Annotated in this window: 114 protein-coding genes, 1 other RNA gene and 2 pseudogenes (1 of these 117 cut by a window edge); 50 read left to right on the top strand and 67 right to left on the bottom strand. The window is 61.1% G+C overall.

Annotation, left to right across the window (positions count from 1 at the left end; genetic code table 11):
* From KVO92_RS09085 to KVO92_RS08985, 21 genes are all read right to left on the bottom strand, one after another.
* On the bottom strand, positions 1-308 hold the 5' portion of the coding sequence (locus KVO92_RS09085; RefSeq protein WP_254621318.1) for a helix-turn-helix transcriptional regulator. It extends 100 nt beyond the left edge of the window; 308 of the gene's 408 nt are visible here — the first part of the coding sequence; it begins with the start codon at positions 306-308; its stop codon lies beyond the left edge, outside the window.
* Positions 309-782: 474 nt separating this feature from the next.
* Positions 783-1,043 carry a hypothetical protein gene (locus tag KVO92_RS09080; protein ID WP_217475252.1) on the bottom strand — a complete coding sequence of 87 codons (261 nt, stop codon included), beginning with the start codon at positions 1,041-1,043 and terminating at the stop codon, positions 783-785.
* A 127-nt stretch (positions 1,044-1,170) separates the two neighbouring features.
* The gene (locus tag KVO92_RS22915; protein ID WP_423836224.1) at positions 1,171-1,665 is read right to left on the bottom strand and encodes a DUF4279 domain-containing protein; all 495 of its coding nucleotides are present in this window, start codon (positions 1,663-1,665) and stop codon (positions 1,171-1,173) included.
* 380 nt (positions 1,666-2,045) lie between these two features.
* Positions 2,046-2,351, bottom strand: a complete 306-nt coding sequence (locus KVO92_RS09070; protein ID WP_217475250.1) for a hypothetical protein — start codon at positions 2,349-2,351, stop codon at positions 2,046-2,048.
* Between the two features lie 93 nt (positions 2,352-2,444).
* Complete coding sequence (locus KVO92_RS09065; protein ID WP_217475249.1) at positions 2,445-2,753, bottom strand: hypothetical protein; 309 nt, start codon at positions 2,751-2,753, stop codon at positions 2,445-2,447.
* A 98-nt stretch (positions 2,754-2,851) separates the two neighbouring features.
* Positions 2,852-3,367, bottom strand: a complete 516-nt coding sequence (locus KVO92_RS09060; RefSeq protein WP_217475248.1) for a DUF2059 domain-containing protein — start codon at positions 3,365-3,367, stop codon at positions 2,852-2,854.
* Between the two features lie 581 nt (positions 3,368-3,948).
* Positions 3,949-4,242 (bottom strand): hypothetical protein, encoded by a 294-nt coding sequence (locus KVO92_RS09055; protein WP_217475247.1) that lies wholly within the window; start codon positions 4,240-4,242, stop codon positions 3,949-3,951.
* Positions 4,243-4,337: 95 nt separating this feature from the next.
* Positions 4,338-4,604: a hypothetical protein gene (locus KVO92_RS09050; protein WP_217475246.1), complete on the bottom strand. Its 267-nt coding sequence runs from the start codon at positions 4,602-4,604 to the stop codon at positions 4,338-4,340.
* Between the two features lie 148 nt (positions 4,605-4,752).
* Entirely contained in the window at positions 4,753-5,028 is a 276-nt protein-coding gene (locus KVO92_RS09045; protein WP_217475245.1) for a putative quinol monooxygenase, read from the bottom strand.
* A 79-nt stretch (positions 5,029-5,107) separates the two neighbouring features.
* Complete coding sequence (locus tag KVO92_RS09040) at positions 5,108-5,401, bottom strand: putative quinol monooxygenase (protein ID WP_217475244.1); 294 nt, start codon at positions 5,399-5,401, stop codon at positions 5,108-5,110.
* Positions 5,402-5,497: 96 nt separating this feature from the next.
* Positions 5,498-5,806, bottom strand: coding sequence for an NIPSNAP family protein (locus KVO92_RS09035; RefSeq protein ID WP_217475243.1), 309 nt, complete (start codon positions 5,804-5,806; stop codon positions 5,498-5,500).
* Between the two features lie 87 nt (positions 5,807-5,893).
* Positions 5,894-6,331 (bottom strand): PH domain-containing protein, encoded by a 438-nt coding sequence (locus KVO92_RS09030; protein ID WP_217475242.1) that lies wholly within the window; start codon positions 6,329-6,331, stop codon positions 5,894-5,896.
* Between the two features lie 110 nt (positions 6,332-6,441).
* Positions 6,442-6,744 carry a hypothetical protein gene (locus tag KVO92_RS09025; RefSeq protein ID WP_217475241.1) on the bottom strand — a complete coding sequence of 101 codons (303 nt, stop codon included), beginning with the start codon at positions 6,742-6,744 and terminating at the stop codon, positions 6,442-6,444.
* A gap of 78 nt (positions 6,745-6,822) precedes the next feature.
* On the bottom strand, positions 6,823-7,185 hold the full coding sequence (locus KVO92_RS09020) for a hypothetical protein (protein WP_217475240.1): 363 nt from the start codon (positions 7,183-7,185) through the stop codon (positions 6,823-6,825).
* Between the two features lie 93 nt (positions 7,186-7,278).
* Positions 7,279-7,731, bottom strand: a complete 453-nt coding sequence (locus KVO92_RS09015; RefSeq protein ID WP_217475239.1) for a hypothetical protein — start codon at positions 7,729-7,731, stop codon at positions 7,279-7,281.
* A 396-nt stretch (positions 7,732-8,127) separates the two neighbouring features.
* Positions 8,128-8,370: a hypothetical protein gene (locus tag KVO92_RS09010; RefSeq protein WP_217475238.1), complete on the bottom strand. Its 243-nt coding sequence runs from the start codon at positions 8,368-8,370 to the stop codon at positions 8,128-8,130.
* Between the two features lie 88 nt (positions 8,371-8,458).
* Entirely contained in the window at positions 8,459-8,818 is a 360-nt protein-coding gene (locus tag KVO92_RS09005) for a hypothetical protein (RefSeq protein ID WP_217475237.1), read from the bottom strand.
* A 1,096-nt stretch (positions 8,819-9,914) separates the two neighbouring features.
* Positions 9,915-10,478, bottom strand: coding sequence for a DUF4145 domain-containing protein (locus KVO92_RS09000; protein ID WP_217475236.1), 564 nt, complete (start codon positions 10,476-10,478; stop codon positions 9,915-9,917).
* An 83-nt stretch (positions 10,479-10,561) separates the two neighbouring features.
* Entirely contained in the window at positions 10,562-10,942 is a 381-nt protein-coding gene (locus KVO92_RS08995; protein WP_217475235.1) for a DUF6896 domain-containing protein, read from the bottom strand.
* 393 nt (positions 10,943-11,335) lie between these two features.
* Positions 11,336-11,659: an immunity protein Tsi6 family protein gene (locus tag KVO92_RS08990; protein ID WP_217475234.1), complete on the bottom strand. Its 324-nt coding sequence runs from the start codon at positions 11,657-11,659 to the stop codon at positions 11,336-11,338.
* Positions 11,660-11,791: 132 nt separating this feature from the next.
* The gene (locus KVO92_RS08985; protein ID WP_217475233.1) at positions 11,792-12,100 is read right to left on the bottom strand and encodes a hypothetical protein; all 309 of its coding nucleotides are present in this window, start codon (positions 12,098-12,100) and stop codon (positions 11,792-11,794) included.
* A gap of 460 nt (positions 12,101-12,560) precedes the next feature.
* Between KVO92_RS08985 and KVO92_RS22780 the strand changes: the two are divergent.
* Positions 12,561-13,524 (top strand): annotated as a pseudogene (locus KVO92_RS22780) (integron integrase).
* 175 nt (positions 13,525-13,699) lie between these two features.
* Here KVO92_RS22780 and KVO92_RS08970 read toward each other — a convergent pair.
* The 6 genes and pseudogenes from KVO92_RS08970 to KVO92_RS08945 all read right to left on the bottom strand — a co-directional run bounded on the left by KVO92_RS08970 (position 13,700) and on the right by KVO92_RS08945 (position 20,021).
* Entirely contained in the window at positions 13,700-15,829 is a 2,130-nt protein-coding gene (locus tag KVO92_RS08970) for a TonB-dependent siderophore receptor (protein WP_217475231.1), read from the bottom strand.
* Between the two features lie 467 nt (positions 15,830-16,296).
* Positions 16,297-16,665: pseudogene (locus KVO92_RS08965) on the bottom strand (hypothetical protein); the annotation flags it as partial.
* 147 nt (positions 16,666-16,812) lie between these two features.
* Positions 16,813-17,640, bottom strand: coding sequence for an NYN domain-containing protein (locus tag KVO92_RS08960; protein WP_217475230.1), 828 nt, complete (start codon positions 17,638-17,640; stop codon positions 16,813-16,815).
* 114 nt (positions 17,641-17,754) lie between these two features.
* Positions 17,755-18,213: a DUF2214 family protein gene (locus tag KVO92_RS08955; protein WP_217475229.1), complete on the bottom strand. Its 459-nt coding sequence runs from the start codon at positions 18,211-18,213 to the stop codon at positions 17,755-17,757.
* A gap of 25 nt (positions 18,214-18,238) precedes the next feature.
* Positions 18,239-19,609 (bottom strand): MATE family efflux transporter, encoded by a 1,371-nt coding sequence (locus KVO92_RS08950; protein WP_217475228.1) that lies wholly within the window; start codon positions 19,607-19,609, stop codon positions 18,239-18,241.
* Positions 19,610-19,727: 118 nt separating this feature from the next.
* Positions 19,728-20,021 (bottom strand): hypothetical protein, encoded by a 294-nt coding sequence (locus KVO92_RS08945; protein ID WP_045424622.1) that lies wholly within the window; start codon positions 20,019-20,021, stop codon positions 19,728-19,730.
* Between the two features lie 209 nt (positions 20,022-20,230).
* Here KVO92_RS08945 and KVO92_RS08940 point away from each other — a divergent pair, with 209 nt between their 5' ends.
* Complete coding sequence (locus tag KVO92_RS08940) at positions 20,231-21,166, top strand: SdiA-regulated domain-containing protein (protein WP_217475227.1); 936 nt, start codon at positions 20,231-20,233, stop codon at positions 21,164-21,166.
* Positions 21,167-21,180: 14 nt separating this feature from the next.
* Here the strand turns inward: KVO92_RS08940 and KVO92_RS08935 are convergent, their stop codons facing one another.
* The 6 genes from KVO92_RS08935 to cra form a co-directional block, all read right to left on the bottom strand.
* Positions 21,181-21,630 (bottom strand): DMT family transporter, encoded by a 450-nt coding sequence (locus tag KVO92_RS08935; protein WP_217475455.1) that lies wholly within the window; start codon positions 21,628-21,630, stop codon positions 21,181-21,183.
* Between the two features lie 1,561 nt (positions 21,631-23,191).
* Positions 23,192-23,752, bottom strand: a complete 561-nt coding sequence (locus KVO92_RS08930; RefSeq protein ID WP_217475226.1) for a DUF4136 domain-containing protein — start codon at positions 23,750-23,752, stop codon at positions 23,192-23,194.
* A gap of 29 nt (positions 23,753-23,781) precedes the next feature.
* Positions 23,782-24,393, bottom strand: coding sequence for a DUF4136 domain-containing protein (locus KVO92_RS08925; protein ID WP_217475225.1), 612 nt, complete (start codon positions 24,391-24,393; stop codon positions 23,782-23,784).
* 17 nt (positions 24,394-24,410) lie between these two features.
* Positions 24,411-25,160, bottom strand: a complete 750-nt coding sequence (locus KVO92_RS08920; RefSeq protein WP_217475224.1) for a methyltransferase domain-containing protein — start codon at positions 25,158-25,160, stop codon at positions 24,411-24,413.
* Complete coding sequence (locus KVO92_RS08915; RefSeq protein ID WP_217475223.1) at positions 25,157-25,462, bottom strand: nucleotide pyrophosphohydrolase; 306 nt, start codon at positions 25,460-25,462, stop codon at positions 25,157-25,159. The genes KVO92_RS08920 and KVO92_RS08915 overlap by 4 nt, the downstream gene beginning before the upstream one ends.
* A gap of 242 nt (positions 25,463-25,704) precedes the next feature.
* Positions 25,705-26,694, bottom strand: a complete 990-nt coding sequence (gene cra / locus KVO92_RS08910) for a catabolite repressor/activator (protein ID WP_217475222.1) — start codon at positions 26,692-26,694, stop codon at positions 25,705-25,707.
* 257 nt (positions 26,695-26,951) lie between these two features.
* On the opposite strand from cra, the gene ptsP reads away from it, so the two are divergent.
* From ptsP to KVO92_RS08890, 4 genes are all read left to right on the top strand, one after another.
* Entirely contained in the window at positions 26,952-29,834 is a 2,883-nt protein-coding gene (gene ptsP, locus KVO92_RS08905) for a phosphoenolpyruvate--protein phosphotransferase (RefSeq protein ID WP_217475221.1), read from the top strand.
* On the top strand, positions 29,834-30,772 hold the full coding sequence (gene pfkB / locus KVO92_RS08900; protein ID WP_217475220.1) for a 1-phosphofructokinase: 939 nt from the start codon (positions 29,834-29,836) through the stop codon (positions 30,770-30,772). Before ptsP ends, pfkB begins: the two co-directional genes overlap by 1 nt.
* 20 nt (positions 30,773-30,792) lie before the next feature.
* On the top strand, positions 30,793-32,538 hold the full coding sequence (locus tag KVO92_RS08895; RefSeq protein WP_217475219.1) for a PTS fructose-like transporter subunit IIB: 1,746 nt from the start codon (positions 30,793-30,795) through the stop codon (positions 32,536-32,538).
* 120 nt (positions 32,539-32,658) lie between these two features.
* Entirely contained in the window at positions 32,659-35,061 is a 2,403-nt protein-coding gene (locus KVO92_RS08890) for a membrane-bound PQQ-dependent dehydrogenase, glucose/quinate/shikimate family (RefSeq protein WP_217475218.1), read from the top strand.
* Positions 35,062-36,425: 1,364 nt separating this feature from the next.
* Here KVO92_RS08890 and KVO92_RS08885 read toward each other — a convergent pair.
* From KVO92_RS08885 to KVO92_RS08875, 3 genes are all read right to left on the bottom strand, one after another.
* Complete coding sequence (locus KVO92_RS08885) at positions 36,426-36,833, bottom strand: endonuclease domain-containing protein (protein WP_217475217.1); 408 nt, start codon at positions 36,831-36,833, stop codon at positions 36,426-36,428.
* A 36-nt stretch (positions 36,834-36,869) separates the two neighbouring features.
* The gene (locus KVO92_RS08880; RefSeq protein WP_217475216.1) at positions 36,870-37,178 is read right to left on the bottom strand and encodes a hypothetical protein; all 309 of its coding nucleotides are present in this window, start codon (positions 37,176-37,178) and stop codon (positions 36,870-36,872) included.
* Between the two features lie 70 nt (positions 37,179-37,248).
* Complete coding sequence (locus tag KVO92_RS08875; RefSeq protein WP_217475215.1) at positions 37,249-38,832, bottom strand: peptide chain release factor 3; 1,584 nt, start codon at positions 38,830-38,832, stop codon at positions 37,249-37,251.
* A 507-nt stretch (positions 38,833-39,339) separates the two neighbouring features.
* On the opposite strand from KVO92_RS08875, the gene KVO92_RS08870 reads away from it, so the two are divergent.
* Entirely contained in the window at positions 39,340-40,503 is a 1,164-nt protein-coding gene (locus tag KVO92_RS08870) for a type III PLP-dependent enzyme (RefSeq protein WP_217475214.1), read from the top strand.
* Between the two features lie 146 nt (positions 40,504-40,649).
* Here the strand turns inward: KVO92_RS08870 and KVO92_RS08865 are convergent, their stop codons facing one another.
* Positions 40,650-41,342: an SIMPL domain-containing protein gene (locus KVO92_RS08865; protein WP_217475213.1), complete on the bottom strand. Its 693-nt coding sequence runs from the start codon at positions 41,340-41,342 to the stop codon at positions 40,650-40,652.
* Between the two features lie 148 nt (positions 41,343-41,490).
* Between KVO92_RS08865 and KVO92_RS08860 the strand changes: the two genes are divergently transcribed.
* From KVO92_RS08860 to KVO92_RS08835, 6 genes are all read left to right on the top strand, one after another.
* Complete coding sequence (locus KVO92_RS08860; RefSeq protein ID WP_217475212.1) at positions 41,491-42,744, top strand: ATP-binding protein; 1,254 nt, start codon at positions 41,491-41,493, stop codon at positions 42,742-42,744.
* Positions 42,745-42,777: 33 nt separating this feature from the next.
* A complete protein-coding gene (locus KVO92_RS08855) occupies positions 42,778-43,338 on the top strand; it encodes a response regulator transcription factor (protein ID WP_021208747.1) in 561 nt (186 codons plus the stop codon).
* 223 nt (positions 43,339-43,561) lie between these two features.
* Positions 43,562-44,503 carry an AEC family transporter gene (locus KVO92_RS08850; RefSeq protein ID WP_217475211.1) on the top strand — a complete coding sequence of 314 codons (942 nt, stop codon included), beginning with the start codon at positions 43,562-43,564 and terminating at the stop codon, positions 44,501-44,503.
* A gap of 170 nt (positions 44,504-44,673) precedes the next feature.
* Positions 44,674-45,663 (top strand): M23 family metallopeptidase, encoded by a 990-nt coding sequence (locus KVO92_RS08845; RefSeq protein WP_217475210.1) that lies wholly within the window; start codon positions 44,674-44,676, stop codon positions 45,661-45,663.
* The gene (locus KVO92_RS08840; protein WP_217475209.1) at positions 45,644-45,997 is read left to right on the top strand and encodes a hypothetical protein; all 354 of its coding nucleotides are present in this window, start codon (positions 45,644-45,646) and stop codon (positions 45,995-45,997) included. The genes KVO92_RS08845 and KVO92_RS08840 overlap by 20 nt, the downstream gene beginning before the upstream one ends.
* 17 nt (positions 45,998-46,014) lie before the next feature.
* Positions 46,015-46,434 carry a bactofilin family protein gene (locus KVO92_RS08835; protein ID WP_217475208.1) on the top strand — a complete coding sequence of 140 codons (420 nt, stop codon included), beginning with the start codon at positions 46,015-46,017 and terminating at the stop codon, positions 46,432-46,434.
* 60 nt (positions 46,435-46,494) lie between these two features.
* Here KVO92_RS08835 and KVO92_RS08830 read toward each other — a convergent pair whose 3' ends face one another.
* From KVO92_RS08830 to gatC, 6 genes are all read right to left on the bottom strand, one after another.
* Positions 46,495-47,586, bottom strand: a complete 1,092-nt coding sequence (locus KVO92_RS08830) for a calcium/sodium antiporter (protein ID WP_217475207.1) — start codon at positions 47,584-47,586, stop codon at positions 46,495-46,497.
* A gap of 28 nt (positions 47,587-47,614) precedes the next feature.
* Complete coding sequence (locus tag KVO92_RS08825; protein ID WP_217475206.1) at positions 47,615-48,700, bottom strand: calcium/sodium antiporter; 1,086 nt, start codon at positions 48,698-48,700, stop codon at positions 47,615-47,617.
* Between the two features lie 29 nt (positions 48,701-48,729).
* Entirely contained in the window at positions 48,730-49,116 is a 387-nt protein-coding gene (locus KVO92_RS08820; RefSeq protein ID WP_217475205.1) for a septal ring lytic transglycosylase RlpA family protein, read from the bottom strand.
* Between the two features lie 160 nt (positions 49,117-49,276).
* Positions 49,277-50,722, bottom strand: coding sequence for an Asp-tRNA(Asn)/Glu-tRNA(Gln) amidotransferase subunit GatB (gene gatB, locus KVO92_RS08815; protein ID WP_254621315.1), 1,446 nt, complete (start codon positions 50,720-50,722; stop codon positions 49,277-49,279).
* Between the two features lie 11 nt (positions 50,723-50,733).
* A complete protein-coding gene (gene gatA / locus KVO92_RS08810) occupies positions 50,734-52,185 on the bottom strand; it encodes an Asp-tRNA(Asn)/Glu-tRNA(Gln) amidotransferase subunit GatA (protein ID WP_217475203.1) in 1,452 nt (483 codons plus the stop codon).
* A gap of 14 nt (positions 52,186-52,199) precedes the next feature.
* Positions 52,200-52,487 (bottom strand): Asp-tRNA(Asn)/Glu-tRNA(Gln) amidotransferase subunit GatC, encoded by a 288-nt coding sequence (gene gatC / locus KVO92_RS08805; RefSeq protein WP_217475202.1) that lies wholly within the window; start codon positions 52,485-52,487, stop codon positions 52,200-52,202.
* Positions 52,488-52,801: 314 nt separating this feature from the next.
* On the opposite strand from gatC, the gene mreB reads away from it, so the two are divergent.
* From mreB to tldD, 8 genes are all read left to right on the top strand, one after another.
* Positions 52,802-53,839 carry a rod shape-determining protein MreB gene (mreB, locus tag KVO92_RS08800; protein WP_025242938.1) on the top strand — a complete coding sequence of 346 codons (1,038 nt, stop codon included), beginning with the start codon at positions 52,802-52,804 and terminating at the stop codon, positions 53,837-53,839.
* A 100-nt stretch (positions 53,840-53,939) separates the two neighbouring features.
* Positions 53,940-54,926 (top strand): rod shape-determining protein MreC, encoded by a 987-nt coding sequence (gene mreC / locus KVO92_RS08795; RefSeq protein ID WP_336512622.1) that lies wholly within the window; start codon positions 53,940-53,942, stop codon positions 54,924-54,926.
* A complete protein-coding gene (gene mreD / locus KVO92_RS08790; RefSeq protein ID WP_217475200.1) occupies positions 54,923-55,411 on the top strand; it encodes a rod shape-determining protein MreD in 489 nt (162 codons plus the stop codon). The genes mreC and mreD overlap by 4 nt, the downstream gene beginning before the upstream one ends.
* Before the next feature lie 84 nt (positions 55,412-55,495).
* Positions 55,496-56,086, top strand: a complete 591-nt coding sequence (locus KVO92_RS08785; protein ID WP_217475199.1) for a Maf family protein — start codon at positions 55,496-55,498, stop codon at positions 56,084-56,086.
* 244 nt (positions 56,087-56,330) lie between these two features.
* Positions 56,331-57,788, top strand: a complete 1,458-nt coding sequence (gene rng, locus KVO92_RS08780; RefSeq protein ID WP_102852997.1) for a ribonuclease G — start codon at positions 56,331-56,333, stop codon at positions 57,786-57,788.
* A 357-nt stretch (positions 57,789-58,145) separates the two neighbouring features.
* Positions 58,146-61,949: a YhdP family protein gene (locus tag KVO92_RS08775; protein WP_217475198.1), complete on the top strand. Its 3,804-nt coding sequence runs from the start codon at positions 58,146-58,148 to the stop codon at positions 61,947-61,949.
* A gap of 44 nt (positions 61,950-61,993) precedes the next feature.
* Entirely contained in the window at positions 61,994-62,839 is an 846-nt protein-coding gene (locus tag KVO92_RS08770) for a carbon-nitrogen hydrolase family protein (RefSeq protein ID WP_217475197.1), read from the top strand.
* Between the two features lie 2 nt (positions 62,840-62,841).
* Positions 62,842-64,284: a metalloprotease TldD gene (gene tldD, locus KVO92_RS08765; protein ID WP_217475196.1), complete on the top strand. Its 1,443-nt coding sequence runs from the start codon at positions 62,842-62,844 to the stop codon at positions 64,282-64,284.
* Positions 64,285-64,341: 57 nt separating this feature from the next.
* Here the strand turns inward: tldD and yjgA are convergent, their stop codons facing one another.
* Positions 64,342-64,863 (bottom strand): ribosome biogenesis factor YjgA, encoded by a 522-nt coding sequence (gene yjgA / locus KVO92_RS08760; protein WP_217475195.1) that lies wholly within the window; start codon positions 64,861-64,863, stop codon positions 64,342-64,344.
* Between the two features lie 103 nt (positions 64,864-64,966).
* Here yjgA and pmbA point away from each other — a divergent pair, with 103 nt between their 5' ends.
* Entirely contained in the window at positions 64,967-66,313 is a 1,347-nt protein-coding gene (pmbA, locus tag KVO92_RS08755) for a metalloprotease PmbA (RefSeq protein WP_217475194.1), read from the top strand.
* A 72-nt stretch (positions 66,314-66,385) separates the two neighbouring features.
* On the opposite strand, the gene KVO92_RS08750 is transcribed toward pmbA, so the two are convergent.
* The 10 genes from KVO92_RS08750 to KVO92_RS08705 all read right to left on the bottom strand — a co-directional run bounded on the left by KVO92_RS08750 (position 66,386) and on the right by KVO92_RS08705 (position 73,504).
* The gene (locus KVO92_RS08750) at positions 66,386-66,658 is read right to left on the bottom strand and encodes an HPr family phosphocarrier protein (protein ID WP_217475193.1); all 273 of its coding nucleotides are present in this window, start codon (positions 66,656-66,658) and stop codon (positions 66,386-66,388) included.
* A gap of 8 nt (positions 66,659-66,666) precedes the next feature.
* The gene (gene rapZ, locus KVO92_RS08745) at positions 66,667-67,524 is read right to left on the bottom strand and encodes an RNase adapter RapZ (RefSeq protein WP_217475192.1); all 858 of its coding nucleotides are present in this window, start codon (positions 67,522-67,524) and stop codon (positions 66,667-66,669) included.
* A gap of 123 nt (positions 67,525-67,647) precedes the next feature.
* Positions 67,648-68,112, bottom strand: coding sequence for a PTS IIA-like nitrogen regulatory protein PtsN (ptsN, locus tag KVO92_RS08740; RefSeq protein WP_217475191.1), 465 nt, complete (start codon positions 68,110-68,112; stop codon positions 67,648-67,650).
* A gap of 7 nt (positions 68,113-68,119) precedes the next feature.
* On the bottom strand, positions 68,120-68,428 hold the full coding sequence (gene hpf, locus KVO92_RS08735; RefSeq protein WP_021209350.1) for a ribosome hibernation-promoting factor, HPF/YfiA family: 309 nt from the start codon (positions 68,426-68,428) through the stop codon (positions 68,120-68,122).
* Positions 68,429-68,509: 81 nt separating this feature from the next.
* The gene (locus tag KVO92_RS08730) at positions 68,510-70,018 is read right to left on the bottom strand and encodes an RNA polymerase factor sigma-54 (protein WP_217475190.1); all 1,509 of its coding nucleotides are present in this window, start codon (positions 70,016-70,018) and stop codon (positions 68,510-68,512) included.
* Positions 70,019-70,164: 146 nt separating this feature from the next.
* Positions 70,165-70,890, bottom strand: a complete 726-nt coding sequence (lptB, locus tag KVO92_RS08725; RefSeq protein WP_217475189.1) for an LPS export ABC transporter ATP-binding protein — start codon at positions 70,888-70,890, stop codon at positions 70,165-70,167.
* Entirely contained in the window at positions 70,890-71,438 is a 549-nt protein-coding gene (gene lptA, locus KVO92_RS08720; RefSeq protein ID WP_217475188.1) for a lipopolysaccharide transport periplasmic protein LptA, read from the bottom strand. The genes lptB and lptA overlap by 1 nt, the downstream gene beginning before the upstream one ends.
* On the bottom strand, positions 71,425-71,997 hold the full coding sequence (gene lptC / locus KVO92_RS08715; RefSeq protein WP_217475187.1) for an LPS export ABC transporter periplasmic protein LptC: 573 nt from the start codon (positions 71,995-71,997) through the stop codon (positions 71,425-71,427). The genes lptA and lptC overlap by 14 nt, the downstream gene beginning before the upstream one ends.
* Before the next feature lie 10 nt (positions 71,998-72,007).
* The gene (locus KVO92_RS08710) at positions 72,008-72,529 is read right to left on the bottom strand and encodes a KdsC family phosphatase (protein WP_217475186.1); all 522 of its coding nucleotides are present in this window, start codon (positions 72,527-72,529) and stop codon (positions 72,008-72,010) included.
* Positions 72,530-73,504 (bottom strand): KpsF/GutQ family sugar-phosphate isomerase, encoded by a 975-nt coding sequence (locus KVO92_RS08705; protein ID WP_254621314.1) that lies wholly within the window; start codon positions 73,502-73,504, stop codon positions 72,530-72,532.
* Positions 73,505-73,765: 261 nt separating this feature from the next.
* Here KVO92_RS08705 and KVO92_RS08700 point away from each other — a divergent pair, with 261 nt between their 5' ends.
* The 11 genes from KVO92_RS08700 (at position 73,766) to hisC (ending at position 82,335) form a co-directional block, all read left to right on the top strand.
* Entirely contained in the window at positions 73,766-74,581 is an 816-nt protein-coding gene (locus KVO92_RS08700; protein WP_217475184.1) for an ATP-binding cassette domain-containing protein, read from the top strand.
* Complete coding sequence (gene mlaE, locus KVO92_RS08695) at positions 74,574-75,371, top strand: lipid asymmetry maintenance ABC transporter permease subunit MlaE (protein WP_217475183.1); 798 nt, start codon at positions 74,574-74,576, stop codon at positions 75,369-75,371. Before KVO92_RS08700 ends, mlaE begins: the two co-directional genes overlap by 8 nt.
* Entirely contained in the window at positions 75,371-75,829 is a 459-nt protein-coding gene (gene mlaD, locus KVO92_RS08690) for an outer membrane lipid asymmetry maintenance protein MlaD (RefSeq protein WP_217475182.1), read from the top strand. The genes mlaE and mlaD overlap by 1 nt, the downstream gene beginning before the upstream one ends.
* A gap of 11 nt (positions 75,830-75,840) precedes the next feature.
* On the top strand, positions 75,841-76,491 hold the full coding sequence (locus tag KVO92_RS08685; RefSeq protein WP_217475181.1) for an MlaC/ttg2D family ABC transporter substrate-binding protein: 651 nt from the start codon (positions 75,841-75,843) through the stop codon (positions 76,489-76,491).
* Entirely contained in the window at positions 76,484-76,810 is a 327-nt protein-coding gene (locus KVO92_RS08680; protein ID WP_217475180.1) for an STAS domain-containing protein, read from the top strand. The genes KVO92_RS08685 and KVO92_RS08680 overlap by 8 nt, the downstream gene beginning before the upstream one ends.
* Positions 76,810-77,292: a phosphate-starvation-inducible protein PsiE gene (locus tag KVO92_RS08675; protein ID WP_217475179.1), complete on the top strand. Its 483-nt coding sequence runs from the start codon at positions 76,810-76,812 to the stop codon at positions 77,290-77,292. Before KVO92_RS08680 ends, KVO92_RS08675 begins: the two co-directional genes overlap by 1 nt.
* A gap of 96 nt (positions 77,293-77,388) precedes the next feature.
* On the top strand, positions 77,389-77,628 hold the full coding sequence (locus tag KVO92_RS08670) for a BolA family protein (RefSeq protein ID WP_217475178.1): 240 nt from the start codon (positions 77,389-77,391) through the stop codon (positions 77,626-77,628).
* 100 nt (positions 77,629-77,728) lie between these two features.
* Positions 77,729-78,994 carry a UDP-N-acetylglucosamine 1-carboxyvinyltransferase gene (gene murA, locus KVO92_RS08665; protein WP_217475177.1) on the top strand — a complete coding sequence of 422 codons (1,266 nt, stop codon included), beginning with the start codon at positions 77,729-77,731 and terminating at the stop codon, positions 78,992-78,994.
* Between the two features lie 114 nt (positions 78,995-79,108).
* A complete protein-coding gene (hisG, locus tag KVO92_RS08660) occupies positions 79,109-79,738 on the top strand; it encodes an ATP phosphoribosyltransferase (protein ID WP_217475176.1) in 630 nt (209 codons plus the stop codon).
* A gap of 119 nt (positions 79,739-79,857) precedes the next feature.
* A complete protein-coding gene (gene hisD / locus KVO92_RS08655; protein WP_217475175.1) occupies positions 79,858-81,165 on the top strand; it encodes a histidinol dehydrogenase in 1,308 nt (435 codons plus the stop codon).
* Positions 81,166-81,279: 114 nt separating this feature from the next.
* Positions 81,280-82,335, top strand: a complete 1,056-nt coding sequence (hisC, locus tag KVO92_RS08650; RefSeq protein WP_217475174.1) for a histidinol-phosphate transaminase — start codon at positions 81,280-81,282, stop codon at positions 82,333-82,335.
* Between the two features lie 142 nt (positions 82,336-82,477).
* Here the strand turns inward: hisC and algW are convergent, their stop codons facing one another.
* Complete coding sequence (algW, locus tag KVO92_RS08645; protein WP_217475173.1) at positions 82,478-83,635, bottom strand: Do family serine endopeptidase AlgW; 1,158 nt, start codon at positions 83,633-83,635, stop codon at positions 82,478-82,480.
* A gap of 204 nt (positions 83,636-83,839) precedes the next feature.
* On the opposite strand from algW, the gene KVO92_RS08640 reads away from it, so the two are divergent.
* From KVO92_RS08640 to cysN, 3 genes are all read left to right on the top strand, one after another.
* Positions 83,840-84,598 carry a Nif3-like dinuclear metal center hexameric protein gene (locus KVO92_RS08640; protein WP_217475172.1) on the top strand — a complete coding sequence of 253 codons (759 nt, stop codon included), beginning with the start codon at positions 83,840-83,842 and terminating at the stop codon, positions 84,596-84,598.
* Between the two features lie 175 nt (positions 84,599-84,773).
* Positions 84,774-85,691, top strand: a complete 918-nt coding sequence (cysD, locus tag KVO92_RS08635) for a sulfate adenylyltransferase subunit CysD (protein WP_217475171.1) — start codon at positions 84,774-84,776, stop codon at positions 85,689-85,691.
* An 11-nt stretch (positions 85,692-85,702) separates the two neighbouring features.
* Entirely contained in the window at positions 85,703-87,601 is a 1,899-nt protein-coding gene (gene cysN, locus KVO92_RS08630) for a sulfate adenylyltransferase subunit CysN (RefSeq protein ID WP_217475170.1), read from the top strand.
* Positions 87,602-88,597: 996 nt separating this feature from the next.
* On the opposite strand, the gene KVO92_RS08625 is transcribed toward cysN, so the two are convergent.
* The 6 genes from KVO92_RS08625 to KVO92_RS22775 form a co-directional block, all read right to left on the bottom strand.
* A complete protein-coding gene (locus KVO92_RS08625; protein WP_217475169.1) occupies positions 88,598-89,146 on the bottom strand; it encodes an REP-associated tyrosine transposase in 549 nt (182 codons plus the stop codon).
* Between the two features lie 460 nt (positions 89,147-89,606).
* Entirely contained in the window at positions 89,607-90,503 is an 897-nt protein-coding gene (locus tag KVO92_RS08620) for an ABC transporter ATP-binding protein (RefSeq protein WP_217475168.1), read from the bottom strand.
* Positions 90,500-91,312: a hypothetical protein gene (locus KVO92_RS08615; protein WP_254621313.1), complete on the bottom strand. Its 813-nt coding sequence runs from the start codon at positions 91,310-91,312 to the stop codon at positions 90,500-90,502. Before KVO92_RS08615 ends, KVO92_RS08620 begins: the two co-directional genes overlap by 4 nt.
* Positions 91,313-91,337: 25 nt before the next feature.
* On the bottom strand, positions 91,338-92,147 hold the full coding sequence (locus KVO92_RS08610) for an ABC transporter permease (RefSeq protein WP_336512614.1): 810 nt from the start codon (positions 92,145-92,147) through the stop codon (positions 91,338-91,340).
* 262 nt (positions 92,148-92,409) lie between these two features.
* Positions 92,410-92,838, bottom strand: a complete 429-nt coding sequence (locus KVO92_RS08605) for a hypothetical protein (protein ID WP_217475165.1) — start codon at positions 92,836-92,838, stop codon at positions 92,410-92,412.
* A 12-nt stretch (positions 92,839-92,850) separates the two neighbouring features.
* Complete coding sequence (locus tag KVO92_RS22775) at positions 92,851-93,036, bottom strand: prepilin-type N-terminal cleavage/methylation domain-containing protein (RefSeq protein WP_217475164.1); 186 nt, start codon at positions 93,034-93,036, stop codon at positions 92,851-92,853.
* A gap of 540 nt (positions 93,037-93,576) precedes the next feature.
* Here KVO92_RS22775 and pilB point away from each other — a divergent pair.
* The 5 genes from pilB to yacG all read left to right on the top strand — a co-directional run bounded on the left by pilB (position 93,577) and on the right by yacG (position 99,000).
* The gene (gene pilB, locus KVO92_RS08595; protein ID WP_217475163.1) at positions 93,577-95,283 is read left to right on the top strand and encodes a type IV-A pilus assembly ATPase PilB; all 1,707 of its coding nucleotides are present in this window, start codon (positions 93,577-93,579) and stop codon (positions 95,281-95,283) included.
* A gap of 2 nt (positions 95,284-95,285) precedes the next feature.
* Positions 95,286-96,506, top strand: coding sequence for a type II secretion system F family protein (locus KVO92_RS08590; RefSeq protein WP_217475162.1), 1,221 nt, complete (start codon positions 95,286-95,288; stop codon positions 96,504-96,506).
* 4 nt (positions 96,507-96,510) lie between these two features.
* Positions 96,511-97,374 carry a prepilin peptidase gene (locus KVO92_RS08585; protein WP_217475161.1) on the top strand — a complete coding sequence of 288 codons (864 nt, stop codon included), beginning with the start codon at positions 96,511-96,513 and terminating at the stop codon, positions 97,372-97,374.
* Between the two features lie 823 nt (positions 97,375-98,197).
* Positions 98,198-98,806 (top strand): dephospho-CoA kinase, encoded by a 609-nt coding sequence (coaE, locus tag KVO92_RS08580; RefSeq protein WP_217475454.1) that lies wholly within the window; start codon positions 98,198-98,200, stop codon positions 98,804-98,806.
* Positions 98,803-99,000 carry a DNA gyrase inhibitor YacG gene (gene yacG, locus KVO92_RS08575; RefSeq protein ID WP_102846950.1) on the top strand — a complete coding sequence of 66 codons (198 nt, stop codon included), beginning with the start codon at positions 98,803-98,805 and terminating at the stop codon, positions 98,998-99,000. The genes coaE and yacG overlap by 4 nt, the downstream gene beginning before the upstream one ends.
* 31 nt (positions 99,001-99,031) lie before the next feature.
* Here the strand turns inward: yacG and KVO92_RS08570 are convergent, their stop codons facing one another.
* Positions 99,032-99,724 (bottom strand): energy-coupling factor ABC transporter permease, encoded by a 693-nt coding sequence (locus KVO92_RS08570; RefSeq protein WP_217475160.1) that lies wholly within the window; start codon positions 99,722-99,724, stop codon positions 99,032-99,034.
* A gap of 101 nt (positions 99,725-99,825) precedes the next feature.
* Positions 99,826-100,863, bottom strand: a complete 1,038-nt coding sequence (locus tag KVO92_RS08565; RefSeq protein ID WP_217475159.1) for an NADP(H)-dependent aldo-keto reductase — start codon at positions 100,861-100,863, stop codon at positions 99,826-99,828.
* Between the two features lie 371 nt (positions 100,864-101,234).
* On the opposite strand from KVO92_RS08565, the gene rplM reads away from it, so the two are divergent.
* From rplM to KVO92_RS08530, 7 genes are all read left to right on the top strand, one after another.
* Positions 101,235-101,663 carry a 50S ribosomal protein L13 gene (gene rplM, locus KVO92_RS08560; protein ID WP_019342644.1) on the top strand — a complete coding sequence of 143 codons (429 nt, stop codon included), beginning with the start codon at positions 101,235-101,237 and terminating at the stop codon, positions 101,661-101,663.
* A 14-nt stretch (positions 101,664-101,677) separates the two neighbouring features.
* A complete protein-coding gene (gene rpsI, locus KVO92_RS08555; RefSeq protein WP_021209313.1) occupies positions 101,678-102,070 on the top strand; it encodes a 30S ribosomal protein S9 in 393 nt (130 codons plus the stop codon).
* A gap of 250 nt (positions 102,071-102,320) precedes the next feature.
* Complete coding sequence (gene petA, locus KVO92_RS08550) at positions 102,321-102,914, top strand: ubiquinol-cytochrome c reductase iron-sulfur subunit (protein WP_217475158.1); 594 nt, start codon at positions 102,321-102,323, stop codon at positions 102,912-102,914.
* A complete protein-coding gene (locus KVO92_RS08545; protein ID WP_217475157.1) occupies positions 102,914-104,125 on the top strand; it encodes a cytochrome b in 1,212 nt (403 codons plus the stop codon). The genes petA and KVO92_RS08545 overlap by 1 nt, the downstream gene beginning before the upstream one ends.
* Positions 104,125-104,934 (top strand): cytochrome c1, encoded by an 810-nt coding sequence (locus KVO92_RS08540; protein WP_217475156.1) that lies wholly within the window; start codon positions 104,125-104,127, stop codon positions 104,932-104,934. Before KVO92_RS08545 ends, KVO92_RS08540 begins: the two co-directional genes overlap by 1 nt.
* A gap of 88 nt (positions 104,935-105,022) precedes the next feature.
* The gene (locus tag KVO92_RS08535; RefSeq protein WP_217475155.1) at positions 105,023-105,640 is read left to right on the top strand and encodes a glutathione S-transferase N-terminal domain-containing protein; all 618 of its coding nucleotides are present in this window, start codon (positions 105,023-105,025) and stop codon (positions 105,638-105,640) included.
* Positions 105,641-105,652: 12 nt separating this feature from the next.
* Positions 105,653-106,060 (top strand): ClpXP protease specificity-enhancing factor, encoded by a 408-nt coding sequence (locus KVO92_RS08530; protein ID WP_217475154.1) that lies wholly within the window; start codon positions 105,653-105,655, stop codon positions 106,058-106,060.
* Positions 106,061-106,145: 85 nt separating this feature from the next.
* On the opposite strand, the gene KVO92_RS08525 is transcribed toward KVO92_RS08530, so the two are convergent.
* The 4 genes from KVO92_RS08525 to KVO92_RS08510 all read right to left on the bottom strand — a co-directional run bounded on the left by KVO92_RS08525 (position 106,146) and on the right by KVO92_RS08510 (position 109,546).
* Complete coding sequence (locus tag KVO92_RS08525) at positions 106,146-106,724, bottom strand: BON domain-containing protein (protein ID WP_217475153.1); 579 nt, start codon at positions 106,722-106,724, stop codon at positions 106,146-106,148.
* Positions 106,721-107,314: a phosphoheptose isomerase gene (locus tag KVO92_RS08520; protein WP_217475152.1), complete on the bottom strand. Its 594-nt coding sequence runs from the start codon at positions 107,312-107,314 to the stop codon at positions 106,721-106,723. The genes KVO92_RS08525 and KVO92_RS08520 overlap by 4 nt, the downstream gene beginning before the upstream one ends.
* A 109-nt stretch (positions 107,315-107,423) precedes the next feature.
* Positions 107,424-107,792, bottom strand: coding sequence for a YraN family protein (locus KVO92_RS08515; RefSeq protein ID WP_217475151.1), 369 nt, complete (start codon positions 107,790-107,792; stop codon positions 107,424-107,426).
* Positions 107,789-109,546 (bottom strand): penicillin-binding protein activator, encoded by a 1,758-nt coding sequence (locus KVO92_RS08510; RefSeq protein WP_217475150.1) that lies wholly within the window; start codon positions 109,544-109,546, stop codon positions 107,789-107,791. The genes KVO92_RS08515 and KVO92_RS08510 overlap by 4 nt, the downstream gene beginning before the upstream one ends.
* Before the next feature lie 120 nt (positions 109,547-109,666).
* Here KVO92_RS08510 and rsmI point away from each other — a divergent pair, with 120 nt between their 5' ends.
* Positions 109,667-110,539, top strand: coding sequence for a 16S rRNA (cytidine(1402)-2'-O)-methyltransferase (gene rsmI, locus KVO92_RS08505; RefSeq protein ID WP_217475149.1), 873 nt, complete (start codon positions 109,667-109,669; stop codon positions 110,537-110,539).
* A 93-nt stretch (positions 110,540-110,632) separates the two neighbouring features.
* An RNA gene (gene rnpB / locus KVO92_RS08500) (RNase P RNA component class A) lies at positions 110,633-110,991 on the top strand.
* Positions 110,992-111,183 lie beyond the last annotated feature (192 nt).

The raw sequence follows: 111,183 nt of genomic DNA, 5'->3' as shown, positions 1-111,183 counted from the left end.
TCCTTCCGCTCATGTGGAATCGAGCGTTCACGCTCCCGAAACTCTCCGGGGCTCTCTCCGATAACATCACTGAAAACGCGCCCAAAGGTACCCACACTGTTCCAGCCAGTTTGGAGTGCGATTTCTATAATGGGCAGGTCAGTGTCGCGGAGTAGAGCTGTGGCACGTTCTATACGACGAGTAAGCAAGTACCGGTGCGGAGGTACGCCGAAGGCTTTTTTGAACTCTCGCGCAAAGTGCGCCACCGAAACAGCGCTCACTTGAGCCAACCGCGTGACTGGCCAATCCTCCTGGGGAGCGCCATCCATCCGATCCTTCGATCGCAACAATCTGCGTAATAGTTCGGGGCTTTGACTCATCTCATGCCTAACGTTTGGTTGAGGGGCGGGCTTTAGCCGGTCGCAGCGAACGAAGTGGGCGGCGTGAACCGCTTGTTAGGCAGAGGAGCATAGCGGGCCTCGCTGGCCGATACCGCACAGTGGCCGAACAGCTACGCATTCAAGCCGCTATTGATACCTGATTAACACGGATGCATTCCTCGCGTCGTCGGACGCGAAGCCACGGCGGGCGGTGACAGCGCGCTAGGTGTAAGCGCAACGGATGCGTATCGAAAAGGGAACAGGAGGCGGCGATACGAACGTCCATGTAGGTACGAGCCTAAAAGATGAAATGACGCCTAACGTTGGAGTTAAGGACCACTGACATCCGCAAGCTCGGGAATGGCGTAACGAAGCAGGTCGGCTTGAACGAATTGTTCGGCCGCGTCGCGGTAGCTCTTGGTCTCACTCAACGAACCAGTAGTTGCCCTCGATAACGCCCGACCTATCACCGGCTTCCTTTGCGTCAGGTGCAGATATAAAAGCCTTTGCCTTCTCGAGATCCGCTACCTTGAAAATGAAGACGACTTCATTGGAGTCCTCAACTCCGCGCCATAGGTTTTCAAGCGAAAGACCAGCTTTGCTATGAGCCTCTGAGTGCGAATCGAAAACTGATTTCCACTTGGCGAAGTCCGCTACTTTGTTCCTACAGATCATTCTAATCATCGCTGTCCTCCTTTAGTGCTACGTCGGTATAACGTGGGTGGTAGCGGCCTAACGTTTGGTTAAGGGGCGGGCTTTAGCCCGTTCCAGTGAGCGCAGCTAACGATTTGAGCGAGTTGTTAGGGAGCAACTAGCACCCGAGGCAGTACAAATCGGCATCGATGCTTACTCCTAACGAAGCGATACGAACTAGGGTTGCTTTAGAAATATGGAACGCAGGTCTTGTTGTTGCATTGAAATAACCTACGCAAACCAGATAGGTTTGGTATTGCTCGGATATTTTTTTGACTGCCTCAGCGGTACATTCAAGAAGTGGCAAAAGTGCTTCAATATGAGCCTCAATGCAAGTGTTCGTTTCGGGTAGAGGGCTGTTCAAACACCAGCCGCTGTCTAGCCGTACGGGGTTGTAAAGCCCAGGGTCACCCTTGCGCCAGCTACTGGTTGGTGCGCACCCGATAGCAGCAGATATTTCCTCCAGCGGAAGGATTTCTGCCGCAACTCGAAAATACGTGTATGCCCGTGGTACAGAAGTCAATGTTGATCGATCCTTAACGATTAAGCTAACGGGCCGCCGAAAGCGCAGCTTTTGGTGGTCCAAGAGTGAAACGAGCTGCGTTGAGCGCATTGTTATGTTTCATTGCTTGGCTCAAGCTTGAGAGCTACGCGATCAATGCCGTAGATGAAGCATAAGGCTAGAGCCAAAGCAGCGTACCAAGGCATGCTGTAGCCAAAACTTGCAATGGAAATTTTAGCTGCGTATGTGAACGCCGCTGCAGCTAGAAAGGCCAACAGCGGATAAGCCTTCGGTGGGTAAGAGGTCTTCTTGCATTGTGTGCATACGTATGTGCTTGAGAAATTCCATGGCATTTTGTGCGGAATTTCGTTATTGCAATGCGGGCAATTCATAAGCTTCCTGCGATGAAACATGACGTTTGGTTAAGGGGCCGGCTTTAGCCCGTCCCAGTGAGCGAAGCGAGCGATTTGAACCATTTGTTAGCAGGAAAATCACACTGCTTGGTCAATGTTTATGCCGCACAGCGGGCAATGCTTTACTTTCTTGGATAATGCTACTGGTGAGCCGCTATTCATTAGCGTTGAACCAATGTTTCCTTTGCATGCAGGGCATTTTGTAGTGAACTTTATTGCCAGCATTAAGGCGAAGCCGAGGAAAAATATAGAGAATGACAAAAATGGTGGTTCTTTGTTCTGGTTCAAAAAATATTGAATTGATCCTCCGGTAAGCAAAAGCCCGCCATAAACTGCGGCACTAGCAAACCTTATTCGGATGTTGATGACGTTCCGGATTGTCACGATTTTTCCTTTGACTGCTAACGTTTGGTTAAGGGGCCGGCTTTAGCCGGTCCCGAGTGAGCGAAGCGAACGGCTTGAACCATATGTTAGAAGTCATGCCTCGTCCGCCGTTGGAAAGAAAACAAGCTCTGTATTCGTCATTTTGTTGTTAGGTAAAAGCTCATGAACTAATTTCGCGTCTAAACGCGGAGTTGCGGTTGCGGTTGCGGTTGCGGTTGCGGTTGCGCTGAATGCTTCTTTTAGCATTTCGTACGATTTAACTATCTCAATAGCGCGAATGGTTGCCTCATCCTCTGATTCGGTTTCGACTCTGACTGTGACGAAAAAGCCAACGATTTCTTTAGTGCCTTTCCGCGTAAGTTCGAAGTCATTGCCTTCGACGAAGACCGCATAATTTTTCATTGGCTGGATTCTAACGACTAAGCTAACGGACAGCCAAAAGCGCAGCTTTTGGCTGTCCAGCGAACGAAGTGAGCGACAGTTGAGCATATTGTTATAAATCACTTGGCACAATTGCATTGAGTGGCGATTATCTTTAGCTGCTCTATGTATTCGTTGGTGGCACTTTGGGTGATGGGCTGACTGGCTTCTTCAAAGTATTTAGAGAAGCCTTTCATTGCCTTGCGTGTGACTTGAATATCTTTTTGTCCAAGCGGGGATGAGTAAAAGGCTATTAGTTGGTCAAGCTCTTCCTCAGAAAAATCAGGGGCGTAGTAACTTGCCCAAACCGAAACAATTTTTTCGGCGGTCCAAGGCGCTTCTGTTTTCTTTATAAAACCATCAGCTGCAGTCTTGAAGCGCTGCTTGAAATCTTCGTTGGGATTAAGCTGGGAAAGAACTTGATCCATGATTTGCGTGCTGACTTTTCTGTTGTATTCCTTTCCTTGCTCGATTTGCTGCTTCCAAGTTTCTACCAAGCCAAGTGCGTCCATAAGGCGCCCGATTTTCTCGCTTTTAGTGTCTGCAAGTGCTTGGAAGGATAGAGTGAGAATTACTGCTCCGATGATGGTGCGCATGTTGCGACGTTCCTTGTGAGTTATAACGTTTGGTTAAGAGCCCGGCTTTAGCCGGTCCCGAGCGAGCGGAGCGAGTGACTTGAACCATTTGTTATGCATTACGCCGCCGCGCTCGACTGGCTAGCTAGCGCCATGCAGATTATTACTATTGCTGAGCTCCAAGCACATAACCTTGCCGCCCAGAAAAATGTAAGGGCCCAGCCTTGTAGTTGAACCGTAGGCGGTAGTTTTTTGCACGGAAGCAAAAATGAACCATTCAGCGTTGAGACTACGGCCGTTGCCCCATGTAAGGGGTTGCCAGTTTGCAGAAGTGCTTTAGAGGCAGACGGATTATTGCGTATACAAAAGCGCAAAGCCGCCGCCGAAAAGATAGCAAGCAGAGCTAGCAGGATTGATGCTGCCAACTAAAACTCAATTGTCAGTGCGTTCATATGCATAACGCCCAAGGTAAGTGGCGCCGGAGCACCGAAGGTGCGTAGGGCACCAAAACAAGCCATGAGAATGCCGAAGGCATGGCCTGTGTTGGCGTCCGCTTGACCGACCAGTTAGGCTGATGGCTATTGAGTACTTGGTTGAGATTATCACTGCTCGCTACCTTGCGCTTGTAGCGCTCTCAGTGCAGCGCTGCAACGGCCCCACGCGGCATTGAAAGCTGCTTCATCGTTTGCATACACGTCTGACAGACTGCCTGGCCCGGTGTACTTTGTTTGCTCGTAGAGATGAATAGCTTCACGAAGTCGATCATGCTCAAGCATGGAAAGGATCTCTACGAATCGTTGAGCCCAGCCTTGCAAACGTTCTATCTCAAGCGCTTCAACGAACGCTCTCGTCGCCTGCATTGCCTCGCTTTTGATTGATTCGGGCACAGCAGTCATAGAAGTGGCCGAACGTTTGGTTAAGGGACGGGCTTTAGCCAGTCCCAGTGAGCGAGGCGAACGATTTAAGCGCATTGATAGGCCTAACTCCATAGCTAGTGCATGTAAACGAGATCAAAGATTAATCGTTGAGCTCTCTGAGATCCAAGCGTCATTAGCTCATTTTCCCTGCCTGCCAAGGTTGCCGCGATGTCGTTTATATGAAGAGGGTCTGCTTTGGTTTCAAGAAGGCTCAACGCGGAACTGGCCGAATCATAGCTTTCTTTAACTAGAGCGGTGTCACGTTGTGCACCTTGCCTGATCTTTTGCTCTAGGAGTTTGGCAAATAGCTGCTCAAACTCTCCACATGCTTTCCCGGTCATGCACGGCTCTCCAAGGGCGCCTAACGCCGCGTTAAGGGGTGCAGGCACGCAATCCCGAGGTTTCTACAATACACCTTAAACACACAAGCTCAACGCAAACCAAAAATGTCACGCGCGCCAAATCCCTCTTAAACGCTTTGTTATGCGTTTACTCGGAGAGCTCGTAGTGGCGCTCAACATTGACTGTCACTTTGCCCCAATGAGAAGCTTTAACTCTTTTCTGATGTTGTTCAAATGACGCTTTATCCGCGAACTCTTCGTAAACGTCAAAACGAAGAGGATTCTCCGAATTTTCAATGACACGAAAGGTAATACAGCCTGGCTCTTCGAACGTGAGTCGTTTGTGATTTTCCAGTTCACTTTTTACTAATTCTAGCTCCGGCTCAGGAACTAAAATAAAACCTTTTAATGTAAATTTTGACATGAATTTCCTTATTACGCATAACGTTTGGCTTTGCGGCGCTCCGGAGCGCAGCGTAGATGCGTCCGCCAACAGCCATTTGTTATAGCTTATTCATGAATGTAACCTCAGTCGGTGCTGCTAACCAATCTTTAAATTTTTGTGCAACTAACTGGGTATGCCCCTCTTGGTGGTGATTTTCTAAAGCAGCTTTACTCTCCCACTCCTCATATAAGTAAATGTAGCTTTTGCATTCTGAGCAATGTAATTCGAATTGAATGCAGCCAGCTTCATTTCGAGTGGCTCCTAACATTCCTAACAATTCATTCTTGGCAGATTCGAAAAACTCAGCCTTTGGAGTGATTTTTGCGAAAATACATGGTTTGTCTACTGACATTTACAATCTCACTATTTTTTCTTGAACTATAACGTTTGGTTAAGGGGCCGGCTTTAGCCGGTCCCAGTGAGCGCAGCGAACGATTTGAACCACTTGTTAGGCATTGAACACCGGCCTAAAGAAAGTACGCTCGTAGCTTATAATGCACTTTGTTTCTTCAGCGTATTTTAAGGCGGCTATGCAAGCGGCATCTTGAAATGAGCTTTGCCGATACTGCTCGTACTCAGCTAGGCTTGGGAACGTGAACATAGCGAGTGCAACATTATTGGCGCCTTCCGATGGTAAAAAGTAACCGTGATGGTTACCCCCAAACCTCTCAACCAGGGGAATCCACAGTTTTCCGTAATGCTCAAACTCTTTAAGTTTGTATGGATCGATTAAGTATTTGAGGTAGCAGGTGATCACAGAGTTTCCTTATATATACCTAACGTTTGGGTAAGGGGCGGGCTTTAGCCCGTCCCAGTGAGCGAAGCGAGCGATTTGAACCGCTTGTCAGGCTACAGCCACGTTGTTAGTCGACAGCTCTTGCTCTTGTGTGTTTAGGAACTCCCGACGAAAATTCAAAGGGCTGGAAATTCCTGGAACTGGTGCTTGTGGGTTTCCTGCGCCAGAAACAACAATTGAGCCAAAATTGAATATGCGACCAAGAATCCCTTGGTTAACTTGAATGCTTTCAATTTTTTGTATATTTATTTCAATGGTTGTTCTGCTTATGAAGCCGAATTTCGCAATAACACGTTTGTTTGTGATGGCTAACTCTGTGGAGAAATAGCGTATTGCTGCTGCGATCCAAAAAAGCAGGCCAAGGCCAAAAATGCCGAGCGTTAATAGACCTAACAGTATCAGTGGTAAAAGCGACCAGAGACTCGTTTTTCCTTCATAAATTACCTTTTCACCTTGTGTAAGAGCGCTCTCGACGTAACTTCCCATATGTATAACTCCTTGGTTGATGAATCTCTTTTCTTTGATGTCTAACGTTTAAGCTAAGGGGCGGGCTTTAGCCCGTCCCAGCGAACGAAGTGAGCGATTTGAGCGCATTGTTAGGTTTGTTCTCCCAGTTCTTTAGCCTTTGGGATGTCAATTATTGCCTTTACTACAGGCCATTGGCGGATTGATAGTTCGATGAAAAATCCTGCGCCGATTAGAAGTCCTGAAAATATGCCGGTTAAGGAAATTGCCCACAATGGAATGTTTGGTTGAAGGCTTTCAAAGAATGAGATAAAGAAGAACACCCAGCCTGCAAGGAAGCTTAAGATTTTGTAGCGCGAAAGCTTGGATAAGTAATTCTCATCATTTAAGGCTTTGAGCAAGCCATGAAGGATTCTTTGGTCGCACTTGGTCATGGCTAGAACCTAACGTTTGGTTAAGGGGCCGGCCTTAGCCGGTCCCGAGTGAGCGAAGCGAACGACTTGAACCATATGTTAGACGCCATACTCACTGTAAGCAGGGCTTGCGTAGTAAGAAACCCAGCCACAAATGTAAGGCAATAGCGCTATAAATAGAAAGGCCAAAAATACGAGTGTGCCTAGCCAGCCCCGCGTGTAAATGAGATACGCCGGCAAAACGATTGGCCAGAGGAAGAAAATAAAAGCACCGAACTCATAAGGACGGTGGAAGTTATGTTTCTTTGCGTCATCCAAACACCACAGTGCAACCATGAGAGCGAAAGACCAAGCCATTAAGTTTTCGTACTCAGGTGCAGGGTCATAGCCCAGATAACCCATGATTGAGTAATGAGCAATCGAGATAGCGACTACGATTGCGATGCTGATGGACTTACGCATAACTTCCTTGTGGTGGCTAACGATTAAGCTAAGGGGCGGGCATTAGCCCGTCCCAGTGAGCGAAGCGAGCGATTTGAACCGATGGTTAGGATTTCAGGAGAACTCATGGAGTTCACCTTCTGTAACGTTCCACTCTAGAACCTCATGCCTCAGCTCAGCAAAGGTTCGAAGTAATTTTCCAAGTCTATTTATCTGTGATGGTTCAGCACGAATACAAAAATCAAATATCTCTCGGTTCGGCAGGCTCTGATTATTATTGAAGCGAAGCTGGATTGCACAGGCTCCGGCTGAGTTTGTGTTGAAAACGCGTAGTCGAAAGTAGTAAGCGGTGCGGTCTTCTGGAATTTCTGAGCCGATTTCGTGGAGAAAAACATCGCTACTATGGCGCGGGAACTTCTCTAACACGCTTGCCCATTCATGAATGGCTCTGGCGTTTTCATAATATTCAAACCCGGCAGACAAGTTGCCGTTTGACGCGCTCACTACCAGATTTAAATGGTAAGGCTCTTCATACGGATGCCTTACGATGCGGAGGTGTGGTTTCATTGTTACGCCTAACGTTTGGTTAAGGGGCGGGCTTTAGCCCGTCCCAGCGAACGAAGTGAGCGGCTTGAACCGCATGTTAGGCAGCGGAGCAAACCAGGCCTCGCTGGCTGATACCGCACAGTGGCCGAACAGCTGCGAACGTTCAAGCTGCTAGATGATGACTGTTTCACACCGCTGGATGCCTCTGGTCGCCGGTCAAAGACCCGATGCGAGCACAGACAGCGCGCTAGATGTAAGCCCAGCGGACGCGTATGGAATAAGGAACAGGCGGCGGCGATACGAACTTCCATGTATGTACGGGCCTTAAAAAGAGATGACGCCTAACGATTAAGCTAAGGGGCCGGCTTCGCCGGTCCCAGCGAACGGAGTGAGCGCTTTGAGCGCATTGTTATGTTCCTACTGACGCTGAATTGATTTTTTCTTTAGTGCGCTTCGGATTTGCCAGGCTACTGTTGCAATATACAAGGCCGCAACCAAAATTCCAGCCCCGTAGTCGTAGTCTGTTGTTCTCCAGTTGTCTGGGTGTTGCCCGCTGTCTTGGAATATTAGGGTGGTTGCTAAAATGGCCAGAAATAGCAGCACTAAAAAGGCGACTGTTGTTAGAGTGATCTTAATTGCTAGCAGCGCGTAAGTATTCATGTAGGTACATAGCGATTAAGCTAACAGGCGAGCAAAAGCGTAGCTTTTGCGAGTCCAGTGAGCGAAGCGAACGGTGTTGAGCGACTTGTTATGCGCCTCTCTGCCTAAACTCTTTTTCATCAATCTCTGCTTGTTCTTCAATGATCTGTACGCCACTTTTTATTGCTTTAATTGAAATGGCACCCTTTAAAAGAAGGCTGAATTGTGCGCACTTTTCAGATAAGTCTTCTAGCGGAAATAGTGTGCCACTTTCCCAGAACTCTTCAGGTAGAAACCCTTTGCGATAAGGATCGTTAATATTTCTGTTAATAGCTTTTTCCAGCAAGTCAGATGCGCGCTCAAGAACTCTTTGGGCATCCGGGTAGGCGCTGGAATATTTGATAAGCAAATCTCTGAATCGAGTGGCTACTCCCGATAGCTCTTCTTTATTTATTCGTTCACTGAACATGTTCGTGCCTCATTAGCGCATAACGTTTGGTTAAGGGGCGGGCTTTAGTCCGTCCCAGTGAGCGAAGCGAACGATTTGAACCGCTAGTTAGGTGTCGCTGGCTGGCTCAGTGCTTATTGACATTTGAACTGCTTCTTTTGTAGATGACGAGCGCAACTCTTTACTGATTACAGAAAATGATTTTGCTACTACGTCTGCTGGGGCATCGGACAAGACAGTGGCTTTGACTTCGTGCATGTGGCACCTAACGTTTGAGCTCAGCGGCGGCCGTCAGGGCCGTCCCCTGGAGCAAATGGTTAGGTTACTCCTGCCTAATTACTACTGTTCCCAGGCCGTAATCTACGGCGCCGAACTTCTGATCCAGAACGACACTTGGTGGCAGGTTAAAGTTCGCTGCCACAAGCCCAAGGTCGAGCGGATGCCTCATGAGGCAAAAGTATCCGGCTGGATTAGAGCCCCAACGATATTCAGTTGCAAGTTCATTTCCGCTAGCCAAGAGAAGGTCTACTACCGGATCTAGAAGGGCATAGCGAGGCTCGCTGCCAGTCCGCTTTTCGGTCATTTGCACACTCTTCATTGAGTAATCTAACGTTTGGTTAAGGGGCCGGCTTTAGCCGGTCCCGAGTGAGCGAAGCGAACGGCTTGAACCAGTTGTTAGGCGCTCACACACTGTAGTTGTAATGTGAAGATGTTTGGTAGTCATAAATAGATACTGACCTGCCATTTATATTGCCGCTAAAATGACTGCTCGTGTGATAGTCATAGCCAGTAAATTGGGAGCCTTTTAAGGTCAGCTGAATGTGAGAGCTATTTCCGTAGTCGTACAGGCTATTTGGAGAGCCGCTTATGTGGCAGCCACGGTCGTGATCGTAAATGCTGATATTTGTTTCACTGATGTTGCCGCTAATGTTTATGTGCTTGGATTGCGAGTAATCGTATACCGAAGATCCTTTGGCACCAGATAGACCGGCAGCAATGTACGCAATGCATGCCCTAGGGTTTGAATTCACCGTAATCTCCTTGTGTGCCTAACGTTTGGTTAAGGGGCGGGCTTTAGCCCGTCCCAACGAGCGGAGCGAGTGATTTGAACCACCTATTAGACAGGACCTACAGCATAGTATCGGAACTCGTTTCCGAGCTCTAAGACGCTTTTTAGATAGGCTTGTGCATCTTTAGCTGTAATGCTGAAGTCTGGCATGTGCGTTGCCTGATTTCTAAGCTCTTTCAGCTGCATATATAGCGGCATGACGTTGGCGGAAACATGCCCCATTTCGATTAATTTGGAGACATTTTTCGATGTGTTACTGCTCGATATTCCTGCTTTTTTGGCCGCAGCGCTGATTGCTGCTTCTAGATCAATCCAGTACTCGATTATTGCTGCTCGTGGAGATGTTAAAGCAATACGGTTGACGAGTTCAAAAGTGGTCAGGATTCCATCTATTGAGGCATTTCTAAGAGCTTTATATTTTTCATGATCTAGCTGCCTAGCTTGATTCTTTGCGAGTTCGATGCCTTTTTCGAATTGTGCTTCTAGCTCCTTGTATTTGAGATGCGAAACTCTACCGAATAGGGCGCGAACTTCGCTTTTGAATAGCTGAGCTATCCAAATTGCGGCTATTGGCCATGCTATTGATTTTATAATTTCGGCGGCTATCTCCATGGGTTTCTCTGCCGTCTAACGATTAAGCTAAGGGGCGGCGGAACGCCGTCCCAGCGAACGAAGTGAGCGCTTTGAGCGCATTGTTAGGCATTGATACTGAGTGCATCCGCTATAGCCTTTCTCATAAGCTCTTCATCATTGAGCAACTCTCGGTAAGGCTCAAATGGAAGGTTGCCATCGTTTAGTTGGCGCTGAATAAATATTTCCATACGCCAAGCGTCTGGGTGTAGCTTGTCAAAATCAAAGTCTATACCGCCAACATCTAGAGTTTTGTAGACATCAACTCCAATGCCATGAGTGCGTATGTACCAAGTAGTGCCAGGAATAATGCGATTCCCGCGATATTCTCTATGCAAAATATCCTCGGCTCTCTCTAGGCCGAAGCTACGGGTGATTAGCTCCTTTGCCCACGCCATTTGGGCATACCACAGAGGAATTGCTGCTGCTATTGGGTTCACATCCATATACCCCACAATGCCTAACGTTTGGTTAAGGGGAGGGCTTTAGCCCGTCCCAGCGAACGAAGTGAGCGGCTTGAACCGCATGTTAGGCAGCGGAGCAAACCAGGCCTCGCTGGCTGATACCGCACAGTGGCCGAACAGCTGCGAACGTTCAAGCTGCTACATGATGACTGTTTCACACCGCTGGATGCCTCTGGTCGCCGGACAAAGACCCGATGCGAGCACAGACAGCGCGCTAGATGTAAACCCAGCGGACGCGTATGGAATAAGGAACAGGCGGCGGCGATACGAACTTCCATGTATGTACGGGCCTTAAAAAGAGATGACGCCTAACGATAAGCTAAGGGGCGGCGGCACGCCGTCCCAGCGAACGAAGTGAACGACTTGAGCGACTTGTTATAAATCGCCTCCCAGTACCTTCATATCAAGCTTGAGTCCAGCAGCGGTTCTTGAAGCAACATAATATGCTCTATTCAACGCATCGATAAACTCTGTGTCGCGCTCATCCATTTCTCTTGCTGCATAGTGCCCAAAACAAAGTTCTCGAAGCCTCTGCCTCTCATTGTTTCGGCCCTCAAAGAATGCTACCAACCACTCAAGCTGAGCCCTAGTTGATTCAAGGATGCCCGGTAAAGCAACGCGAGAGTGGCGCCTGATCCTATCATTGCAGATGGAAAGCGCCTTTCGGGTGATCTCGGCTTTTAGGGTTTCTTGGCTCATGTTTTGCGCGACTTATAACGTTTGGCTAAGGGGCGGGCTTTAGCCCGTCCCAGCGAGCGAAGCGAACGATTTAAGCCAGTTGTTAGGCGGGCCTGACAGTCGTTTGCTTTAAATTTTATTGAGGGTTGACTATTAAACAGACAAGCTTCCAGAAACCCACGCTGGCACAAACTCGGAAAGAGATGGCGACATATACTTGAATTCATTGTCAATTGGATAGAATGCCCAAATTCCACTTTTTCCTTTTCTATACCCAAAATCAATTCCGTCAGCTCCAGATCTACCTACAGCAAGAAATCCAACGTCTTGCAATTCGTATGCGTCGAACATTGGTACTATGACCTGTGTGTAGGAGGTTTCAGAATAATATCCATCTTTTGAGAGAGCACTATTCAAATATTCTTCACAAAGATATTCAGAGAATCTCGGTTCGTCGTCCATAAATTTTCTAGCCTAACGTTTGGTTAAGGGGCCGGCTTTAGCCGGTCCCAGCGAACGAAGTGAGCGGCTTGAACCGCTTGTTAGGCAGCGGAGTGATGCTGCCACCGCTGGCCGATACCGCACAGTGGCCAAACTGATTAGAAGCTTCAAGCCAGTGCGTACCGACTGATTCACACCGCCGCATGCCTCTGGCCGCCGGACCCGGAGCCGAGGCAAACACTGATGACGCGCTAGAAGTAAACGCAGCGGATGTGTATAGAAAAAGAAACACGAGGCAGCGATACCAACTTCCATGTATGTACGAGCCTTAAAAAGAAAGAACGCCTAACTATAATTAGACACCAAGTGGTGTATAAGACGCCCGACGGGACTGGTGTATAACGTTCCTTGCCATGATTGCGCTCCTTGTCTAGGCTGGGCGTTCCGAACGGATGATGACTGTATAAAGGAGTTATACACCATGGATGGAAGGCCGCGATTACTCGATCAGGTTCGTGAACAGATCAGGCTGAAACACTACTCGATCAGAACTGAACGTGTCTATTGTGAGTGGATCAAGCGCTACGTACGGTTTCACAATTATCGCCACCCATCAGAAATGGGCGCAGCAGAGGTGGAGGCGTTCCTTTCCGATCTTGCTGTTCGCCGGGATGTTTCTGCTTCTACGCAAAATCAAGCGCTTGCCGCACTGTTGTTTCTTTAGTAAGCAGGTACTCAAACAGGACTTACCCTAGCTTGGGGACGTGGTGCGTGCCAAAAAAACTACGCGACTGCCTGTCGTGCTGTCCATACAAGAGGTGCAACAGGTTCTTGGGCAGCTCGAGGGGGAGGCCGGCCTTGTCACGCGCTTCTGTATGGGGCCGGGCTTCGCTTGATGGAGGCTTTGCGGCTTAGGGTCAAGGACGTCGATTTCACGTAACGAGTTGCTCATCCGTGACGGCAAGGGCCAGAAGGATCGCGTCACGGTTCTGCCCGTCAGTGTGATCGAGCCGCTGCGGCGTCACCTTGCTCGCGTGCGGGTAATGCATCAACAGGCTTTGGCCGATGGCGGGGGAGACGTTTATCTGCCGGACGCCCTGGCTCGCAAGTATCCCAACGCTCCCTGGGAATGGGCTTGGCAATACGTGTTCCCGGCAGCGGGACTCTCCGTGGATCCGCGTAGCGGGGCCGTACGTCGTCATCATCTGGACGAAAAGCGCGTGCAGCGGGCCTTCAAGCGTGCCGTGAAGGCATCGGGACTTGCAAAGTTGGCGACACCGCATACGTTGCGCCACAGTTTTGCCACGCATTTGCTGGTGAGCGGGCAGGACATCCGTACGGTGCAAGAGCTGCTCGGGCACGCGGACGTCAAGACCACGATGATCTATACGCACGTGCTCAATCGTGGCGGTCTCGCGGTGCTGAGCCCGTTGGACCGGCTCTAGGCGGCCGCCTCGGTCGTATCGGATGTGCCCGTAGAGTTCAGCGCGGTACGGGCCGGACAAAGCGCATCGCTGAATCACGCGTCTGGCGCTGTCCGGTCAGGGGATAGGTGTGGAGAGGTGTTCTGACGCGGCTGGCTCGGGAAGCAGTCGACTTCCCGAGCTAGCCGAGGCGCTGTTACAGCTCGACGGAGATACCGGCTTGCAGCGTGCGCGGTGCACCCGGGTAGGCCCAGATGTTCCAGGCGCGCTCCTCGTATTCCTCGTCGAATACGTTGTCGAGGTTGAGGTTGAGGCGAACGCGGTCGGTCAGTGGGTAGTAGGCGAGCAGGTCGACCACGGTATAGGCGCCCATGTCGAACGCGGTATTGGAGGTGCTGCCCTTGCGCGAGCTGACGTACTTCACGCCTACACCGAGGCCCAGTCCATCTAGGGCACCGTTGTCAAACTCGTAGGTATCCAACAGATTAAAGCTGTGTTCCGGTACGTTGGCCAGACGGCTGCCCACCGGCATGTTCGCGCTGTTGCTTTCGGTCACCTCGGCGTCGACGTAGGCATAGCCGCCGATCACGCGCCATTGCGGGGTGATGTTGCCGGCGACGCTGAGGTCGAAGCCACGGCTGCGCACTTCGCCCGCGGCGATCTGGAAGTTGCTGTCCACCGGATCGGCCGTCAGTACGTTTTCCTTGGTGATGTGGAACAGTGCCGCCGTCACGCTCAGGTTATGTTCCGGCAGGTCGTACTTGAAGCCGGTTTCGTAGGCGATGCCTTCTTCCGGATCGAATGCCTGGCTGCTGCGGTCGGCGCCGCGATTGGGCTTGAACGAGCGGGAGGCATTGGCATAGACGGCCAGCGCGTCAGTCAGGTCGTAGATCGCGCCGATGCGCGGCGACACGGCGTTATGTGCCTGGTCCCAGCTGCCGGCGGGCGACAGCTTGTTGGTGTACTCCTGCTCGAAGCGTTCCAGGCGCGCGCCCAGTTGCAGGGTAAAACGCTCGGTCAGCTCGACCTGATCCTGCATAAAGAACGCATAGGATTTCAGGTCTTCGTCGTCCCAGTAATTCGGTCCGACGATAGCAGGCAGCGGCTGGCCATAGACCGGCTCGTAGAGGTCGATCGGGAAATCACCGACGCCACCGGCTGAGCGATCGATGCGCGAGTTGTAGTTGAAGTCGTCGTACTCGACGCCGGTCAGCAGGGTATGGGCGAAGCCCAGTGCGTTGAAGCGCCCCTCGAGATTGGCCTGAAGGGCCGTATCGTTCCATTCCAGCCGGCGTTCGCTGTAGTTGCGCCCTACGGTGCGGCCATCAGCGGCCAGGCCATTGTTCTCCACGGCGCCGCCTTCCAGGGAGCCGTCGAGGTACTGCACACCCCCGCGCAGCGTCCATTGGTCATTCAGCAGGTGCTCGATGCGCAGCTGGGTCGTGGCGTTGTCGTTGGCGAACTTGCCGGCGCTCTCCTCGCCGAGGAAGCGGTCGCGTGGCAGTTGGCCTTGCTGGTTGGCGTAGCGTGTCACGCCGCGGTCGAGCGGGTGACGGTTATGCAGGTAGTCGCCTTCGAGGATGATGGCGGTGGCGGCGCTCAGGTCCCAGCGCAGCACCGGCGCGACGTTGTAGCGCTCGCTCTCGACGTGATCGCGAAAGCTGTCGGCGCCTTCAGCCACGAGATTCAGGCGATAGGTGAAGTCGGCCTGCTCGTCCAGCGCGCCGGTGGTGTCCAGCGTGCCGCGGCGCAGCCCTTCGGTGTTGAACTGGGAGCCCAGCACCGTGCGGCGTTCGGCCTGCGGTTGCTTGCTGACGATATTGAAGGTGCCGCCCGGATCACCGCGGCCGTACAGCATCGAAGCCGGGCCGCGCAGCACTTCGATGCGCTCGAGGGTGGCGGCGTCCGGCATGTTGGGGTAGCCGCGGTTGACGGCAAATCCATTGCGGTAGAACTCCTGGGAGCTGAAGCCGCGGACCAGGAACTCGGTCAGGCCCTGGCCACCGAAGTTGTTGCCCCGCTCGACGCCACCGGCGTAGTCCAGGGCGTCTTCAAGACGGGTGGCGGCGATGTCTTCTACCACCTGCCCGGGGACGACGCTGATCGATTGCGGGATCTCATGAATCGGCGTGTCGGTGCGCGTTGCGCTCGCCGAGCGTGTGGCGCGATAGCCGTCTACCGGGCCGTCGGCGCGTTCGGCCTGGGAGGCGGTGATCTCCATCTGACCGAGGGCGATGGGGTCACTGGATGAAGCGGACTGTTCTGCGGCCTGGGCTGTGCAGGCAAGTGCCTGGAGCGACAGGACAGGTACGATGAAGCGGCGCATGGAATTGTTCTCTGTAAGGCGTCGAGCGGAAGTGCGCGAATGCTATATATGTTGATAATTGTTATCAACAAAGCCGCGGCGTTGCCCCTGCGGCGCCTTGACTCAGGCGCGGGTACGCCGTGGGCCGATCGTCCGGCGCGTGGCGCGTTGAGCGCGCTGGCTGCGCCTGCTGGAGCAGCGCGCCTGTCGGTGGGTTGAGGCGAGGAGCGGGATGTCACAGGGCCGGGTCGCTTGCCGCTCGAGCGACGGCCGGCCCATCAAGCCGGTGCCCTGCGCCCCGGCGCTGCCGTGATGTCGCTCCGGACACCCGTTGGAAGTGGTCAACGATTGCGATCGGCGCCTTCGCGCGAGCGCGTCGATTCGGCCTCGGGCGTCCCGGTTGTCGTCTCGCCTCCAGTTGGCTCTGTCGTCGTTTCTGGCGAAGGCGCGGCGCCCGGCTCGCTGGACGGTACCACGGGCGTGCCGATGCTCTTATCGGCGGCGCGGCAGGTCAGCTCCGCGAAGGGCTCATCGGGTGAATAGTCGCCCGGTACGCGCTCGACGCGCTGGCTGTTGGACGTCACGGTGAATACCGGTGGGGCCGAGGTGTCCGCTCGTGCCTCGTCGGGAACGTGAAATTCGCAGGTCACGGTTTCTTCGCTTTTGTTCATCACCCGGACCGCGCGAATCCCCACCAATTCGACCCCGGCCTCCGGGGTGGAGGTGGGTACGCCCATGGCACTGACTTCCACGTCGAGCCCGTTCAGGTGCGTGATCACCTCGGGCTTCGGGGTCTGGGCGAAGGCCATTGGCGCGCAAAGGGCAATGCCGCAGGCGATGAGGAGTGGCTTGGTCATGGGTACCTCCGCAAGTCGTGTCTGCTTAGAAGGGTTCGATGGGAGAGGGTTCGGTCCTGGCGAGGGTGATTGGTTGCATAACGTGTTCACGGCCGCGGGCGCGGTGATCACCACCACGAGAATCGCCGCGGGTTGCGCGTGGCCGCGCTAACGCGACGCCTTGAGATTGCGCGCATAGAGCGCCTTGCCGCCGGTCGAGGTGGTCCCGCGGGTCTCCAGTTCAAACCGTTTCGGTTGCGACTTGATCAGGTCGCTGAGCTTCTTGAAGCCGTAAAGGCGCGGGTCGAATGCCGGGCGCAGCTTGCTGATATTGGAGCCCAGCAGGCCCAGCTGGACCCAGTCATCCTCTTCGTCGGCGATGTCGCTCAACACCTTGGCGATGAAGTCCACCGGGACTTTCTGCGCCTTGACCTGGCCGCCGCGCTCCGCCGGCCGGGCGTCGTCCTCGGCTTTCTCCGTGGGCGCGGGCGAGGCCTTGTCGCCGTTGCTCGGTGGTTCCTGCGACGTCTTGGGTGCATCGGCGCGGAGGATCTCGGTGTAGATGAATTTGTCGCAGGCGGAAACGAAAGGCGACGGCGTCTTCTGTTCGCCGAAGCCATAGACGGTCAGGCCTTCCTCGCGCAGACGCGCAGCCAGACGGGTGAAATCGCTGTCGCTGGAGACCAGGCAGAAGCCGTCGAAACGCCGGGTATAGAGCAGGTCCATGGCGTCGATGATCAGCGAACTGTCGGTCGCGTTCTTGCCCGAGGTGTAGGCGAACTGCTGGATCGGCTGGATGGAATAGTCGAGCAGAACCTTCTTCCAGCTGCCCAGGTTGGGTTTGGTCCAGTCGCCGTAGATGCGTTTGACGCTGGCGACGCCGTATTTGGCGATTTCCTCGAACAGCCCCTCGACGATGGCGGCCGGAGCGTTGTCGGCATCGATAAGGACGGCGAGATGGGTCTGCTGGCGAGTATTGCTGGGTTTGGCGGCCATGATCGGTCCTTGGCGTGAGTACCCCGACCATAACGCCTGATGTGTCCATCGGGCCATAGGCAGGTGCGATCCGGTGGCCTGAGCGGAGCGTCGGGTGGACAGGCAGCCGAGGTGCTACAGCGGCCTCACGCCAAGACCGCGCGCCATCAGCGTCGCCAGCAGCGGCAACAGCAGCAGGGCCAGCAGCTCCAGGCGGATCACCGTTTTGACCCAGCGCGCGGTGGACGGTCCGACGACCGGCACCTGGCCGGCCTTGAGCGCCGGGCGCCAGCGCAAAAAGGTCACGGTGGGCAGCATCGACATCAGCGCGACGACCACGAAGAGGCCGATCTTGGCGTGAAAAAAGCTGTTGTTGAGGTAGTAGTCCAGACCTTTGCCGTAGCGCATCGCGCGCGCCGCGCCGGTGATCAGTACCAGTCCGGCGGCGATGCCGAAGGCCAGGTCGACGCGAAACAGACTGCGGGCGCGCTTGAAATCCAGCGGCAGGCGGAACAGCTGGTGCTCGAGCACCAGCAGGGCGAACAGCAGGAAAATCGCCACGAAGTGCAGGTAAGCGGCGATGGCATAGGCCATTGTTCAAATTCCTTTGGTCATTCATTCAAGGGGCTTCGGCTGTCGAAACCCTATGGCCGGGCGAGAACCACTGCTGCCGACGCTGCAGGGTTCTGGCAATGCTGCCCAGGCAGAGGCCTCGCAGGAGCATGAAGGCGAGGAAGGCCAACCACAATCCATGATTGCCCAGCCCGCGCAACAGCCAGCCCAATGGTAGCGAAATCGCGACGGCCAGCAGCATGGCGTTGCGCATTTCCCGCGCGCGGGTAGCGCCGATGAACAGGCCGTCGAGCAGGTAGCTCCAGACGGCCACCAGCGGTAGCGCTGCAAGATACGGCAGATACGCGATGGCGGTCGCACGCACCGCGGGGATGTCGGTCTGCAGGCCGATGAACAGCTCACCTCCGAGCAGGAAGAACAGGCCGAAGGCGAGGCTCGCCAGCAACGACCAGCCGCCGGCGACGGTCAGGATGCGGCGCAGCTCGGTGCGGTTTTGGGCGCCGATAGCGTGGCCGCTGAGCGCTTCGACCGCATGGGCCAGGCCATCGAGCGCATGCGCGGTCAGCATCAGGCCGTTGAGCAGCAGTGCGTTGGCCGCCACCGTGGCATCGCCCAGGCGCGTGCCCTGCACCGTGACCAGGAAGAACACCAGCTGCAAGGCCAGCGAGCGCAGGAAGATGTCGCGATTGACCGACATCAGCGGTCGCCAGCTCGACCAGCGACGCAGCGCCTGCCGATCCAGCCGTCCTGGGTAGCGTCGCAACGCGCCGCGGGTCAATGCCAGGCCGACCAGCACGCCGCTCCATTCGGCCACCACCGAGGCGCGAGCGGCGCCGGCCACGCCCCAGTCCAGGCCGACCACGAACCAGAGGTCCAGGGCGACGTTGATGAAGTTGGTGGTCAGCAGAATCGCCAAGGGCGCGCGGGCGTTCTGAGTACCGAGAAACCAGCCGATCAGCGCCAGGCTGGCCAACGCCGCGGGCAGGCCGAACAGGCGGGTATGGAAGTAGTGCTGGGTCAGGTCATCGAGTTCGGCCGACGGCTGCATCAGTTGCAACGCGTAACCTTTGAGCGGCAGCGCGATCAGGCTCAACAACAGGGCGAAGCCCAGGGCCAGCAGCAGGCCTTGCAGCAGGACCTGGCGCAGCGCGCCGCCGTCATCGCGCCCGGCGGCCTGGGCGGCGAAGCCGGTGGTGCCCATGCGCAGAAAGCCCATCACCCAGACGAGCAAGGTGTAAAGGCTGCCGCCGACCGCCACGGCGGCCAGTTGGTGGGCGTGCGGCAGATGGCCGATCACTGCGCTGTCCACCAGCGCCACCAACGGTACCGAGAGATTGGACAGGATCATCGGTGCAGCCAGCGCCCAGACCCGCTTGTGGGTGGGGGCGTGCTGCCAGGCGGTCATTAACCGTGACATGAGGGCTCCAGAGCAGCCCGGCATCATACGTCGGCCTGGTCGGGGGCGGCCAGTGTCGAGGCGGTACCGGCAAGCTGCTACGCCTGACGAGTAGCGGTCCGGGTGCTCGCTGGCGTCGTCAGTGAATCAGCCAGCTCAGCAGCCAGAGCCCGAGGAACAGGTAGATCACGCCGGCGATGATCGAGCGGCGAAAGAAGGCGCGGAAGGCACCGACTAGCAGCATCAGGCCGATCGCCAGGGCGATCAGGCTGATCAGCGAGCGGTCCATGCCGAGGGTCCGTGACAGGCCCTCGAGAAAATTGGCACCGGCATCGGCGAACAGTCCGAAAAAACCACTGAGCGCATCGACGATGTAGCGAATCACCGTGCCGAGCGCCTGGCCCAACCATTCAAAAAAACTTTCCACCTGCATGCTGCGCTCCTGTCGGACGATCCGCGGCCACTGGCGCGGCCGTTCCTGCGGCATTGGGCTATCAAACCGTCCGGCAGTTCCCGATGCGCTTGTTGAACCTGTCGGGAATGGCTGGGGTCCCTAGCGGGCTGGATGCGCCAAGCGCGTCACGCAAATGCAATCCTTCCCAAGCAGTCTGTCTCGCCAATGCGACGAGACGAGAACCGAACATGCCCTCCATTTTCACTATCCGTCCGTGGCGATTGCCCGATGTGCGTCCGCAGGTCTGGGGCCTGGGTGCACTCGCCGCCGGGCTGCTCTATGCCGCCGTCAGCCTGCATCTCGACGAGCGTGTCTTCTACGCCCTGCAGTCGGCATGGCACGCCGACAGCCGCGAAGCCCGCAGCCTCTGGCTGCCGGAGTACCACGTACGAGTCGATGCGCGTCCGGTGGCGACGATAAGCGATAACCTGTCCGGGCTGACCTTCGATGAGCGGCGCAACCACCTCTGGGCCGTGGTGAACAACCCCGAGGAGCTGGTGGCAATCGACGCGGACGGCCGGTTCATGGCGCGCTATCCGCTGGAGGGCTTCACCGACGTCGAAGCCGTCACCTATCTGGGCGATGACCTGCTGGCCGTCGCCGAGGAGCGCAGTCAGACATTGGTGATCATGCCGGTGCCGAGCGAGCCCGGCGCGCTGCGACGCGCTGATTTCGCCTCGTTGTCGCTGCCGGTGGGTAGCGAGGAGAATGCCGGCTTCGAGGGCCTGGGCTACGATCGTGCCGGCGATCGACTCTTCGTGGTCAAGGAGCACTCACCACGCAAGCTGTACGAGATTCAGGGCGTCAAATCCAGCCTCGACGGGAAGCTGAATCTCAAGATCATCGACCGCGAGGCGTGGATCGCAGACAAGGACATGGCCAGCGACCTGTCCTCGGTTCACTTCGATGAGCGCACCGGTCATCTGGTGCTGCTTAGCGACGAAGCCAAGATGCTGCTGGAGCTCGATGGTCGCGGCGAGCTGGTCAGCTTCCGCTCGTTGTGGAGCGGCTTCGCCGGCCTGGACAAGAGCGTGCCGCAGGCCGAGGGGATGACCTTCGACGCGCGTGGCGACCTGTATCTGGTCAGCGAACCCAATCTGTTCTATGCCTTCGAGCGCGAGTAGTTCAACCGTCGCGCTCAGCCGCGGCGGATCATCCAGACGCCGCCGACGATCAGCAGCAGACCGATGATCTTGCCGAGGCTTATCGAGGACTGGCGAAAGCCCGCCCAGCCGAAGTGGTCCAGCAGCATGGCCATGCCCAGCTGGCCGGCCAGCACCAACGCCATGAACAGCAGTGCGCCGATACGCGGGCCGGCGAAGGCGGCGGTGGCGATGAAGAACATACCCAGCAGGCCGGCGCACCAGTGGTACCAGTTCAGGCCGCGGAGCGCCTGTAACCCAGGCATGTCACGCTGAAACACCACCACGCAGACCAGCGCCGCTGTGCCCACCGCGAAGGACAGCATGGCTGCGCTCATCACGCTGCCGAAGTGCTTGGCGACCTGCCCGTTAATACCGGCCTGAAGCGGCAGAAAGGCCCCGGCAACGAAGGGCAGAATGAGAAGCCACCAGGCGACGACGGGCATGCGATCCAACTCCATGTTCATATGGCATCCAGCCGGAACGGCGGATACGACCGGGCGGCCATTTTCGGCGCGTGGCGCGTCTACGGCAAGGGCGGCGGCCGCATTCGCCGCGGGGGCGCGGCTCCCACAAAAGTTCGGGCTGTCGACGGTGTGGCTTGGTTTTGCTGGGTAGGAGCCCCGCCCTCGGGGCGAAGCTTTTGATGCTGTGCCGGCAGTTAACCCGCATTCGCCGCGGGGGCGCGGCTCCCACAATAGTCCGGGCTGTCGGCGTTGTGGCTTGGTTTTGCTGTGTAGGAGCCCCGCCCTCGGGGCGAAGCCTTTAGTGCCGAGCCGGCGGTTAACCCGCATTCGCCGCAGGGGCGCGGCTCCCACAATAGTTCGAGCTGTCGGCGTTGTGGCTTGGTTTTGCTGTGTAGGCGCCCCGACCTCGGGGCGAAGCCTTTGGTGCTGCGCCGGCGGTTGGTCTGTATTCGCCGCGGGGGCGCGGCTCCCACAAAAGTTCGGGCTGTCGACGGTGTGGCTTGGTTTTGCTGGGTAGGAGCCCCGCCCTCGGGGCGAAGCCTTTAGTGCCGAGCCGGCAGTTGACCCGCATTCGCCGCGGGGGCGCGGCTCCCACAATAGTCTGGGCTGTCGGCGTTGTGGCTTGGTTTTGCTATGTAGGCGCCCCGCCCTCGGGGCGAAGCTTTTGATGCTGTGCCGGCGGTTGGTCCGCATTCGCCGCGGGGGCGCGGCTCCCACAATAGTCCGGGCTGTCGGCGTTGTGGCTTGGTTTTGCTGTGTAGGAGCCCCGCCCTCGGGGCGAAGCCTTTAGTGCCGAGCCGGCGGTTAACCCGCATTCGCCGCAGGGGCGCGGCTCCCACAAAAGTTCGGGCTGTCGGCGTTGTGGCTTGGTTTTGCTGTGTAGGCGCCCCGCCCTCGGGGCGAAGCTTTTGATGCTGTGCCGGCGGTTGGTCCGCATTCGCCGCGGGGGCGCGGCTCCCACAAAAGTTCGGGCTGTCGGCGTTGTGGCTTGGTTTTGCTGTGTAGGAGCCCCGCCCTCGGGGCGAAGCCTTTAGTGCCGAGCCGGCGGTTAACCCGCATTCGCCGCAGGGGCGCGGCTCCTACAATAGTTCGGGCTGTCGGCGTTGTGGCTTGGTTTTGCTGTGTAGGCGCCCCGACTTCGGGGCGAAGCCTTTAATGCCGGGCCGGCAGTTAACCCGCATTCGCCGCGGGGGCGCGGCTCCCACAAAAGTTCGGGCTGCCGGCGGTGTGCCGTGGTTTTGCTATGTAGGAGCCCCGCCCTCGGGGCGAAGCCTTTAGTGCCGAGCCGGCGGTTGGTCTGTATTCGCCGCGGGGGCGCGGCTCCCACAAAAGTTCGGGCTGTCGGCGTTGTGGCTTGGTTTTGCTGTGTAGGAGCCCCGCCCTCGGGGCGAAGCTTTTGATGCTGTGCCGGCGGTTGGTCCGCATTCGCCGCGGGGGCGCGGCTCCCACAAAAGTTCGGGCTGCCGGCGGTGTGCCGTGGTTTTGCCATGTGGGAGCCCCGACCTCGGGGCGAAGCCTTTGGTGTCGAGCGGGAGGCCGGTCAGTGCGGTGGGTATTGCGACAGCACGTCGGTCACGGCTTGGCGCAGCGCTCCGGTGCGCTCCTGCGGGCTGCCCGGATCGTCGCGCAGTATCCGTTCGGAGCTGCCACGCCAGACCAGCTTGCCGTCCTTCGCGTCGTAAAAATCGATCTGCAAGGTACCGACCTGGTAATGAATGGTCCGGGTATCGGTGATCATCGGCCCGCCCCAATAGCCATACCACGGGCTGCCCCAGGCGCCCATCGAGGCGGTGCTGTACTGCTGCGTGCGCTCATCGACGATGAACCAGGCCTGCACCCGAACATCCGGCTGTTGTCCGGACGGGGCCGGGCGCAAGCCGCGCTGGTCGAGCTGCTCGCTTACCGCACTGCGGATGCGTTGCTCGGTCAGGTCGCTCTTGATGCGTGGATCGTCCGGGCGGTACTGCAGCGCCGGCTCCTGCCAGCTCCAGGTCCGATAGGCGGAAAAATCTCGTTGCGGGTCGAAATCCCGTTGCACCTGTGGGCCTTGGCAGGCAGCCAGCACCAGCAGCAAGGGAAGCATCAGCAATGAGCGGAACATCAGGGGCCTCCTCGCGCTCGCGCGCGGAATCAGTGCGGCGGGTAATCGGCGAGTGCGCTGTTCACCGCCTCGCGGGCCGCGTCCTTGCGCTCGGCCTGGCTGCTACCGCTACGGGCCGCGGCGCGGTTGCTCCAGACGGTCTGGCCGGAGGCGCTGTCGATCATCTCGATACGTACCGTAATGACCTGTTCTTCATAATTACGGATCACCGGGGCACTGGCGCCGATGCCAACCCCGCTGCCGTAGCCTGGGCCATAGCCGCCGTAGCGACCCACGCCGACCCGCGGCCCGTAGTCATCGTATACCTGGCGAACCCGGGTCTCCAGCCGGGCGCTGGCGCTGATCTGAACGTCGCCCTTGCCCCCGGCGGGGGCCGGACGCAGCCCGCGCTGATCAAGGGCGCCGGCGACCATTTCCTGCAATTCCTCGCCGGCGATCGAGCCGGTGCCGGCCGGCGGGTTGCGCCAGCTCCAGCTCTGATAGCTGGAAAAGTCTCGCGGTGCGGCCGGGTAGACCGGTGACTGGATCTGCTCGATCGGCGGTGCCGGCGGGATCGGCGCTGATTCCTCGGTGTACGGGTTACTGCCCTGGCAGGCCGCCAGACCCAGGCAGAGCAACGGCAGAAAAGCGCGCAACGACATCGGACCTCCCGGTCGGCTCAGCGGGGCCGACACAGCCAGTGCAGGTAACGCCCGAGGCCGGCGAATGTCGGATGGCGGCGGTAGGCCAGTTCCATCTCGATGAGGTCGGCAGGCTCGGTACGGGCCTGGAAATCGGCGGGCATGTAGTCATGGAATACGCGCACGCCACTGGTTGATTCGACCTGCCAGTGCGGCACGAGTTGCGCGGCCAGCTCGCGCGGGTCGAGCGGTTGTTGCGGCGTCAGGCTCTGGCGCTCACCGGCGTAGGTCTGGGTGCGCAGTTTCTTGAAATGGCCTTTGAGCAGGTTGCGGTAGATCAGCGCATCGCGATTGTAGAAGGCCAGCGACAGCCAGCCGTCCTCTGCAACCAGGCGATGCAGCACCGGCAGGATCGCCTGCGGCTCGGCGAGCCACTCCAGCACCGCATGGCAGATGACCAGATCGAAACGGCCTTCGACATGCGCTTCAACCTCCTGCCAGGGTGCCTGGATGAACGTTGCCTGCTGGCCGGCTTCGGCGAACTGCTGGCGCGCGCCTTCGAGCATGGGTTCGGCGGGTTCGGCCAGTGTCACCTGATGGCCCTGCTGCGCCAGCCACAGGCTCATGTGGCCAAGGCCTGCGCCGACGTCCAGGACGCGCAATGAGCGTTCCGGTAGAACTTCGGCGAGATCCGCCTGCAGCACGGCAAGGCGGATCGCACCCTTGGCGCCGCCGTAGATCTTCTCGGCGAAGCGCGTCGCCAACTCATCGAAATGGCGATCGCTCATCGGGCGAACCGCCGCTCGTTGTCGGCCAGCTTGGCCAACAGCGCCTGCTCCATGTCGATGCCCAGCTCGCTGCACATCAAGAGCAGGTACATGAGAATGTCGCCGATTTCCTGGCCGGCGTGGTCGAGTTGGTCGGCCGACAGCTGGCGTGATTCGTCCTCGGTCTGCCACTGGAAAATCTCCACCAGCTCGGCCATCTCCACGCTGGCGGCCATGGCGAGGTTCTTCGGGCTGTGGAAACGCCGCCAGTCGTTGCGGTCGCGGATCGCATGCAGGCGTTGGGTGATCTGTTCGATGTTCATCTGAGAAAGGCGTGTTCAGGCAGGGCGGTGGCGCTATCGGCGGGCATCACCGGCGGTTGATCGATTGCCTATAGTGGCAGAACCGGCAGCCGCGAGCTCGCTCGCCGAAGCAGCTGGCACGTCGGTCCGGCTTGCCGGGGCTGTGAAGGCTCGGTGCCGGCTCGGGTTATCGCGACGCTGCCAGCCCGGATCGCAGCGTTTGGTCAGCACGCCGCTCCAGCAGGATCGGCACCGGCGGCACGTCAGGGGCGGCGCACTTTCAGCTCACGCGCAACGGCAATCACCCCGGGGCGGTAGTCGCCGTGCTCGATGGCGGCAATTGCCCGCTCCAGCGCCTGCTCGGCAATCTGACCATGCTGCTGAGAAATGGCATTGACGCGGATCGGCAGAAAGTCGAGTAGCTGCGCATCGCCGAAGGTGGCCAGACGCAGCTGCTCGGGCCAGAGCAGGTCGCGCTCACGCAGCGCATCGAAGACGCCTTCGAGCAGGACGTAGGCCGTGGTGATCAAGGCAGCGGGCAGTGGGCCGCGGTCGAGCAGGGCGAGCATCTGTTCGCGTCCGCAGGGACGGCTGAACTGTTCGGCCTGGAGCACGCTGATCGGCCCGGCGTGGCGCGCGAGCGCCTGGCGAAACCCCTGCTCGCGCTGCTGGCTGATGGGCAGCGCTGGCCGCGCGCTGATCAGTGCGATATGGGCATCGGCCGGTGCCGCCAGGGAGCGGGTCAGCTGCGCGGCCGCTTCGCGGTCGTCGCTGACGACAGAACAGAAGTGCTCGGCATCCAGCGCGCGGTCCAGGGCGATGACCGGGGTGCCGCCGGCGAGCAGCGTCCGGTAGCTGGCATCGTCCGCTGGCAGGCTGCTGGCGACGATCAATGCATCGCAGCGGCGTGAGCGCAGCACCTGGATGACCTGGCGCTCGGTATCCGGTTCGTCGTCGGAGCCGGCGATCAGCAATTGGTAGCCGCGTTGCCGGGCGCGCTGCTCGAGCAGCTTGGCCAGGCGTGCGTAGCTGGGGTTTTCCAGGTCCGGAACGATGAAGCCGATGGTGCGGGACTGCCCGCGGCGCAGGCCGGCGGCCTGTTGGTCGAGCTGGAAGCCCTGCTGTTCGGCCACGGCCATGACGCGCTCGACCGTGGCCGGGCTGATCCGGCGTTGGACAGCCTTGCCGTTGAGCACATAGCTGGCGGTGGTCACCGATACGTTGGCGAGGCGGGCAATGTCGGTCAGTTTCAACTAAAGATCCTAAGGTCTGGTCCCGTTACGCCGCGGCGCAGGCGTGCGTCATGCCTGCAGGACGGGGTAGGGCCGAGACGGGTGGTATGAACTCGGGCTTCTAGAATTACCCAATATTGCGTAATGTGCCAACCTTAGCTGAAACGTTTCAGCAGCGATTCGGTCTTACGCGTCGATTCAGAGTTCGGGCGACACCGCCCCGTCGGCTCACACGACCGGCCCAGAACAATAAGCGCGAGCCCGCAAGGAGTTTTCCCATGCTTGAGTTGAATGCACAGCACATCCACATGCACCAGACCGCGACGGACAAGCCAAGCGCACTGGCGCTGCTGAGCGAGGTGCTGGTGGCGGATGGGCTGGTGGCGCCCGGTTACCTCGACGGGTTGCGCGCGCGGGAAGCGCAGGGCTCGACATTTCTAGGACAGGGCATCGCCATCCCGCATGGCACGCCGGAGACGCGCGATCAGGTATTCACCACCGGCGTGCGGCTGATGCATTTTCCTGCCGGTGTGGACTGGGGCAACGGCCAGCAGGTGTACCTCGCCATCGGCATCGCCGCGCGCTCGGACGAGCACTTGCGGCTGTTGCAGCTGTTGACCCGAGCCTTAGGCGAGGGTGATCTGAGCGAGGCGCTGCAGAAGGCCGAGAGCCCCGAGGCGATTATCGACCTGCTGCAGGGCGCACCGCAGGAGTTGGCACTGGATGGCGAACTGGTCGGGCTGGGCGTTGCCGCCGACGACTTCGATGAGCTGGCCTGGCAGGGCGTCAAGCTGCTCAAACGTGCGCAGTGCGTGGAGCCTGGTTTCAATGCCAGCCTGCCGCTGAACCAGGCGCTGCCGCTGGGCGACGGCTTGTGGTGGCTGAGCAGCGAGCAGTCGGTGCAGCGCCCGGGGCTGGCCTTCGTCACGCCGGCGTCCGACCTCCACCATCATGATCAACCACTCAAAGGCCTGTTCGTCCTGGCCAGCCTCGGCGAAGCGCACCGGGCCATGCTCGAACGGCTGTGCAACCTGCTCATCGAAGGGCGCGGGCAGGAACTGAGCGAGGCGACATCCAGCCGTACCGTACTCGAAGCCCTCGGCGGTGAGGTGCCCGCCGACTGGCCGAGCGCCCAGGTGCCGCTGGCCAACGCCCATGGCTTGCACGCGCGCCCGGCGAAAACCCTGACCGAAACTGCCCAGGCCTTCGAGGGCGAGATCCGCGTGCGCCTGGCCGGCAGCGAGAGCGCCGGTGTGTCGGCCAAGAGTCTGAGCAAGCTGCTGGCACTGGGCGCGCAGCGCGGTCAAATTCTGGAATTCACGGCCGAGCCCGCCATTGCCGGCGATGCACTGCCGGCCTTGGTGCGAGCGGTCGAAGACGGCTTGGGCGAGGAGGTTGAGCCATTGCCGGCACCTGGCGAGGCGAGCGAGCCGCCTGTCATGGCGCAGGGGCCGGCAGAGTCGGTCATCGAGCAGGCCGCGTTGCGCGCCGGTGAGCAGGCGAACGGCATCGCCGCGTCGCCCGGCATCGCCATCGGCCCGGTGCTGGTGCGCAAACCGCAGGTGATCGATTACCCCCAACGCGGCGAGTCGCCGGCAGTCGAGCTGCAGCGGCTCGATCGCGCGCTGGACAAGGTACACGGCGAGATCGGCGTGCTGATTCAGGAAAGCCAAGTTGCCAGCATCCGCGACATCTTCACCACCCACCAGGCGATGCTCAAGGACCCAGCGCTGCGCGAGGAAGTCCAGGTGCGCCTGCAGAAAGGCCTGAGCGCCGAAGCGGCCTGGATGGAGGAAATCGAAAGCGCGGCGCAGCAACAGGAGGCGCTGCACGACAAGCTGCTGGCCGAGCGCGCGGCTGATCTGCGTGATGTGGGCCGCCGGGTGCTGGCCTGTCTGACCGGCGTCGAGGCCGAGCAGGCGCCGGATGAACCCTACATCCTGGTGATGGATGAAGTGGCGCCGTCGGACGTCGCCACGCTCAATGCCCAGCGGGTCGCCGGCATTCTCACCGCGGGCGGCGGCGCCACCTCGCACAGCGCGATCATTGCGCGGGCGCTGGGTATTCCGGCCATCGTCGGCGCCGGGCCGGGTGTGCTCGGGCTGGCGCCCAACACCCTGTTGTTGCTTGACGGCGAACGCGGCGAGCTGCTGGTTTCGCCGACCGACGCGCAGCTCGATCAGGCCCGAAGCGAACGCGCCACCCGCGAGGAGCGCAAGCGTCTGGCGAACGAGCGACGGCTTGAGCCGGCGGTTACCCGCGACGGCCATGCGGTGGAGATCGCCGCCAACATTGGTGCCGCCGGCGAAACGCCAGACGCCGTGGCGATGGGCGCCGAAGGCATCGGACTGCTGCGCACCGAGCTGGTGTTCATGGACCACGCCCAGGCGCCGGATCAGGCGACCCAGGAAGCCGAATACCGCCGCGTGCTGGACGCCCTCGAAGGCCGACCGCTGGTGGTGCGCACGCTGGACGTCGGCGGTGACAAGCCGCTGCCGTACTGGCCGATGCCGGCCGAGGAGAATCCCTTTCTCGGCGTGCGCGGCATCCGCCTGAGCCTGCAACGTCCGGAGATTCTGGAAACCCAGCTGCGCGCCTTGCTCGCCTCGGCCGATGGCCGTCCGCTGCGCATCATGTTTCCCATGGTCGGCAACATCGAGGAATGGCGCACCGCCAAGGCCATGGTCGATCGCCTGCGCGTCGAGCTGCCGGTGGCCGATTTGCAGGTCGGCATCATGATCGAAATCCCGTCTGCCGCGCTGATCGCGCCGGTGCTGGCCCAGGAAGTCGACTTCTTCAGTATCGGCACCAACGACCTGACGCAGTACACCCTGGCCATCGATCGCGGCCACCCGAGCCTGTCCGGCCAGGCCGATGGCCTTCACCCGGCGGTGCTGCGGTTGATCGGCATGACGGTCGAGGCGGCCCACGCCCATGGCAAGTGGGTCGGTGTCTGCGGCGAACTGGCGGCCGATGCGCTGGCCGTGCCGATGCTGGTGGGGCTGGGTGTCGACGAGTTGAGCGTCTCGGCACGCAGCATCGCCTTGGTCAAGGCACGGGTGCGCGAGCTGAATTTCGCCGCCTGTCAGCAGTTGGCGCAACAGGCGCTGAGGCTGCCCGGTGCCCATGAGGTGCGCGCCTTTGTCGGGGAGCATTGCTGATGGCCCGCGTCCTGACCGTCACCCTCAACCCGGCCCTCGACCTGACCGTGCGGATGCCGTCGCTGCGCCTGGGCGAGGTGAATCGCAGCGACAGCCTGCAGGTGCATGCCGCCGGTAAAGGCCTCAACGTCGCTCAGGTGTTGGCTGATCTCGGCCACCAACTGACCGTCACCGGCTTTCTCGGTGAGGGCAATCCGCAGGCGTTCGAGCAGCTGTTCGCCGCGCGAGGCTTTGCCGACGCGTTCGTTCGCGTGGCAGGCGATACCCGCAGCAACATCAAGCTGGCCGAAGCCGGCGGGCAGGTCACGGACATCAACGGCCGGGGACTCGACGTCGCCGCCGAACAGCGCAGCGAATTGCTGGCGCGGCTCGAGCGGCTGGTGCCCGGTCATGACCTCGTCGTCGTCGCCGGCAGCCTGCCGCGCGGTATCGAGGTGCCCTGGTTCGTCGAGCTGCTGCAACGGCTCAAGGCGCTCGGCGCGCGCGTCGCGCTGGACACCAGCGGTGCGGCGCTGCGCGAAGGCCTTGCCGCGTCACCCTGGCTGATCAAGCCCAACGAAGAAGAGTTGGGCGAGGCGCGCGGGGTCGAGCTCGCGGGTTCAAACGCACTGGCCGTCGAGGCCGAGGCGTTGCGGCGCGAAGGAATCGAGCATGTGGTGATTTCCCAGGGCGCCGAGGGGGTTAGCTGGTTCTCGCCGAGCGGGGCTTTGCACGCGCGTCCGCCGAAGGTCCAGGTGGTCAGCACCGTTGGCGCCGGCGACTCGTTGCTGGCCGGCATGCTCCACGGCCTGCTCGAAGGCTGGCCCGCCGAACGCACCCTCGCGCATGCCACCGCGATCGCCGCGCAGGCGGTGGGGCAGGTGGGCTTCGGGATTACCGACCGAGCGCAACTGGCCGAGCTCGAGACCGCCACACGGCTTGAGCCGCTCAGCCAATAATTCAAATAAGAGGTGAAGGAATGAATCTGCTCATCGTCACGGCCTGTCCCAACGGAATGGTCACCAGCGTGCTGACGTCACGCCTGCTTGAAGCGGCGGCCCAGCGCCTGGGCTGGTCGACCGCCGTGGAGGTCCACGACCCCAAGGCCATCGGCTCGCCGCTCACGCCGGCCCAGATCGCCAACGCCGACCTGGTCGTGGTGGTCAAGACCGGGCCGCTGTCGCTGCAGCGTTTCGTCGGCAAGCGCGTGGTGCAATCGACGCCATCCGAAGCCTTGCTCGACCCGGAGGGCTTTCTGCGCAGCGCCGCCGAGACGGCCACCGAACTGCCACAGACCGATGACGCCGACGCTGCGCCGGCCGGCGGCAAGCCCAAGCTGGTGGCCATTACCGCCTGCCCGACCGGTGTCGCGCACACCTTCATGGCGGCCGAAGCGCTGCAGCAGGCGGCGGTGCGCAAAGGCTATGACTTGCAAGTGGAAACCCGCGGCTCGGTAGGCGCGCGCAACGTGCTCGACCCCCAGGCCATCGAGGAGGCCGATGTGGTGCTGCTCGCCGCCGACATCGAGGTCGACGTGGCGCGCTTCGCCGGCAAGCGGGTGTTTCGTTGTGGCACCGGCGTGGCGCTGAAGCAACCCGAGGCGACGCTGGATCGCGCGCTGGCAGAAGGTGCGGTGCTCAGTGGCGGCGCGGCGGCTAGCGCTGGCGCTGGCGCCGCGGAGCAGAAGGGCGAGAAGACCGGCGTCTATAAGCACCTGCTGACCGGCGTGTCCTACATGTTGCCGATGGTCGTTGCCGGCGGCCTGATGATCGCGCTGTCGTTCGTCTTTGGTATCGAGGCGTTCAAGGAGGAGGGGACCCTGGCCGCCGCACTGATGCAGATCGGCGGCGAGACGGCCTTCAAGCTGATGGTGCCGCTGTTGGCCGGCTACATCGCCTATTCCATCGCCGACCGGCCCGGCCTTGCGCCCGGCATGATCGGCGGTTTGCTGGCCGGCACCCTCGGCGCGGGCTTCATCGGCGGCATCATTGCCGGTTTCGTCGCCGGCTACGCGGCCAAAGCCGTGAGCCGCTGGATTCCCTTGCCGGCCAGTGTCGAATCGCTCAAGCCGATCCTGATCATCCCGCTGTTGGCCAGCCTGTTTACCGGGCTGGTGATGATCTACATCGTCGGCACCCCAGTGGCGAAGATGCTGGCCGGACTCACCGAGTTCCTCGACACCATGGGCACGTCCAATGCCATTCTGCTCGGGCTGCTGCTCGGCACCATGATGTGCGTCGACCTCGGCGGGCCGGTCAACAAGGCGGCCTACGCGTTCTCGGTCGGGCTGCTCGCCTCGCAGAGCTACGCGCCGATGGCCGCCACCATGGCCGCCGGCATGGTCCCGCCGATCGGCATGGGCATCGCCACGCTGATCGCCCGTCGCAAGTTCGCCCAGACCGAGCGCGAAGCCGGCAAGGCCGCGCTGGTGCTCGGTTGCTGCTTCATTTCCGAAGGCGCGATCCCCTTCGCCGCGAAGGACCCGCTGCGGGTGATCCCGGCCAGCATCGCCGGCGGTGCGCTGACCGGCGCGCTGTCCATGGCGGTCGGCGCCAAGCTGCTGGCGCCCCATGGTGGGCTATTCGTGCTGCTGATCCCCAATGCGATCAACCATGCGTTGCTCTACCTGGCGGCCATCCTCGCCGGCAGCGTGGTCACCGGGGTGATCTATGCGGTGATCAAACGGCCCGAGGCACAGCCTCTGGCGGTCGGTGCAACGGCCTGAGGTAGGGCTAAAAATGCTGAACTAAGGCGGTTCTGCCGCATCCACTGTTAGACGGATGGGGTTAGCTGAACGCCATCCATCCGCTTTTGCTTCGAGAAAACGAACCGGCTGGAGACTGCGATGAGTATCGAATACGGCCCCCGTCCTTTACGGATCACGCTGACCGCCCTGGTGGTGCTGGTGCTGGGCGCGCTGATGGCGCTCGGTGGCGGCTATCTCGCCGCGCTGGGAGGGTCGTGGTATTACCTGATCGCGGGCATCGGCTTGCTGGTGGTGGCCGGGTTGCTGTTCGTCCGGCACCGTGCGGCGATCTGGCTGTATGCGGTGCTGCTGCTGGCGACGCTGGCGTGGACGATCTACGAGGTTCGCTTCGACTGGTGGCAGCTGGCACCACGGATCGACCTGTGGTGCATCCTCGGCCTCTGGCTGATCCTGCCCTTCGTCAATCGCTACGTCAGTGACCGCTTGGTCTGGCGCGATGGCGCCAGCGGCCTGCTCGGCATCGGCCTGGTGGCCGGCGCCTTGATGGCCGTGTTCTCCTGGACGCAGGACTATCACTCGATCAACGGCGCGTTCAGCGATGCGCAGATGCAAGGCCTCAACCCGCAGGGGCAGGCCGGCCGCTCGACGGGTGAATGGCCGGCGTATGGCGGATCCGAGCAAGGCGATCGCTATTCCACCGCTGACCTGATCACCCCGCGCAATGTGGACAAGCTGACAAAAGCCTGGGAATACCACACGGGCGACCTGCCCGGGCCGAATGATCCCGGTGAGTTCACCTACGAGGTGACGCCGCTCAAGGTCGGCGACAGCCTGTTCATCTGTACCCCGCACAGCATCGCCATCGCCCTGGACGCCGATACCGGCGAGGAACGCTGGCGCTACGACCCGAACATCAATCGCAAGGCCGAGTACTACCAGCACATGACCTGTCGCGGCCTGGCGTTCCACGATGGTGTGCGCTACGCCGCGGCGGCCTCGACCGGACAGCCAAATCAGCCCGCCGCCCGCTGCGAGCGGCGCCTGTTCCTGCCGACCAATGACGCGACGCTGATTGCGCTGGACCCTGGCGACGGCAAGCCCTGTGAGGACTTCGGCAATGCCGGCGTGGTCGACCTGAAAGAAGGCCTTGGCGACGGCGCGTTGGGCGTCTACCTGCCGACTTCACCGCCGGTCGTGACCGAGAAGCTGGTGATTGTCGGTGGCTCGGTTACCGATAACGGTGCGGTGGATTCTCCCGGCGGGGTGGTGCGCGCCTACGACGTGCACAGCGGCGAGCTGGTCTGGTATTTCGACCCGGGCAACCCGGACGCCTCCGAGCCTGTGCCGGGCGAAACCTTCACCCGCAGCACGCCGAACTGGTGGACAACCTCGGTCGCCGACGAGTCCTTGGGGCTGGTCTTCATCCCCACCGGTAACCAGACACCGGATCAATGGGCGGAACCGCGTACGCCGGAAACCGAGCGCTTTACCGACACCCTGGTGGCGCTGGATCTGGAAACCGGCAAGATTCGCTGGGAATTCCAGACGGTGCATCACGATCTTTGGGACCGCGACCTGCCTTCGCAGCCGACGCTGGTCGACATCGATCGCCCCGAGGGCAAGGTGCCGGCGATCATCCAGCCGACCAAACGCGGTGACCTCTACATTCTCGACCGCCGCACCGGCGAGCCCATCGTGCCGGTTAAGGAGATCGCCGTGCCGCAGGGCACCGACTACGGTGAATTCACCGCACCTACCCAGCCCGTCTCGTCGGTCAGCTATGCACCGGACGAGCCGCTGTACGAGCACGACATGTGGGGCGGCACGCCGCTGGATCAGATGATGTGCCGCATCCAGTTCCGCAAGCTGCGCTACGAGGGGGACTTCACGCCGCCGTCCGAAGGAGGTTCGTTGATCTATCCGGGCAACGTCGGCACCTTCAACTGGCCATCCGTGGCGGTGGACCCGAGTCGGCAGATCCTGTTCGGCGCGCCCAATTACCTGGCGTTCGTCTCCACCATGGTCAAGCGCAGCGAAGTGGACCCGAACCTGCGCACCGGCGGTGGCGAGACCGGCCTGCAACCCAACCTGGGCGCGCCGTACATGGTCACCCTCAAACCCTTCATGTCGGTGCTGGGCTTGCCCTGCCAGAGCCCGCCGTGGGGGTATGTGACCGGCTTTGATCTACGCACCATGAAGAAGATCTGGCTGCACAAGAACGGCACCAGCCGCGACAGTGCGCCAATTCCCCTCCCGCTGCCGGTCGGCACCCCCGCGCTGGGTGGCCCGATCGTTACCGCAGGCGGCGTGGCCTTCATGAGCGGCACGCTGGACTACTACCTGCGCGCTTATGACCTGCAGACCGGCGAACAGCTTTGGAAGGGCCGCTTGCCCGCCGGCGGCCAGGCGACGCCGATGACCTACGTGTCGGAGAAAACCGGCAAGCAGTACGTCGTGCAGATGGCGGGCGGCCATGGCTCGTTCGGCACGAAGATCGGCGATTCGGTGGTGGCCTTTACGCTTGATGAGGAAGGCGAGTAGGGATGACTGCCTTCGGCGTGATGGCCTCGGCGACGTCACCCGCCGGAACTCCGCCCCCTCACCCTAGCCCTCTCCCCAATGGGGAGAGGGGACTGGTTTCGTGTAAGCCGAACGACGGGTAGTCAGCTTGGCCTCGCATGCTGAGTAGCTGGCCGATGTGCTAGCCGGACTGCACCCCGTTTCGCATGACCTACAATCATCCGGCGCGCTCAATCCTGCTCCCTCGCCCCTTGGGGAGAGGGGTTGGGGTGAGGGGGCGGGTTTCGATCCAACGCGGTAGCTCAGTCAGACCTTTGAAGCGGGCTGCCCCTCAAGTTGCTGATCCGCTGGATGGCTATTCCGTTACAGATAAACCACCATCATCCGGCATGCTCAATCCAGCCCCCTCGCCCCTCCGGGGAGAGGGTTGGGGTGAGGGGGGGCGAACCAGCGCAAAAGCTCAGTCAAACCACCTTCGAAATACGCAGCACCTTGAGTCGCTGATCCACGAGGCGGCCTATTCCGTTACAGATAAACCACCATCCTCCGGCGCGCTCAATCCAGCCCCCTCGCCCCTCTGGGGAGAGGGTTGGGGTGAGGGGCGGGTTTCGATCCAGCGCAAAAGCTCAGTCAAACCACAGTCAAAATACGCAGCCCCTTGAGTCGCTGATCCGCGAGGCGACCTATTCCGTGACAGATAAACCACCATCATCCGGCGCGCTCAATCCAGCTCCCTCGCCCCTCTGGGGAGAGGGTTGGGGTGAGGGGGCGGGTTTCGATCCAGCGCAAAAGCTCAGTCAAACCACCGCGAAATACGCAGCACCTTGAGTCGCTGATCCAAGAGGCGGCCTATTCCGTTACAGATAAACCACCATCATCCGGCGCGCTCAATCCAGCTCCCTCGCCCCTCTGGGGAGAGGGTTGGGGTGAGGGGGCGGGTTTGGATCCAGCGCAAAAGCTCAGCCAGATCACCTCCGAAATGCGCAGCACTTGAGTTGCTGATCCATGAGGCGGCCTATTCCGTTACCGATAAACACCATCATCCGGCGCGCTCCATCCAGCTCCCTCTCCCCTCTGGGGAGAGGGTTGGGGTGAGGGGGCGGGTTTCGATCCAGCGCAAAAGCTCAGTCAAACCACAGTCGAAATACGTAGCCCCTTGAGTCGCTGATCCGCGAGGCGACCTATTCCGTTACAGACAAACCACCATCATCCGGCGCGCTCAATCCAGCCCCCTCCCCCTCTGGGGAGAGGGTTGGGGTAAGGGGGCGGGTTTCGATCCAGCGCAAAAGCTCAGTCAAACCACAGTCGAAATACGTAGCCCCTTGAGTCGCTGATCCGCGAGGCGACCTATTCCGTTACAGATAAACCACCATCATCCGGCGCGCTCAGTCCAGCTCCCTCGCCCCTTTGGGGAGAGGGTTGGGGTGAGGGGGCCGCGCGTCGACCCAGCGCAGCAGCTCAGCGAGTACACCGTCGAGATTCTGCAGTACATCCAGATTGCTGAAGCGCAGAACGCCCAGTCCCTGCCGCTTCAAGTACTCGGTGCGCAAGCGGTCCTTCGCCAGTCCGGCATCGTCATAGTGCTGGCCGCCATCGAGTTCGACCACCAGCCGCAGCTCGGCACAATAGAAGTCCAGCACATAGGGCGGCCACGGGTGCTGCCGCCGGAACTTGAACCCTGCCAAACCACGATTGCGTAGCTGCCGCCACAGCAGGCGCTCGCAATCGGTGAGTTGGTATCGAAGGTGTCGGGCGAACTGGCGTTGTTCGATGGAGGCTCGTTCATTGGGCATTTCACAATCCCTGTGAAACAGGCGGGTCAAAGCAGCTCAGCAGGGGCGCCCCTGGTACGCGCGGTTACCGCTGGACTCCACGCATTGCGGCTCCGTGTGCTGCTCCAGACGTGGAGATTTGTCCCGCAGACTGGAGGTCAGGCTGTTCAAGAACTTCGTGGCTTGGGTCTGATCGTCGAAGCGTCGTGCACCGTTCAATGAACCGGTGTAGCTGCCGTTGCTCGCGGCGTAGCACGCCTGATTATTCGAGCAGGTCAGTGCCACGACCCAGTAGGGGCTGTTGATCAGCACCCCTGCCTGAGCGGCAGAGGCAAGCAAGGCGGAAAGAAACAGAAGGTGGCGCATGCCGTGTCCCCAAAGGTCGATAGCTGAACATAGCCTATCGACCAAGTGGCGGCTGTGGGGGATTTCTCGCTTAGTGATGCTCGCGCGTCGCCCTGAACTTCACTTCCGGCCAGCGCTCTTCCATCAGGCTCAGGTTTACCCGCGTCGGGGCGAGATAGGTCAGGTGACCACCGCCATCGACCGCCAGGTTCTCGTAGGCCTTGTCGCTGAATTCCTTGAGTTTCTTCTCGTTGTCGCACTCAATCCAGCGGGCCGACCAGACGTTGATCGCCTCGTAGGCGCACTCGACCTTGTATTCCTCCTTCAGCCGGCTGGCGACGACGTCGAACTGCAGCACGCCGACCGCGCCGAGGATGATGTCGTTGTTGCGCTCGGGGAAGAACACCTGGGTGGCGCCTTCTTCGGCCAGTTCCTGCAAGCCCTGACGCAGCTGCTTGGATTTCAGCGGGTCCTTCAGGCGCACACGGCGGAACAGTTCCGGCGCGAAGTGCGGGATGCCGGTAAAGCCGAGGTTTTCGCCTTCGGTGAAGGTGTCGCCGATCTGGATGGTGCCGTGGTTGTGCAGGCCGATGATGTCTCCGGCCCAGGCTTCTTCCAACTGCTCACGCTCGCTGGAGAAGAAGGTCAGGGCATCGGCGATGCGGATGTCCTTGCCGATGCGCGCGTGGCGCAGCTTCATGCCTTTTTCGTACTTGCCCGAGCAGATGCGCATGAAGGCGATACGGTCGCGGTGCTTGGGGTCCATGTTCGCCTGGATCTTGAAGACGAAGCCGGTGAACTTGTCTTCGGTCGGCTCGACGACCCGCTCGTTGGCTTCACGCGGCAGCGGGCGCGGGGCCCAATCGACCACGGCATCGAGCACATGGTCGACACCGAAGTTGCCCAGCGCGGTGCCGAAGAACACTGGGGTCAGCTGGCCCTTGATGAATTCGTCCTGGTCGAACTCGTGGCAGGCGCCCTGAACCAGCTCCAGCTGTTCGACGAAGCGGTCGTACTCGTCGCCGATGTGCTTGCGCGCTTCGTCGGAGTCAAGCTTCTGGATGATCTTGACGTCGGTGCGCTCATGCCCGTGGCCCGGCGTGTAGACGATGATGTAGTCGTCCTTGAGGTGATACACGCCCTTGAAGTCGCGGTAGCAACCGATCGGCCAGGTGATCGGCGCGGCCTTGATCTTGAGGACCGCCTCGATCTCGTCGAGCAGCTCGATCGGGTCGCGAATGTCGCGGTCGAGCTTGTTGATGAAGCTGACAATGGGCGTGTCACGCAGGCGGCACACGTCCATCAGGGCGATGGTGCGTGGCTCGACGCCCTTACCGCCGTCGAGGACCATCAAGGCCGAATCCACCGCGGTCAGGGTGCGGTAGGTGTCTTCCGAGAAGTCTTCGTGACCGGGGGTGTCGAGCAGGTTGATCATGTGCTCGCGGTAGGGGAACTGCATCACCGAGGTGGTGATGGAGATGCCGCGCTGCTTCTCCATTTCCATCCAGTCGGAGGTCGCGTGACGGTCGGATTTACGCGACTTCACGGTACCGGCCACGGCAATCGCCTTGCCCATCAACAGCAGCTTTTCGGTGATGGTGGTCTTGCCCGCGTCGGGGTGGGAGATGATGGCGAAGGTGCGGCGCTTCGCGACTTCGGCGGCCTGGGTGGTCATGGCGGTCCCGGTATGGAAAACGTGTCAGAAAAAGCCGGCGATTATAGCAGCAAAGCCGTAGCGATATCGGCTGTTGCCGTCGCTACGGCCGGCGGAGCGGCAAGCAGCAGCGCTGTTCGCGCGCCAGCTCAAGGCGTCGAATGCAGGCGGTGGGGCGATGCGATCGGAACATCCCCGCGTCATATCGGTCGGTTTGAATACGGTAGGTTTGCCAAGACCGTTCGAAAAAGGGAGTGAGTACGGATTTTTCGTTGATCTCGAACAGCTGTGGTTCTAAAGTTCGCGCCCGAACGTCCATGCTGGAAACGATCCATCCGGCTCAAGTACTGACGACGAGAGGTTGCCGGTTTTCGAACCCCGCGAGCACGGCTTGCAGGTTCACCGGGACCGGTGATGCTCGGCGACATGCCTTGGGAAGTAGGCGAACCAAAATGGGGAAACTGTCAGACGTTCGCGGCCTTGTGCCACCCCCTGCACACTCTTCCGTTCCGCCAACTGGAGCCCTGCATGTCGATCAAGATCGAAGACTACTATCCGCGAGAAACCTTCCAGAAGATGAAGGCCTTCGCCGATGAGCGCGAAACCCCGTTCGTCGTCATCGACACCAAAATCATCAGTGATTCATACGACCAACTGGTCCGCAACTTCCCGTTCGCCAAGATCTACTACGCGGTGAAGGCCAACCCGGCCACCGAGATCACCGAGCTGCTGCGCGATAAAGGTTCGAACTTCGACATCGCCTCGATCTACGAGCTGGACAAGGTCATGGCCACCGGCGTCGGCCCGGAACGTATCAGCTACGGCAACACCATCAAGAAAGCCAAGGACATCCGCTACTTCTACGACAAGGGTGTGCGCATGTTCGCCACCGACTCGGAAGCCGACCTGCGCAACATCGCCAAGGCCGCGCCGGGTTCGAAGGTTTACGTTCGGATCCTCACCGAAGGCTCCAACACCGCCGACTGGCCGCTGTCGCGCAAGTTCGGCTGCCAGACCGATATGGCCCTGGACCTGCTGATCCTGGCCAAGCAACTGGGCCTGGATCCTTACGGGATCTCCTTCCACGTGGGCTCGCAGCAGCGCGACATCGACGTTTGGGACGCCGCCATCGCCAAGGTCAAGGTGATCTTCGAGCGCCTGAAGGAAGAAGACGGCATCATCCTCAAGATGATCAACATGGGCGGTGGCTTCCCGGCCAACTACATCGCCAAGACCAACGATCTGACCACCTACGCCGACGAGATCATCCGCTTCCTGAAGGACGACTTCGGCGATGACCTGCCCGAGATCATTCTGGAGCCGGGTCGTTCGCTGATCGCCAACGCTGGCGTGCTGGTGTCCGAAGTGGTCCTGGTCTCGCGCAAGTCGCGTACCGCGGTGGAGCGCTGGGTGTTCACCGACGTGGGCAAGTTCAGCGGCCTGATCGAAACCATGGACGAGTCCATCAAGTTCCCGATCTGGACCGAGAAGAAGGGCGAGATGGAAGAGGTGGTGATCGCCGGCCCGACCTGCGACAGCGCCGACATCATGTACGAGCATTACAAGTACGGCCTGCCGCTGAACCTCTCGAGTGGCGACCGTCTCTATTGGTTCTCCACCGGTGCCTACACCACCAGTTACAGCGCGGTGGAATTCAACGGCTTCCCGCCGCTGAAGGCTTACTACATCTAAGCTCTGCCACGACGCAAAACGCCGCGAAGTTCGCGGCGTTTTCGTTTCTGCGTTTCGTCGGCGGCTACCGTCGCCGCGATAACGTCGAGCTCGAGCAGGCAAGGGCGAGGCGAAATGCCCCGAGCCTCGCTGCCCGGCGTTGTCGATCAGGGCATCTGTACTTCGATCACGCCGTCGGCGTTGACGCTGATCTGGCGGGTGCCGGCCTCGATCTCGGGTGTCGGCATGGCGTCCATGGTCTTCATCGCGAAGTTGCGCATCTCCGGCTGGTAGCCGCCACCGCTCGCCAGGTTGAGGCTGACGATTCGGTAATCGCGGCCGCCCAGGGCTTCGGTGGCCAGCTGCGCACGGGCGCGGAAGGCGGCGACCGCATCCTTGAGCAGGGCGTCTTCGTTCTGCTTGCGGATCGCGTCGGAAACGCTGAACTGCATGCTGCCCATCTTCAGATCCTGCATCAGCTCGCCGGTCAGCTTGGACAGGGTGGCGAAATCGCCACTTTCCAGCCGCAGCTCGGCGCGTTCGCGCCAGGCGGTAATCTGCTGGCCTTTCTCTTCGTAGACCGGATAGCTGCTGCGGCTGCCCTGGCTGACCACCACGCCTTTCGCTTGCCGCGCGCGTTGCAGTGCCTTGTTCATGGTCTTGGTGGTCTCTGCGGCGAGCTGCGCCGGATCTTCGTGCTGCGCTTCGCTGTACAGCGTGACATGCATGCGGTCCTGGGCCACCTCGCTCGTGGCTTCGGCGCGTAACGAGATCTGGTTATAGTGTTGCTCGTCGGCAACGACGGGCAGCGTAGCGATACAGGCCAGCAGCGCAACGCTGCGAGGTAGGGTTACGAACATGAAAACTCCTGAATTCGATAGCACCAGCGGTGCGGCGCAAAGACTTTAGCCTTTTGCCTGGCGACATGCAGTTTTTCGTGCGTCGCGTTGCCGCAGATCAGCTGAGCTTCGGGTCGCTTGGTTATACTCGCGGCTCTTTGGAGACCCCATGTACGCATCCGTTCACTTGCTGTCCGCCAGCCGCCAGAACCTTCGCCTGCTCATCCTGATCCGCATCCTCGTGCTCGCTGCTCAGGCGGGCGCGGTGGGGCTGGCCTACGCGACGCAACTGTTCGGCCTGCCCTGGTTTCATCTCGGGGTGACCCTGGCCGTCTCGGCGATGATCTGCCTGGGCACGGCACTGCGCCTGCGTGGTCCCTGGCCGGTGACCGAACTCGAATATGCGGTGCACCTGGCCACCGACCTGCTGATCCACAGCGCGTTGCTTTATTACTCGGGCGGCTCGACCAACCCCTTCGTTTCCTATTATCTGGTGCCGTTGACTATCGCCGCGGCGACGCTGCCCTGGCTGTATTCGGTCGTGTTGTCCGGACTTGCGTTGGCCGGCTACACCCTGATGCTGGTGTGGTACGACCCGGTGATCGTGCCGCCGGTCGATCGCACCACCTTGCTGGTCTACGGGATGTGGTTGAGCTTCGCCCTGGCCGCCGCCCTGATCACCTTCTTCGTGGCGCGCATGGCCGAGCAGTTACGACGTCAGGAGCAGCTCCAGGCCCAGCGACGGGAAGAAAGCATGCGGGATCAGCAGCTGCTGGCCGTGGCGACCCAGGCGGCGGGCGCCGCGCATGAGCTGGGCACCCCGTTGGCCACGATGAGCGTGCTGCTCAAGGAGCTGCGCCAGGAGCATCCGGAGCCTCAGCTGAACGATGACTTGGCGCTGCTGCAATCGCAGGTGCAGCTGTGCAAGGAAAGCTTGCGTCAGCTGGTGCGTGCCGCCGAGGCCGACCGCCGTCAGGCGGTCGTCGAGCAGACCGTGCGCGAGTGGGTCGAATCGGTGCTGCAGCGCTGGCACCTGATGCATCCGGAGGCCACCTATCGCTTCCAGTGTCTGGGCAAGGGCACGCCACCGCGCCTGATGCCGCCGGCCGACCTCGGCCAATCCCTGCTCAACCTGCTGAACAATGCCACTGATGCCAATCCTGACGATCTGGATATCCGCCTGGATTGGGACGCGCAGTGGATCAGACTGACCATTCGCGACCATGGCGCCGGCGTGCCGCTGGCCATCGCCGAACAGATCGGCAGACCTTTCATCACCACCAAGGGCAAGGGGTTCGGCCTTGGGCTGTTTTTGAGTCAGGCCAGCGTGACCCGCGCGGGCGGAACGGTGAAGCTTTACAATCACGAAGAGGGTGGCACCCTGACCGAACTGCGCCTGCCGCATGGTTCGATGCGGGCCTGAACCTGACGTGACCCAAACGCGAGGAATCTAGACATGACCGAAGAGTTGCAGCACGAAGGCGAAGAGCAGCCCCACCTGTTGCTGGTAGATGACGACCCGACGTTTACCCGCGTCATGGCGCGCGCCATGAGCCGGCGTGGTCTGCACGTCAGCATTGCCGGCTCGGCCGAGGAAGGCCTGGAGATGGCCAAGCAGGAGCTGCCTGACTACGCCGTGCTGGATCTCAAGATGGACGGCGACTCCGGCCTGGTTCTGCTGCCCAAGTTGCTTGAACTCGATCCGGAAATGAAGGTGCTGATCCTGACCGGCTATTCGAGCATCGCTACCGCCGTCGAGGCCATCAAGCGGGGCGCCTGCAACTACCTGTGCAAGCCTGCCGATGCCGACGATGTCCTCGCCGCGTTGCTGTCCAAGCATGCCGACCTGGACACCCTGGTGCCGGAAAATCCAATGTCCGTGGACCGCCTGCAGTGGGAGCACATCCAGCGCGTTCTCGGCGAGCACGACGGCAACATTTCCGCCACGGCGCGCGCGCTGGGCATGCACCGGCGGACCTTGCAGCGCAAGCTGCAGAAGCGCCCGGTACGGCGTTGAGTCGTTCCTGGCTGGGCTTGCGCGGGCCTGGCCAGGATCGGGCCGCCGGAATGCATTAGGTCACGGCCTTCCGGCTGTTGGTACATCCTGCAGGGTCGGCCCGGCCCTTGCGGCTGCGGTCTTGTCCGCGAACTGCGACTGCGATGCCGCCCCTTTCGCGGTCGAGACCGCTGCCACGGATCTGCGGTTAACATAGGGCGGACTTCGCTTCCCGAGTGCGTTCATGCTTTCCGTTGCCATCCAGACCCTGGGCATCACCGCTCCGGTGTTCGTCATGCTGTTCGTCGGTGTCGCCCTCAAGCGGTTGGCCTGGATAGACGCGACCTTCATTCACACCGCCTCGTCGCTCGTATTCAAGGCCACGATGCCGACGCTGCTATTCCTGTCGATCATCAGGGCCGATCTGGACGCGGCGCTTCAGCCGGCATTGCTGAGCTATTACGTCGTCGCCACGATCACGACCTTCTTCCTCGCCTGGGCCTGGGCGCTCTGGCGCTGCCCGCATGCGGACCGTGGCGTTTATGTCCAGGGCGCCTTTCGCGGCAACAATGGCATCGTCGGTCTGGCGCTCGCCACCAGTCTCTATGGGGACTATGGCTTGTCCCTCGGCGGTGTGCTGGCTGGCATCGTGATACTCGTCTACAACAGCCTGTCGGCATTGATCCTGGCGATCTACAACCCCGAGGGGCGTACCAGCGTCAGCGCGATCCTGCTCAGCATTGCGCGCAACCCGTTGATCATTGGCGTGACGGCCGCCGTCCCCTTTGCCTATTGGCAGGTACCGCTGCCGGACTGGCTGATGACGTCGGGGCAGTATTTCGCTCAGATGACTCTGCCGCTGGCGCTTATCTGCATTGGCGGCACGCTGTCGCTTTCGGTCCTGCGTGAAAGCAGCCGCATCGCGCTGGGGGCGAGTTTGATGAAAATGGTCTGGCTGCCGACATTGGCCACGCTCGGCGCCTGGCTGTTCGGCTTCCGGGGCGCCGAGCTCGGCATCCTGTTCCTCTATTTCGCCTGCCCGACCGCATCGGCCAGTTTCGTGATGGCGCGGGCGACCAATGCCAACCATCAGCTCGCTGCGATCATCATTGTGCTGACTACCCTGATGGCGGTGGTCACCATCAATATCGGCTTGTTCGTGCTCGGTTGGCTGGGCTGGATCTAGACGCCGCTACATGGGTTGTGACCGCCTTCGATTTTCCGACACGCGGTCGTGGCGAGGTGGTCGCAATCGTTCAGCAGGCCGCAGAAATAAAACAGTGAATCCTGCACATTGCCCCGGATGTTCAATGGCTGGTCTGCATGACGAGCCCGCTTGTTTTCCGGGGAGCGTAAATGCCGTTATTCACATCTTCGAGCCGCTCGTTGACCCGTACGCCCAGCCGCGTCGTCAATCCGCGACCTGGCCTCGGCGCTAGCCTGGCGTTGCTCCTGCTTCTGAACCTCGGCACCTTCGCCGGCGGCTACTGGCTTGGGCAGGACCGACACACTGCGGACTATGCGTCTGCCGATGTAGACGAACCGGTCGCAGACAGCGAGGGGCACTTTGCGGTCGCGCGGGTCGGCAAGGTGGTCGGGCGACTGCGGTCCCTGGAGTCCGACGTGCTCGCGCTGCAGCAGATGCTGGGCGAACAGCGCGTCCTTCACGCACAACTTTCCGCACTCGATCCAAGCCTGTTGCCGGAGTTGGTACCGCAGCGCCCGGAGGATGGCGCCGGTCAGGGCGGGCCCCTGCTGCCGCCGCGTGGCTGCCTCAAGGGAGGGCCGTTGCAGGATGATGGCCTGCCGCTGGAGCAGCTTGCCCTGGGTGAGGCGTCCGCAAGCTGCCTGCGGATGGTGCTGGACGGCCTGTTGCAGCGTGTCGCCGAACGCAATGCGGCCCTGATGGCGATACCGTCGCGGCGCCCGGTCGGCGAAGCGCGTCTCGGCTCGGTGTTCGGTAATCGCATCGATCCCTTCCGAAAGCAGGCGGCCTTCCATTCCGGCGTCGATTTTTCGCTGCGTACCGGTTCCGAGGTTCGAGCCGCGGCCGGTGGACGGGTTCGCTTCGCCGGTACCCGCGGTGGCTATGGCCAGTTGGTCGTGCTCGACCACGGCAACGGGCTGAGGACCCGCTACGCCCACCTCTCCCGAATCGATGTGCGGGCCGGTGAGGTCGTAACCCCCGAGCAGCGGATCGGTGCGGTGGGTTCGACCGGGCGCTCGACCGGCCCGCATCTTCATTTTGAGGTGTTGCACAAGGGGCGCTTCGTCGACCCGCAGCGCTTCCTGGCCCTGGGTGAACTGGACCGGATTGGCGATCGCGATGTTCAGGCTGAAGACTAGGCCCGATACGCGCCAGCTGGTGCGGGCCGAGCATCAGCTGCGGACCGCTCCTCGCTCGCGAGCATGGCTCTGGGTCAGCCTTCTGCTGCTTGGCCTGAACGGTACGCTGGTGCATCTGCGCCTGGAGGACACGGCCGATCACGAGGATCAGCTCATGGCGCTCGACGCGGAAAACCGCTCACTCGAACAGGCACTGGAGCAGGGCCGGCTGCAGCATCGGGAGGCCGAGGCGACCCAGGAACAGTTGCTCGGGCGTATCGCAACCCTGTCGGCCCAGGTCGAACGGTTGCAGACCGACCTGGCCTTTTTCAAACAGCAGAAGAAAGTCCGCTAACACCTTGGAGTGAATCGATGTTCGGCAAAAAGCGTCCCGTGAGCGTCACTATCGATCGGTTTTCGAGCCTGATATCCAGCAATGTCTCGCTGACTGGCGACATGGAATTCGACGAGGGGCTGAAGATAAATGGCGCAGTGATGGGCAACGTCTGCCACAAACCGGGCACCCAGAGCCTGCTGGCATTGAGCACCGAAGGGCGGATAGAAGGCAACGTCAGCAGCTACGACGCCCTGATCGATGGCACCGTCGTCGGTGACCTGGTCGTCGAACACCTGCTCGAACTGCACTCCAACGCGCGGGTGCGCGGCAACATTCGCTATCGCCAGCTGAGCATGGAAAACGGTGCGGTCGTCGACGGCACGCTCAGCCGGCTGGACGACGAGGAGACTGGGCAGGTCGTCGAGCTGCCGCGCCTGCACAGCCGCGAAGGTTGAACGGCCGCGTCGGCCTGCGCCAACTGGCAGGCCTGGTCCGCGGGTGCTGCCGGGGCCGCGCTATCGTGGTTGCCGCTTCCAGGCCCGACTGGCGATCACCAACAGGGTGATGGCAGTCAGCGGCAAGGCGTAACCGATCAGTGCGTCGCCGAAGGTTTCAGCGAAAGCACGTCCGGTGCTGACCATTACCAGGTAGACCGTGTAGGCGACGTAATAGGCCAGAAACAGCAGGCCTTCCCACCGGTTGATGCAGTAGCCGGTGAAGAAGATGGGCAGGCAGGCCAGTGCGACCGCAATCATGACCGGGAAGTCGAACGCCAGCGCGTTGGCTGCAACGCCGATCGCTTGCGGCGACACCAGCGAAGCCAGGCCCAGCACGCAGAGCAGGTTGAAAATGTTGCTGCCAACGATGTTGCCTACGGCGATATCACGTTCGCCGCGAATGGCCGCGAGTATCGAGGTGGCGAGTTCCGGGAGCGAAGTGCCGATGGCGATAACGGTCAGGCCGATCACCAGTTCCGACAGGCCCAGCGCCCGTGCAAGCGACACGGCGCCTTCGACCAGGAAATGCGAGCCGCCGACCAGCAGCGCCAGGCCGGCAATGATCAGGGCAGCGTTGATCAGGCTGGCGTAGGGTTTGGCGGGCGCGTCGAGGCCGAACTCCTTGGCGAACTCGTCATCCTCCGCTGCCTCGGCGTTGGCGCGGCGGCTGCTGACGATCAAGAACAGCGTGTAGCCGATCACCGCGCCAAACAGCAGAGCGCCATCGAGCCGGGAGAGTGCGCCGTCCCAGGCCAACCCATAGGCAACCAGGCTGGCGCCGATCATGATCGGGACGTCGAGTCGGATCAGTTGGCGAGAGACGATCAGCGGCGCGACCAATGACGTCATGCCGAGGATCAACAGTACGTTGGCGATATTGCTTCCCAGCACGTTGCCGATAGCGATATCGCCGCTGCCATTGAGCGCGGCCTGCACGCTCACCGCGGTTTCCGGCGCGCTGGTGCCGAAGGCCACCACGGTGAGGCCGATGACCAGCGGCGGAATACCGAACTGTGCCGCAAGCTTGGCCGCGCCACGCACCAGCACTTCAGCGCCAGCCACCAGAAGCACCAGGCCGGCTATCAAATAGACGAACGTCATCGCGGACACGTAGGGTCGCTCCAGAGAAAAAAGGGGGTCAGCGCTGGTGTTTCCAGGCGCGCAGAAAGATCACCAATAGCGTCACGGCGGTCAAGGGCAATACGTACCAAGTCATTGCATGGCGCAACAGGTTGATCGCCTGCAGGCCGGTGGAAAACAGCACCAGGTACAGCGTGTAGGCCAGGTAGTAACCGAAGAACAGCACGCCTTCCCAGCGATTGATGCGGTAGCCGGAAAAGAAAATCGGTAGGCAGGCAGCGAATACCGCGAGCATCACCGGAAGATCGAACGCCAGGGCATTGGGTGAGATGGACAAGCCGTCGGTCGAAACCAGCGCGCCGGCGCCCAGCACCAGCAGCAGGTTGAAAATGCAGCTACCGACGATATTGCCGACAGCGATGTCCCGCTCGCCGCGGTAAACCGCCATCAGCGAGGTCGCCAGCTCGGGCATCGAGGTGCCGACCGCGATCACGGTCAGGCCAATTACCAGCTCCGATAGCCCTAGTGCTCGAGCCAGGGCCACCGCTCCCTCGATCAGCAGTTGCGAGCCGACCATCAACAGGCCCAGCCCGAACAGGATCAGCAGCAGCTGAACGAGCCAGCCCAGCGGCCGCGCTTGGTCGTCTTTGCCGAACTCGATGGCGAACTCGTCCACCGCCACCTGGCTCTTTTCGCGTCGGCTGGCGAAGACCAGAAACAAGGTGTAGAGCAGCAGCAAAGCCAGCAGTATGGCGCCGTCGAGGCGACTGACGCTGCCGTTCCAGGCAAGTGCGTAGGTCAGGATGCCCGCGCCGATCATTACCGGTACATCAAGTCGCACGAGTTGACGCGATACCAGCAGCGGCGCGACGAGGGCCGATAAACCTAGGATCAGCAGGATGTTGGCGATATTGCTGCCGATCACGTTGCCCACGGCAATGTCCCCGTTGCCGTTCAGCGAGGCCTGGATGCTGACCGCCGTCTCCGGTGCACTGGTGCCGAAGGCGACGACGGTCAGGCCGATGATCAGCGGCGAGATGCCGAAGCGCGCGGCCAGTTTCGCGGCGCCGCGTACCAGCGCTTCGGCGCCTAGTACCAGCAATACCAGACCGCCGATCAGGTAGGCGAATGTCAACAAACTCATCGGAACTCCGGGTAGTGGGCGGGCCTGGACTAACGGCTCACTTTTTCGATCTTCACCTTGGCGATGCCGTCTTCGAGCAGGTCGAGCCGGGCCGCCGCCACTCGCGACAGATCGATGATCCGTCCGCGTTTGAAGGGGCCACGATCGACGATACGCACGGTGACCTGCTTACCGTTGTCGAGGTTGGTCACCTTCACCCGCGTACCGAAAGGCAGCGTTTTATGCGCGGCGACCAGTTGGTTCTGGTTGAAGGTTTCGCCACTGGCGGTCTCTTCGCCATGGAAGCTGCGCGCGTAATAGGACGCTACGCCTTGTTGGGTAAAACTGTTCCTGGCCTTCGAATAGGCCTCCTGGTTTTCGCCACAGCCGCCGAACAGGGCGAAGGGCAGTGCAACGAGCAGCAGTCTGGTTCGCATACGCCAATCCTTCCCGAGCGGGATCGATCCGATGCCGGCCAGTGATCGGTTATATGGCCTCGAAGGGGTTTGAGCATGAACAGCGACAGCCGTTCAACGGCGCGGGCCGGGTAGGGCGCACCGGGGATACGAGGCGGGCCGGGCGGCCCGCCTTCGTCGATCAGCCTTCGAGCTTGCTCTTGAGCAGCTGGTTGACTTGGCCGGGGTTGGCCTTGCCCTTCGAAGCCTTCATCGCCTGGCCGACGAAGAAGCCGAACATCTTGCCGCGCTTGGCTTCGTCGCTGGCGCGGTACTGCTCGACCTGCTCGGCGTTGGCGGCCAGCACTTCGTCGAGCATTTTCTCGATGGCGCCGGTGTCGGTGACCTGCTTGAGGCCCTTCTTCTCGATGATCTCGTCAGCCGAGCCTTCACCGGCGGCCATCGCCTCGAAGACCATCTTGGCGATCTTGCCGCTGATGGTGTTGTCCTTGATGCGCAGGATCATGCCGCCCAGTTGCTCAGCGGTCACCGGCGATTGCTCGATGTCCAGTCCGTCCTTGTTGAGCAGGCTGGACAGCTCGCCCATTACCCAGTTGGCCGACAGCTTGGCGTCACCGCAGACCTGCTGTACGGCTTCGAAGTAGTCCGCCATTTCGCGGCTGGCTGCCAATACCGTGGCGTCGTAAGCGGACAGGCCGAACTCGCGCTCGAAACGCTCGCGCTTCTGCACGGGCAGCTCCGGCAGGCTGGCGCGTACCTCATCAAGGAAGCTCTGCTCGATCACCACTGGCAGTAGGTCGGGGCAGGGGAAGTAGCGGTAGTCGTTGGCTTCTTCCTTGCTGCGCATGGAGCGCGTCTCGTCCTTGTTCGGGTCGTACAGGCGGGTTTCCTGAACCACCTTGCCGCCGTCCTCGATCAGCTCGATCTGGCGCTGCACCTCATGGTTGATCGCCTTTTCGATGAAGCGGAAGGAGTTGACGTTCTTGATCTCGGCGCGGGTGCCGAACTCGGCCTGGCCCTTTGGGCGCACCGAGACGTTGCAGTCGCAACGCAGCGAGCCTTCGGCCATGTTGCCGTCGCAGATGCCGAGGTAGCGCACCAGCGCGTGGATCGCCTTGACGTAGGCGACCGCTTCCTTGGCGCTACGGATGTCCGGCTCGGAGACGATCTCCAGCAGCGGCGTGCCGGCGCGGTTCAGGTCGATCCCGCTCATGCCGTGGAAATCTTCGTGCAGGCTTTTACCCGCATCTTCTTCCAGGTGCGCACGGGTGATACCGATACGCCGCGTGGTGCCGTCTTCCAGGGTAATGTCCAGGTGGCCCTTGCCGACAATGGGGTGGTCCATCTGGCTGGTCTGGTAGCCCTTGGGCAGGTCGGGGTAGAAGTAGTTCTTGCGCGCGAAGACGTTCTTGCCGGCGATCTCGGCATCGATGGCCAGGCCGAACTTGCAGGCCATGCGCACGGCTTCGGCATTGAGCACCGGCAGGGTGCCGGGCATGCCGAGGTCGACCAGGCTGGCCTGGGTATTGGGCTCGGCGCCGAAGGTGGTGGCGCTGCCGGAAAAAATCTTCGACTGAGTGGCGAGCTGAGCATGGATCTCAAGCCCGATAACGGTTTCCCATTGCATCATCTCTCTCCTCAGAAGCCGCTCGGCGCTTGTTTATGCCAGTCGGTGACTTGCTGGTACTGGTGCGCGACGTTGAGCAGGCGGCTTTCCTGGAAATAAGGGGCCAGCAGCTGCACGCCCACCGGCAGACCGTCGATGAAGCCGGCCGGCATCGACAGACCCGGAATGCCCGCGAGGTTGGCGGTGATGGTGTAGATGTCTTCGAGATAGGCCGAGACCGGGTCGGCGTTCTTCTCGCCGAGCTTCCAGGCCAGGTTCGGCGTGGTCGGGCCGAGGATCACGTCGACCTCGTCGAAGGCGCTGACGAAGTCGTTCTTGATCAACCGGCGAATCCTTTGCGCCTTCAGGTAGTAGGCATCGTAGTACCCTGCGGACAGCGCATAGGTACCGACCATGATGCGGCGACGGACTTCGTCACCGAAGCCTTCGGCACGCGAACGCTTGTAGAGATCGGTCAGGTCGACCGGGCTTTCGCAGCGATAACCGAAGCGCACGCCATCGAAGCGTGACAGGTTGGAGGAGGCTTCGGCCGGCGCGATCACATAGTAGGAAGGAATGGCGTGCTGCATGTTCGGCAGGCTGATGTCCTTCACCGTGGCGCCGAGCTTTTTCAGCTCTTCGACCGCAGCCATGACTGCGTCGGCAATCTTGCTATCGAGCCCCTCACCGAAATACTCCTTCGGCAGGCCGACGCGCAGACCCGTCAGCGGCTTGTCCAGTGCCGCCAGGTAGTCGTCCAGCGGCTGGTCGACACTGGTGGAATCCTTCGGATCGAAACCGGCCATGGCGCCGAGCATCAAGGCGCAGTCTTCGGCTGTGCGAGCCAGCGGGCCGCCTTGGTCGAGGCTGGAGGCGTAGGCGATCATGCCCCAGCGCGAAACACGGCCGTAGGTGGGCTTGAGGCCGGTGAGGTTGGTCAGCGCCGCGGGCTGACGGATCGAACCGCCGGTGTCACTACCGGTTGCAGCAGGCAGCAAGCGTGCCGCGACGGCCGCCGCCGAACCGCCGGAGGAGCCACCTGGCACCCGGTTCAGGTCCCAGGGGTTTTTCACTGCGCCGTAGTGGCTCGACTCGTTGGCCGAGCCCATGGCGAATTCGTCCATGTTCAGCTTGCCCAGCGACACGGCTCCTGCCGCGGCCAGACGCTCGACCACAGTGGCGTCGTAGGGCGCCTGGAAGTTGTCGAGCATCTTCGAGCCGCAGCTGGTGCGGGTACCTTGCGTGCAGAACAGGTCCTTGTGGCCGATCGGCGCACCCAGGAGCGCGCCGTTTTCACCCTTGGCGCGTCGCGCGTCGGCGGCCTGAGCCTGGGCCAGTGCCTGCTCTTCGGTCACGGTGATGAAGCTGTTCAGTTGCGGATCGAATTGCTGGATGCGGCTCAGCAGCGCGCGCGTCAGCTCTTCGGCAGAAAACTGCTTGTCGCCCAGCGCGCGGGCGATCTCGGCGAGGGTCAGTTGATGCATGTCGGCGTCCTTCATTACTCGATCACCCGTGGAACCAGATAGAGGCCGTCTTCCACGGCCGGGGCGATGGCCTGGTAGGCCTCGCGCTGGTTGCTTTCGGTGACCACGTCGGCGCGCAGGCGCTGGTGGGTTTCCAGCGGATGGGCCAAGGGTTCGATGCCGGTGGTATCCACGGCCTGCATGCGATCGATCAGGCCGAGAATGTTGTTCAGGGTCTCAGTGGTGCGGGGCAGGTCGTCTTCATTCAGACCCAGGCGGGCCAGATGAGCGATCTTTTCCACCTCGGAGCGTTCAAGCGCCATCGGGATTCTCCAGCGGGAAGCGAGTCGGATATGCCTTCCGTCGGCAAAGACCGACACAAGAGCAGCAGGGTCGAGCCGCGGCGGTGGGCGTTCGAGCCCGGAAAAGCCGTCAATCTTACATGTCCGCGGCGCTTGTCGGTAGCATGGACGCGGTCTGGCGTCGGTTCGGCAGCACTGCTGTCACTGTTCGTTTTTCGCGCAGTGGCTCACGTCTGTCCGTATGCGCGCCGACGCGCGCCTTGCCCTAAGTTCGCACCATTGTTAGAGTTTGCGGCACTTTTTTCCCCACGCGTTTGCCTCAGGGCCCTTTCTCCATGTTCAAGAAACTGCGTGGCATGTTTTCCAGCGATTTGTCGATCGACCTGGGCACTGCCAATACCCTCATTTATGTGCGCGATCGCGGCATCGTCCTGAACGAGCCGTCCGTAGTTGCCATTCGTTCTCACGGCAACCAGAAAAGCGTCGTCGCGGTGGGCACCGACGCCAAACGCATGCTCGGTCGGACCCCTGGCAATATCAACGCCATCCGCCCGATGAAGGACGGTGTGATCGCCGATTTCAGCGTCTGCGAAAAGATGCTGCAGTACTTCATCAACAAGGTTCACGAGAACAGCTTTCTTCAGCCCAGTCCCCGTGTGCTGATCTGCGTTCCTTGCAAGTCCACGCAGGTCGAGCGTCGGGCGATTCGTGAGTCGGCGCTGGGTGCCGGCGCACGCGAAGTCTTCCTGATCGAAGAGCCGATGGCGGCGGCCATCGGTGCCGGTCTGCCGGTCGACGAAGCCCGCGGTTCCATGGTGGTCGATATCGGTGGCGGCACCACCGAGATCGCGCTGATCTCCCTCAACGGCGTGGTGTACGCCGAGTCGGTACGCGTAGGCGGTGACCGTTTCGACGAGTCCATCGTGACCTACGTGCGCCGCAACTACGGCAGCCTGATCGGCGAATCCACCGCCGAGCGCATCAAGCAGGAAATCGGTACCGCGTTTCCCAGCAGCGATGTGCGTGAAGTCGACGTGCGCGGCCGTAACCTGGCCGAAGGGGTGCCGCGCAGCTTTACCCTCAACTCCAACGAAGTGCTCGAAGCGCTGCAGGAGTCCTTGGCAACCATCGTCCAGGCGGTCAAGAGCGCGCTCGAACAGTCGCCTCCGGAGCTGGCGTCCGATATCGCCGAGCGTGGCCTGGTACTGACCGGCGGTGGCGCGCTGCTGCGTGACCTCGACAAGCTGCTGGCGCAGGAAACCGGTCTGCCGGTCATCGTCGCCGAAGAGCCGCTGACCTGTGTTGCTCGTGGTGGTGGTCGCGCGCTGGAGATGATGGATCGTCACGCCATGGACCTGCTGTCCACGGAGTGATCTCCAAGCGATAAGCTCCAAGCACAAGCCGACAGCAAGCCGCAGGCCTGCTCTCGGCTTGTCGCGTTAGTTTGTAGCCGGTAGCTGCGAGGACCCGCCCATCAAGCCTCTATTCACCAAAGGACCCTTGCTCGGTGTGCGCCTGCTGGTGCTGTCCGTGCTTTGTGTCGCGCTGATGGTGGTGGATGCACGCTTCGAGACGCTCAAGCCCCTGCGCAGTCAGATGGGCCTGGTGCTGACGCCGCTCTACTGGCTGGCCGACCTGCCAGTACGCACCTGGCAGCGCGCAACCGAGCAGCTCAGCAGCAGTACCAGCCTGGTCGCCGAGAACGAAAAGCTCAAGGCCGAAGCGCTACTGATGCAGCGGCGGCTGCAGAAACTGGCGATGTTGACCGAGCAAAACGTGCGACTGCGCGAACTGCTCAACTCGGCCGCGCTGGTCGACGACAAGGTAATCGTCAGCGAGCTGATCGGCCTGGATCCGAATCCCTTTACCCATCGCATCCTGATCGACAAGGGTGAGCGCGATGGCGTCTTTCTTGGGCAACCGGTACTCGATGCCAGTGGACTGATGGGGCAGGTCGTCGAGGTCATGCCTTACGCCGCGCGGGTGTTGCTGCTGACCGACGTGACCCACAGCATTCCGGTACAGGTCAACCGCAACGGCCTGCGCGCCATTGCGGTCGGCACCGGCAGCCCCGATTACCTCGAATTGCGTCATGTCGCCGAGACGGCGGACATCAAGGAAGGTGATCTGCTGGTCAGCTCCGGACTCGGGCAGCGCTTTCCCAGCGGTTATCCGGTGGCGCAGGTGACCGAGGTGGTGCGCGGCTCGGGGCAACCGTTTCTGGTCGTGCGCGCCATTCCGACCGCCATGCTCAATCGCAGCCGCTACCTGCTGCTGGTATTCAGCGATTCGCGGACGCCTGAAGAGCGTGCCGCTGCTGCGGCGCAGGCGCAGGAGTCGGCCGATCGCGAGGCTGCCGAGGCGACGGGGGAGCCGGCCGCGCCGACAGGCGAAACGCAATCGCCAGCCGCGGCACCTGCGCCGGCTGTGACGGCGCCGACGAGCGAGGAGCAGCGATGATCAGCGGACGGCTGAACAATGGCTGGGTCATCTGGCTGTCGCTGCTGCTGGCATTGCTGCTCAGCGTGGCGCCCATGCCCGAAAGCTTCGGGTTGGCACGCCCGCTCTGGCTCGGCATGTTCATCGCCTATTGGGCAATCGCTCTGCCACACCGCGGGGGTATGGGCGCGGCGTTTTTCTTCGGGCTGATGCTCGACGTACTTTCCGGCACCTTGCTGGGGCAGAACGGACTGCCGCTGATTCTGAGCATCTTCCTCGTGCTCAGCCTGCAACAGCGCCTGCGTATGTTTCCCTTGCTGCAGCAGAGCCTGGTGCTCATGGTGATTCTGGGGCTCGGCCAGCTGGTGCAGCTTTGGCTGAATACGCTGACCGGCAATCGGCCACCAACCTTGTTGTTCCTCGTCCCTGTCCCGGTCAGTGCACTGCTCTGGCCGTGGGTCTTCATCGCCTTGCAGTGGGCGCGTCGGCGCTTCAACGTCTACTGACGTGGCCAAGCCAGGCGCCGGGCTGCTTCCGAGCCCCGCCTGGATATGCGAACCTGCTCCGCACATTCGTTCCAAGGAGCCGGCATGCCCGCGTTGTTTCTCGCTTCAGCCTCCCCGCGACGCCGTGAACTGCTGACCCAGATCGGCGTTCCGTTCTCCCTTCTTGCCGTGTCCATCGATGAAACCCCTGGGGTCGCGGAAGCACCTGACGCCTATGTCCAGCGCGTGGCCCGGGAGAAGGCCTTGGCGGGCTTGGCGCAGACCGATCAGGCTTCGGCGTGTGTGCTGGGGGCGGATACCACGGTGGTGCTGGATCAACGAATCCTCGGCAAACCAGTCAACAAGGCCGACGCTCTGGCGATGCTGCAGTCGCTGTCCGGGCGCGAGCATCAGGTGATGACGGCCATCGCACTGGCCCACAACTCGGGCTGCGAGGTGCGTCTGGTCTCCAGCCGGGTGCGCTTTCGCTCGATCAGCGCGGACGAGGCCGAGCGTTACTGGGCAAGCGGTGAGCCGCAGGACAAGGCGGGCGGCTACGCGATTCAGGGTTGGGGAGCGGTCTTCGTCAGCTCGCTCGAAGGCAGTTATTCCGCGGTGGTCGGGCTGCCGCTGTGCGAAACGGCCCAGTTGCTCGACACATACGGGCTGCGTTACTGGTGTAAAAGCTCGGTATAGAGCCTGTGGCTTGGCGGCGTATGCCGTTAGAATCGAGACAGCGAGTCAGTTTGGCTGCCGTCAGGCCAGTAGAGAACAGGCGCGGCAGGCGGGACGAGGCAAAAGCAGTCGAGAGGTGCAGTTTGGACGCCATGGATGAACCTTCCACCGGGCTGGCAATGCAGGCTGTTTATGCGGCGTATTGCCGAAGCAAGCAGTTTTCCACCGCCTGGCATAACCCCTCCGCCATCAGCCGAGAACAACAATGAGCGAAGAAATTCTGATGAACATCACCCCCATGGAGTCGCGGGTGGCGGTGGTGGAGAACGGTGTCCTGCAGGAGGTGCATGTCGAGCGCACCCAGCGCCGCGGCATCGTTGGCAATATCTACAAGGGCAAGGTGGTGCGGGTGCTGCCGGGCATGCAGGCGGCCTTCGTCGACATCGGCCTGGAGCGTGCGGCCTTCATCCACGCTTCGGAAATATCCAGTCGTGAAGGGAACGCCGTTGAACCCATCAGTGCGCTGGTACATGAAGGTCAAGCGCTGGTGGTCCAGGTCACCAAGGACCCGATCGGCACCAAGGGCGCCCGGCTGACCACGCAGCTGTCGATACCGTCGCGCTATCTGGTGTACATGCCCAAGACCAGCCACGTCGGCATATCGCTGCGAATCGAGGACGAAGCCGAGCGCGACAGGCTCAAGCAGGTGGTGGCCGAGTGCATTGCTGCAGAAGGCATCAAGGAGGCCGGCGGCTTCATTCTGCGCACCGCGGCCGAGGGGGCTGGTAGCGACGAGATTCTCATGGACATCCGCTACCTGCGCCGCCTGTGGGAGCAGATCGATGGGCAGATGAAGACCGCAGGTGCGCCCTCGATCATCTATGAAGACCTGTCGCTGGCCATGCGCACCTTGCGCGACCTGGTCAATCCACGTATCGAAAAGATCCGCATCGACTCGCGGGAGAATTATCAGAAGGTCAGCCAGTTTGTCGGTGAACTGATGCCGGAGCTGAGCGAGCACCTGGAGCACTACCCGGGTGAGCGGCCGATCTTCGATCTGTATAGCGTCGAGGACGAGATCCAGAAGGCGCTCGAGCGCAAGGTCATGCTCAAGTCCGGTGGCTATCTGATCATCGATCCGGCCGAGGCGATGACCACCATCGACGTTAACACCGGCGCTTTCGTCGGGCACCGCACCCTCGAAGAAACCATCTTCAAGACCAACCTCGAATCGGCGACCGCCATCGCGCGCCAGCTGCGGCTGCGCAATATCGGCGGGATCATCATCATCGACTTCATCGATATGGAGGACGAGGAGCATCGGCGGCAGGTCTTGCGCACCTTGGAAAAGCAGCTCGAGCGTGATCACGCCAAGACCAACATCATCGGCATCACCGAGTTGGGGCTGGTGCAGATGACACGCAAGCGCACGCGTGAAAGTCTCGAGCAGGTGTTGTGCGAGCCCTGCCTTTGTTGCCAGGGGCGCGGCAAGCTGAAGACCCCGGAGACGGTCTGCTACGAAATTTTCCGCGAGATCCTGCGCGAGGCTCGCGCCTACCAGCCGGAAGGATATCGGGTGCTGGCGAATCAGAAGGTCATCGACCGCTTGCTGGACGAGGAGTCCGGCAATGTCGCCGACCTGGAAAGCTTCATCGGCCGCTCGATCAAATTCCAGGTCGAGACCATGTATTCCCAGGAACAGTATGACGTGGTGCTGCTCTGAATAAGGTCTCCCGCCGTTTCGCTGCGAGCCGCAGTGCTGCGCCAAGTCTCTCCAGACACGGCACGGGACGCAGGTGATGGTCGTTTTCGCGCCGAGTCCCGCAACGCCGCTTGGCGAGCGCTGCCGTGCAGTCGGTAGGAGCGTGCCGGTTTTCCTGCGATACGGTGGTGCTTGCCGCTCGAAAACGACCGAGCGGCGCGACTCGTGCGATCTCCATGGATGGAGTGAATGCCGCCAGTCCGCCGGACGCGGCCTGTCCGCGCGCAAGAACCGGCTCCGTCGCGGTCGCGGCGAGACAGGAACGAATCCTGGACGCATACCTGACCATCCGGGCCCGGATGAGCGGAGCGCACCGCTATGACTCGGCTCCTGGCCCTGGTGCTCGTGTTTTTGCGCCGCTGTCTCTGGCTGGGCGCGATCGGCTTGATGCTGCTTGCGCTGTACGTGAGTCTCGGCCGGCAGTTGGTGCCGTTGGTTGCCGAGTACCGTGTCGAGGTCCAGGATCAGGCGCGCACGTTGCTGAAGATGCCGGTCGAGCTCGGTAGCCTGGAGGGCCACTGGGAAGGATTTGCGCCCCGGCTAGTGGCGCACGACGTGATCCTCGGCAGTGGCGATGCGGCGATACGCCTGGACCGTCTGGCACTGGTGCCGGAAGTCCTCGGCAGCGTGCTGTCCCGCCAGCTGCAGCTCAAGACACTGACGTTTTCCGGCCTGCAGCTGAGCCTCGTGCAGAGTGCTGATGGCAAGTGGCAGGTCGAAGGGCTACCTGAGCGCAGCGATCAGCCTCCCCCCGATCTGGCGAAGCTCTTCGAGCAACTGCGCCGGGTCCAACAGGTGCAACTGCGCGATAGCCAGATTACGCTCCAGGCCCAGGCCTCAACGCCATTGACCCTGACCTATGCCAACCTGGCACTCGGTATTGCCGGTGAGCGTCTGCGCCTGGATGGGCGCGTGCTGCTGCCCGACGGCCAACCGCTGAGCATGCGTGCCCAGGCGAAGCTGCAGGTCTCGGATTGGCAGAACAGCGAGGCCGAGCTGTATCTGAGCTTGCCGCAGAGCGACTGGGCCAGCTGGCTGCCGACGAGTCTGCTTGGTGACTGGACGCTCGCGCAGCTACGCGCCGGGGGCGAGGTCTGGCTCCAGTGGCGTGAGCGCGGCCTGGCGCGTGCGGTGGCTCGGCTGAATGCGCCATCTTTGCAGGTGGGGCGCCAGCAGCAGGCCCTCGTGTCGATCGAAGACCTGGCGGTCAACGCCTACCTCGATCGTACGGACGATGGCTATCGGGTGCAGCTCGACGGCGTGGCCTTCACCTACGAAGGAACCCGCTGGCAGGACACCCGGCTGCTGCTTCAGCGGAACATTGCCGAGGACCGCTGGCGTGTGCAGGCCGATCGTCTGGCCGTAGCGCCCATCGCCGCGCTGGCTCATGCGATGTTGCCGCTGCCGGAGCAGGCGGACGACTACCTGCTGGGGTTGGCGCCGAGCGGAACCTTGCGCAACCTGCAGGTCGATTACCAACCGTCCCTGCCCGCCGAGGAGCGGCTGACCTTCGCCGCCAATCTCGATGCGGTTGGCATCGCCGCACACCACTGGATACCCGCCGTGCGCAACGTCAGCGGTGCGGTACGGGGCAACCTCGGCGGCGGGGAGCTGCGTTTCGATAACCGCGATTTCGCCCTTCACCTGGCCGAGCTGTTCCCCAAACCCTGGGAGTACCATCGAGCCCGCGGCCGCCTGCGCTGGACGCTGGATGAGCAGGCGGTCACGCTCGCGGCGCCTTATCTGCAGGTCGAGGGCGAGGAGGGGCAGATCGCAGGGGATTTCCTGATCCGCCTGATGCGCGATCCGGCTGCCGAGGACTACATGGATCTGCGCGTCGGGCTCAGCAATGGCGATGCGCGCTTTACCGAGAAGTATCTGCCGACGCGCTCGCCTGCATTGAGTCCGGCGTTGAGCGAATGGCTGCTGGCGGCGATTCGTGGCGGTAGCGTCGAGCAGGGCTATTTCGAATATCAGGGTGCCCTGAGCAAAGATGCCGAGGCGGCCGCTCGCAGCTTGAGCCTTTACTTCAAAGTGAAGGACGCCGAGCTTGCCTTTCAGCCCGGATGGCCGGTACTGCGCGAAGGGCGCGGCGAGGTGCTGATCGAACACACGGGCGTGCGAGTGCGCCTGGCCGAGGCCCGTATGCTCGACAGTCAGGTGCATGACGTCCTTGCCGAGATCCCTCACGGGCATGGCGGGCAGCCACCGCGGCTGGCTATCGAAGGACAGGTAGACGGTCATCTGCGCGATGCCTTGAGCCTGATGCAGGTGGCGCCGATCGGTACGGGCGAACTGTTCGCCGGTTGGCGCGGCGACGGTCCGTTAAACGGGACCCTCCATCTGGACATTCCGCTGGCCAAGGGTGAGCGGCCCGTGGTGGTCGCCGATTTTGCCAGTCGCGAGGCCTCATTGTTCATCCCGCAGGCAGAGCTGCAGCTCGAGGCGCTGGGCGGCGAGTTCCGCTATGACAGCGAACGGGGATTTAGCAGCAAGGCATTCAACGCGCGCGCCCTGGGCAGTTCGGTGCAGGGCAGCGCCGTCGCGCTGGGGGCAGCGGGAGAGCCATCCTCGCGAATCGAGGCGTCTGCGGTCGTGCCGCTGAAACAGCTGTTGAGCTGGCGAAAAATCGAACAGCCGCTGCCGGCGTCCGGAACGCTGCCGCTGCGGATGAAGCTGTTTCTCAGCCGTGCCGAAAACAACTTGCAGGTGGATTCCTCCTTGCTGGGGACCGAACTGGCCCTTCCGGCGCCGTTTGGCAAAACCGCTGACGAGCGGCGCGACACGACACTGCGCATGACCCTGGGCGGCGAGCGCCAGCAATTGACTGTCAGGCATAGCGCATTGGCGGCGCTGAGCTTCGTCGCGCCCAGTGGCAGTTGGTCCGAGGGCAGTGGTGAGCTGGTACTGGGCGGCGCGGCGGCGAACCTGCGCAGCGCGCCGGGCCTCAGCGTGCGCGGCCGGGTGTCGCGCTTCGATCTGGGCGAATGGCAAGCGCTGCTGCAAACCTACGGCGAGCGCTCGGCGAACGAGGCGGGCGCTTCGCTTGTGCGTCAGGTCAAGCTGGACATCGGTACCTTCGAAGGCTTCGGCACTCGCATCGACAACCTGGGTGTCGACCTGCGACGTCTTCCAGCCGGTTGGTCGCTCGGCCTGGACAGCGCGACAGTGGCCGGCTCCGTCGAGCTCCCGGATGCCAGCGGCGAAGCCATCGTGCTGAACCTGTCGCGCGTGCGCTTGCCCGCCGCAAACACCGACGAAACGCAAGCTCCGCCTCGCGACGCCCTGGCTGCTGTCGATCCGAAGGAGCTTCCGGCGATGAATATCGCCGTGGCTGAAGTCCTGCGCGGTGACGAGCTGCTGGGCGCAGGGTCGTTCACCATGCGGCCGAATGCCGAGGGTGTGGGCTTCTCCGATGTCGACCTGAACCTCAAAGGCTTGAAGATTAGGGGCGATGGCGGTTGGAGCGCTTCGCGCAGCTGGTACAAGGGCCGACTGGAGGGCGCGAATGTCGCTGACGTGTTGCTGGCCTGGGGATTCGCGCCCTCGACCTCCAGCCAGGATTTCCGCCTGGACGTCGACGGCAGCTGGCCCGGTTCGCCAGCGTTCTTCGCCCTGAACCGACTGTCCGGCACGCTCGATGCCCGACTGCGCAAGGGTCAGTTACGTGAAGTGGATGGCGGGGCGCAGGCGCTGCGGGTCTTCGGCCTGCTCAATTTCGACTCCATCGGCCGACGCTTGCGCCTGGATTTCTCCGATCTGTTCAGCAAGGGGCTGAGCTACGATCGGATCAAGGCCGAACTGCAGGCAACCGATGGCGTGTACGTGACGTCGCAACCGCTGACGGTGGCGGGGCCTTCCAGCAATCTTGAACTCAATGGCCGCCTGGACCTGGTAAACGACCAGATCGATGCCAAGCTGCTGGTGACACTGCCCGTCAGCAACAACTTGCCGTTGGCCGCGCTGATCGTGGGCGCACCGGCCATCGGTGGCGCATTGTTCGTCGTCGATAAGCTGCTGGGCGACAAGGTGGCTCGCTTCGCAACCGTGCAGTACAAGGTCCAGGGACCTTGGCAGTCGCCAAAAATCACCTTCGACAAACCCTTCGAGAAGCCCAACTGAGCATCAATCTGCCGGTGGCCAGCGTGCCCCAGAGGTAGCCAAGCATGACCTTAGCCGTCATTCAGATGGTCAGCCAGACCGACATCCAGGCGAACCTCGCCGCCGCCCGGCGACTGCTCGAACAAGCGGCCGAGGCGGGCGCCCGGCTCGCTGTGTTACCCGAGAATTTCGCCGCCATGGGGCGGTCCGATGTGGCTGCTCTCGGTCGGGCGGAGGCGGAGGGCGCCGGTCCGATCCTGCCCTGGTTGAAACAGGTCGCCAACGACCTCAGGTTATGGATAGTGGCCGGCACCATTCCGTTGCCGCCCGATGACCAGCCACGGGCTAAAGTCCGGGCCTGCTCACTGCTGGTGGACGATCAGGGGCAGCGTGTCGCCCGTTACGACAAGCTGCATCTGTTCGACGCCGACGTCAGCGATGCGCGAGGACGCTATCGGGAGTCGGATGACTACGCGGCGGGTGAACAACTGGTGGTGGTCGACACGCCAGTGGGACGGTTGGGCATGACCGTCTGCTACGACCTGCGTTTCGCCGAACTCTACACGGCGTTGCGTCTGGCCGGTGCCGAGTTGATCAGCGCCCCTTCGGCCTTTACGGCGGTCACCGGTCGGGCGCATTGGGAGACACTGATCCGTGCGCGGGCCCTTGAGACGCAATGCTATATGCTGGCCGCTGCGCAGGGTGGCGAACACCCGAACGGACGGATGACCCATGGTCATTCGTCTATCGTTGATTTCTGGGGGCAGGTGTTGACCGCTCAGCCAACCGGCGAAGCAGCGCTGGTGGTCGACCGGGACTCGGCCGCACAGGCGGCGGCGCGCCAACGCATGCCGGTTCTGATGCACCGTCGGTTCACCGCCCCGCGTATTGTATCGGGCACTTTGGAGTAGATATGAGTCAATTGCTGTTACCTGTCACCGAGCGCCTGCTGTCACCCGGTGGGCTTGGCCTCGATGATCTGCCGGGATTGCTCGGCGAGTTGGCCGGGCCCGGCATCGATGCGGCTGACCTGTATTTTCAGGACCAGGTCACCGAGTCCTGGGTGTTGGAAGATGGCATCGTCAAGGAAGGCAGCTTCCATCTCGAGCAAGGCGTGGGCGTCCGCGCCTTGTCCGGTGAGAAAACCGGATTCGCCTATAGCAACGCAATCACTGCCGATGCCCTGCGCCAAGCCGCCGAAGCCGCCCGCTCGATTGCTCGCAGCGGCCAGCAAGGACGCGTCCAAGTGTTGTCGAAGGCTTCGTTTGGCCCGCTGTACAGCGCTGACAACCCGCTCGATGGGCTGGGGCGGGCGGAAAAGGTCGAGCTGCTCAAGCGTATCGACGTCGCCACGCGCGCGCTCGATCCGCGCATCAAACAGGTCACGGTGAGCCTCGCCGGCGTCTGGGAACACGTGCTGGTCGCCGGCCTGGACGGCGGCATGGCCGCGGACATCCGCCCGCTGGTGCGCTTCAACGTCAGTGTCATCGTCGAGCAGAACGGCCGTCGCGAGCGCGGCGGTCACGGTGGCGGTGGGCGCACCGGTTACGAATACTTTCTCAGTGAAGACCGCGCCATGGGCTACGCGCGCGAGGCGCTGCGTCAGGCCTTGGTCAACCTGGAGGCGGTTGCGGCGCCGGCCGGTACCCTGCCGGTGGTACTGGGATCTGGCTGGTCCGGCGTGCTGTTGCACGAGGCCGTCGGCCACGGCCTGGAGGGTGACTTCAATCGCAAGGGCAGTTCGGCCTACAGCGGCCGGATCGGCCAGCAGGTGGCATCCAAGCTGTGCACCATCGTCGACGACGGCACCTTGGTCAATCGCCGTGGCTCGCTGAGCGTCGATGACGAGGGGACACCGACGCAGTGCACCACGCTGATCGAGAACGGGATCCTGAAGGGGTACATCCAGGACAAGCTCAACGCCAGGTTGATGGGCGTTGCACCCACCGGCAATGGTCGGCGCGAGTCCTATGCGCATCTGCCGATGCCGCGGATGACCAACACCTACATGCTGGCAGGGGAGAGCGATCCGGAAGAAATCATCCGCTCGGTGAAGAAGGGCATCTATTGCGCCAGTCTCGGCGGCGGGCAGGTGGACATCACCAGCGGCAAGTTCGTGTTTTCCACCAGCGAAGCCTACCTGGTCGAGGACGGCCGTATCACGGCGCCGGTGAAAGGGGCCACCTTGATAGGCAACGGACCGGAGGTGATGAACAAGGTATCGATGGTTGGTACCGACCTGGCGCTGGACAGCGGTGTCGGTACCTGCGGCAAGGATGGCCAGTCCGTCCCGGTGGGTGTCGGCCAGCCAACCCTGAAGATCGACGGCATCACGGTTGGCGGGACAGGGGCGTGAGGTCTGCCGTCGTGCAGCCCTCAACCCCTGCGCGCCCGGTATCCAGCGGTGCCTGGGTTAGCGCAGCCCGCGCTGGGTTTCGTCCAGGCCGCGGATGTACTTGAATATCTTGCGGCTGGCGGCCGGAGGCTTGTTATGCGCGGCTTCGTGCTGGGCATGGCGGATCAGTCCGCGCAGGTGCTGGCGGTCGGTCTCGGGATATTCGTTGACGAATGCTTCGAGGGTCTCGTCGTTGCCGGCAATCAGGCGGTCACGCCAGCGCTCCAACGCGTGGAAGCGCTCGTTGTATTGGCGGGTGGACGCATCGAGCTGGTCGACCAGTGCCAGGATGGCGTCGGTGTCCTGGTCGCGCATCAGTTTGCCGATGTACTGCAGGTGCCGTTTACGAGCGATGTGCGCGGTGTGCTTGGGCGCATCGGCCAGCGCCTCGCGCAGGGCGTCGGTGAGCGGGAGGCGGTCTAGCACGTCGGGCTTGAACGTGGTGAGGCGCTCACCCAGCTCCTGAAGGGCGTGCAGCTCACGCTTGACCTGGGTTTTGCTTTTTTCCTCGAAGCCGTCGAGATCGGAAATATCAGACATGGGACTGGTCCAGTTGGAAACGTCGCCATGATAACAGCAGCCCCGCGGCGCAGCTCAGTCGAGCATCAGGGGCTGCGGCAAGATCGAATCAGTTGGAGTGTTTATGAGTGAAGTCGAGGGGATCGGGCCGAATGCGCTGCCCGGATTGCGCGAGAAAATCTCGAGAATCATAGAGGAGGCCAGCCGCCAGGGTGCCAGCGCCTGCGAAGTGTCCGTGTCGATGGAGCAGGGCCTGTCGACCACTGTCCGCCAGCGTGAAGTGGAAACGGTTGAATTCAACCGCGATCAGGGCTTCGGTATCACGCTCTACGTTGGCCAGCGCAAAGGCTCAGCCAGTACGACCGGCAGCGGCGAGGACGCGATTCGCGAGACCGTAGCGGCAGCGCTGGCGATCGCTCGACATGCCTCCGAGGATGAATACGCCGGACTCGCCGATCCGGCGCTGATGGCCAGGGATGTACCCGATCTCGACCTTTTCCACCCGTGGGATATTTCACCCGATGCGGCCGTGGAGCTGGCGCTGAGCTGCGAGGCAGCGGCTTTCGACACCGATACTCGCATCCGCAATGCTGATGGCACCAGCCTAAGCACGCACCAGGGATGTCGTGGCTATGGCAACAGCCATGGCTTCATCGGCGCCTATAGCAGCACTCGCCACAGCCTCAGCTGCGTGATGATCGCCGAGGCGGACGGTCAAATGCAGCGCGATTATCACTATGACGTCAGCCGTGTAGCCGGTGACCTGGCCTCCGCGGAATCGATTGGCAGGCGTGCCGCCGAACGTGCCGTTCGCCGGCTGGGTGCGCGGCCCGTGCCGACCTGCGATGTTCCGGTGCTGTTCTCGTCCGAGTTGGCCACCGGCTTGTTCGGTCACTTCCTCGCGGCGATCTCCGGCGGCAACCTCTATCGCAAGTCGTCGTACCTTGAAGGCGCGCTGGGGCAGACGCTGTTCCCCGAGTGGCTGAGTCTGGACGAGCGGCCGCACCTGGCGCGCGGGCTGGCCAGTTCAGCCTATGACGGCGACGGGCTGGCGACCTACGCCAAGCCGTTCGTGGAGAACGGCAAGCTGCTTTCCTATGTCCTCGGTACCTACTCTGGACGCAAGTTGGGCATGCCCAGTACCGCCAATGCCGGTGGTGTGCACAATCTCTTCGTGACCCACGGCGACGAGGACCAGGCGGCATTGATACGGCGCATGGGGCGCGGGCTGCTGGTGACCGAATTGATGGGGCAGGGCTTGAACCTGGTGACCGGTGACTATTCGCGTGGCGCCGGCGGCTTCTGGGTGGAGAACGGCGAGATTCAGTTCCCCGTACAAGAGGTCACCATCGCTGGCAACCTTCGTGACATGTTCCGCCAGATCGTGGCGGTGGGCTGCGATGTCGAGACCCGCAGCAGCATCCATACCGGCTCGGTGTTGATCGAGCGCATGAAGGTGGCGGGGCAGTAACGGCGTAGCGGGGGCGTTAGGCATGGGCTCGGCGGTGTTTACTTCGCCGCCGGAGCGCTGCCTTGGCGTCCTTTATTCCCCCTCTTCGAAGTAGTCCTCGATCAGGGCGATCAGCGCGCTAAGCGCCTCGTGATCCTGTTCGCCCTGAGCGTGCAGGTGCAGGGTGGTTCCTTTGCTGGCGGCGAGCATCATGACGGCCATGATGCTCTTGCCGTCGATGAGGCTTGCAGGGCAACGCCCGACGCGAATGTCACAGGGGAAGCGGTTGGCGACCCCGACGAATTTCGCGGCCGCACGGGCGTGCAGGCCCAGCTTGTTGATGATGGTAACTTCGCACGAAGGCATGGGCATTCCTAAGCCAGGTCGCGATGGCGAACCTGGACGTTCTTCAAGGGTTCGCGCAGCGCCTGGCCCAGCCGCTCGGCCAGGTAAACCGAGCGATGATGCCCACCGGTGCAGCCGATGGCTACGGTGACGTAGGCGCGATTACTGGCGGCGAAGCGCGGGAGCCATTTGCTCAGGTAGGCGAGAATGTCCTGAAACATCTCTTCGACATCCGCCTGCGCCGCCAGGTAGTCGATCACCGGCTGGTCGAGCCCGGAAAAGTCTCGCAGGTCGGCCTTCCAGTACGGATTGGGCAGGCAGCGCACGTCGAACACCAGGTCGGCGTCTACCGGCATGCCGCGCTTGAAGCCAAAGGATTCGAAGAGAAAGGCGGTGCCGGGCTCTGGTTGGTTCAGCAGGCGCAGCTTCAAGGTGTCACGCAGCTGATAGAGGTTCAGGTGCGTCGTGTCGATCTTCAGGTCGGCGTGATCGATGATCGGTGCCAGCAGCAGTTCTTCGTCGCGGATCGCTTCGGCCAACGAGCGGTTCTGGTTGGTCAGCGGGTGCCGACGGCGGGTTTCCGAGAAGCGCTTGAGCAGCGTCTCGTCCGCCGCATCGAGGTACAGGACATCGCACTGGATATAACGGGCGCGAACGTCCTCGAGCAGTTCAGGGAAGCGCTTGAGCTGGCTGGGCAGGTTGCGTGCATCGATGGACACGGCCACCTGCGGCTGCAGCAGCTCGGTGTGGAGCAGTGCGCGCTCCGCCAGCTCCGGCAGCAGGCCCGCGGGCAGGTTGTCGATGCAGTAGAAACCGTTGTCTTCGAGCACGTCGAGCGCCGTGCTCTTGCCTGACCCGGAACGGCCGCTAACGATGATCAGACGCATCGAGGCAGGCTACGGAACGGGGCGCCGGCTCGAAGTCCTTGCCGAGGGCAGCGCCGATGGGGCGATTGTTGACTGCTTGAAACCACGTCTCTTTCCTCACTCAGCCCGGCACGGACCGCTGTGCTAGTGGCCGCTCTGAATATCGACGACGGTTTGATACAGATCCTGTCCCGTGCTGGCCCGACGCAGACGTTCACGAACGTCCTCGCGGTCCAACATGCTGGCGATCTGACGAAGCAGCTCGAGGTGCTCGTCGGTGGCCGCTTCCGGCACCAGCAATACGAACAGCAGATCGACCGGGGCGCCGTCGATCGCATCGAAATCCACGGGGACGTCAAGCCGCAGCACCGCACTCAGCGGCGAGGTACAACCCGGCATACGGCAGTGCGGGATGGCGATTCCATTACCGAAGCCGGTCGAGCCTAGTTTTTCGCGGGCGATGAAGCTTTCGAAGATGGTTTGCGAGTCCAGGTCGGGGAGATCGCGGCCCAGCACTCTGGCGATCTGTTCCAGGACGCGTTTCTTACTGCCGCCCGGGACGTTCACCAGGGAACGTCCGGGGGTCAGGATGTTTTCGATTCGGATCATGATTGGGTCAGCGAGCGAGGGCGCCCTGGTTATGGTCGAGCTGTTTTTCTTTGTGCTTGATGAGCTGACGGTCGAGTTTGTCGACGAGCAGGTCGATGGCTGCGTACATGTCGCCGTGCTCGGCGTTGGCGACGACTTCGCGCCCGGCTACATGCAGGGCGGCTTCGGCCTTCTGCTTGAGTTTTTCGACTTGCAGGATCACCTGGACGGCAATGATACGGTCGAAATGACGTTCCAGTCGGTCAAATTTCTCCTCAACGTAGTCGCGCAGGGCATCGGTAATTTCCAGGTGAAGGCCAGTGATGTTGACTTGCATACTGCATCTCCTTTTTGCCACATGCGGATCGGCGGGGCAGGGCACCCGCCACCGGAAGAAATCAACCAGGTCGCCGGATAGCTACATCAACCGCTTGCGTTCGCTGGACGGTGCGATACCGAGTGATTCGCGGTACTTGGCGACGGTGCGACGTGCAACTTGAATACCTTGTGCCTCCAGTAAACCAGCGATCTTGCTGTCGCTCAATGGCTTTTTGGCGTTTTCCGCGGCCACCAGCTTCTTGATGATGGCGCGTATCGCGGTCGACGAGCATTCGCCTCCTTCGGCGGTGCTGACGTGGCTGGAGAAGAAGTATTTCAGCTCATAGATGCCGCGGGGGGTGTGCATGTATTTCTGCGTCGTGACCCGTGAGATCGTCGATTCGTGCATGCCGACAGCCTCGGCGATATCGTGCAGCACCAGCGGTTTCATCGCTTCGTCGCCATGCTCGAAGAAGCCACGCTGGTGTTCGACGATCTGTGTGGCGACCTTCATCAGCGTTTCGTTGCGGCTGAGCAGGCTCTTGATGAACCAGCGCGCTTCCTGCAACTGGTTGCGCATGAAAGTATTGTCGGCACTGGAGTCGGCGCGCTTGACGAAGCCGGCATATTGCGGATTCACCCGCAGACGTGGCATCGCCTCCTGGTTCAGTTCGACCAGCCAGCGGCCATTGTGCTTGCGCACGATCACATCGGGAACGACGTACTCCGGCTCGCCGGCTTCGATCTGCGAGCCGGGCCTTGGATTGAGTGTTTGAATCAGGTCGATGACCTGGCGCAGCTCATCTTCCTTGAGCTTCATGCGGCGCATCAGCAGGCTGTAGTCGCGGCCACCGAGGATGTCCAGGTGATCGCTCACCAGGCGCATCGCCTCGTTCAGCCATGGCGTCCGTTCGGGGAGCTGGCGAAGCTGTAGCAGCAGGCACTCGCGCAAGTCTCGTGCCCCGATGCCGGCTGGTTCGAACTGCTGGATGCGGCGCAGGACGACTTCGATCTCGTCGAGCTCGATCTCGAGTTCGGGATCGAACGACTCGAGGACCTCTTCGAGGGTTTCGTCCAGATAACCCTGCGGATTGATGCAGTCGATCAGGGTGGTTGCGATGAGGCGGTCGGTGTCGCTCATCGGCGCGAGGTTGAGCTGCCAGAGCAGGTGACTTTGCAGGCTTTCCCCCGAGGATGTGCGGGTGGTGAAATCCCATTCATCGTCGTCGCTGCTGGGCAGGCTGCTGGCGCTGGTCTGATAGATGTCTTCCCAGGCGGTATCCACCGGCAGCTCGTTGGGAATGCGCTCGCCCCACTCGCCTTCTTCGAGGTTCTCGACCGTGTTGATCGGTTCTTCGAAGTGATTGTCGGGTTCGCTTTGCTCGCTCTGCGGGCTTTCCGCCTTCCTTTCGATCGACTCGGCCATCGGATCGGAGTTGTCGAAGTCATCTCCGTCTTCTTCGCGTTCGAGCATCGGGTTGGAGTCCAGCGCTTCCTGGATCTCCTGCTGGAGGTCGAGCGTGGATAGCTGGAGCAATCGTATGGCTTGTTGCAGCTGCGGTGTCATCGTCAGCTGCTGGCCCATCTTCAGGACTAGCGATGGTTTCATGGCAGAGGACTTCGAACCTTGTTTGCCGGCGCAACCGCGCCTGTTCCGATTCACTGGCGCCGGGGCGCCCGCATAAGCAAATTATATGCCTGCCAACGAAGTGTTTGCCTAGCCCCTAACCACGCTGTCGGCGGAAAAGATTGGGATCAGAGCCGGAATTCGTGTCCGAGGTACACATCCTTCACCAACTGATTGGCCAGGACCGTCTCGGCATCGCCTTCAGCGATCAACTGGCCGTCGTTGACGATGTAGGCGGTTTCGCAGATGTCCAGTGTCTCGCGGACGTTGTGATCGGTGATCAGCACGCCGATGCCCTTGGCCTTGAGGTGATGGATGATCTGCTTGATGTCGCCGACCGAGATCGGGTCGACGCCGGCGAAGGGTTCGTCGAGCAAGATGAATTTGGGCGCAGTGGCCAGCGCGCGCGCGATTTCGACACGCCGACGTTCGCCGCCCGAGAGGCTCATGCCCAGGCTGTCGCGAATGTGATGGATGTGGAATTCCTGTAACAGACCTTCCAGGGCCTGCTGGCGGCCGCTGCGATCCAGGTCCTTGCGAGTCTCCAGAATCGCCATGATGTTGTCGGTCACCGACAGCTTGCGAAAGATCGAGGCTTCCTGCGGCAGGTAACCGATACCGGCTCGGGCCCGGCCGTGCATGGGCAGGTGGGTGACGTCCTGCTCGTCGATCAGCACGCGCCCCTGATCCGCCTTCACCAGGCCGACGATCATGTAGAAGCAGGTGGTCTTACCGGCTCCGTTGGGTCCGAGCAGGCCGACGATCTGTCCACTCTCGATAGACAGGCTGACATCGCGTACGACCTGGCGGGTCTTGTAGCTTTTCGCCAGATGCTGGGCCTTGAGGATTGCCATCAGTTTTCCTGCTCGGTAGCCGGCTGATCCTTCTTGCGCGGCTGGATGACCATGTCCACGCGTGGGCGCGGCGTCGTGATATCGGCATTGCTGGCGCGGCCGGCATTGACGATCTGTCGTTGGGTGTCATAGACGATCTTCTCGCCTTCGAAGGTATTACCTTCCTGAACGACCTTGGCCTGGTCGATCAGCACGATGCGCTCGTTCGCCGCGAAGTACTGGATGGTCAGGCCGTAGGCCTTGACGATTTCCTTGTCCACCGCCGGCTTCTGTTCGTAGTACGCCGGCTTGCCGATGGAGGTGAATACCTCGACATCGCCGTTCTTGTTCTGGGTAATGGTGACGGTGTCACCGGTGATCTTCATGGTGCCCTGGGTGATCACGACGTCGCCACGATAGACGGCCACGCCCTGTCGGTCGTCCAGTTCGGCGGTGTCGGCCTGGACGCGAATTGGCTGATTTCGGTCTTCCGGGAGCGCATGGGCGTACGAGCCGAGCAGCGCGATGCTCAGGCCGATCAGGTAGGGGATTGTCTTAACGCAGCTCATGCTGGCCTCTTACTTTGGATAGCAGGAGCATCCTGCCTTCATCTAGGTACGCTTTCATGCCCGTGGCGGTCGTGACGCCGTTTGCGGCGACGATTCTAACGGGTTGCCGGGTTTCGGCATAATCCTTCTCGGGAAACACCGTCATTCGGCTGCTGGTGATGACGGTCGGGCGCCCCTTGGCGTCCTGGCGCTCGACCTTGACGTTGTCGATCAGCTCGACCTCTTGCCCTTGAGGGCCGACTTTGCCGCGCTCGCTGGTGACATGCCAGGGCAGATCGGTGCCTCGGTAGGCATGCAGGTCGGGGCGGGTCAGCAGGCTGACGTCGCTGGCCTTGATGTGTTCGACCTTTTCGGCGAAGAGCTCGTAGTTGCGCTTGCCGTCCGGTTGGTACTGCACGGTGCGCGAATTGACGACGTAGAAATCGATCGGCGACTCGTCAGCCTGCGTCACGGGCGCCTCCTGCATGAAGCTCTCGGGGCGGATGTTCCAGTAACCGATCGCGACCAGCAGCAGCGCTACCAGCAGCAGGACGGCAGAAAGGCGGAATCGGCTCAGCATGGAGAAACCTCTAAAGGTAGGCGGCCTGAGCGGCTTCGAGGTTGCCTTGGGCGCGCATGATCAGTTCGCAGAATTCACGTGCCGCGCCGTCGCCGCCGCGGGCAGCGGTAACGCCATGCGCATGCTGACGGACGAACGCGTCGGCGCTGGCCACGGCCATGCCGAGGCCGACACGACGAATCACCGGCAGGTCAGGCAGATCGTCACCCAGATAGGCGACTTCAGCGTAGTCGAGGCCCAGCTCAGCGAGCAATTCATCGAGTACCACGAGTTTATCTTCGCGCCCCTGATAGAGGTGCTGAATGCCCAGGTTCTGCGCGCGACGCTCCACCACTGGCGTCTTGCGTCCGCTGATGATCGCCGTGCGCACGCCCGAGTTGATCAGCATCTTGATGCCGTGACCATCGAGGGTGTTGAAGGTCTTGAATTCGCTACCATCGACCAGAAAATACAGCTTGCCGTCCGTGAGCACGCCGTCGACGTCGAAAATGGCCAGGCGGACGTCACGGGCGCGGCGCAATAGATCATTCATTTACATCACTCCCGCACGCAGCAGATCGTGCATGTTCAGCGCGCCGATCGGGCGGTCGTTTTCATCGACTACCACCAGCGCGTTGATCTTGTTGTCTTCCATGATTTTCAACGCCTCGGCGGCGAGCATGTCGGCGTTGGCGGTCTTGCCGTGGACGGTCATGACCTGATCGATGCTGGCTTGGCGGACATCGATGCCTTTGTCGAGGGTTCGGCGCAGATCGCCATCGGTGAAGATGCCGGCCAGGCTTCCGTCCGCCTCGACCACCGCTGTCATGCCGAGACCCTTCTGGGTCATTTCCAGCAAGGCGTCGCGCAGGGACGTGCCTCGCTTGACCAGGGGCAGGCGTTCGCCAGCGTGCATGACATGTTCGACCTTGAGCAGCAGGCGCCGGCCCAGCGCGCCGCCTGGATGGGAAAAGGCGAAATCTTCAGCGGTAAAGCCCCGCGCTTCGAGCAGGGCGATCGCCAGCGCATCGCCTAGCACCAGGCTGACGGTGGTCGAAGAGGTGGGGGCGAGGTTCAACGGGCAGGCCTCGACGGCCACGCTGGCGTCGAGGTTGACCGCCGCGGCTTTGGCCAGCACAGAGTCGCGATTGCCGGTCATGCTGATCAAAGTGATCCCGAGGCGCTTGATCAACGGCAGCAGCGTGACGATTTCGCTGGTGGTTCCGGAGTTGGACAAGGCCAGCACCACGTCGTCTCGGGTGATCATGCCCATGTCGCCGTGACTGGCTTCGGCCGGGTGGACAAAGAAGGCGGCGGTGCCTGTACTGGCCAGCGTGGCGGCGATCTTGTTGCCGATGTGTCCGGATTTGCCCATGCCGACCACGACGACGCGGCCTTTGCAGTGGAGAATGAGTTCGCATGCCTTGACGAATTGCGCGTCGATGCGGCTCTTGAGCTGCTCGACCGCGTCAATTTCCATGGCGATCGTACGCAGGGCCGTTTCGATCAGCTGATTGCTCTGACTCATGTTCACGTCATCGCCTGAATGAAAACGCGGGATTATAACGGCAAACCCGATAGGGCTCACCGAAAAAGCGTTCGACCCAATCATCGATGCCGGAACTGAACCGAAGCTGAACAAATGTGCGCTCGCTCATGCCTCGATACAGGCGGTTGCTTGGGAGGCCTTCTGCGCGGTGCTATAGTTCGCGCCGCCAAAACGGCTCTGCGAAGTACCTCCGCGCGTTCGGAGGGCGTCTGATTCGCAGGCTGTATCCAAGGAGAACCGATGAGCGCCGCTAACGCTAACGCCGTCGAGCTGAAGGGCGTCACCTTCATGCGCGGGGAGCGGAGCATTTTCAACAACATCGATATCGTCATACCGCGAGGCAAGGTGACGGCCATCATGGGCCCATCCGGCTGCGGTAAGACCACGCTGTTGCGGTTGATCGCCGCTCAGCTGAGGCCTGATCGCGGCGAGGTGTGGGTGGCTGGCACCAATCTGCCGACACTGTCGCGCCGCGAGCTGTTCGATATGCGCAAGCAGATGGGCGTGCTGTTCCAGAGTGGCGCCTTGTTCACCGACCTGGATGTCTTCGAAAACGTCGCGTTTCCGCTCAGGGTGCATACCAAGCTGCCGGAAGAGATGATCCGCGACATCGTCCTGATGAAGCTGCAGGCGGTGGGGTTGCGCGGCGCCGTCGAGCTGATGCCCGATGAGCTGTCCGGCGGCATGAAGCGTCGCGTGGCGCTGGCGCGAGCGATTGCGCTCGATCCGCAGATTCTCATGTACGACGAGCCCTTTGCCGGGCAGGACCCGATCGCGATGGGGGTGCTGGTGCAATTGATCCGTTTGCTCAACGATGCCCTGGGGATCACCAGTATCGTGGTCTCTCACGATCTGGCGGAAACCGCGAGCATCGCCGATTACATCTATGTGGTCGGCGATGGGCAGGTGCTCGGGCAGGGCACGCCGGCCGAGCTGCGTGAATCGAGCAATCCGCGCATCCAGCAGTTCATGAAGGGTGCGGCGGATGGTCCGGTGCCTTTCCATTTCCCCGCACCGGCCTACGCCGAGGATCTGCTGCGAGGTCCCGATGCGTAAGCGTTCATTGATCGAGCGAATCCGGATGCTTGGTGAGGCCGGAATCAACGTGGTCGCGGCGCAGGGACGTGCGACCCTGTTCCTTTTCCATGCGCTGTTCGGCCCCAGCGGGCTGAGCAATCGTTTCGCGCTGTTGGTGCGCCAGCTCTACTCGGTCGGCGTGCTGTCGCTGGCGATCGTGGTGGTCTCCGGTATTTTTATCGGCATGGTGTTGGCACTGCAGGGCTACAGCATTCTCAGCAGCTACGGCTCGGAGCAGGCGGTGGGGCAAATGGTCGCCCTGACGCTGTTGCGTGAACTCGGGCCTGTGGTTACCGCGTTGCTGTTTGCTGGGCGGGCCGGGTCTGCGCTGGCAGCCGAAATTGGCAACATGAAATCCACCGAGCAGTTGTCCAGCCTGGAGATGATCGGTGTCGATCCACTGAAATACATCATCGCGCCACGTCTCTGGGCGGGCTTCATATCCCTGCCGTTGCTGACCGTGATCTTCAACGTGGTCGGCATCTGGGGCGGCGCGATGGTGGCGGTGGATTGGCTGGGCGTCTATGAGGGCTCGTTCTGGGCCAACATGCAAAACAGCGTTACCTTCACCTCGGATGTGCTCAACGGTGTCATCAAGAGCCTGGTGTTTGCGCTCGTGGTCACCTGGATCGCAGTGTTCCAGGGCTACGATTGCGAGCCGACATCCGAAGGAATCAGCCGCGCGACCACGCGGACCGTGGTGTACGCCTCGCTGGCGGTACTCGGTCTCGACTTTATTCTGACCGCCTTGATGTTTGGAGATTTTTGATGCGTATCCGCACCCTTGAAATCGGTGTTGGCCTATTCCTCCTGGCGGGCCTTCTGGCGCTGCTGCTGTTGTCGCTACGGGTCAGTGGGCTGAACGTCGATAGCAGCGATACCTACAAGCTGTACGCCTATTTCGACAATATCGCCGGATTGAGTGTCCGATCCAAAGTGACGATGGCGGGTGTGACCATCGGTAAGGTGACAGCAATCGATCTGGACCGCGAGAGCTACACCGGACGCGTCACGCTGGAAATCCAGAAGGACATCGACATCCTGCCGGTCGACTCCACCGCGTCGATTCTGACGGCTGGCCTGCTCGGCGAGAAATACGTCGGCATCAGCGTGGGCGGCGAAGAGGAAACCCTGGGCGACGGCGATACGATTCGCGACACTCAGTCGTCGCTGGTGCTGGAGGAGCTGATCGGCAAGTTCCTGCTCAATTCGGTCAATAAAGAATGAGGACTATCCACATGATGACTGTTCTGCGTCGCGGCCTGCTGGTGCTGCTGGCTGCCTTGCCCATGCTGGCCGTAGCGGCGCCAAGCGCCCATGAAGTGATTCAGAAGACCACTGACGAGCTGCTCGCCGACCTCAAGGCTAACAAGGAGCAGTATCGGCAGGACCCGAACGCCTTTTACGATTCGCTCAACGATATTCTCGGTCCGGTGGTGGACGCCGAGGGGATCTCGCGCAGCATCATGACGGTCAAGTATTCGCGTAAGGCCAGCCCTCAGCAGATGACGCGCTTTCAGGAAAACTTCAAGCGCAGCCTCATGCAGTTCTACGGCAATGCCTTGCTGGAATACAACAACCAGCAGATCCGCGTATTGCCGGCCAGTGGCAAGCAGGACGCCGAGCGCACCAGCGTCGGCATGGAAGTGACTGGCCGCCAGGGTGAGATCTATCCGGTGTCCTACACGATGGTCAATCAGGCCGGTGAGTGGCGGGTGCGCAACGTGATCATCAATGGCATCAACATCGGCAAGCTGTTCCGCGACCAGTTCGCTGACGCCATGCAGAAGAATGGCGGTGACCTGGACAAGACCATCGACGGCTGGGCCGAAGTGGTCGCGCGGGCCAAGGATACCGAGGCGGGCCAGCAGGCGGCGGGCGATGAGTGAGGCGTCTGTCCAGCGCGGTGCCGGCGGTGAATTGCGGCTTTCGGGCGTGCTCGACTACCAAACCGGACCGACCCTGCGTCGTGCCGGCCAGGAGCTGATTCGCAAGGACGATGCTGCGCGAGTCGTGATCGATTGCAGCGCCGTGGTGAAGTCCAGCAGCGTCGGGCTTTCATTGTTGCTGGCCTTTACCCGTGATGCCCTGGCGGCGGGTCGTGAGGTGCTTATTGTCGGGATGCCCGGGGACATGCGAGAAATCGCCCGGGTGTCCGGCCTGCTGGACGTCCTCGCATTGACGGACGAAACACAAGGAGCTGTCTGATGTTGCTGCGATGGGCTGAATCGACGCGAGCCAAGGTTCATCTGCTGGCGGAATCGCTGGGTAATCTGTTGGTCGAGACGTTTCACTACCTGTCGCTGTTTGCCATTGGCGCCATCACCGCATGGGCCGGGCTGCTGACCTTTCTTGACATGCTCGGCAAGGGCAGCATCAGCGTCGATGACATCCTGTTGCTGTTCATCTATCTCGAGCTCGGTGCCATGGTCGGCATCTACTTCAAGACCAACCACATGCCGGTGCGCTTCCTGATCTACGTGGCGATCACCGCGCTGACCCGGCTGCTGATTTCCGACGTTTCGCACCATCACGCTCCGGACATGGGCATCGTCTATATTTCCGGAGCGATCCTGTTGCTGGCGCTGGCCATCCTGGTGGTGCGCTTCGCTTCGTCTCGTTTCCCTGCCGTTTCGGCTCCTGGTCGGCACCTGCCGCGTCGCGATAGCGATGCCGAAGTCCTCGATTGAGGTGTTCGTCAGGCGGGGCGGGTTCGGGGTTCGCAGCCTCTGGGCTTTTTTGTATGATGGCCGGCCGCGCGCGTCCGGCGCCGATCGAGGTTGAACATGCAGGCCGTAGAAGTTAAGAATTTCCTGGAAGAGAAACTTCCGGGTGCCCAGGTGGAAGTCGAAGGCGAAGGCTGCAACTTCCAGTTGAACGTGATCAGCGATGAGCTGGCCGGGTTGAGTCCGGTCAAACGTCAGCAGCAGATCTATGCTCATCTGAACCCATGGATCGCCGATGGCAGCATCCACGCCGTGACGATGAAGTTCTTCAGCCGGGCCGACTGGCTTGCGCGAAGCTGATCGCCGGTCGCGGCAGATATCTTTCAGCCGGTGCGCGGCCTGACCGCGTGCATGGCACCTCTTCGCCAGTGCTTCGAGCCTGCAGGTTACGGGAACATTCATGGATAAATTGATCATCACCGGCGGTGCTCGCCTCAACGGCGAGATTCGCATTTCCGGTGCCAAGAACTCGGCTCTGCCTATTCTGGCTGCGACGCTGCTGGCCGATACACCGGTTACCGTCTGCAACCTGCCGCACCTGCACGACATTACCACCATGATCGAGCTGTTCGGTCGCATGGGGGTGCAGCCGGTCATCGATGAAAAACTCAGTGTCGAAGTCGACGCCAGCAGTATCCAGACCCTGGTCGCGCCGTATGAGCTGGTCAAGACCATGCGCGCTTCGATCCTGGTGCTCGGGCCGATGGTGGCGCGTTTCGGCGAAGCCGAGGTTGCGTTGCCGGGTGGCTGCGCCATCGGTTCGCGTCCGGTCGACCTGCATATTCGCGGGCTCGAGGCGATGGGCGCGCAGATCGATGTCGAGGGAGGCTATATCAAGGCGCGCGCGCCGGCAGGGGGCTTGCGCGGAGCGCACTTCTTCTTCGATATCGTCAGCGTGACCGGCACCGAGAACATCATGATGGCGGCGGCCCTGGCCAATGGCCGCAGCGTGCTGGAAAACGCCGCGCGCGAGCCGGAGGTGGTCGACCTGGCCAACTTCCTCAACGCCATGGGCGCGCAGATTTCCGGCGCGGGCACCGACACCATCGTCATCGACGGGGTGAAGCGGCTGGGCGGCGGTCGCTACAGCGTAATGCCCGACCGCATCGAGACGGGCACCTATCTGGTGGCCGCGGCGGCAACCGGCGGTCGGGTGAAGCTCAAGGATACCGACGCCACCTTGCTCGAGGCGGTGTTGCACAAGCTCGAAGAGGCCGGTGCCCATATCGATACCGGTAGCAACTGGATCGAACTGGACATGAAGGGCAATCGCCCCAAAGCGGTGAACGTCCGCACCGCGCCGTACCCGGCTTTCCCGACGGACATGCAGGCCCAGTTCATTGCCATGAACGCGGTCGCCGAGGGCACCGGTACGGTGATCGAGACGGTGTTCGAGAATCGCTTCATGCACGTCTACGAAATGAATCGCATGGGCTCGCAGATTCTCGTCGAAGGCAATACGGCGATCGTCACCGGCGTGCCGAAGCTCAAGGGAGCGCCGGTCATGGCGACCGACCTCCGTGCATCGGCCAGCCTGGTGATCGCAGGCCTGGTAGCCGAAGGCGACACGCTCATCGACCGTATCTATCACATCGACCGCGGTTACGAGTGCATCGAGGAGAAGCTGCAGTTGCTGGGCGCCAAGATCCGCCGCGTGCCGGGCTAACATCGGCAAGCGTCACAGCCGCCTGCGTCGCGCCGGCGGCTGAGCCCAGATCGGCGCCTGGTCGCCAAGCCTGCGCCAAGGTCGCCAACAACAGGCTTCAAGGAATAACCGTCCATGCTCACCATTGCCCTGTCCAAAGGCCGTATCCTCGACGACACCCTGCCGCTGCTGGCGGCAGCTGGGATCGTTCCTACCGAGAATCCGGAAAAAAGCCGCAAGCTGATCATCCCCACCACCCAGGATGACGTCCGCCTGCTGATCGTGCGTGCCACTGACGTGCCGACTTACGTCGAGCATGGCGCCGCCGATCTCGGCGTGGCCGGCAAGGACGTGCTGATGGAATACGGCGGCCAGGGGCTCTATGAGCCGCTGGACCTGAAAATCGCCAACTGCAAGCTGATGACTGCCGGCAAGGTGGGTGCGCCCGAGCCTAAGGGGCGCCTGCGGGTCGCGACCAAGTTCGTCAACGTCGCCAAGCGCTACTACGCCGAGCAAGGTCGTCAGGTCGATATCATCAAGCTCTACGGCTCCATGGAACTGGCGCCTCTGGTAGGCCTGGCCGACAAGATCATCGACGTCGTCGACACCGGTAACACGTTGCGGGCCAACGGTCTGGAGCCGCAGGAACTGATCGCCATGATCAGCTCGCGACTGGTGGTCAACAAGGCCTCGATGAAAATGCAGCATGCGCGTATCCAATCGTTGATCGACGCCTTGCAAAGCGCCGTGGAACACCAGGCCTAACTTTCGTCGGGCATCCGGTTTGCCTAGCTGTCATTGCCCAAATACTCAGGTGCCCGGGCGGTTGGCTTGTTAATCTAGGGGCGCCCGAAAACCAGCACGTATCTCTCATGAGGCCCGCTATGACCACTCCCATCGACATTCGCCGACTCAATGCCGCTGATTCAGAGTTCTCGAGACATCTGGATCATCTGCTGAGCTGGGAAAGCGTGTCCGATGACGGGGTGAACCAGCGTGTACTGGAAATCATCCAGGCCGTGCGTCAGCGCGGCGATGCTGCTTTGGTCGAGCTGACACAGCGATTCGACGGCCTCGACGTGGCGTCCATGGCTGATCTGATCCTGCCGCGTGAGCGCCTCGAGTTGGCGCTCGAGCGCATCACCGCCGCTCAGCGCCAGGCGCTGGAGGCCGCGGCGGAGCGGGTCCGCGTCTATCACGAGCGCCAGAAGCAGGACTCATGGACCTACACCGAAGCCGACGGCACGGTGCTGGGCCAGAAAGTCACACCGCTCGATCGCGCAGGGCTTTACGTGCCCGGCGGCAAGGCGTCGTACCCGTCTTCGGTTCTGATGAACGCCATTCCCGCCAAGGTCGCCGGCGTACCGGAAGTGGTCATGGTGGTCCCCACGCCGCGTGGCGAGGTCAACGAACTGGTGTTGGCGGCGGCCTGCATCGCCGGTGTCGATCGAGTCTTCACCATCGGCGGTGCCCAGGCGGTCGCCGCGCTTGCCTACGGTACCGAAAGCGTGCCGCCGGTGGACAAGATCGTCGGGCCGGGCAATATCTATGTCGCCACGGCCAAGCGCCACGTGTTCGGCAAGGTTGGGATCGACATGATCGCCGGCCCTTCGGAAATCCTGGTGGTTTGCGACGGCCAGACCGACCCCGACTGGATCGCCATGGACCTGTTCTCCCAGGCCGAGCACGACGAAGACGCTCAGTCCATCCTCGTCAGCCCCGATGCTGCATTTCTCGACCGGGTGGCCGAGAGCATTGCGCGTCTGTTGCCTAGCCTCGAGCGCAGCGATATCGCCCGCGCCTCGCTGCAGGGTCGCGGCGCGCTGATTCAGGTGGCCGACATGCAGCAGGCTGTGGATGTCGCCAATCGCATTGCCCCCGAACACCTCGAGCTGTCCGTGGCTGATCCCGAGCAATGGCTGCCGCACATTCGCCACGCGGGCGCGATCTTCATGGGGCGCTACACCGCCGAGGCACTGGGCGACTATTGCGCCGGGCCCAACCACGTCCTGCCCACGTCCGGCACGGCACGTTTCTCGTCGCCGTTGGGGGTGTACGACTTCCAGAAGCGCTCCTCGATCATCAATTGCTCGGCCGAAGGTGCCTCCGAACTGGGCAAGATCGCGTCAGTGCTGGCCCGTGGCGAATCCCTCACCGCGCACGCGCGCAGTGCCGAGTACCGGATCAAGTAAGTCGTCAGGTGGAAAACGGCCGCAGGCCTTGTCCACCTGACGTCACGTGGTGGAAAACGCTTCGCGGTTTTCCACCCTACGGCAAACCGACCACATTCGAGGAGAGAAGGGCGGATGAGCAGATTCTGGAGCCCCTTCGTCAAGGACCTGGTGCCCTATGTGCCGGGAGAGCAGCCGAAGCTGGCCAAACTGGTCAAACTCAACACCAACGAGAACCCCTATGGCCCCTCGCCAAGGGCCATCGCGGCGATGCAGGCTGAACTAGGCGATAGTTTACGGCTGTATCCGGACCCCAACGGCGAGCGCCTCAAGCGCGCAGTCGCCGATTATTACGGCGTGCAGCCAGCGCAGGTATTCGTCGGCAATGGGTCCGACGAGGTCCTTGCCCATGCCTTTCATGGGCTCTTCCAGCATGGCAAGCCACTGCTGTTTCCGGACGTGACGTACAGCTTTTATCCGGTTTATTGCGGTTTGTATGGCATCACGTACGAGGCGATCGCATTGGACGATCGCTTCCAGATCGACGTGGCCGATTATGCCCGTCCGAACGGCGGCATCATCTTCCCCAATCCCAATGCGCCGACGGGTTGCCTGCTGGCGCTGGATGCAATTGAGCGGTTGCTGCAGGCCAATCCGGATTCCGTCGTGCTGGTCGATGAAGCCTATATCGATTTCGGTGGCACCTCGGCCATTGCGCTGGTGGATCGTTACGCGAATCTGCTGGTCACCCAGACCCTGTCGAAATCGCGTTCGTTGGCAGGGTTGCGGGTCGGTCTGGCGGTAGGTCACCCAGACCTGATCGAAGCGCTGGAGCGCATCAAGAACAGCTTCAACTCCTACCCGCTGGATCGCATCGCCATCGCAGGTGCGAGCGCGGCGTTCGAGGACCGCGAGTACTTCGAGCAGACCTGCAGCCAGGTGATCGCCAGTCGCGAAACGGTGGTCGCGGCCATGCAGGCGCTGGGTTTCGAGGTGCTGCCATCGGCCGCGAACTTCATCTTCGCTCGCCATCGGCAACAGGATGCTGCGCGCCTGGCAGCCAGCCTGCGTGAGCAGGGCATCATCGTGCGGCACTTCAAGCAGCCGCGCATCGATCAGTTCCTGCGCATCACCATCGGGGCACCGGAACAAAACCAGGCATTGCTGGACGCATTGAAGGGGCTCTGCTAACGGCGCGCCGCTCACGGCGAAGCGCAATTCGCTGTGCGCTCAGTGCAGCAAAGGCTTCGCCGCGACGGCCTATCGGCGAGGCGTTGGGCGATGTCACGCGAAAGGCCCGCACCAGCGCAACTGCTCTGGGCGGGCTCAGGTGTTATTGAGGCGTCTTCTCTACCAGCGGCCGCATGCCGACCTCGGCGGTTAGCGTCAGCGGCTTGCCGTTACGCAGGATGTCGATATCGATCTTGTCGCCAGGTTGCACGCGTGCGACCTGGTTCATCGAGCTACGGCCATCGCTGGCTGGCTTGCCGTCGATGCTGAGAATCAGGTCGCCCGGCAGCAGGCCGGCACGTTCAGCCGGGCCATCGCGATAGACGCCGGCGACGACAATCCCGCCTCGGCCCGCTTGGCCAAACGATTCCGCCAGTTCCGGCGTCAGCGACTGCACTTCCACGCCGAGCCAGCCGCGAATCACCTGGCCGTGTTCGACGATGGATCGCATCACATCCATGGCCAGCTTGACCGGAATCGCGAAGCCGATGCCCTGTGAGCCGCCCGACTCGGAGATGATCGCTGTGTTGATGCCAATCAGATGGCCTGCGGTATCGACGAGTGCGCCGCCCGAGTTGCCGCGGTTGATTGCGGCATCCGTCTGGATGAAATCTTCGTAGGTGTTGAGGCCCAGCTGGTTGCGGCCTGTGGCGCTGATGATGCCCATCGTCACGGTCTGGCCTACGCCGAACGGATTACCGATCGCCAGCGTCACGTCGCCGATGCGGATGCCATCCGAGCGGCCAATGGTAATGGCCGGCAGATCGGCAAGGTCGATCTTCAGTACGGCAAGATCGGTCTCCGGATCGCTGCCGATAACCCGGGCGAGGGTTTCTCTCCCGTCACGCAAGGCCACGACGATCTGCTCGGCGTTTGCCGTGACGTGGTTGTTGGTCAGCAGATAGCCTTCCGGGCTCATGATCACCGCTGAGCCCAGGCTCGACTCCATGCGGCGCTGGCGGGGCAGGTTGTCGCCATAGAACCGACGGAACAGCGGGTCATCCTTGAGCGCTGGTGGCTGGCTCGAGTTATCGATGACCTTGGTGGTGTAGAGATTCGCCACCGCGGGCGCTGCGCTGCTCACGGCGTTGGCGTAGGAGTAGGGGCCCTGCTGCGGTATGCCGACCAAGGGGGCTTGTTGCAGGCGGTATTCCGGCTCGCTGCTCAGGCCCACCAGGTGTGGGTAACGCTGCATGATCAGCAGGGCCACCAGCAAGCCCACGAGCAACGGCCAGCCAAGGAAACGCAGGGCATTGATCATCGCGATTGAGAGTCCGGATAGGTTGCGAAGGGCTATAGCGCCCCTTAAGGTGGCGGCATTATACGAAGCTGGCGACGAATTGCAGCCTTGCCGGTGGGGAATCTGCGACACCGTCGGCTGCACCCGAACGACGGCCGCGGCACAGCGGCGATCGGTCGTCCCGCCATTGCCCGACACCGTTTTTTCTCGTAGAGGATATTTTGCATGGCCGTTGCGCTGAGTGCCCTGGTCCAAGAGGCCGATCGCTATCTGAATACCGCCAAGATCGCCGATTACTGCCCGAACGGATTACAAGTGCAGGGCAAGGCGCAGGTCAGTCGCATCGTCAGTGGCGTAACGGCCAGCCAGGCGCTGCTCGATGCTGCGGTGGAGGCGAAAGCCGATGTAGTGCTGGTGCATCATGGTTACTTCTGGAAGAACGAGGACCCGCGTGTCGTCGGTATCAAGCAACGCCGGCTGAAGACCCTTCTGGCAAACGACATCAGTCTGCTCGCTTATCACCTGCCGCTCGATGTGCACCCCGAGGTGGGCAACAACGTCCAGCTGGCACGCAGGCTCGGCTTGCTCGTCGAGGGGCCGCTGGAGCCTGACAACCCGCGTTCGGTCGGTCTCGTTGGTTCGCTCGAAACGCCGCTTGCGCCGGCTGAGTTCATGCAGCGGGTACAGGCGGTGCTCGGGCGTGAACCGCTGATGATCGAAGGTCGCGGCCCCATCGGGCGTATCGCCTGGTGCACGGGTGGCGCCCAGGGCTATATCGATCAGGCTGTCGCGGCGGGCGTGGATGCCTATCTGACCGGAGAGGTGTCGGAGCCCACCGTGCACATTGCCCGCGAAAACGGCTTGAGTTTCTTTGCGGCCGGCCACCATGCCACCGAGCGTTACGGCGTCCAAGCACTCGGCGACTACCTGGCGAAGCGCTTCGCCGTCGAGCACCTCTTCATCGACTGCCCCAACCCGGCCTGACGCCAATGGATGAACGCAGACGCAGGCGTCCAGCAGGACGCTAGCGCACTGTTGCGTCGGCATAAAGCTAGAGCATTTAGATCTAAAAGGCGCCCTGATTAGAATTTTGTGCCGTGGTAAAGTTGCGCCTCGTTCCGGCCGTGCCGGCCGTCCACCTGCAAATTCGTGAGTAGCCATGGTCGACAAACTGACGCATCTGAAACAGCTGGAGGCGGAAAGCATCCACATCATCCGTGAGGTGGCCGCCGAATTCGACAACCCGGTGATGCTCTATTCCATCGGCAAGGACTCGGCCGTGATGCTGCACCTGGCCCGCAAGGCCTTCTTTCCCGGTCGCCTGCCGTTCCCAGTGATGCACGTCGATACCCGTTGGAAGTTCCAGGAGATGTACCGCTTCCGCGAGAAGATGGTCAACGAAATGGATCTGGATCTGATCACTCACATCAATCCGGACGGCGTTGCGCAGAACATCAACCCCTTTACCCATGGCAGTGCCAAGCACACCGACATCATGAAGACCGAGGGCCTCAAGCAGGCGCTCGACAAGCACGGTTTCGATGCGGCCTTCGGCGGTGCGCGGCGTGACGAAGAGAAATCGCGAGCCAAAGAGCGCGTGTATTCGTTCCGCGACAGCAAGCACCGCTGGGATCCGAAGAACCAGCGCCCGGAGCTGTGGAACGTCTACAACGGCAACGTGAAGAAGGGCGAGTCGATCCGCGTCTTCCCGCTGTCGAACTGGACCGAGCTGGATATCTGGCAGTACATCTATCTGGAACAGATCCCGATCGTGCCGCTGTACTTCGCCGCCGAGCGCGAAGTCATCGAGAAGAACGGCACCCTGATCATGATCGACGACGAGCGCATCCTCGAGCACCTCAGTGATGAGGAAAAGGCGCGTATCGAGAAGCGCATGGTTCGCTTCCGCACCCTGGGCTGCTACCCACTGACGGGCGCCGTTGAATCCACCGCGACGACCTTGCCGGAAATCATCCAGGAGATGCTCCTGACCCGCACCTCCGAACGCCAGGGCCGCGTCATCGATCACGATGCCGCAGGGTCGATGGAAGAAAAGAAACGCCAGGGTTACTTCTAAGGATTACGCATATGTCTCATCAGTCTGATTTGATCAGCGAGGACATCCTCGCGTACCTGGCCCAGCACGAACGCAAAGAGCTGCTGCGCTTCCTGACCTGCGGTAATGTCGACGACGGTAAGAGCACCCTGATCGGGCGTTTGCTGCACGACTCCAAGATGATCTACGAAGATCACCTCGAGGCGATCACCCGCGACTCGAAAAAATCCGGCACCACGGGCGATGACGTCGACCTGGCGCTGCTGGTCGACGGGCTGCAGGCCGAGCGCGAGCAAGGCATTACCATCGATGTAGCCTACCGCTATTTCTCCACCGCCAAGCGCAAGTTCATCATCGCCGACACGCCCGGCCACGAGCAGTACACGCGCAACATGGCGACCGGTGCCTCGACCTGCGACCTTGCGATCATCCTGGTCGATGCACGCTATGGTGTGCAGACGCAGACCAAGCGCCACAGCTTCATCACGTCGCTGCTGGGCATCAAGCACATCGTCGTCGCCATCAACAAGATGGACCTGATGGGCTTTGATCAGTCCGTGTTCGAAAAGATCAAGGCTGACTACCTGGCCTTTGCCGAGCGCATCGAGCTGCAACCGACGTCCTTGCACTTCGTGCCGATGTCGGCGCTCAAGGGCGACAACGTGGTCAACCGCTCCGAGCGTGCGCCCTGGTACGAAGGGCAGTCGCTGATGGAGATCCTCGAAAGCGTCGAGATCGCCGGCGATCGCAACTTCGATGACCTGCGCTTCGCGGTGCAATACGTCAACCGCCCCAACCTCAACTTCCGCGGCTTTGCCGGCACGCTCGCCAGCGGCGTGGTACGTAAGGGGGACGAAGTCGTGGTGCTGCCGTCGGGCAAGCGCAGCACGGTCAAATCCATCGTCACCTTTGATGGCGAGCTGGAGCAGGCCACGCCAGGCGAGGCGATCACGTTGACGCTGGAAGACGAGATCGACGTATCGCGTGGCGACATGCTGGTGCATGCCGACAACCAGCCGCGTATCGCCGACAGCTTCGACGCCATGCTGGTGTGGATGGCCGAAGAGCCGATGCTGCCGGGCAAGAAATACGACATCAAGCGGGCCACCAGCTACGTACCGGGCTCCATCGCCAGCATCACCCACCGCGTGGATGTAAACACCCTGGAGCATGGCCCGGCCAGCAGTCTGCAGCTCAACGAAATCGGCCGCGTGAAAGTCAGCCTCGACGCGCCGATCGCGCTCGATGGCTACGTGCAGAATCGCACCACTGGCGCCTTCATCATCATTGATCGCCTTACCAACGGTACCGTCGGCGCCGGCATGATCATCGCTGATCCGGTCGCGCACGGCGCATCTGGCCATCATGGCGCGCTGGCGCACGTTTCCACCGAAGAGCGCGCGACGCGCTTCGGCCAGCAGCCGGCGACCGTCTTGTTCACCGGTCTTTCTGGCGCTGGCAAGAGCACGCTAGCCTATGCGGTCGAGCGCAAGCTCTTCGACATGGGGCGCGCGGTCTATGTGCTGGATGGACAGAACCTGCGTCACGACCTGAACAAGGGCTTGCCGCAGGACCGTGCGGGTCGTACCGAAAACTGGCGCCGCGCCGCCCACGTGGCGCGCCAGTTCAACGAGGCGGGGCTGATCACCCTCGCGGCTTTCGTCGCGCCGGATGCCGAAGGCCGCGAGCAGGCCAAGGCGCTGATCGGGGCCGATCGGGCCATCACCGTCTACGTCCAGGCTTCCCCGCAGGCCTGCCAGCAACGTGACCCGCAGGGTTTGTACGCAGCCGGTGGCGATAATATCCCGGGCGAGTCCTTCCCCTACGACGTGCCGGGCAATGCCGATCTGGTGATTGATACCGAATCGCTGACGGTAGAAGAGGGCGCCAAGCAGGTGATCGAGCTGCTGCGCAAGCGTGGCGCGATCTAAGCGAGCCGTTCGTTGATGCGAAAACGCCCTGCCAATGTAGGGCGTTTTTGTTTGGGCTGACTTGCCGTCCAAACAACGTAGGTTGGATTAGGCGAAGGCGTAATCCGACGGTCGCGAAGTGCGTGCAGGTGCGGTGTTGATCGATCGATGCGCCACACCCGGTAACGACGGAAGCGCCTTCGGCGATTCCATCCTACGAAAGCAGCACCGTGCCGGCCGGGTAGGTTGGATTAGCCGCAGGCGTAATCCGACGGTCGCGAAGTGCGTGCGGGTGCGGTGTTGATCGATCGATGAACGACGGAAGCGCCTTCGGCGATTCCATCCTACGAAAGCGGCACCGTGCCGGGCCGGGTAGGTTGGATTGGCCGCAGGCGTAATCCGACGCTCGCGAGGTGCGTGCGGGTGCGGTGTTGATCGATCGATGCGCCACACGCGGTAACGACGGAAGCGCCTTCGGCGATTCCATCCTACGAAAGCAGCACCGTGCCGGCCGGGTAGGTTGAATTAGCCGCAGGCGTAATCCGACGCTCGCGAGGGTGCGCGCATGCAGGTGCGGTGTCTGGCCGATCAATGTGACCACGCGCGGTGAACGACGGAAGCGCCTTCGGCGATTCCATTCTACGAAAGCAGCACCATGCCGTGCCGGGTAGGTTGGATTAGCCGAAGGCGTAATCCGACGGTCGCGAGGGATGCGCGCATGCAGGTGCGGTGTCTGGCCGATCAATGTGACCACGCGCGGTAAACGACGGAAGCGCCTTCGGCGATTCCATCCTACGAAAGCAGCACCGTGCCGGCCGGGTAGGTTGGATTAGCCGAAGGCGTAATCCGACGGTCGCGAGGTGCGTGCGGGTGCGGTGTCTGGCCGATCAATGTGACGACGCGCGGTGAACGACGGAAGCGTCTTCGGCGATTCCATCCTACGAAAGCAGCACCATGCCGGCCGGGCCGGGCCGGGCCGGGTAGGTTGGATTGGCCGCAGGCGTAATCTGACGGAGATTACGGGGCGCGAAACCCACGCTCCGCTCCAGGGATGAGAAGCGACGGATCGCCCGCCCAATCAGCTGGATAAAGTCCGGCACGCACATCACGATGAAAGCTCGAATAAGGCCAGTCGCGTACGCGCCGAACCAGGCCATGCTTGAGCGGATTCACATAGACGTAATCGACATGCCGGCGGAAGTCGTGTTCGTCACGGATCATGTGCTCCCAGTAACGACGTTGCCAGACACCACGCTCGCCTCGCTGCAGGCGCACCGCCGACCGGTGCTCGTCATAAGGCAAGGCGCGGCAGAAGAACGTCTTGATCAAGCGCCAACGCAGCGAGTAGTCCGCATCACCTGGCGGCAGTGTCCAGACGCAATGCATATGCTCGGGCAGCACCACCCAGGCATCGATGGTAAAGGGATGGCGCCGATGCACACGCCGGACCGACGCTCGGAGCAGATCGATATGGCGGAGCAGCAAATCATTACCGCGACGCTGCAAAAGATTGACGGTGAAAAACCAGCTCGCTCCTGGAGCGAGGGCTCGACGATAATTGGGCATCCTTGCCTCCGGCGTTGCATTTGCTGGAAGTTTAGGCGAGACCAATCGCCGTTGGTGCGGCCTATTCGTGATAAACGACAAGCTGCAAACCGATGCGCAGGCGATGTAGGTTGGATTGGCCGCAGGCGTAATCCGACGCTCGCGAGGGGTGCGCGCATGCAGGTGCGGTGTCTGGCCGATCGCTGTGCCCACACGCGGTAACGACGGAAGCGCCTTCGGCGATTCCATCCTACGAAAGCAGCACCGTGCCGGCCGGGTAGGTTGGATTGGCCGCAGGCGTAATCCGACGCTCGCGAGGTGCGTGCGGGTGCGGTGTCTGGCCGATCAATGTGACCACGCGCGGTGAACGACGGAAGCGCCTTCGGCGATTCCATCCTACGAAAGCAGCACCGTGCCGGCCGGGTAGGTTGGATTGGCCGAAGCCATAATCCGACGCTCGCGGTAACCGGCAACACAGTGGTCAGGATGCTTCGGCCAGGATGCGGAAGAAGACGGTTTCCAAGGACACGGCAGGCTTGATGGTCAGCAGGTGGCCGCCGTTGTTGCTCAAGTGGGCGATGGCGGCGGGCAAGTCCGTCTGCGACAGCTCGCACTCGTACTCTCCGGGACGCAGTGCGACGGACGAAGGGTTGAGTGGCTTGTCGAGCTGATAGCGCAGGATAAAGCAGTCTGCCCGCTCCGCAGCCAGTTCGCGGGGAGAGCGGACGGTCACCAGCTTGCCTTTGTTGATAAAGCCGAAACGATCAGCGATCCGCTCCACGTCGTGCAGCACGTGAGAGGTAAAAAAAATCGCGCCGCCTTGCTTCTTGTAGTCGTTGAGGATCTCAACCACATCCTTGCGGCCCACGGGGTCGAGACCCGAGAGCGGTTCATCGAGAATCAGCATTCGCGGCTCGACAGCCATGGCGTGCGCCAGCGCAACGCGTTGTGCATTGCCTTTGGACAGTTCGCGCATCCGTCGCTTGCCTGTGCCGTCCACGGAGAACCGCTCCAGCCACTGCATGCACCATGCGTCGGCATCGCTGCGTTTGATGCCATACATGGACAAGCCCATACGCAGGATTTCCAGCGGGGTGAACTGGTCGTACAGCGCCGGTGCCTCAGGTACATAAGCCAAATGCTGTCGGGACTCGGCACGGCGGGCGTCAGTGCCGTAAAGCGTCACCTGGCCCTGATAGTCATTGATGATGTCCAGCAGGATCTTGATGGTGGTGGACTTGCCCGCGCCGTTCGGGCCGACGAAGCCGAACACCTCGCCCTCGGCCAGGCTGAAACTGACATCACGGACCGCTTGAACCTGCTTGCCCTTGGCTCGGTAGGTATGGCTGACACCCTTAAACTCTACGGCTGCGCTCAAGGCTGTTCCTCCAGTCCGGCAATCTTCAATTTCTTCAAGTCGATGTGCCCATCGCGCAGCTCGTAGCCGAGGCGCAAGGGGTCGGTTGGCAGGCTGTCGATCAGGTGTTGCTCGACCAGTTGATCCAGCGCCATCAATGGCCCATGTGTTTGCTCGTAGCGGCGCTGCGCTTCTCGTAGCGCAATCAAACCCTGCAGACGAATGACGCGCTTGTCGAGCATGTCCCGCAGCTTGGGGTCGACAGCGCTGTCGCGTTGCTGGATCAGGTAGTTGAGGGCGAGGCGCTCATCGGCGAACTGCTCGGCGCGTAGCATGACCGCCAACTTGCGCATGGCCGCGGTATTCTGCGTGGAGCGCTCTGCACCGATCTCCAGCATTCGAGCCGCTTCTTCGTTATCGTGTTGGAAAAACGACAGATTGATACCGTAGAAAAAGGGCGGGAATTCATCCCAGAAGCGGCACGCGACGGCAGCGCGCAGCACGTCGTTGCCTTCCTCGACCGCGCCGCCCCAGGTAAGCAGGCCGTTGGCCAGGTAATAGTTGTCTTCATGGCACGGGTTTAGGCGGGCAACTTCGCGTTGGGCGCGGATCAAGTAGCCAGTATCGACGCCGCGGTCATCCATGCCGGTAGCTGAGAGGCGCATGGTTTCAAGGTCGGCGGCGAGGAAGCGGTCGCCACCGTTCAGCAGTACCAGCAGAGGGGCGGGTATGACGACCCGACCGGTAACAAGTTGCGGCGTGACCTCAACTGGCTGCTGGGCACGCCAGGCGGCCAACCCCGCAAACAGGGCGAAACTTACCAGCGCCAAGGATAAGGAGCGGCTCTTGCGCATATCAGGCGAAACGCTTGCGTTGCAGCGCCCATACCGCCAAGGCGAGCAGACCGGCTGTGTAGGCCAGGCTCGAGAGCACCAGCCAGGGCCAGTCGGCTGGCAGCAGGTCCATGTGGCCATAGAGCGTAACCATCCGCACGTCCAGCGCGCCTAGGTCCGGCAATAGATAGCTCAGCGCTCCGATGCCAGAGCGGTAGGTTTCCCCGTCTGACACCACCGTTGCATTGCGCGTCAGCAGCTCGACGATGGTGCCGAACGAGCGCGCCACAAGCATAAAGCCGAATGTGCCGACCAGTACGAAGCTGGGCGTGGACGCAACCACCGCAAGCAGGGTGGCGGCGGCGGTCAGCACCAGCAGATCGACGCCAATAAATACGATGGTGACGACGTAATGAAGGCCAAGCGCAACCGGCGTGCTTTGCGAGTAACCCTTACCGATCAACCAGACCAACAGCGCCAATGCTCCTGAAAGGACCATTAATAATCCGAGTGTCAGCATCGTCACGGCCGTAAAGCGGCCCAGCAACAACCTGTATCGTGGATGTGGGTAAGACAGCGTATTGAGAAAGTAGCGGCGATCAAACTCACGTGACAGCAGCTCTTGGGTCATCAATATCAGTACCAAAGGTAGCAGCAAGCGGATAACCGAAACGCCGAGATCAATGGCAACGGTAGCGGGTTGGCGCCCGCTGAACTGAGCGGCCAAAAATGCAGCGAGCATCACTATAAGTAGCGAGCCCCCGGCTAGCCAGCCAAAGCGGGCGCGGAAGGCGAGGCGGAACGCGGTTGAGATATTTGCAGATGACAGCATGGAAGGTTATCTGGCTATAGCGGTTAACATGCGGGTTGGAATTATAATGCGTTCCGATGGGGCAAGGCATAGTGGGAAGTGCGATATGCGACAAGTATTTAAATAGAGGCAAGTTTGCTTGTCGTCGCGCTGGGTTTGCGTCGATGTCGTACTGTTGCCTAATACGATTCCCGGAAAAAAACCCTGCCGAAGGGCAGGGTTTTGTTATCGCTGCCGTTAGGCAGTGCATAGCTGTGGGAAATTCACCCGAGCTACAAGCTGCTTAGCTGCCGACGCGTTTCGTTGCTGCGGTTTGGGCCGCAGTAGCGCTGCAGTCAACGCCTGGGTAGGCGGGGATCACAGTGCCTTGAGCAGTTGAGGCAGTCGCCATAGTTGCCCCGGCAGGCGCAGGTTCATATTGCTTTGGATCGAACGAGTTGCAAGTCTCGTTGCCGTCTGCATCCTCTGTACAGTCAAATTTTTCTACGGTACGGGTGCTTGTCCGTCCACCGATACTGCAGGTCGCTAGGGCGAGAGCGTTGGTTCCGCATGCAGCACCACCAACTACATTGTTGGAGAGGTTGATCTGGACATCTTCATTTAAAAGCTTAGGGCAATCAGCCATAAGCAATTTCTTTGATGCTTCAAATTCAACGGCGGAAGCCGCGCCAGAAGAAACAACGCAGATGAGTGCAAGAGCAATCTTTTTCATGGGAAACCTCAATTAGCGAAGCGACGAGATGATGGCGGTGATTCCGTTCTTAGCATCTGCTAAGGCAGTGGCGTCGTTTGCTTTTGCGCGGTAATCGTTGAACTGAGGAATCGCGATCGCTGCGAGAATGCCAATGATCGCGATTACGATCATAAGCTCGATCAGGGTGAAACCTTTTTGCTTTTTGATGGACTTCATTGAAAAGCTCCTTGTTGGTGAGGTCGTTGGACCTGGTTAGGCAGGAGCAGCTTCTGTGCCAAGCGGGGCGGGGTGTTTGAGGTTGGCTTCTGAAGTGTGTTGTGGGTCAAGGTTTTCGAGGGGTGGGTTATTGGTCCGGTCGCCAGTGGGTTTGGTGGGGTGGGGATTGGCTAGGGGTTGCTTTCGACGCGGAGCGTGGCGCCTGCAAGAGCGGTGGTAACGGTGGCTGTGCTCTTCTGTTGTGCGGTTTGAAGCGGTGTTGCAGGTGGCGGGGGGCGCTTTATGAGAGGCCCGTCCTTGGGGGCGTTTTGTTGGCCAGGGGTTGCCTGCCATTCGGCGCGGGGCGCGCCTCACCAGGAAAGCTGCTGGGAGTTGATGGTTGCGGCTTTGATTAATGCGGATAACGGTAAGGCGTCAGCTGTGATTAACCGTTCCAGTCATCAAGTGACACTTTTTGCCACTTCGTTTTGGCGCGTTTGGCGCACGAAGGGAAACACGCTATAAGGGCGCGAACTTCACTTTGCCTTTATAGGCCGCTCGATGAACGAAAACGCTCCCCTCGGTGGATTGGCACGCCAGCTAGTGCTGGTCGGCCAGCTCGAAGAAAAGGTCGCGCTGCAGGCCCAGCAGCAAGCTCTCCGCAATCAGGTGCCGCTGGTTTCCTGGCTGGTGCAGAACAAGCTGGTTAAAAGCCGGGCGGTGGCGGAAGTCGCAGGCGAGCAGTTTGGGGTACCTTACTTCGACCTCGGTGCGCTAGATAAAGAAGCCCAGCCCAAGGATCTGGTCAGCGAAAAGTTGGTTCGCCAGCACCGTGTACTACCGTTGTCGCGACGCGGCAACAAGCTGTATGTAGCCATTTCCGATCCTACCAATCATCAAGCCATCAGTGACATCCAGTTTAATACCGGGCTCTCGGTCGAGTCTGTTCTGGTGGAGGACGACAAGCTTGGCGAGGCCATCGAGAAGTTGTTCGAATCGGCCAGCACTGCGTTGGATGGGCTGTCTGACACTGATCTAGACGATCTCGACATCGAGGTGGGCGGCGGTGCCGCTGAGAAGGATGAGGGCGAGCATAACGAGGCGGACGATGCGCCTGTCGTTCGCTTCGTCAATAAGATGCTGCTGGATGCGATCAAGCGCGGCTCTTCCGACCTCCATTTCGAGCCTTATGAAAAGTCGTACCGCGTTCGCTTCCGTACCGATGGCGTGCTGCATGAAGTGGCGAGGCCGCCCGTACAGTTGGTCAGCCGGATTTCGGCCCGTTTGAAGGTAATGGCCGCCTTGGACATTGCCGAGCGGCGCAAGCCGCAGGATGGGCGGATCAAGATGAAGGTCTCCAAGGCCAAATCCATCGACTTTCGCGTCAATAGCCTGCCGACCCTGTGGGGCGAAAAGATCGTGATGCGTATTCTGGATTCCTCCAGCGCCAAGATGGGCATCGATGCCCTGGGTTACGAGGAGGACCAGAAAGAACTCTATTTGACCGCGCTCAAACAGCCGCAAGGGATGATTCTCGTCACGGGGCCCACCGGTTCGGGTAAGACGGTTTCCCTCTATACCGGTCTGAATATTCTCAATACTGTCGATGTAAATATTTCCACGGCCGAGGATCCGGTCGAGATCAACCTGGAAGGCATTAATCAAGTCAACGTCAACCCTCGGCAGGGTATGGACTTCGCCCAGGCGCTGCGTGCGTTCCTGCGTCAGGACCCGGACATCATCATGGTGGGCGAGATCCGTGACCTGGAAACCGCGGAGATTGCGGTCAAGGCCGCGCAGACCGGCCATATGGTGATGTCGACACTGCATACCAACAGTGCGGCTGAAACGCTGACGCGGCTGCGCAACATGGGCGTGCCGGCCTTCAATATCGCGACCTCGGTCAACCTGATCATTGCCCAGCGCCTGGCTCGGAAGCTGTGTTCAAGCTGCAAGAAGGAGGTCGAGGTACCGCGCGAGGCACTGTTAAAGGAAGGGTTTCCCGAAGACCGCATCGGCACCTTCCAGCTTTACGGGCCGGTGGGCTGTGATAATTGCAACGGCGGTTACAAAGGCCGTGTCGGTATTTATGAAGTGGTTAAAATCACGCCAGCCCTGCAGCGGCTTATCATGGAGGAAGGTAACTCCATCGATATCGCCATCCAGGCGCGCAAAGATGGTTTCAATGATCTGCGCATTTCCGGGTTGGTGAAGGCCATGAATGGCATCACCAGCCTGGAAGAAGTCAATCGCGTGACCAAGGATTAACCATGGCGGAAAAAGCGTTGAAAACCAGTGTGTTCACCTGGGAAGGGACTGACCGTAAGGGCAGCAAGATCAAAGGTGAGCTTTCCGGGCAAAGCCCGGCGCTGATCAAGGCGCAGCTGCGCAAGCAAGGTATCAATCCGCTCAAGGTGCGCAAGAAAGCCGTCTCGCTATTTGGCGCTGGCAAGAAGATCAAGCCGATGGACATCGCGCTGTTCACTCGGCAGATGGCCACCATGATGAAGGCCGGAGTGCCGCTGCTTCAGTCGTTCGACATCATCGGCGAGGGCTTCGACAATCCCAACATGCGCAAGCTGGTAGACGAGATCAAGCAGGAAGTCGCCGCCGGTAATAGCTTTGCCGGATCGCTGCGCAAGAAGCCCCAGTATTTCGATGACCTTTACTGCAACCTGGTGGAATCCGGCGAACAATCCGGTGCGCTTGAGACATTGCTGGACAGGGTTGCGACGTACAAGGAAAAAACCGAGCAGTTGAAAGCAAAGATCAAAAAGGCGATGACCTATCCGATTGCGGTCATCGTGGTCGCGATCATCGTCTCGGCTGTTCTGCTTATCAAAGTGGTTCCGCAATTCGAAAGCGTGTTCGCGGGCTTCGGTGCGGAGCTGCCGGCCTTCACCATGATGGTGGTCGGGCTCTCGCGCTGGCTGCAGGAATGGTGGTATCTCGTTGGGTTGTCGCTGTTCGTTGCGGCCTTCCTGTTCAAGCATGGTTACAAACGATCGGAAAAATTCCGTGACTCGCTTGATCGAGCCTTGCTGAAGATGCCTATCGTTGGCGACATCTTGTACAAGGCGGTGGTGGCGCGCTATGCGCGCACCTTGGCGACCACCTTTGCGGCAGGCGTGCCGCTGGTGGATGCGCTGGATTCGGTCGCCGGGGCCACCGGTAATGTGGTCTTTCGCAACGCGGTCGCCAAGATCCGCAACGACGTTTCCTCCGGTGTTCAATTGAACTTCTCCATGCGTACCACGGGCGTGTTCCCATCTATGGCGGTCCAGATGACGGCGATCGGTGAGGAGTCCGGTTCGCTGGATGAAATGCTCGATAAGGTGGCGGGTTTCTATGAGGACGAGGTCGACAACATGGTCGACAACCTGACGACGCTCATGGAGCCGATGATCATGGTGGTGCTGGGCACGCTGGTAGGCGGGCTTATCGTTGCGATGTACCTCCCCATCTTCCAGCTCGGCAGTGTGGTTGGATAACGCGATGATCTACCAGCTATTGGCCAGCAACCCGCTGGCCTTTGTTTTATGTGTTTTCGTCCTGGGGCTTTTGGTCGGCAGTTTCCTCAACGTCGTCATCCACCGTCTGCCGATCATGATGCAGCGGGATTGGCGAGCGCAGGCCCGTGAGTGTCTCGATATGCCTGCCGAGCCCGCGCCGACCTTCAATCTGGTGTTGCCCCATTCGCATTGTCCGCATTGCGATCATGAGATTCGTGCGTGGGAAAATATTCCGTTGGTGAGCTGGTTGGCGTTGCGAGGCAAGTGTTCGTCCTGTCGTGCACCCATCAGTAAACGCTATCCGCTGGTCGAGTTGCTCTGCGGGTTGTTGTCTGCGTACGTCGCTTGGCATTTCGGCCTCACGTGGCAGGCTGGCGCGATGCTCTTGCTGACCTGGGGGTTGCTGGCGATGAGCATGATCGATGTCGACCATCAGCTGTTGCCGGACGCCATCGTGCTGCCGCTGCTTTGGTTGGGATTGATCGTCAATGGCTTCGGGTTGTTCGCGTCGCTGTCCGATGCCGTATGGGGCGCAGTTGCCGGCTATCTTGCGCTGTGGTCGGTGTACTGGTTGTTCAAGCTGGTGACGGGCAAGGAAGGCATGGGTTATGGCGACTTCAAGTTGCTCGCGATGCTAGGTGCCTGGGGCGGCTGGCAGGTTCTGCCGCTGACCATCCTGCTGTCGTCCGTGGTCGGCGCGGTACTGGGCAGCATTTTGCTGCGCGTGCAGAAGGCGGACAGCGGCACGGCAATTCCCTTCGGGCCTTATTTGGCCATTGCCGGGTGGATTGCGTTGCTCTGGGGCGAGCAGATTACCTTGAGCTATCTGCAGTTTGCTCGATTCTGAGGGTGAAGCGCCTGCGCGGCGCGGGTGGGGTTGGCTGTAGTCAGAGGTTTCGCCCCGGGGGCGGGGTTCCCACAGAAGCGCGCAAGCTTCGCCCCGGGGACGGGCTCCCACAGGCGCGCAGGCTTCGCCCCGGGGTCGGGGCTCCCACAGAAGCGCGCAGGCTTCGCCCCGAGGTCGGGGTTCCCACAGAAGCGCGCAAGCTTCGCTCAGGGGTCGGGCTCCCACAGGCGCGCAGGCTTCGCCCCGGGGGCGGGCTCCCACAGGCGCGCAGGCTTCGCTCCGGGGTCGGGGCTCCCACAGAAGCGCGCAGGCTTCGCCCCGGGGTCGGGGTTCCCACAGAAGCGCGCAAGCTTCGCCCCGGGGTCGGGGCTCCCACAGGCGCGCAGGCTTCGCCCCGGGGTCGGGGCTCCCAGAGGCGCGCAGGCTTCGCCCCGGGGTCAGGGCTCCCACAGAAGCGCGCAGGCTTCGCCCCGGGGTCGGGGCTCCCACAGAAGCGCGCAGGCTTCGCCCCGGGGTCGGGGCTCCCACAGAAGCGCGCAGGCTTCGCCCCGGGGCGGGGCTCCCACAGAAGCGCGCAAGCTTCGCTCAGGGGTCGGGCTCCCACAGAAGCGCACAAGCTTCGCCCCGGGGGGCGGGGCTCCCACAGAAGCGCGCAGGCTTCGCCCCGGGGTCGGGGCTCCCACAGAAGTGCTCAAGCTTCGTCTCGGGGAGAAGAACACAGGCTTCGTCTTGCGGTCCTGCGCCGGGCGCCGGACCTTGCACTTGCATCTTCACTTTTCAGGCGTTACTACTGCGCGTCGTTTTCCGGTCTGGACGATTCGTGATGAAGCCTTGGGTGCTCGGTTTGACGGGTGGTATCGGTAGCGGCAAAAGCGCTGTCGTGGAAGAGTTCGGCCGGCTTGGGGTGCATTGGGTCGATGCTGATCACGCGGCGCGCTGGGTCGTTGAACCGGGCCGGCCCGCGCTGGCGTCGATCGTCGAGCGCTTCGGTCAAGGCGTCCTGGCGCCGGATGGCAGCCTGGATCGTGGTGTGTTGCGCGGGCTGGTTTTCCGTGATGCGCAGCAGCGCAAATGGCTGGAAGACTTGCTGCATCCTCTGATTCGCCAGGAAGTTGCCGGACACCTGGCGCGGGCGACTTCTCCCTACGCGATCATGGTGTCCCCGCTATTGGTGGAATCCGGCCAATACAGGCAGGTCGATCGAGTGCTGGTGGTCGATGTGCCCGAGGCGCTGCAGATCGAGCGGGCCGTTCGGCGTGACCAGAGCAGCGAAGGGCAGATCCGCGCCATTCTCGATGCTCAGGCCAGTCGCGAGGAGCGGTTGCGTCATGCCGACGATGTGCTCACCAATGACCGTGATCGAGCGTGGCTGAGGTGTGAGGTGGAGCGCCTGCATAATTTCTATCTGACGCTACGAGGAGGTCAGGAATGAGTACTACGGTTGTTGAATGTCCAACTTGCGGGGCGCCGGTCGAATGGAGTGTGAAAAGCCCGAGTCGGCCGTTCTGTTCCGAGCGCTGCAAACTGATCGACCTGGGTGCCTGGGCCTCGGAAGAACATGCGATCCCGGGTGACGAGCTGGAGGACGACCTGTTCTCGGGTGACATGCCGCCCCGTCAGCATTGATGACTGACGCACCAGCGATGTCGTCACGGCCTCAGTCGTGCTTGGTGCTGTCATCTTTCCAGGGGGCTTGCAGGTAGCGGCTGCGATTGAAGGTTTCCATCCAGTCGGGGTAGTACACGACCAGTGCGCTTACCACGGTGCCGTTGATGAAGGCCTCGGGAAACATCACCAGCCAGATGTAGCCGGCGAAGTCGGCCAGCCACGGCGGCATCGGATATCGACCATCAAGCAGCAGGACGCCCAGCCCAGCAAGAATGCAGAGCAGGGCGGCGAGCCCGGCGGCGAAGAATCCAGAGAAGAAGATGTAGACGAACAGGTTGCGCGGCTGGTTGCGTTCAACCGCGATTGCGCACAGCTCGGTTACCGCGACAGGTATCAGTACCAGTAATGTGCCATTCAGGCCGAGGGCCGCGAGCTGCTGGTGGCCGGTCACCGTCAGGCCGAGCTGAGCGGCGAACGCGGCCAGAATCGCCAAGGGCCAATCCAGTAGCAAGGTCACCGCGGTCAGGCCAATGAAATGAAAGGACAGTCCGGAGTCGAAATCCCGGCGAACCAGCCATAGTAAGAAGATTGCCAAGATTGCGCCGAACACCAGGTGCTGACGACGAGTGTCGCTGAATAGCTCGACCCAGGGGGCTCGGGCGCAGGCCCAAATCAGTCCGCAGGCATAGAGCAGCCAGCCCAGCAAGAGGCTGGACGGTGCGAGCAGGTCGGCGGAAATCATTCTTCGGTGTCCTCACGCCGGGGCTGGCGTCTTGCGGTGGTGAAGAGGCGGGCTGATTCGTCGGCGGCCCGCTCGCGCCATAGGGGCGTGCACTGGCGCCATCAAGGCGCGGGGTTGGGCTGCTCGGTGTGTATCGCATCGATAGCTTCGATGATGTCGGCCGACAATCGCAGCTCGGCGCTTGCGAGATTCCGCTCGAGTTGTTCGAGCGATGTCGCACCGATGATGTTGCTGGTGACGAAAGGCTGCTGGGTAACATAGGCCAGTGCCATCTGCGCGGGATCCAGGCCGTGCTCGTGGGCGAGGGCCACATAACGGGAGCAGGCCGCCAGCGATTGCGGGTTGGAGTAGCGCGCAAAGCGGCTGAACATCGTTAACCGCGCGCCTTCGGGTCGTGCACCGTTTTCGTATTTTCCGCTGAGGGTGCCGAAGGCTAGCGGCGAATAGGCCAGCAGGCCGCATTGCTCACGCATGGCGATCTCGGCCAGGCCTACCTCAAAGGTTCGATTAAGCAGGTTGTAGGGATTCTGGATCGAGACTGCGCGCGGCCAGCCGTGGGTCTCGGCCAATTGCAGGAACTTCATGGTGCCCCAGGGTGTTTCGTTCGACAGGCCGATATGGCGGATCTTGCCGGCCTTCACCTGCTCATCCAGGGCCTCCAGGGTCTCCTCGAGCGGGGTAAAATCCTGCTCCCGATGTCGGTAGCCGAGTTGGCCGAAGAAGTTGGTGCTGCGCTCGGGCCAATGTAGCTGGTACAGGTCGATCCAGTCCGTTTGCAGGCGCTGCAGGCTTGCGTCCAGCGCGGCGGCGATATGCTGCCGATTCATCTTCAGCTGGCCGTCGCGTATGTGGCTTATTCCATTGCCGGGGCCAGCAATCTTGCTGGCAAGAATCCAGTCGGCGCGGTTTCCGCGGGTCTTGAAGTAATTGCCGATGTAGCGCTCGGTAGTGGCGTAGGTTTCCGCGCGCGGGGGGACGGGATACATTTCGGCGGTGTCGAGAAAGTTGATCCCGGCCGCCTTGGCCCGATCCAGCTGGGCGAATGCCTGATCCTGATCGTTCTGTTCGCCCCAGGTCATGCTGCCCAGGCACAGCGAGCTGACAGTCAAATCGGTGCGGCCGAGTCGGCGCAATTCCATGCGATACCCCTTTGGTCTGTTGGATCGTTGTTCGGATTGTGAATGTGGGCGGGAAGTTTCATGGATACATGCCCGTTCCCGATTATGCGCTGGCGATGGCTGAAGGCGAAAACCCGTCAACTTGCAGGCCGAACATGCTTGCTATTTTGCTGGCAATCCGGATAATTCCGCAGCCTGTCGCCGGGGATGCCTAGCCCGCTGACGCAAACACAAGGTAGGGGATGCCTAGCCTACCGAACACTGCCGTAGCGGACGCGCTGACCCGAGCCCCCGATAGCGTCTGTTTCCGGCTGCCTTGGTCTTGCCAGGGCGAGCACCATTCAGTAAGATTCGCCGTCTTATTTTCAGGGCGGCCCCTGAGGCTATAACGAATGAAGACTTTTACTGCTAAACCGGAAACCGTCAAGCGCGACTGGTTTGTCGTCGACGCTGCCGGCCAGACCCTGGGTCGTCTGGCAACCGAAATCGCTAGCCGCCTGCGTGGCAAGCACAAGGCGGAATACACCCCTCACGTCGATACTGGCGACTACATCGTCGTTATCAACGCCGAGCAAGTGCGTGTTACCGGTGCTAAGACCACCGACAAGATGTACTACTCTCACTCCGGTTTCCCGGGTGGCATCAAGTCGATCAACTTCGAGAAGCTGATCGCCAAGGCGCCAGAACGTGTGATCGAGACCGCAGTCAAGGGCATGCTGCCCAAGAACCCGCTGGGTCGCGACATGTACCGTAAGCTGAAGGTGTACAAGGGTGCCAATCATCCGCACACCGCTCAGCAGCCCCAAGAACTGAAGATTTAACGGAATAGTTCATTATGTCGGCGACTCAAAATTACGGCACCGGCCGTCGCAAGACCGCAACCGCGCGCGTATTCCTGCGCCCGGGTACTGGCAAGATCTCCATCAACAACCGCGAGCTGGACAACTTCTTCGGGCGTGAAACCGCTCGCATGGTGGTTCGTCAGCCTCTGGAACTGACTGAGACTGTCGAAAAGTTCGACATCTACGTTACCGTTCTTGGTGGTGGTGTGAGTGGTCAGGCCGGTGCGATCCGTCACGGTATCACTCGCGCTCTGATGGAGTATGACGAGACTCTGCGTCCTGCTCTGCGCAAGGCTGGATTCGTTACTCGCGATGCTCGCGAAGTTGAACGTAAGAAAGTCGGTCTGCGTAAAGCGCGTAAGCGTCCGCAGTACTCGAAGCGCTAATCCCGCTTCACAAAAAACGCCCAGCTTTATTCGAAGCTGGGCGTTTTTTTATGGGCTTTTTTTTACCCGTGCGACAGCGTGTCGCGTTAAGAGAGCCCCTGTTTTCGGGGCTTCGCGCCGGGTTGTATCCGGTTATTACCTTGTCATGCGAGGGGCTTTTCTTTACCATTTGGCGAATTTTTTCGCGGCTGTTTTACGTAGTAGACGCCTGCTTTCGGTAGGCCATAAGAAACTGATGGGAGACGACTGAATGAGCAATGACGGCGTGAATGCTGGCCGGCGTCGCTTCCTCGTAGCCGCTACTTCGGTAGTAGGTGCTGCAGGAGCGGTGGGTGCCGCGGTCCCGTTCGTGGGATCGTGGTTCCCGAGTGCCAAGGCCAAGGCAGCCGGTGCACCGGTTAAGGTTAATATCAGCAAGATCGAGCCAGGCCAGCAGATGGTTGCCGAGTGGCGTGGTCAGCCGGTGTTCATTGTGCGTCGTACCGAGGAGGCACTGTCGAACCTGGACAAGCTCAACGATACCGTCGCCGATCCGAAGTCCGAAGCGTCCGAGCAGCCGGCGTACGTCGACCCGAAGGTGCGCTCGATCAAGCCGGAAGTGTTGATCCTGGTTGGGTTGTGCACACACCTCGGCTGTTCGCCGTCCTTCCGCCCGGAAGTGGCTCCGCCGGACCTCGGTCCCGAGTGGCTCGGTGGCTATTTCTGCCCATGCCACGGCTCCAAGTACGACCTGGCTGGTCGCGTCTTCAAAGGGCAGCCTGCCCCGTTGAACCTGCCGGTTCCCCCGCATTCGTACGAGACGGACGCGCTGGTCGTCATTGGCGTTGATCAGGAGAGCGCATGATGAGCAAGTTCATGGAATGGGTCGATGCGCGCTTCCCCGCGACCAAGATGTGGGAAGACCATCTCAGCAAATATTACGCACCGAAGAACTTCAACGTTCTTTACTTCTTCGGGTCACTGGCCTTGCTGGTACTGGTCAACCAGATCCTCACCGGTATCTGGCTCACGATGAGTTTCGAGCCGTCCGCTGAAGGCGCGTTCGCCTCCGTTGAATACATCATGCGTGATGTGGAATACGGCTGGATCATCCGCTACCTGCATTCAACCGGGGCGTCGGCATTCTTCATCGTTGTCTATCTGCATATGTTCCGCGGCATTCTCTACGGCTCCTACCAGAAGCCGCGCGAGCTTGTCTGGATCTTCGGGATGATGATCTATCTGGCGTTGATGGCCGAGGCCTTCATGGGCTACCTGCTGCCGTGGGGGCAGATGTCCTACTGGGGCGCTCAGGTGATCATTTCACTGTTCGGTGCCATCCCGGTTATCGGCGGTGACCTGACCCAGTGGATCCGGGGTGACTACCTGATCTCCGGCATCACGCTGAACCGCTTCTTCGCGCTGCACGTGATCGCGCTGCCGATCGTCATTCTCGGCTTGGTAGTGCTGCATATCCTGGCGCTGCACGAAGTAGGCTCGAACAACCCGCTTGGCGTGGATATCAAGAAGACCAAGGACGAAAACGGCGTACCGCTGGACGGCATTCCTTTCCATCCGTACTACACCGTGAAAGACATCGTCGGGGTGGTGGTATTCCTGTTCGTGTTCTGCGCGGTAGTGTTCTTCTTCCCTGAGATGGGCGGCTACTTCCTCGAGAAGCCGAACTTCGAAGTGGCGAACGCGTTCAAGACGCCTGAGCACATCGCACCGGTCTGGTACTTCACGCCGTTCTACGCGATTTTGCGTGCGGTTCCTGACAAGCTGCTCGGCGTCATCGCCATGGGCGCCGCGATTGCTGTTCTGTTCGTCTTGCCGTGGCTCGATCGCAGTCCGGTCAAGTCCATGAAGTACAAAGGCTGGATGAGCAAGATCGCGCTGCTGGCGTTCTGTATTTCCTTCGTCATCCTTGGCGTGCTTGGCGTGCTGGCTCCGACGCCTGAGCGTACGTTGGTATCTCGGATCTGTACTGCTATTTACTTCGGTTACTTCATCCTGATGCCGTTCTACACCAAGCTCGAGAAGACCAAAGTAGTTCCGCAAAGGGTGGCTGGCTGATGAAAAAGCAATTTGCTGCATTTATTTTCGCACTGGTGCCGGTGTTTGGTTTCGCCTCGGGTGCCGGGGTGCATCTTGACGAAGTCGATGTCGATCTGACCGACAAGGTCGCCATGCAGGATGGTCTGAAAACCTTCGCCAACTATTGCATGGGTTGCCATAGCGCCCAGTATCAGCGCTACGAGCGCGTAGCGAAGGATCTTGGTATTCCGGAAGATGTCATGCTCGACAATGTCGTCTTTAGTGATGCCAAGATCGGCGACCACATGCAGATCGGCATGAAGCCGAGCGATGCCAAATCCTGGTTTGGTGCGGCTCCGCCCGATTTGACCCTGGTAGCGCGGGTGCGCGGTAACGATTGGCTGTATACCTACCTGCGTAGCTTCTATGAAGATCCGACCCGTCCTTACGGTGTTAACAATACCGTATTCCCGAACGTCGGCATGCCGCATGTGCTGGCCCCGCTGCAAGGGCGCCAAGTGCTGCCGAGCAAGCTGCCGGAGGGTGAGTCGGTGGCCTGCAAGCAGGTCCAGGTGGTCGAGGATGGTCGCAAGCAATTCGATCCGCTGACCGGCACGCCGATCACGCACGAAGATTGTCACGCGATGACCGTCGTGCCAGGCACTGGTTCGCTGACTGAGGCAGAGTACGACGAGAAAATCAAAAACCTCGTGACGTTCCTGGCCTACTCGGCTAACCCGGTCAAGCTGGAAAGCCAGCGCATAGGTACCTACGTGCTGCTGTTCCTGGCGTTCTTCTTCGTATTCGCCTATTTGCTCAAGCGGGAATACTGGAAAGACGTTCACTGACCCTTCGCTGTTTTGCGGTACTCTGCGCGCGCCCTCATGGGCGCGCGCTTTTTTCTGCTCCGACATAATTCCAACGAGGAGGGACCCTATGGCCGCTACCAACCGGTTGGCCTGTTATTCCGATCCCGCCGACCATTATTCGCACCGGGTGCGCTACGTGCTGGCGGAGAAAGGTGTCAGCGTCGAGGTGCTCGATGTCGATCCGGCGCGTTGTCCGGTCAGATTGACCGAGGTGAATCCCTACGCCAGTGTGCCGACGCTGGTGGACCGTGATCTGGCCTTGTATGAGCCGAACGTGATCACTGAATACCTGGAGGAGCGTTATCCGCATCCTCCGCTGCTGCCGGCGTATCCGGTCGCCAGGGCCAATACCCGGCTGCTGGTGCACCGGGTTCAGCGGGACTGGTGCAGCCTGGTGGATCGGATATCCGACCGTCGCACGGCCGACGCCGTGCGGGCCCAGGCGCGTAAGGAGTTGCGCGAAAGCCTCACGGGTGTGTCGCCGGTGTTCGCCGAGCGGCCGTTCTTCATGAGTGACGAGATCAGTCTGGTCGATTGCTGTCTGTTGCCTATCCTGTGGCGTTTGCCCAAACTCGGTATCGAGCTGCCGCGAGCAGCGAAGCCGCTGCTCGACTACATGGATACCAACTTTGCTCGCGAGGCCTTCCAGGTCAGTCTATCCGCCGTTGAGCGCGGCATGCGCTAAGAGAGGCCGTATATGACTTCAAGTCGTCCTTATCTGGTTCGGGCGCTATATGAATGGATCGTCGACAACGACTGTACGCCACACCTGCTGGTAAACACCGATCATCCGGGTGTGCAGGTTCCCGATGGCTTTGCCAGTGACGGACAGATCGTACTGAACGTGGCGCCTAGCGCGGTTCGGCATTTGCAGATGGATAACCAGTCGATCAGCTTCGAAGGGCGCTTCGGCGGTGTTCCGCATAGCCTGCACGTCCCTGCTGCTGCGGTGATGGCAATCTATGCGCGGGAGAATGGGCAGGGCATGGTCTTCGAGATCGAGCCAACTCCGCCGGACGACACACCGACGGATGACTCGTCCGACGCCGGTGCGTCTGCCCGACCTGCGGCTACGGGGCGCCCTAGTCTGAAAGTCGTCAAATAAGCCGAGTCAGGCTTTGCCATGCAGTGGCGCATGGCGGCAAAGCGCGGCAGCCAGGGATACCTGCTGCCGCGCTTACCCGATTGGTTCAGTCGATGTACTCGAACAGCTTGACGATGCGCTGCACGCCAGAAACCCCCTGCACCACGCTCGTCGCTCGGTTGCCTTCCTGGCGCGTCACGAGGCCGAGCAGGTAGACGATCCCGTTTTCGGTGATGACCTTGATGCGCGAGCCCGGGACGCTGGCGTCGGCGAGCATTTGCGTCTTGATCTTGGTCGTCAGCCAGGAGTCGTTGCTGCGGGCCAGGGCCGAGGAGGGCTTCAATACCTGCAGTTCGTTGTGCACGCGTTTGACCCGCTGCACGGAGCTGGCGGCCTGTTCGGCCAGTTGCTTGAGCTCCTGCCGTGGCGTCTGGCCAGCCAGGAGCACCACCCCGTTATAGCTTGCCACGATTATGTGCGAGGCCTGATCCAGGTCCGGATGGGCCTTGGCGATGTTCACGGCAGCTTTCGTTTCGATCAGCGAGTCGTCGATCGTACTGCCGATCGTGCGGGTTCCGCGGTTGTCATTGATGGGGGCGTCGCGAGTGGCCGTAAGCACCGAGCTGCAGCCGGTGGTGGCCAGGCACAGGGCGAGCGTAAGCGCGTGCAGGCGAACCGAATTCATTCTTCGCTCCCGAACAGTTGGTTGTCTATCAGATCGCACAAGCAGTGGATTGTCAGCAGGTGGACTTCCTGGATGCGTGCGGTCACTTTCGCCGGTACGCGTATCTCGACGTCTTCAGGCAGCAGCAGCGAGGCCATGCCGCCGCCGTCGCGGCCAGTGAGTGCCACCACGACCATTTCGCGATCATGCGCGGCCTGGATGGCCTGAATCACGTTGGCCGAGTTGCCGCTGGTGGAGATCGCCAGCAATACGTCGCCTGGTTGGCCGAGCGCGCGGATTTGCTTGGAAAACACTTCGTTGTAGCTGTAGTCGTTGGCGATCGAGGTAAGCGTGGAGCTGTCCGTCGTCAGCGCTATAGCCGGGAGGCTCGGGCGCTCTCGCTCGAAGCGGTTGAGCAGTTCCGAAGAGAAATGCTGTGCATCGCCGGCTGACCCGCCATTACCGCAGGTAAGAATCTTGCCCTCGCTCAGCAGTGCGTTGACCATGACCTGCCCGGCCTGTTCGATGCTGGGCGCAAGCACTTCCATGGCGCTCTGCTTGGTTTCGATGCTGGCTTGAAAAAGCTGACGTATACGGGATTGCATATCCATGGGTTTGACCTTCAGGTGACGGGCTGGGCTGCTTTTGCCGTGCCGTAGGAATTCATGAGGAAGGCGCGAACTGTGCGATGCGCGTAGGGCGAGTCAGTGCGAAGCATGCTTAGCCATCGAATGCATTGCGGATCCAGTTGGGCTTCTCTGCGCTGTCAGCCGCCGCGCCCAGGGCGACCACGTCGAAGCGGCAGGGATGCCTGGCCCAGCGGTTCTCCTTCTGCAGGAAATGCTGGGCCGCCTTGATCAGCTTTTGCTGTTTGCGCATATCGACGCTTTCTAGCGCGCCGCCCCACGCGGCGTGACGCCTATAGCGGACCTCGACGAATACTACTGTATCGCCATCGAGCATGACCAGATCAAGCTCGCCGCTACGGCAGGTCCAATTCCGGCATAGCAGGCGCAGACCATGCCGTTGCAGGTGTTGCTGAGCAGCTTCTTCGGCAAGCTGCCCGCTGATCTGCTTGCTGGTTGTCAATGCGGTGTGTCCGTCAGCGGCTGGACTTCGCCGTCATGAAATTCGGCCCAGGGCAGCTGCCGCTCGATCCGTCGCTCCGGGGTGATGCCGAGCGAGCCTGACAGGCCTTCGAGCCGTGTTTCCGGAAGCACAAGCAGTTGGTTCAGGCGCGGTGCCAGCAGGTACGCATCGGCGCCCATGGCATACAGGCGGCCCAGACTGCCGCGGGCTTGCGGCCATTTGCGCTCTATTTCCTGCCGAAGGGGGAGCTGATCATTCAGCAGCCAGGGGGTTTCGGTGAAGCGAATGCCTTCCAGGTCAAGGTATTGGGTGCGGTTACCCGTGGCGGCATGCAGATGTGAAGTGGCATAGACGGGCAGGTCGCCAGCGTACTGGAATATCAGCGTGGGCCTGACTTGCTGCGCCTGCTGTGGCGTCGCTGCCAAAAACAGGAAATCGACATCCTGGCGGCGGGTTGGCTGCGCGTCGCCTTGGCTGCGCACTTGTAGCAGGTCGGCAATTTGCTTGGCGAGCTCAATCGGTTCTGCCAGGGGTTCCGCCGCAACAACGGTCCCGCCCTGTTGCTGCCACTGTTCGCGAAACGCCTGGAAGACGCGGTTGCCCCAGTCTCCGCGTGGCGTCAGTGCAATGGCGCGACGATGGCCATCGGCCCAGGCTCGGCGCGCGACTTCGCGTGCCTCGTCTTCAGCGGCCAGGCCGAACTGGAACAGCTGTGGCGGGGCTTTCTGGCCTGCATCGCTGTAATTGAGGGCAAGCGTCGTGATGGGCAACTGGTCGCGGCTGGCCAGTTGGCGGACCATTTCCTTGTCCAGGGGGCCGACAACGAGTTCGACGCCAGAGGCGGCGGCTTGGCGATAGAAGTCATCCAGCGAGGTCAGGCGTGTGCTGTCGAACAGTTCGATGTTCAAGTCCTGGCGCGCCGCCAGGTGAGCGGCCAGAAAACCATCACGCAATGCTCGCGCAACACTCGCCAGAGGACCGTCCATGGGTAGCAGGAGGGCTACGTGGGAGAGCGGCTTGTCTGCCAGCTCGCGAAGTTTTGCCAGCGGTTCTGGTAGTGCACGGGCCGCTGGATGATTGGGGTTCTGCTGGACCCACGCATCGATTGCGCGTTGCTGCTGACCTAGGGTGCCGGCCTGTTTCACCGTGGCAGCCAGCGATAACCAGCCGGACAGATCGGCGTCAGTGGTCGGCTGCAATTGATCGGTCGGCAGGCTCGAGACGAGCTCCCAGATCGCTTCGTGATTCTGTTTGGCTGCGTCACCGTCCAGGAGTGGGGCGATGAAGGTCCGTTCGCGCGCCGCCTCCAGGGGCTGATCGTTCGCGGCAAACGCCTGGGCACGCGCCAGTTGCGTGCGCAGCTGCTGTTCGACCGGCAGCTCCGCGAGGCGCTCGAACGCTGGATGCTGCAACGCTTGAAGGGCGCGTTTTGGTTGGTTGTCGGCCAGCGCCAGCTCCGCTTCCAGGGTTTTGGCGAACATCTGTTGAGCGGGCATCAGCTGTGCGACGTCAACCTGCTCGAGAATCTTCGAGGCCTGGGCGTTGTTGCCTTGCTGCAGGCTCTGATCGGCTGCCGACAGACGCAGTAGTGCGGCTTCGGCAGGGTCGCTGGCGTCGGCTTCCTTCAACAGTTGTTGCGTCGATGCCTGTGGGGTGCGGGGCAGCTCACCCAGCGTCGACGAGGGCGAGCTGGCGCAGGCCGAAAGCACGGCAGCAATGCATAAGAAGAGGAGCGGGCGAAAGCGAGCCATCATGTGATCATTCCTGGAGGCGCTGGCGAGTGTCGGCGGATTGTACCCAAGCACCGGTAAGGGCGCGATGTCGTGGCTTGCAAACGGGCTACAATGCGCGTTTTCCGTAAATGAGGTACGCCTGTGACTACGCCGGCTGATGCTAATTCCGCTGTGGGTACGCTCTATGTCGTCGCCACGCCCATCGGCAATCTGGACGATATCAGCGCCCGGGCGCTGCGGGTTCTGGCGGAGGTGGCGCTGATTGCGGCGGAAGATACGCGCCATTCGGCTCGGCTGCTGCAGCATTTCGGCATTGCCACGCCGTTGGCGGCCTGCCATGAGCACAACGAGCGAGACGAGGGCGGGCGCTTCATCACGCGGCTGCTGGCAGGCGACGACGTGGCGCTGATCTCCGATGCGGGTACGCCGCTGATATCCGACCCTGGCTACCACCTGGTTCGGCAGGCGCGTTCGGCAGGTATTCGGGTTGTTCCTCTACCGGGCGCCTGTGCGCTGATTGCCGCGCTTTCCGCGGCGGGCTTGCCCTCCGATCGCTTCATTTTCGAGGGTTTTCTGCCTGCCAAGCAGGGGGCGCGTCGGGCGCGTCTCGAGCTGCTGCGGGAGGAGCCGCGCACGCTGATTTTTTATGAGGCGCCGCATCGGATCCTGGAGTCGCTCGGTGACCTGGAGTCGGTGTTCGGTGCAGAGCGCCCGGCGGTACTCGCGCGTGAGCTGACCAAAACATTCGAGACGTTGAAAGGGCTCCCGTTGGGCGAGCTGCACGCCTGGGTGGCGGCCGATACCAACCAGCAGCGTGGCGAATGCGTATTGGTCGTTGGTGGTTGGCAGGCGCCGCAGGGCGATGACGTGGTCGACACGAACGCCCGTCGAGTGTTACGCCTGTTGCTGGCGGAGATGCCGCTCAAGCGCGCCGCGGCCGTCGCTGCCGAGATCACCGGTGTTCGAAAAAACCTGCTCTATCAGCTCGCGCTGGAGGACAAGGGCGAAGGTTGACGCGTGTGACAGGCCTTGGCGCACCGAGCGGTCGGGTTTTCATGCGCCGTTCGGCTTGCAGCCTGGGGTGCGGCCAAGTACTCTGCGCGTCGGAGAGTCGATCGGACAGTCGCTGTCTCTTTTTGTTCCGCAAGAAGGGAGGGAGGAAAGTCCGGGCTCCATAGGGCGAAGTGCCAGGTAACGCCTGGGAGGCGTGAGCCTACGGAAAGTGCCACAGAAAATAACCGCCTAAGCGCTTCGGCGCCGGTAAGGGTGAAAAGGTGCGGTAAGAGCGCACCGCGCGGCTGGCAACAGTCCGTGGCTAGGTAAACCCCACTTGGAGCAAGACCAAATAGGGATCCATTGGCGTGGCCCGCGCTGGATCCGGGTAGGTTGCTAGAGGCAGTCAGTGATGGCTGTCGTAGAGGAATGACTGTCCTCGACAGAACCCGGCTTACAGATCGACTCTCCGACTTTCCTGCCGAAACACTCCCTCTTTTTAGACCAAAAAAATCTTGCTCTTAATAAAGTACTTTAACTTTGAAGTGCAGGCTTTTGCCGTTGTTCGATATCGCGTTTTTTCAAACCCTCCGCTTCACCGTTTATCCCCGTTTCGGTTGCTAAATTCCTGCCACATAAGGGTTTTTCCCGTCAGGGTCACCTTG

This window comes from Stutzerimonas stutzeri (assembly GCF_019090095.1).
GTDB lineage: Bacteria > Pseudomonadota > Gammaproteobacteria > Pseudomonadales > Pseudomonadaceae > Stutzerimonas > Stutzerimonas stutzeri_AN.
Note: the sequence above shows the minus strand (reverse complement) of the source record. Positions and strands in the feature narration are given on the sequence as shown.

Bases quoted from the DNA above. Each gene is read 5' to 3' on its own strand.
- KVO92_RS08945 (WP_045424622.1), bottom strand. From the start codon at position 20,021: ATGCAGGTGGAAAGTTTTTTTGAATGGTTGGGCCAGGCGCTCGGCACG.
- pilB (WP_217475163.1), top strand. From the start codon at position 93,577: ATGAACGAAAACGCTCCCCTCGGTGGATTGGCACGCCAGCTAGTGCTG.
- ptsP (WP_217475221.1), top strand. From the start codon at position 26,952: ATGCTTGAGTTGAATGCACAGCACATCCACATGCACCAGACCGCGACG.
- KVO92_RS08925 (WP_217475225.1), bottom strand. From the start codon at position 24,393: ATGTCGTTGCGCGCTTTTCTGCCGTTGCTCTGCCTGGGTCTGGCGGCC.
- KVO92_RS08820 (WP_217475205.1), bottom strand. From the start codon at position 49,116: ATGCGAACCAGACTGCTGCTCGTTGCACTGCCCTTCGCCCTGTTCGGC.
- KVO92_RS08845 (WP_217475210.1), top strand. From the start codon at position 44,674: ATGCCGTTATTCACATCTTCGAGCCGCTCGTTGACCCGTACGCCCAGC.
- rng (WP_102852997.1), top strand. From the start codon at position 56,331: ATGAGCGAAGAAATTCTGATGAACATCACCCCCATGGAGTCGCGGGTG.
- gatC (WP_217475202.1), bottom strand. From the start codon at position 52,487: ATGGCGCTTGAACGCTCCGAGGTGGAAAAGATCGCTCATCTGGCCCGC.
- KVO92_RS08570 (WP_217475160.1), bottom strand. From the start codon at position 99,724: ATGATTTCCGCCGACCTGCTCGCACCGTCCAGCCTCTTGCTGGGCTGG.
- KVO92_RS09050 (WP_217475246.1), bottom strand. From the start codon at position 4,604: ATGACCGGGAAAGCATGTGGAGAGTTTGAGCAGCTATTTGCCAAACTC.
- KVO92_RS08875 (WP_217475215.1), bottom strand. From the start codon at position 38,832: ATGACCACCCAGGCCGCCGAAGTCGCGAAGCGCCGCACCTTCGCCATC.
- KVO92_RS08520 (WP_217475152.1), bottom strand. From the start codon at position 107,314: ATGGATATGCAATCCCGTATACGTCAGCTTTTTCAAGCCAGCATCGAA.
- KVO92_RS08705 (WP_254621314.1), bottom strand. From the start codon at position 73,504: ATGAGTCAGAGCAATCAGCTGATCGAAACGGCCCTGCGTACGATCGCC.
- KVO92_RS08610 (WP_336512614.1), bottom strand. From the start codon at position 92,147: ATGCTGTCATCTGCAAATATCTCAACCGCGTTCCGCCTCGCCTTCCGC.
- KVO92_RS08525 (WP_217475153.1), bottom strand. From the start codon at position 106,724: ATGAATTCGGTTCGCCTGCACGCGCTTACGCTCGCCCTGTGCCTGGCC.
- KVO92_RS09045 (WP_217475245.1), bottom strand. From the start codon at position 5,028: ATGTCAAAATTTACATTAAAAGGTTTTATTTTAGTTCCTGAGCCGGAG.
- KVO92_RS08930 (WP_217475226.1), bottom strand. From the start codon at position 23,752: ATGTTCCGCTCATTGCTGATGCTTCCCTTGCTGCTGGTGCTGGCTGCC.
- pfkB (WP_217475220.1), top strand. From the start codon at position 29,834: ATGGCCCGCGTCCTGACCGTCACCCTCAACCCGGCCCTCGACCTGACC.
- lptB (WP_217475189.1), bottom strand. From the start codon at position 70,890: ATGGCAATCCTCAAGGCCCAGCATCTGGCGAAAAGCTACAAGACCCGC.
- KVO92_RS09020 (WP_217475240.1), bottom strand. From the start codon at position 7,185: ATGCGTAAGTCCATCAGCATCGCAATCGTAGTCGCTATCTCGATTGCT.
- mreB (WP_025242938.1), top strand. From the start codon at position 52,802: ATGTTCAAGAAACTGCGTGGCATGTTTTCCAGCGATTTGTCGATCGAC.
- rapZ (WP_217475192.1), bottom strand. From the start codon at position 67,524: ATGCGTCTGATCATCGTTAGCGGCCGTTCCGGGTCAGGCAAGAGCACG.
- cysN (WP_217475170.1), top strand. From the start codon at position 85,703: ATGTCTCATCAGTCTGATTTGATCAGCGAGGACATCCTCGCGTACCTG.
- petA (WP_217475158.1), top strand. From the start codon at position 102,321: ATGAGCAATGACGGCGTGAATGCTGGCCGGCGTCGCTTCCTCGTAGCC.
- KVO92_RS08675 (WP_217475179.1), top strand. From the start codon at position 76,810: ATGTTGCTGCGATGGGCTGAATCGACGCGAGCCAAGGTTCATCTGCTG.
- KVO92_RS09015 (WP_217475239.1), bottom strand. From the start codon at position 7,731: ATGAAACCACACCTCCGCATCGTAAGGCATCCGTATGAAGAGCCTTAC.
- murA (WP_217475177.1), top strand. From the start codon at position 77,729: ATGGATAAATTGATCATCACCGGCGGTGCTCGCCTCAACGGCGAGATT.
- cysD (WP_217475171.1), top strand. From the start codon at position 84,774: ATGGTCGACAAACTGACGCATCTGAAACAGCTGGAGGCGGAAAGCATC.
- KVO92_RS08730 (WP_217475190.1), bottom strand. From the start codon at position 70,018: ATGAAACCATCGCTAGTCCTGAAGATGGGCCAGCAGCTGACGATGACA.
- KVO92_RS22775 (WP_217475164.1), bottom strand. From the start codon at position 93,036: ATGAAGTCCATCAAAAAGCAAAAAGGTTTCACCCTGATCGAGCTTATG.
- KVO92_RS09000 (WP_217475236.1), bottom strand. From the start codon at position 10,478: ATGGAGATAGCCGCCGAAATTATAAAATCAATAGCATGGCCAATAGCC.
- KVO92_RS08545 (WP_217475157.1), top strand. From the start codon at position 102,914: ATGAGCAAGTTCATGGAATGGGTCGATGCGCGCTTCCCCGCGACCAAG.
- KVO92_RS08535 (WP_217475155.1), top strand. From the start codon at position 105,023: ATGGCCGCTACCAACCGGTTGGCCTGTTATTCCGATCCCGCCGACCAT.
- lptA (WP_217475188.1), bottom strand. From the start codon at position 71,438: ATGAGCTGCGTTAAGACAATCCCCTACCTGATCGGCCTGAGCATCGCG.
- KVO92_RS08960 (WP_217475230.1), bottom strand. From the start codon at position 17,640: ATGGCCGCCAAACCCAGCAATACTCGCCAGCAGACCCATCTCGCCGTC.
- KVO92_RS09030 (WP_217475242.1), bottom strand. From the start codon at position 6,331: ATGGGAAGTTACGTCGAGAGCGCTCTTACACAAGGTGAAAAGGTAATT.
- hisC (WP_217475174.1), top strand. From the start codon at position 81,280: ATGAGCAGATTCTGGAGCCCCTTCGTCAAGGACCTGGTGCCCTATGTG.
- KVO92_RS08985 (WP_217475233.1), bottom strand. From the start codon at position 12,100: ATGGACGACGAACCGAGATTCTCTGAATATCTTTGTGAAGAATATTTG.
- algW (WP_217475173.1), bottom strand. From the start codon at position 83,635: ATGATCAATGCCCTGCGTTTCCTTGGCTGGCCGTTGCTCGTGGGCTTG.
- KVO92_RS08625 (WP_217475169.1), bottom strand. From the start codon at position 89,146: ATGCCCAATTATCGTCGAGCCCTCGCTCCAGGAGCGAGCTGGTTTTTC.
- KVO92_RS08935 (WP_217475455.1), bottom strand. From the start codon at position 21,630: ATGCCCGTCGTCGCCTGGTGGCTTCTCATTCTGCCCTTCGTTGCCGGG.
- mlaD (WP_217475182.1), top strand. From the start codon at position 75,371: ATGCGTATCCGCACCCTTGAAATCGGTGTTGGCCTATTCCTCCTGGCG.
- KVO92_RS08895 (WP_217475219.1), top strand. From the start codon at position 30,793: ATGAATCTGCTCATCGTCACGGCCTGTCCCAACGGAATGGTCACCAGC.
- hisG (WP_217475176.1), top strand. From the start codon at position 79,109: ATGCTCACCATTGCCCTGTCCAAAGGCCGTATCCTCGACGACACCCTG.
- KVO92_RS09080 (WP_217475252.1), bottom strand. From the start codon at position 1,043: ATGATTAGAATGATCTGTAGGAACAAAGTAGCGGACTTCGCCAAGTGG.
- KVO92_RS08605 (WP_217475165.1), bottom strand. From the start codon at position 92,838: ATGAAAAAGATTGCTCTTGCACTCATCTGCGTTGTTTCTTCTGGCGCG.
- KVO92_RS08640 (WP_217475172.1), top strand. From the start codon at position 83,840: ATGGCCGTTGCGCTGAGTGCCCTGGTCCAAGAGGCCGATCGCTATCTG.
- KVO92_RS08865 (WP_217475213.1), bottom strand. From the start codon at position 41,342: ATGTTCGTAACCCTACCTCGCAGCGTTGCGCTGCTGGCCTGTATCGCT.
- KVO92_RS08940 (WP_217475227.1), top strand. From the start codon at position 20,231: ATGCCCTCCATTTTCACTATCCGTCCGTGGCGATTGCCCGATGTGCGT.
- KVO92_RS08970 (WP_217475231.1), bottom strand. From the start codon at position 15,829: ATGCGCCGCTTCATCGTACCTGTCCTGTCGCTCCAGGCACTTGCCTGC.
- KVO92_RS08825 (WP_217475206.1), bottom strand. From the start codon at position 48,700: ATGAGTTTGTTGACATTCGCCTACCTGATCGGCGGTCTGGTATTGCTG.
- KVO92_RS08585 (WP_217475161.1), top strand. From the start codon at position 96,511: ATGATCTACCAGCTATTGGCCAGCAACCCGCTGGCCTTTGTTTTATGT.
- coaE (WP_217475454.1), top strand. From the start codon at position 98,198: ATGAAGCCTTGGGTGCTCGGTTTGACGGGTGGTATCGGTAGCGGCAAA.
- KVO92_RS08915 (WP_217475223.1), bottom strand. From the start codon at position 25,462: ATGAACATCGAACAGATCACCCAACGCCTGCATGCGATCCGCGACCGC.
- KVO92_RS08540 (WP_217475156.1), top strand. From the start codon at position 104,125: ATGAAAAAGCAATTTGCTGCATTTATTTTCGCACTGGTGCCGGTGTTT.
- KVO92_RS08870 (WP_217475214.1), top strand. From the start codon at position 39,340: ATGTCGATCAAGATCGAAGACTACTATCCGCGAGAAACCTTCCAGAAG.
- hpf (WP_021209350.1), bottom strand. From the start codon at position 68,428: ATGCAAGTCAACATCACTGGCCTTCACCTGGAAATTACCGATGCCCTG.
- mlaE (WP_217475183.1), top strand. From the start codon at position 74,574: ATGCGTAAGCGTTCATTGATCGAGCGAATCCGGATGCTTGGTGAGGCC.
- KVO92_RS08680 (WP_217475180.1), top strand. From the start codon at position 76,484: ATGAGTGAGGCGTCTGTCCAGCGCGGTGCCGGCGGTGAATTGCGGCTT.
- KVO92_RS08995 (WP_217475235.1), bottom strand. From the start codon at position 10,942: ATGGATGTGAACCCAATAGCAGCAGCAATTCCTCTGTGGTATGCCCAA.
- tldD (WP_217475196.1), top strand. From the start codon at position 62,842: ATGAGTCAATTGCTGTTACCTGTCACCGAGCGCCTGCTGTCACCCGGT.
- KVO92_RS08565 (WP_217475159.1), bottom strand. From the start codon at position 100,863: ATGGAATTGCGCCGACTCGGCCGCACCGATTTGACTGTCAGCTCGCTG.
- KVO92_RS09065 (WP_217475249.1), bottom strand. From the start codon at position 2,753: ATGAAAAATTATGCGGTCTTCGTCGAAGGCAATGACTTCGAACTTACG.
- KVO92_RS09055 (WP_217475247.1), bottom strand. From the start codon at position 4,242: ATGACTGCTGTGCCCGAATCAATCAAAAGCGAGGCAATGCAGGCGACG.
- KVO92_RS08530 (WP_217475154.1), top strand. From the start codon at position 105,653: ATGACTTCAAGTCGTCCTTATCTGGTTCGGGCGCTATATGAATGGATC.
- gatA (WP_217475203.1), bottom strand. From the start codon at position 52,185: ATGCATCAACTGACCCTCGCCGAGATCGCCCGCGCGCTGGGCGACAAG.
- rpsI (WP_021209313.1), top strand. From the start codon at position 101,678: ATGTCGGCGACTCAAAATTACGGCACCGGCCGTCGCAAGACCGCAACC.
- KVO92_RS08510 (WP_217475150.1), bottom strand. From the start codon at position 109,546: ATGATGGCTCGCTTTCGCCCGCTCCTCTTCTTATGCATTGCTGCCGTG.
- KVO92_RS08785 (WP_217475199.1), top strand. From the start codon at position 55,496: ATGCCCGCGTTGTTTCTCGCTTCAGCCTCCCCGCGACGCCGTGAACTG.
- KVO92_RS08685 (WP_217475181.1), top strand. From the start codon at position 75,841: ATGATGACTGTTCTGCGTCGCGGCCTGCTGGTGCTGCTGGCTGCCTTG.
- KVO92_RS08770 (WP_217475197.1), top strand. From the start codon at position 61,994: ATGACCTTAGCCGTCATTCAGATGGTCAGCCAGACCGACATCCAGGCG.
- ptsN (WP_217475191.1), bottom strand. From the start codon at position 68,112: ATGATCCGAATCGAAAACATCCTGACCCCCGGACGTTCCCTGGTGAAC.
- KVO92_RS09060 (WP_217475248.1), bottom strand. From the start codon at position 3,367: ATGCGCACCATCATCGGAGCAGTAATTCTCACTCTATCCTTCCAAGCA.
- KVO92_RS08920 (WP_217475224.1), bottom strand. From the start codon at position 25,160: ATGAGCGATCGCCATTTCGATGAGTTGGCGACGCGCTTCGCCGAGAAG.
- KVO92_RS08840 (WP_217475209.1), top strand. From the start codon at position 45,644: ATGTTCAGGCTGAAGACTAGGCCCGATACGCGCCAGCTGGTGCGGGCC.
- KVO92_RS08990 (WP_217475234.1), bottom strand. From the start codon at position 11,659: ATGAGCCAAGAAACCCTAAAAGCCGAGATCACCCGAAAGGCGCTTTCC.
- KVO92_RS09010 (WP_217475238.1), bottom strand. From the start codon at position 8,370: ATGAATACTTACGCGCTGCTAGCAATTAAGATCACTCTAACAACAGTC.
- hisD (WP_217475175.1), top strand. From the start codon at position 79,858: ATGACCACTCCCATCGACATTCGCCGACTCAATGCCGCTGATTCAGAG.
- gatB (WP_254621315.1), bottom strand. From the start codon at position 50,722: ATGCAATGGGAAACCGTTATCGGGCTTGAGATCCATGCTCAGCTCGCC.
- KVO92_RS08855 (WP_021208747.1), top strand. From the start codon at position 42,778: ATGACCGAAGAGTTGCAGCACGAAGGCGAAGAGCAGCCCCACCTGTTG.
- KVO92_RS09025 (WP_217475241.1), bottom strand. From the start codon at position 6,744: ATGACCAAGTGCGACCAAAGAATCCTTCATGGCTTGCTCAAAGCCTTA.
- KVO92_RS09005 (WP_217475237.1), bottom strand. From the start codon at position 8,818: ATGTTCAGTGAACGAATAAATAAAGAAGAGCTATCGGGAGTAGCCACT.
- KVO92_RS08775 (WP_217475198.1), top strand. From the start codon at position 58,146: ATGACTCGGCTCCTGGCCCTGGTGCTCGTGTTTTTGCGCCGCTGTCTC.
- KVO92_RS08750 (WP_217475193.1), bottom strand. From the start codon at position 66,658: ATGCCTTCGTGCGAAGTTACCATCATCAACAAGCTGGGCCTGCACGCC.
- KVO92_RS08890 (WP_217475218.1), top strand. From the start codon at position 32,659: ATGAGTATCGAATACGGCCCCCGTCCTTTACGGATCACGCTGACCGCC.
- KVO92_RS08700 (WP_217475184.1), top strand. From the start codon at position 73,766: ATGAGCGCCGCTAACGCTAACGCCGTCGAGCTGAAGGGCGTCACCTTC.
- yacG (WP_102846950.1), top strand. From the start codon at position 98,803: ATGAGTACTACGGTTGTTGAATGTCCAACTTGCGGGGCGCCGGTCGAA.
- pmbA (WP_217475194.1), top strand. From the start codon at position 64,967: ATGAGTGAAGTCGAGGGGATCGGGCCGAATGCGCTGCCCGGATTGCGC.
- KVO92_RS08880 (WP_217475216.1), bottom strand. From the start codon at position 37,178: ATGCGCCACCTTCTGTTTCTTTCCGCCTTGCTTGCCTCTGCCGCTCAG.
- KVO92_RS08860 (WP_217475212.1), top strand. From the start codon at position 41,491: ATGTACGCATCCGTTCACTTGCTGTCCGCCAGCCGCCAGAACCTTCGC.
- KVO92_RS08885 (WP_217475217.1), bottom strand. From the start codon at position 36,833: ATGCCCAATGAACGAGCCTCCATCGAACAACGCCAGTTCGCCCGACAC.
- KVO92_RS09040 (WP_217475244.1), bottom strand. From the start codon at position 5,401: ATGTCAGTAGACAAACCATGTATTTTCGCAAAAATCACTCCAAAGGCT.
- KVO92_RS08950 (WP_217475228.1), bottom strand. From the start codon at position 19,609: ATGTCACGGTTAATGACCGCCTGGCAGCACGCCCCCACCCACAAGCGG.
- KVO92_RS08850 (WP_217475211.1), top strand. From the start codon at position 43,562: ATGCTTTCCGTTGCCATCCAGACCCTGGGCATCACCGCTCCGGTGTTC.
- KVO92_RS08955 (WP_217475229.1), bottom strand. From the start codon at position 18,213: ATGGCCTATGCCATCGCCGCTTACCTGCACTTCGTGGCGATTTTCCTG.
- lptC (WP_217475187.1), bottom strand. From the start codon at position 71,997: ATGCTGAGCCGATTCCGCCTTTCTGCCGTCCTGCTGCTGGTAGCGCTG.
- KVO92_RS08590 (WP_217475162.1), top strand. From the start codon at position 95,286: ATGGCGGAAAAAGCGTTGAAAACCAGTGTGTTCACCTGGGAAGGGACT.
- mreD (WP_217475200.1), top strand. From the start codon at position 54,923: ATGATCAGCGGACGGCTGAACAATGGCTGGGTCATCTGGCTGTCGCTG.
- KVO92_RS08835 (WP_217475208.1), top strand. From the start codon at position 46,015: ATGTTCGGCAAAAAGCGTCCCGTGAGCGTCACTATCGATCGGTTTTCG.
- rplM (WP_019342644.1), top strand. From the start codon at position 101,235: ATGAAGACTTTTACTGCTAAACCGGAAACCGTCAAGCGCGACTGGTTT.
- KVO92_RS22915 (WP_423836224.1), bottom strand. From the start codon at position 1,665: ATGCGCTCAACGCAGCTCGTTTCACTCTTGGACCACCAAAAGCTGCGC.
- KVO92_RS08670 (WP_217475178.1), top strand. From the start codon at position 77,389: ATGCAGGCCGTAGAAGTTAAGAATTTCCTGGAAGAGAAACTTCCGGGT.
- KVO92_RS08710 (WP_217475186.1), bottom strand. From the start codon at position 72,529: ATGAATGATCTATTGCGCCGCGCCCGTGACGTCCGCCTGGCCATTTTC.
- yjgA (WP_217475195.1), bottom strand. From the start codon at position 64,863: ATGTCTGATATTTCCGATCTCGACGGCTTCGAGGAAAAAAGCAAAACC.